This window comes from Bradyrhizobium sp. SPXBL-04 (assembly GCF_051853035.1).
GTDB classification, from domain to species: Bacteria; Pseudomonadota; Alphaproteobacteria; order Rhizobiales; family Xanthobacteraceae; genus Bradyrhizobium; species Bradyrhizobium zhanjiangense.
This window is the reverse complement of record NZ_CP182472.1, coordinates 7,386,479-7,500,002: the sequence shown is the minus strand read 5'-3', so window position 1 is coordinate 7,500,002 and position 113,524 is coordinate 7,386,479. Positions and strand designations below refer to the sequence as shown.

Below are 113,524 nucleotides of genomic sequence, written 5' to 3'. Positions count from 1 at the left end.
GTCGCCGAGGCGGTAGGTGACCGCCTCGATGAAACGGGGGCCTTTACCGTTGCGCGCCGCAGCGACGGCCTCTTCTGCGGCGGCGCGCATCGCCACCACGTCACTGCCATCGACCTGCTCGCCGGTGAATCCCGCGGCGATGGCCTTCTGCGCCAGCGTTTCGCAACTGGTCTGCAGCCGCAACGGTACCGAAATCGCCCATTGATTGTTGGCGACGACGAACACGATGGGCAATTTGTGCACACCGGCAAAATTCATCGCTTCGTAGACGTCGCCTTTCGAGGTGGCGCCATCGCCGAACAGGCACACGGCGACACGCGGCTCCTTGCGCAGCTTCAAAGCATAGGCGACGCCGGCGGCATGAGGCGCCTGAGATCCTACGGGAACGCAGAACGGAAAATCGTGGACCGGCCCGGAGAAACAATTGCCGCGTTCATCCCCGCCCCAAAACAGCAGGATCTCTTCAAGCTTGACCCCGCGCCAAATCAGCGCGCCATTGTCGCGATAGGAGGGTAACAACACGTCTTCTTCCCGCATCGCGCTGGCCATGCCAACCGACACCGCCTCCTGGCCGAGTGAAACGGCGTAAGTCCCAAGCCGGCCGGTGCGCTGCAATGCAACAGCCTTCTGGTCAAACAGGCGCAGCAGCACCATGGCCCGGTAGAGCGAGATGAGCAGGTCGGCGTCGGAGGCGAAGGCAGGGAGCGGCCGGTTTATCGAGCCGTTTGGCGCGAGGTAGTTGCGATGGCGCACCTCAAAACGCGCGATGACGGGCAGATCTTGATTTAACCTGCGGCTGGCCACGCGCTCACTCCCGGAGCGATTTTGCCCTCTGTAACTTGCTCAGTTGGTGATTGTGACGAGACGATGCAAGAGACTACGGCGGGTTCCGCTGATGCGCACCCGGTTATTGCTGCACTGCAGGTTGCCGGGATCGATCCACACGATCGTGGAAGCGACGCAGCGATGGCGGTATAGGAGATAGGAGATCATGGCAAATGGTCAGTCGTCCTGGTAACGACTGAGCCTCCGGGCGGCGGCCCACCGGTTCGCTCGGTCTTTCTTCGTGACCGAAGGAGATCCGGCCAAGGCGGCAGCCGTCATTGCGGCCATCATGGCCCCGAATGAAAGAGTTGAAGCGTGGGGACCACTTCGGGAAGTTGCCGTCAGGCACTCGGTTTGAAACCTGGTGACTTCACGTAGGGGTGACGGGCGTCCGGCGATACGAGAACAGTACTGGCGAAATAGTGGGTTTCGCGATGTAACGGACCCCCGCTACCAATCGTACGAGTTTCTCCGCCAAGCTACGATTTTCCGCGACACCATGTGCTCGATGGTAGCGCTTTGGGCCGGCGACATGGGTGGTCGCCAGCGCCGGATCAATGGCGGTTGAGGCGATACCGCTGACGCGTCGATTGATAACAAGGCCGCGCCGCTGCCTCTTCCGTCTCCGAATGCGTATCCAAGGCGGCCGGAAGAACATTGATCGGCAGATCGCCAAAGCCGAGGCGTAGAACGGCGAATAAATCTCCAAACCAAGCGCAAGCGCGTCACCGATTTGAAGCTCCGACTTCGGGAATGCGACCAGAAGCGCCCAACGCTCCTGCGACATCAAACGCGTCCGGGTTCAATCGAAGGCAGCACGATGCGCCGCCATCCGGCTTCACCCAATCGACAGGACTCTTCTGGTTGTTGATGCCGCAACCGTCGAGAGCCCGGTCGCAAGCGGCCTTTGATCTCCACGTCAAACGCGCCCTGGCGGGGCGAGGAGCCTACGCATGTCTAGCGGCAGTTCATGGCGAAGCGGGCACTTTTTTCATCGATCGCTTCCCCAATCCAAACGCACTCAGGATCTTTGTTTGGATCATCTCAGCGACGTCGATGGTGTGAGACGAGCGTGAAGAGCTTGAACTTGTCATGGAAATAGCTCGCGCATCGCCGGTGGCGATAGCCGGGACGCCTTTGGGGAAGTGCAGCGCGGAGAGAGGCGCTTGAACTTGCCATGGCTGCTCCGCAGCTACGCAAGGGCGCGCTGGAATCACGCCTTGAAATTTCCCGATCATGGATTCCGATGCGGATGTTCCCCGTTGCAAGAAATTCTGTGAGGACTCGTTACCGGAATGCCGCCCAAAAACAATAATGGCAAAGAGTCGCGCGCGGAACTCTTCGGATGGGGCACACAGTTTCTAGAGCATTTTTTCGTGGAGCGTACCTGAACAGTGGAGCTTTCCTGAACGTCGTGGTCTTTGTTCAATCAATAGAAGATTACGAAGACGATTTTTTCTGTGCCCTACATTGTCCATCATGATGTCTATCAATTTCGCGTGTGGTGCCTGTTGAATGCGGAGACAGGGGATCGCCGGGCCTGAGTTGCAGAGGCTCGAGTTGTCAACAGGCGAGTACGGAGCGGAACAATCAAGCAAATCGTGTTGCGACGATGCCTGCCGCTGCGGCGGGCAAGGCGAGGATATTTTGTCGCTGCGGCGCGACGCATCCTGCGTTCGGGATGTGTCGCCGTCGTCGGTTGGTCGCTGTGCGAGCAGGCTCACGCGCTCGATTTCTTTGGCCTTTTCGGTTCCGACGATCCGCCGCCGGTCAGCGCCACGACGCTGTCCTATCGGCTGGAGATTGAGGCCAAGACGCTGGATGGCAAGAATGATAGCGACGCCGAGCAGGTGTTGCGCGATGCCTCCGGCACCTATCGCCTCCGACAGGAACCACCGCCGGATGGCGAAGGTCTCGTGCGCCGGCTTCAGGCCGATATCAATCCGCTGCTCGATGCCCTTTGGGGGCTTGGCCGCTATAATGCCCAGATCGATGTAACGGTGGACGGAGTTCCCGTATCCCCCGACGAGACCGGGCTCGCCGCCGCGGCGCGTCGGGCCGACACCTTTCGCAATCGGTCGGTCGTTCCAATCAAGGTCACCGCACGGCTCGGTCCCTTGTTCAAGCTGCGCACCGTCGAAGTGGATTATGCGCGCGAGCAAGCGCCGCGTGGATTGCCGCGCCGCGCCTTTGCGCTGAAGTCCGGCGATCCCGCGATCTCGGCCGACCTGCGCGCCGCGCAGGTGAAGCTCGTGGACTGGTTCCGCAGCAACGGACATCCGCTTGCGAAGATCGCCGACGTCAAGGCCACCGTCGATCATGCGGCCGCCGCAATGGACTTTCGGCTGCGCGTCGAAGCGGGCCCCGAAGCCGGCATCGGCGCCGTCACGATCTCGGGCGGAGATGTCGACCCGAGGGTGGTCGCCACGCATGTCCACCTGAGGGAAGGCGAGCCTTATTCGCCCGAGCGGCTTGCCTTGACGAAGACCTCGATCGCTAGGATCCCAGCCATCGGAGGAATTCGCATCCGCGAGGCCGACAAGCTCGACGCCAATGGCAACCTGCCGGTCTTCATCGATTTGACAGAAAGGCCGAGGCACGCGGTGGGTCTCTCGGCGAAATATTCCACCGTCGATGGTCCCGGCATTGCGGGCTATTACGAGGATCGGAACATATTCGGCGGCGGCGAGCGCCTGAGGCTCGAAGCGTCCGCCTCGCTTCTACAACGGGTCGACGGCACGTCCTTCAACGGCTTCAATAATCTCCACGCCTCGGATTTCGGCGCGCGATTGACCGCTACCTTCATCAAGCCGGGCATGTTCGGTACGGCCAACGATCTTCTGGTCGAGGCCACTGCGTTCCGCGAGCGTGTCGGCAACAACGACCTCGGCGGTTACGCCGACGATACGGTGCGCGGCACATTCGGCGTGATCCACCGCTTTTCGGAAGCGGCTTCGCTGCAGGCCGGTCTTCAGGTCGAGCAATCGAAATCGCTGGACGTGCTGGGGCGGGTCGACGCGACGCTGATCGGCTTCACCGCGACCGGCCGCTACGACACCACCGACAATCCGCTCGACCCCACGCGCGGTGTGCGCCTGTCGGCGACCGTCAATGCCTATCCGAAGCTGATGGGCTCCACCATCGATCTGTTCGAAGGGCGGATCGCGGGCTCGGCTTACTATGCGCTCGACGAGCAGGCCAATTACGTTCTGGCGGGCCGGTTGGCTGCAGGCTCGCTTGCGGGAGCGCCGCTCGCCGAGATCCCGGATGCGCATCGCTTCTTCGCTGGCGGCGGCGGATCCGTGCGCGGTTACGGGTTCAATACCATTTCGCCGATGATGTTCGGCCAAATCACCGGTGGTCGCAGCCTGATCGAGGGCTCCGCCGAGGTGCGGGTGAGGATCACGCCCACCATCGGCCTCGTGCCATTCTTCGACTTTGGCACCGCCTCCCGATCATCCGTGCCAGGCTTCGACGACTATGTGGGCTATGGGGCGGGACTTGGCTTGCGTTATCTCACGCCGGTCGGCCCGATCCGCCTTGATGTTGCGACGCCGCTGAATCCACGCCCCGGCGACAGCCGCTACGCAATCTATGTCAGCATTGGGCAAGCATTCTGATGCGCATCCGACGACCGCTCATCGTTTGTTCCGCCGTCGCCGCCCTCGGACTCGTCTGCGTCGCGTTGCTCGGCATCGTAGTCTACGGAATGGTGGGCGGGAGCGGCGAGAACCAGCAGGATGTGCTGGCCAGTCTTGTCTCGCGGACGCTCTCGACACCGGCGACCCAGATCCATGTCGGCGCCGTCGATGGCGTGTTGTCCTCGGATGCCACGGTCCGCGACGTCAGCATCACCGACAAGGACGGAGTCTGGCTGACGCTCGACAAGGCGCGCCTCGTCTGGCGACGCAGCGCACTGCTGCTGGGGCGACTGGAGATCGACCGTCTCGAGATCGGCACGCTTGAGATCAGGCGAAAGCCTCTGCCATCCGACCAACCTGTCGCCGAGTCCGACCAGCCGATCCTGCCCGACCTTCCGGTGAAGGTGCAGGTGAAGGCTTTCGACCTGCGAGCCCTGACGCTTGGGCAGTCCATTCTGGGTGAAGCCCTCAGTGTCGCGGCGACCGGCAATACCGAGCTCGGCTCGCCCGCCGAAGGGCTCGTCCTCAATCTCGACGCCATCCGCAAGGATTTTCCGGGCCGCTTCAAGGCCGCTCTCGCCTACGTTCCGCAGGGAAATGCGCTGACCCTCAACGTCACGCTTGACGAGCCGGCCCATGGACTCATGTCGAAGCTCGGTCATTTGCCGGGCGAGCCGCCCGTCATATTCGCACTGGGCGGCCAGGGCAAGCTCGACAGCTTTCGTGGTGCCCTGAAGTTGCAGGCCGGCCCCACGATCGATGCGACCGGCACGATTACGCTTGACCGAAACGGTGCGGGCCGAGTGCTTGCAACGCGCCTTACTAGCCATCTCGGGCCGTTGTTGCCGGCAATTGCCGCGCCGGTCTTTGCCGGTGAAACCAAGCTCGACAGCACGACGCGTATTGGTGACGACGGCAGCGTCGTACTGGACGGGCTGACGCTCACGAGTCATCTCGCCCGGCTCGACGCGAAGGGCTTGCTCGGAGCCGACAAGATGATGGATTTCGCGGCCTCCATCCGCGCCCTGCCAAGCAACGGCGATGTGACCGAAACCGACCACGGCTCGATCCGCAGCCTCGTCTTCGATAGCCGCGTCACGGGCACGATCAAAGCTCCCACAGCATCGGTCAAGCTCGCGCTGTCGGGTGCTCATCTACCGGACGGAGACGTCGAGACGCTTGACGCTTCCGTCACGGCCCTCCCTCGCGCCGAAGCCAGCGATCCCGCAACGCGTATTATCCTTGACGCGAACCTGCGCGCCTCCGGCATTGCGGCACGCGACGCGAGTCTGGCGGCCGCGATCGGCAACACCGCATCGCTCGTGCTCCACGGCGATACGGACCTGGGCGGCCGCGCCAGGATCGAGCGTCTCGAAATCGGCACCTCCACGGTTCAGGCGACCTATACAGGTGATGTCAGCGCCGATCGCCTGCATGGCCGTGCTGCCGGCACCGTGCCCGACCTCGGGTACTTTGCCGACCTTGCCGGGCTGAAGCTCAAGGGCTCGGTGGCGTTCGGCCTCGATCTCGACGCGGACCTCCAGCGTGGCAGCTTTGACGCCCGAATGTCAGGCACCGGCGAGAAGCTTGCGACGGGACTTGCGGCGCTCGATGGGCTCGCGGGGGCGCGGCTCGCACTCGCAGCCGATCTCTCTGCCGATGGCCGCGACAACTACACGGTCCGCGGCGCGTCGCTCGATGGAGCCAACGTCGCGGTTCGCGTCAAGGGAACAGTGACGCGCGACTCGAGCGACCTGTCGGCCCATGTGGACCTGCCGGATCTCTCGGCGGCCGATGCGCGCCTCACCGGTGCGGGAGCTCTCGACGTCGGCATGACCGGCGGGCTCGCGCATCCCAGCGTTTCGTTCGGAGCCTCGGTGGATCGCGCCACCGCGATGCGGCGCCGCATTCCGCATCTGGAACTCGCCGCGACGGTCAACGACATCAACGGACTCTGTGCCGTCGACACCAAGCTCAGCGGCTCCGTCGACGGCAACCCGGTGCACGGGATTGTTCAGGTGAGCCGCCGATCGTCGGAGCGTGACGATCGCGGAGCTCCCGCTTTTGCCGGATGGCACGCAAAGACCCTCGACATCGCGATCGGCTCGGTGTCCCTGAAGGGGGCAGGAACGGTCGACGCGCAGAGATTCGCAAGCGGGCAGATTCGCTTCGCAGCTGGGGCGCTCGCCGACCTCTCACCGCTTGTTCTCACAGAACTCGCCGGTTCGGCCTCACTCGACCTTGCCGCTTCGGCTGATGGCGGCCAGCAGTCCGTCCGTCTCGTTGGCAAGGGCGCGGGAATCCGTGCCGCCGGTATGGCCATCCGCAGTTTCGATCTGCGCGCCGATGGCGCCGATCTCTACAGCCATCCGGTGCTCAATGTGGATACCCGCGTCAACGATGCCGAGTTCGGCGGTCAGACCGTCTCGAGCATCGCGCTGACGGCCAGGGGCAATGCCGATACGAGCGCGATCGGTCTCTCCGCCAAGGCTGCCGGCTTCGATCTCGATGCCGCGGGTGCGTTGACGTCCAGGCAGCGGACGCGGTTCGACCTCAATCGTTTCACCGCACGGCGTGGCGCCAATGCGATCGTGCTGCAGGGGCCCGCAGGCTTCACGCTCGACGACGGCACGGTGCTGATCGAGCATCTGGCGCTCGGAATTGGCAGTGGCCGCTTCACCGTCGATGGTAAGGCCGGCAAGGCGCTCGACCTCAAGGCCGTGGCAAGCGCAATCCCACTCGGCGCGGCCGATGTCGCGATGCCTGGTTTGAGGCTCGCCGGGACGCTTGACGCTTCAGCCGCGATCGCCGGCTCCGCGAGCGCGCCGATGGGTCAATACAACGTGGCCGTCAACCAGCTCGCGGCGCCGCAGACCAGGAGCGCGGGCTTGCCGCCGATCGACATTGCCGCGAATGGGCGGCTCGATGGAGGCCGCGCGAGCTTGAACACTACGGTTGCCGCGGGAAAAGCCGGCACGTTCACGGCGTCGGGCACGCTGCCGCTCGACGCCACGGGCCCGATTGCGCTGACCGCGAAGGGCCGCCTCGATGCCGCCGTCGCCAATGCGATGCTCTCCGCCTCCGGCCGCACCGTGTCCGGTAGCGTCGCGCTCGATGCCCGTGTCGGCGGCACGCGCTCGAAGCCTCAGATCGGTGGTGTCGCCACCATGAGCGGAGGCACCTTCCGCGACAGCATGCTCGGCACGCGCCTCGATGCCATCGAGGCGAAAATCACCGCCGAAGGAGAGCGGATCGTCGTGGAGCGCCTGGCTGCGGTGACGCCCAACGGCGGCACGTTGTCAGGCTCCGGCCAGGTGAGGGTCGCCCCGGATGCAGGCTTCCCAGGCACGGTCTCGATCCGTGCCCAGCAGGCGACCCTCGCCGCCAGCGCGCTGGCGACCGCTCAGGCCAATCTCGCCCTCGACGTCACGGGCGCCCTGGCGCGCGATCCACGGATTGCCGGTCGCATCGACCTGACCCGCGTCAGTGTCGATATTCCGGACCGCCTGCCTTCGACGCTCAAGCCGATCGACGGCATCAACCATGTGAACGCCTCGGGCCAGGCCGCCGCACGCCTTGCGGCTGCGCGCAAGGCGGAGACGCTAAAGGGCAACAAGGGGCGCCCGGCACTCTTCAACGCTTCGCTCGACGTGACGGTCTCGGCGCCGAACCACGTCTTCATCCATGGCCGCGGGGCGACTGCGGAGCTCGGCGGCTCCATTCACGTGGGTGGCACGACCAACGGTCCGGTGCCGAAGGGCGCCTTCTCGCTTTTCCAGGGCAAGCTGGTGGTGCTCGGAAAGACGTTGAACTTCACCAAGGGTAATCTCTCCTTCAACGGAGATCTCGCGCCCGAGCTCGATTTCGCGGCAGAGATACAGGCCTCCGACATCACCGCACAGGTCGGAATCTCGGGACCGGCGGCCGCGCCGGTCTTCGCCTTCCATTCGCAGCCCGAGTTGCCGCAGGATGAGATCCTGTCGCGCATTCTCTTTCAGAAGGCCTCGGGAAGCCTGACGACCTCGCAGGCCGTACAGCTCGCAGGGGCCGCGGCTCAGTTTGCAAGCGGTGGCGAGGGAACGGTGGACCGCATGCGCCGCTCGCTTGGGGTCGACAATCTGGACGTGGGTGCCGGGGCGGGCGGTCCGATGGTCGGCGCCTCGCGCGCGATCGGCGACAGGCTGAGCGTGGGTGTGCGGACGGGCGCGAGCCCCAGCCAGTCAGGTGTGTCGGCCAATGTCGACGTGACGCGCCACATCCGCGTCGAGTCGGATGTTGATGCGAAGGGCTCGACATCCGTCGGGGTCGGCACGCGATTCGAATGGTAACGCAAAAGCGATTCTTCGACCCATCCCGGCTCATCCGAGAGGGGCGATCATCTGTCGTGCCGCGAGAACGCGAAGGCGCGTCTGCTGTTGGAAAATCGAAGCTGCATGGCAAATCGATGTTCCCTGGCTGGAGTGCTCGCAGCGTGAGCGGCGACGAGGTCGGCGATTGTGTCGAGCGGAGGTGCGGTGTCCACGGGCTCATCCCCCGAAGCCGTAGTAGTCGCGCACCGCCGGCTCGCGCAGCTTGCCCGGCTCGAAGACCTCGATGACGACGCCATCGGGCGCGCCGAGCATGAAATAGCCGCCACCTCCGCCCAGGCGGCGGATCGGATTGGGAATATGCAGGTTCGCGGCCTTCATGCGTTCGTACAGCTCGTCGATACCGACGACCTGCATGCCGAGATGATGGACGGCGTTCTTGCCTTCGCCGCGCGGAAGCTGGTCGTAGAGGTGGATGGCGCCAATACCGACCTTGATGAAGACGTTCCGCGCACCCGCGACATCGCCATCCCACGTCACTTTTGCATCGAACCATGTCCTGTAGAAGTCGATGGTGGCATCGACGTTGGATGCAAACAGATGCACGTGCTGGAGGTGGTAGCGCTGCTTGGTGCCGTAGGGGTACTGCCATTCGTTTTCGGGCGTCATTGTTGTCCTCGGATGTTTGATATCGCGTCAGTGCTTCACGAGCGGGCAGGTGCTCTCAGTCGGCGGAATGGTCAGGTCTCGAGCCGGGATCGTGCGCAAAATCTTGTAGAGGTCCCACTCCCCCTTGGACTCCTTGGGAGCCTTGACCTCGGCGAGATACATGTCGCAACGACGCGGCCGTCCTCGCGGATCGTGGCGCCGTGGGTGAAGGCGCTCTCGATCGGCGTTGCGCGCATCTTCGCGATCACGTTGTTTGCGTCGTCCGATCCGGTTGCCTCGATCGCCTGCAGATAATGACGGACGGCCTCATAAACGCCGATCTGCATGAAGGTCGGCCGCTGGCCCTTGCGCCGGCCTGCGAACTTCTCCGACCAAGCGCGGGTCTGTTCGTTGAGATCCCAGTAGAACGGCGTCGTGAGAAAGGTGCCTTGCGTTGCCTGGAGGCCGAGCGAGTGGACGTCGGTGAGCAGCAGCAGCATCGCGGCCATCTTCTGCCCGCCGGCAGTCAGGCCGAACTCCTCGGCCTGCTTGATGGTTGCGACCGTATCGCCGGCGGCGTTTGCGAGCCCGACGATATTCGCCTTCGAAGCCTGCGCTTGCAGAAGGAAGGAGGCGAAATCGGTGGTGCCTTGCGGGTGCGCGGAAGCTCCCAATACCTTGCCGCCATTGGCTTGAACGACGGCGCTGGCATCCTTCTGAAGCTGATGACCGAAAGCGTAGTCCGCGGTCACGAAGTACCAGCTCTTGCCGCCGCCCTCGACCACGGTCTTGGCCGTGCCGCGGGCGAGGGCATAGGTATCGAAGGTCCAGGCCACGCTGGTCGGCGCGCAGAACTGGTTGATGAGCGCGGTCGTTCCGGGCGACGAGAACAGCATGACGCGCGACCGTGTCCGGGCGACCTCCTGAACCGCCAGCGCGACGGCCGAGTTCGGAACGTCGGCGATGGCGTCCACGCCCTCCTGCTCGAACCTTTTGCGGGCGATGCTGGCGCCAACGTCGGGCTTGAGCTGATGGTCTGCGAACACGATCTGCACAGGCTTGCCGGCGACGCGGTTGCCGAATTCCTCCGCAGCCAGTTGCGCCGCGACGACCGAGCCTTCGCCCGTGGCATCGGAGACGATGCCCGACATGTCGGTCAACACGCCGATCTTGACGACGTCGTCGGAGATCTGTGCGCAAGCAGGCGCGCTTGCGCCGATCGCCAGTCCTGCGACGAGCATCCCGAATACCAGCCTCATCCAGCGTTCCCCATCATGATTTGATGAAAGGGTCTGTGTCAGAGCCGGTTTCATCGGACACGCCGCTTCCTCTACACGGTGCATGGCGATCTCAGCGACATCACGGCAATGGCGATTGATCCTGCGAGCGGCAAGCTTGCCGTGATCAACCGTCAGAGCACGGAAGGCAAGAACCCGGTCCACCTCGCGATCGACCCGAGCAACCGGTTTGTGGTGGTCGCCAATCATATCACCTCCACGCTTGCTCTGCTGTCCCGGCACGAGGATGGCTCGCTCGGCGCCGTGATCGATCTGGTTAAGCTCGAGGGCAAGATCGGGCCACATCGTGTTGAGCAGCCTTTCGCCAAGCCGCACCAAGTCGAGTTCGATCCGTCGGGAAAGTTCATCGTGGTGCCGGACAAGGGGCTCGACCTCGTCTTCACCTATGGGATCGACGCCGAACAAGGAAAGCTCGTGCTCGTCGGCAAGCCGGCGCGGGCGCGTGAAGGGGCAGGCCCGCGTCACGTGGCGTTTCATCCAGGCGGCCGGCTCGCTTATGTCGTCAACGAGCTCGACTCGAGCGTTACGGCCTATCATTTCGATCCTGCAACCGGCGCGCTTGCGCCGTTTCAGATCGTGTCGGCGGTGCCTGATGCCTACACGGGAAATAGCCGGGCGGCAGAGATCGCGGTGTCGGCAGACGGACGTTTTGTCTATGCGTCAAATCGCGGCGACGACAGCATCGCAACGTTCGCGATCGAGCCGGCGAGCGGAAGGCTATCGCCGATTGGCTGGACGGCGACTGGCGGCAAGACGCCTCGGTTCTTTGCGCTGGCACTGTCGGACAAATTCCTGTTCGTGGCGAACGAGGACACCGACACGATCAAGCTGCTCAAGCGCGCCCACACCAGCGGCGGCCTCGTTGCTACAGAGCAGGCCATCCATGTTGGAAGTCCCGTTTGCATTCTCGTCAGGCCAGGTTGATCTGGAACTCATCTCAAATATTCAAGCCAGCCCGCGCAGCTTGGCTGCTCATGCAACCGAAGCTCAGTGCGTTGCTGGTCTCGGCTAGTCTAGACCGGCGTCAGAAAATCGCCGGCTGAGGTAAGAGGGACGCGGCACGACCCGTGTCGGTCTTGAAGGGGCGGCGAAGGTGTACAGCCGGGAGAGATGTATCACGCTCCGACCCGCACCCAAGATCCAGACAAGCTTCTGGAGTTACTAGGGGATTTCCTTTGAATGTGATGGCGGATCCCTCACCCGCTACCGACGACTTCAAAGCGCATCATCGATCGACGTCTGGCCAAGTCCGCGCCGCGTAGCCGAGCTCGCGGGAGGAAAGGAACTCTTGCGCATGATCGAGGCTTGAATCCGCGGGCCAGCGTCGCCGCCGATTGCTGGTCTGCACGGCCCCGCCTCCAAGCCCCCATACTCCCCAAGGATGGGGCCGTGCTTTAGAGCAGGAGGTGCCCATGCCTGAGCCGACCGAGCAGGAGATCAGAGAGCGCGCGCACCGACTGTGGGAGCAAGCTGGCAAGCCCGAAGGTCGTGAGGACGAGTTTTGGCGCGCGGCCGAGCAGCAGTTGCGCAACGAGGACAAGTCGAACACCACGCGGACGCCGGATACGCTGTGACCCGCAAGAAATGCCCCTTCTGCCACGGTCTGGGATGGGTCTGCGAAAACCATCCGCTCCGGCCTTGGAGTGAGAAGTTGGGCGGCTGCCGGTGCGGTGAGGGGATGCCCTGCACCTGCAACACGACCGAAGATCCCGAAACAAGGGCAGTGATCGTCGAGGCGGATACGACGTGGCATTAAAGCATGATCCGGAAAAGTGCGAAGCGGTTTTCCGGAAAGATCATGCATAAACAGAAACCTGAAGCGCGATGACGATTCATCCAAATCTCATCGCGCTTGAGAACCGTCACGGCCGGCTCAGTTCGAAATGGTGGTCTGCGTCTGCGCTGCACGCGGAACGGAACTCTCGAGAATGAATTGAGGCTCTAAGCAGCATGAGCTGTGGTGCGGGTCCGTTCGCAGGGCGCGGTGTTCACCGTGGACGAGCAGCAAAAGATAGAGCACCAGATCGAGCTCGCAACGCGAGCGGCGGTGCTCGCCAAGGACGAAACCACTGTCACGCGATTCAGGAGCTTTGCCGAGGAGCTGACGCAGAAGCTCCTCCGCATGATGCGGCGCGGCAAGGTGCGGGCTCGCGCTTACGAACTCTGGGAGCAGGCCGGCCGTCCGGCCAACCGCGACTTGGACTTTTGGCTGGAGGCTGAGCGGCAGGTGGAAGAAGAGCGCGAACAAAGGAAAGGCTTTTGACCGAAATAACGACGATCGCCGCCGGCGGCATTGGCCGCAAGGCGCTTGCGCCGGCCTCCCTGCCATAGAAAAAAGCCGCCGAGGTCTTCACCCTGGCGGCCTCGAAAGTCCGTAGCTGTTGATCGCCTCCCCAGCCTCGTGCGTACCGCCGTTACCTTGTTTGCGGCCATGCACGATTATTGTAGGCGAGGGCGGATGATTCTGCTGTGACGTGAATCACACAGTGGAGGGATAATGGGGTCCGGTGCAGGGGTGTTCATAAGGGCCTGCGATGGACCATTGAGCCGGCCGAGCTCGCCAGCGCCTATGTCATGCTCGCCGATCCGCTCTCGAGCTACATATCAGGGGCGGACCCTCGCCGTCACCGGCGGCAAGCCGTTTATCTGACCCGCAGCGTCAATGATCGCGTGAACGGTCGTGGAGAGCGCGCTCCCCGTGATCGTGCTGCGCGTCAGGTGCGATACCAGCTCGCTAAGTTCCACGTCGTGACGTCCCAGCCCGACATGTCGACCATGAGATTGTTGACGTTGGCGTTGACGACGTTGCGGGAGAGCAGCGGCAGGAAGACGTTGGCCTCGCAAAAGGTCTCGTCGACCTTGATCAGCAGTGCGGCGCGCTTGACCGGGTCGAGCTCGTTCTGCGCGGCCTTGTAGGCCTTGTCGGCTTCGGGATCGGAATAGCGGGAGATGTTGCGGCCGAGCCATTTGTTGTCCTTGCTGGCGATCTCCCAGGAGACGCACTGGTTCAGGAAACGCTCCGGATCGGGCTGCGGCTGCGTGGTGTTGTACATCTCCATGTCGGCGTAGAATTTCGAGTAGGTGTCGGGGTTGCCCACATCCGAGGAGAAGAACACCGATGCAGTGACCGCCTTGATCTCGATCTCGATGCCGGCCCTCTCGCAGGCCTGCTTGATGATGGCCTGCGTCTTCTGGCGCGGGGCGTTGGTCGAGGTCTGGAAGACGTATTTGAGCTTCTTGCCGTCCTTCTCGCGGATGCCGTCCGCGCCCTTCTTCCAGCCGGCCTCGTCGAGGATCTTGTTGGCCTTGTCGATGCTGAACTCGTATTTGAGCTTGGGCGACTTGAACTGCTTGGGCGCGTTGACGAAGCTCGCGGTGGCGACACCGCCGCGGCCGTAGATGAATTTCTGGATCGAATCGCGGTCGAGCAGGAGGTTGATCGCGCGGCGCACGGCCGGATCGGACAGCGTCGGATGCTTGGTCTTGGCGTTCGAACGCTCGCCGTCGACCTCGGTCCACGGGTCGGTTGTGTTGAGGATGATGAACTCGACATTGCCGGACGGCGTGATGTCGAGCTTGCCCTTGCCGCTCGCCTCCATGCGCTTGAGGACCTCCTCCTCCACCTGCATGTTCCAGGCGAAGTCATATTCGCCGGTCTGCAGCACCGCGCGCGCCGCCGACACCGCATCGCCGCCACCCTTGATCTCGAGCGTGTCGAAATGCGGCTGGTTCTTGACGTGATAGTCGAGGTTACGTTCGGCGCGGATCAGGTCGCCGGGCTTGAACTCGACGAATTTGTAAGGGCCGGTGCCGACCGGCTTCAGATTGGCCGGTGCCTCGCGCGACTTGGCGCCGCTATAGTCGCCGAAATGATGCTTCGGCAGGATCTGGCCGACCGAGCCGACGAAGGGATCGGCCCAGAACGGCGTCGGCGCCTTGAAGATCACCTTGATGGTGTGGTCGTCGATCTTCTCGACCTTAATGTCCTTGTAGGATCCCGTGGTGTAGGCCGCAGTTGCGAGATCCGCGGCGTACTGCCAGGTGAAGACGACATCGTCGGCGGTGAAGGGCTTGCCGTCGTGCCATTTGACGCCCTGCTTCAACTTCCAGATCACGCTCGCGCCGTCGGCCGCAAGGCTGCCGTTCGCCTTGGTCGGGACCTCGGCGGCGAGGCAGGGGATCAAGTTGCCCTCCTTGTCCCAGCCGGCGAGCGGCTCGAAGAAGACGCGCGAGGCCATCTGGTCCTTGGTGCCGATCGCGAAATGTGGGTTGAGCAGGGTCGGGGCCTGCCAGAACAGCAGCTTGAGCGGACCGCCGCCGCCGGCCTTGGCCGGCTTGTAGGGCAACGTGGCGTCCGCCATCGCCACATCGTTCCAGACCAGGATCTGGCTCGCGATCGGCGCTGCGATTCCGATCGCAGCCACCTTTTGGATGAACGAGCGTCGCGACAGCGTGCCTTGCTTCACTTCCGCGACCAGATTGCGGATTTCGTTCTCGTTCATCGGATGACCTCCACCTCGAAGACAAATCGTCGCCAGCAGCCATCATGTTGCATCATGCACAAGGCGGCAATGCCGGCAAGGCCGCAAGGCCCTGCGACGAAATGACGATGTGGAGCACCCCTGCGGGCGACGACCCGGATCACCGCCCGAGAGCACCCAGGCGGCGATCCAGTGCGAACTTACGTGAACTTGGGGAAGTTCTAAGGCCGCGCCGAAACGCTAACCCGGTCACTGCTGGCACATCAAGTTTCGTGATGTTGCCCCAGTCGGAGATTCATTGCAGCCGCCAGGAAATTGCCACACATGACCCCTGGAGCGCTGGCCTTAGCGGATGCTGACAACACCAATCGCCAGCACCGTGACGCGCCTCTGCGGAAGGCGCCGTCGCCGTGATTTCGTTTCCTGTTTGGTGCCGAATGGAGAAAGTGCGCCCGCCACCGCCTGCCAATATGGATTTCAATTTCATTGATTTCGCGCGGCAGAGAAGCGAATACGGTTCCATCATTGCCGAAGACCTACGGAGACCAAGATGTCGTTTCGCCTTCCCCTGATCCTCGCGACCGTGCTTGCCGCTTGGTCGGCCGCAGCCACCGCCGAGACCATCAAGATCGGCGTGACGCCGGGACCGCACGCGCAGATCCTGGAAGCGGTGAAGCCGATCGCCGCCAAGCAGGGCCTCGACATCCAGCTGATCGAGTTCTCCGACTATGTCGTGCCGAACGCGGCGCTCGATGCCGGCGAGATCCAGGCCAATTCATTCCAGAACCAGCCTTACCTGGACAACCAGAAGGCCGACCGCGGCTACAAGATCGAGGCCGTCGCGCTCACCGTGAACTTCCCGATCGGCGTGTATTCGAAGAAGCACAAGGCCTTCGCCGAGATTCCCGACGGCGGCAAGGTCTCGATCCCGAACGATCCGACCAACGGTGGTCGCGTGCTGCTGCTGCTGCGCGACAAGGGCGTGATCAAGCTGAAGGAGGGCACCGGCTTCAAGCCGACGGTGCTCGATATCACCGAGAATCCCAAGAAGCTGAAATTCATCGAGGTCGATGCGGCGCAGGCGCCGCGCGCGCTCGACGATGTCGACGCTGCCGCGATCAACACCAATTATGCAACTCAGGCGGGACTCGATCCCGTCAAGGATCCGATCCTGCGCGAGGACCCGAAGGGGCCCTATGTCAACCTGATCGCCGTTCGCAGCGCGGACAAGGACAAGCCCTGGGTCAAGACCCTCATCGACAGCTACCACACCCCCGAGGTCAAGGAGTTCGTCCTGACCAAGTTCAAGGGCGCGGTGCTGCCGAGCTGGTAGGCAGTCTGCCCAGGCTTCAGCGCAGGGGCGATGCCGACGGGCAGCCCTGCGCAATGCCCGCTTGTCTGGAGCTGCGGCAACCGACATCATCGGGGTCCATCCTCGCCCGGCAGGGGTCGTATGAAACGCTTTGCAAACCTGAAACGACTGGGATTTTTCACGCGGCTGCTCGACGAGGCTCCCCCGGCAGAGCGATATCGCTTCGCGGCCGAGCAGATCGTGCGCGCGGAAAAGGCGGGGCTCGATTCCGCCTGGATCGCGCAACACCATTTCCACGAGCGCGAAGGCGGCCTGCCGTCGCCCTTCGCCTTCCTCGGCTACGTCGCCGCGCAGACCTCGCGCATCCGCCTCGGCACCGGCATCGTCACCTTACCGCTCGAGAGCGCCGTGAGAGTGGCGGAGGATGCCGCGGTGCTCGATCTGCTTTGCAATGGCCGTTTCGAGCTCGGCGTCGGCACTGGCGGCAACCCGTCGGCCTTCGTCGCCTTCGGTCTCGATAGCGCGCAGCGCAACGAGATCTTTGCCCGCAATCTCGACGTCGTCCGCACCGCGCTGGCCGGCAAGCCGCTTGATGGTGGCGACACGCTCTATCCGCAGCGACCGGAATTGGACAAGCGCATCTGGCAGGCGACATTCTCGGTCGCGGGCGGTGCCCGTGCCGGCAAGGCCGGCGATGGCTTGCTGCTGTCGCGCACCCAGCCGCGGACCAAGGAGGCGCCGCGTGCAACACTGGCCGAGATCCAGAACCCGATCATCGATGCCTATCTCGACGCGCTGCCGCCGGGACGCGAGCCGCGCATCATGGCCTCGCGCAGCGTCTTTGTCGCCGACGACCGAAATGAGGCGATGCGCCTTGCCGACATCGGACTGCGGCGCGCGCTGCCGCAATTCCTCAAGGGCGGCCACGCCAAGCCCGGCGAGGCGCTGGAGGAGATGATCACCGCGTTCGACACCCATGTCGGCGCGGCCGACGACGTCATCGCCTCGCTCCGCACCGATGCCACGTTGGAACGGGTGACCGATCTGGTGTTCCAGGCGCATTCGGTCGATGCGCCACATCCCTATATCCTGCGTTCGATCGAGCTGGTCGCAGACAAGGTCGCGCCGGCGCTGGGCTGGACTCGGACGGCGCCTGGGGTGGCATTGGCGGGCTAACCCGAACGAACAGGATGGCGTTGCACGAGGCTGAATGATGGCAACAAAAGATATCATCGACACGCTCGCCGGAATCGAACCGGGATCGGCTCTGGATGCCATCCGCGCACGCCGCCTTCAGGCGCGCGAGAACGCCCAGAAGAGCTATCTTTCACTATTCGAGCCGATCGACGCGAGCGAGTTCTCGCTTGTAGAGCGTGCCGCGATCGCGGCTTTCGTGACCGGGCTCCATGGCGAGTCTCCCGTCGCGGCCTTCTATCGCGAGAAGCTTGCAGCGAACACGGATGGAGCGGCGCTTCTCGCGGCGATCCAGCTGGAGATCGAGCGCGGCCAGACCTCGGGCCCGTATGGCGCCTTTCCGGCTGGCCCGTTGTCGATCGAGAACAAGGCCGGCCTGATCTATCGCGTGAGCGCCGAACGTAAGCCCGATCTCGGCGCCCGGCTTGTTGCGGCGTTCGAGCATGCGCATCTCCTGGTATTCCGTCCCCGCGATGCCGCCTCCGCCGACATGAAGGCGCTGCTCGCCACCGGCTGGTCGAACGCTGGCATCGTCACCTTCTCCCAGCTCGTTGCGTTCCTGTCGTTCCAGGTGCGCGTCGTCACTGGCCTGCGCGTGCTCGGCGCTTCGCTCAGGCACACCGCGGCCGGCGCGTAAGGAGATCGCATCATGAGCGCTGCAAACAAAGTCAATCCGCCCGTCGTCTTCACCCAGGACGAGCTCGGCTGGGTGTCGTGGATCGATCCGCTGCCCGAGGCCGAATTGACCGAGCGGCATTTCGCCGGCCTCGTCGATCGCGCCCGCGCCAAGTCGGAATATTTCCGCCTGCTGGTGCGCGATCCCGAGGTGCTCGAAGCCCGCACCAAGACCGACAAGGACATCTTCTACAACGTCGCCGACGGCCTGCCGCGCGCCGAGCGCGAGCTGGCGGCGGCAGCGACCTCGCGCTACAACGGCTGCATCTATTGCGCCTCCGTGCACGCGCGCTTCGCCAGCACCTACTCCAAGCGCCGCGACGACGTGCAGCGTCTGCTCGACGAAGGCGTCAAGGCCGATCTCGGCGAGCGCTGGAATGCCGTCGTCAAGGCGTCGGTGGCGCTGGCCGCAACGCCGATCGCGTTCGGCCCCGATAATGTCGAGGAGCTGCGCCGCGCCGGTCTCGATGATGCCGAGATCGTCGACGTCATCAATGGCGCGTCGTTCTTCAACTGGGCCAACCGGCTGATGCTGTCGCTCGGCGAGCCCTCGAAATAGGCAGTCGCAGCGGCATAGAAATTGCTGCTTGTTTCAACACTGAATGGATGGAGCCGTGCATGAGCAACATCGATCGTCGGTCCCTGGTCAAGGGCTCGCTCGCAGCCATGATGGCAGGAGCCGCCTTCTCGCGCGCGGCCTTCGCGCAATCCTCCGAGGCGATCCTGCTCGGCGTCAGCGGTCCCTTGACCGGCCCGAACGCGCAATATGGCGCGCAGTGGAAGCAGGGCTTTGATCTCGCGCTCGACGAGATCATGGCTGCCGGCGGCATCAACGGCCGCAAGCTCGCCTACCAATTCGAGGACAGCCAGAGCGATCCGCGCCAGTCGGTGGCGATCGCCCAGAAATTCGTCTCCGATGCCCGCATCGTCATGGAGCTCGGCGACTTCTCGAGTCCCGCCTCGATGGCGGCCTCGCCGATCTATCAGCGCGGCGGCCTCGTGCAGTTCGGCTTCACCAATTCGCACCCCGATTTCACCAAGGGCGGCGACTTCATGTGGAGCACATCCGTGAGCCAGGCCGACGAGCAGCCGCTCCTGGCGTCCTACGCCGTCAGGCGCCTCGGCCTGAAGAAGCTCGCGGTGCTGCACCTCAACACCGATTGGGGCCGCACCAGCCGTGACCATTTCGTCAAGGCGGCCAAGGAATACGGCGCCGAGATCGCGGTGACCGAAGGCTACATCGCCGAGGAGCGCGATTTTCGCTCCACCCTGGTGCGCGTGCGCGATGCCAATCCGGACGGGCTGATCCTGATCTCCTATTATTCCGACGGCGCGCTGATCGCCCGTCAGGCGCGCCAGGTCGGCCTGAAGCAGACCATCTGCGCGGCGAGCTCGGTCTACTCGCCGAAATTCCTGGAGCTCGGCGGCGAGGCGGTCGAGGACGTTCATCTCGGCACGCGCTATTTCCCCCAAGACCCGCGGCCCGAGGTGAAGAAATTCATCACGGGCTTCAAGGCGAAATATGGTGGGCAGGAGCCTGACGCCTTCAACGCCTATTCCTATGACGCGATGAACATGGCCGCTGCCGTCCTCAAGATCGGCGGCACCGACCGCCGCGCCATCCGCGACGCTTTCGCCAAGGTCAAGGACGTCTCCAGCGTCATCTTCGGCTCGGCGACGTTCGACGTCGAGAGCCGCCGCGTCAAGGGCGCCATGAACGCCGAGCTCGTCGTGCGCAAGGGTCAGTTCGCGCTCTGGGACGGCAAGCCGACCTGACACGATGGCCGGAGCATCCGCTCCGGTCGCTTCTCTCAACTTGGGACCTTCGCGTGGCTTCCTGGCTCGACTACACGATCAACGGGCTGATCGTCGGCAATGTCTACGCCCTCGTTGCGGTCGGGCTCGCGCTGATCTTCGGCGTCAGCCGGCTGATCAACTTTGCCCAGGGCTCGATCTATCTCGTCGGCGCCTATATCGGCTGGGTCGCGGTGGTGCAGCTGCATACACCGCTGCCGCTCACCATCATCGTGGTCGCGGTCGCCGCCGCGATCGTCGGGTTGATCATCGAGCGCTTCGGCCTCCGTCCGCTGCAGAACTCGGTGCGTATCGCGCCGCTCTTGGCGACGATCGGCATCAGTTTCGTGCTCGATCAGCTGGTGATGCTGACCTTCTCGCCCAATCCGCGCGCGTTGCCGAGCCAATTGCCGGACGTCCGCTTCCAGGTCGGCAACGGCACGATCGGGCCGCTTGATCTGCTCATTGCCAGCGTTGGCATCGCCAGCGCGCTGCTGCTGTTCGTGTTCCTGCGCTATACCAAGCTCGGCTGGGCGGTGCGTGCCACCGCGCAGGACCGTGACGCCGCGATGCAGATGGGTGTCGACGTCAACCGGGTCAATCAGGCCGTGTTCGGCATTGCGGCAGCGCTCGGCGGCGTCTCCGGCATGCTGGTCGGCATGTACTACAACCAGATCGATACCGCGATGAGCCTTCAGGCCACGCTCAAGGGCGTCGTTGCCGAAGTCGTCGGCGGCGCCGGCAACGTGCCGGGCGCGGTGGTCGGCAGCTTGCTGCTTGGATTGGTGGAGAGCTACGGCGTCGCCGTGTTCGGCACCAGCTACCGCAACCTGTTCGCCTTTCTGCTGCTGGTCGTCGTGCTCGTGCTGCGGCCGAACGGCCTGTTTGCGAGTGCCCGGCAGGCGCCGCCGGAGCCGCTCACCGGCACTTTCATCGCGCCGAGCCGCCCGGTGCGCATTCCGCGCTGGGCCTTGCTGGTCGCCGTCGGTGGGTTCGCGATCCTGCCGCTGTTCCCGGTGTCCTTCTACGTGCTCCAGACCCTGATCAACGCCTGGCTGCTCGGCATGCTCGCGCTCAGCCTCACGCTGGTTGCGGGCACGGTGGGCCAGGTCTCGCTCGGCCATGCCGCGCTGCTGGCGATCGGCGCCTACACCGCCGCGCTGCTGTCGCTGGCGTTCTCCGTTCCGGTCGGCCTCGCCATCATCGGCGGCGGCCTGATGAGCGCAGCGCTCGGCACGCTCCTGATCTCGCCGTCGTTCCGTTTGCGCGGGCATTACGTGTCGATCGCAACGCTTGCCATCGGCGAGATCGTGTCGCTGGTGATCCTGAACTGGGAGAGCGTCACGCGCGGCCCGATCGGCATCTCCGGCATCCCGCCGCTGTCGCTGTTCGGCTACGACCTGATCAGCCCGGCGTCGGTCTACTGGTTCAGCCTTGCGGTGATGGTCGTGCTGGCGCTGCTTCAGGGCCGCCTGCTTGCCTCGCATCTCGGCCGCAGCTTTCGTGCCATCCGCGACGACGACATCGCCGCGCGCGCCTATGGCCTCAGCCTCAACCGTTACAAGTCGCTGGCCTTCATCTTCGGCGGCTTCGCCGCCGGCGTCAGCGGCGGCATCGCCGCGCATCTTTATTCCTACATCAACCACGAGACCTTCAACACGCAGCAATCCATCCTGGCGCTGACCGTCGTCATTCTCGGCGGCCTTGGTAACGTCGTCGGCGCAATTCTCGGATCGGTGGCGCTGGTCGGCCTGCCGGAAGTCTTCCGGATCGCGGCGGAGTATCGCATCCTGATCTACGGCATCGTGCTCTTGCTGCTCGTGCGGTTCAGGCCGCAGGGCCTGTTGGGGACGATCTGATGTCCGAGCAGCACATCCCCATGTTGTCCCTGCGCGGGCTGACGCGCCGCTTCGGCGGTCTCACCGCGGTCGACGCTATCGATCTCGACCTCGCCAGGGGCGAGCTGATCAGCATCATCGGCCCGAACGGCGCCGGCAAGACGACGCTGTTCAATCTCGTGACCGGTCTCGACCGGCCCGATGCCGGTACCGTCAGCTTCGCAAGGCAGGACATCACGGGTCTGTCGCCGGAACGGCTCGCAGGCCAGGGCATTGCGCGCACCTTCCAGCTCGGCCGCGTCTTCGGCAATCTCAGCGTCATGGACAACGTCCTGATCGGCGCGCACACGCGGTTGCGCGCAGTGAAGCCGGCCGTGCCGGTGATCGGCCCGCTGCTGGAATTGGGGCTGGCGCTGCTGCGTCCTGCGAGTGTCAGAGACGAGGAGGAGCGGCTGCGCGAAGAGGTGAAAGCCATTCTCGCCCGCTTCGGCGAACGGCTGCTGCCGCGGATCGACCAGCCCGCCTATAGCCTCTCCTACGCCAACCGCCGCCGCGTCGAGATTGCGCGTGCGCTGGCGTTGAAGCCGCGCCTGTTGCTGCTGGACGAGCCGACCGCCGGCATGAACCCGACCGAGACCGCGGAGATGCAGGCCCTCGTTGCCGAGCTGAAGGCGGAGGGGCTGACCATCCTTCTGATCGAGCACAAGCTGGAGATGGTGATGCGGCTGTCAGACCGTGTCATCGTCATGGATGAGGGCAAGAAGATCGCGGAAGGGCCGGGCGAGGTGGTGCGGAGCGATCCCAAGGTGATCGAGGCCTATCTCGGCCACGGCCTCTCCGCAACGGCGGAGCAGGAGAGCGCGGCATGACGAACGTTTCTCCCGCACCGCTGCTGGCGCTGTCTGATGTCAACACCTTCTATGGCCAGGCCCAGGTGCATTTCGACCTGTCGATATCGGTCGCGCGCGGCCACATCGTCTGCCTGCTCGGCGGCAATGCCAGCGGCAAGTCGACGACGATGAAGATCATCCTTGGCCTGGTGAAACCGCGCTCGGGCGAGGTGACGTTCGACGGTGCATCGCTGATCGGGCTGACCACGCCGCAGATCGTCCGCCGCGGCATCGCCTCGGTGCCGGAGGCGCGGCGGCTGTTCGCGGACATGAGCGTCCGCGAGAACATCTTGATGGGCGCCTTCGTGCGCAATGATCGCGATGTCGTGGCCCAGGATCTCGACAGGATGCTCACGCTGTTCCCAAAGCTCGGCCAGCGGCTGTCGCAGCGCGCCGGCTCGCTCTCCGGCGGCGAGCAGCAGATGGTGGCGATGGCTCGCGCGCTGATGAGCCGTCCGCGCATGATCGTGATGGACGAGCCGACCATGGGCCTGTCGCCGCTCTATGTCGACCGCGTGCTGGAGCTGATCCGCACCATCAACCAGGACGGCGTCTCGGTGTTCATGGTCGAGCAGAATGCCAGCCTCGCGCTCGAGATCGCGCATGAAGCCTATGTGCTTCAGACCGGCAGGATCGTGCTCTCCGGCCCGGCGCGGACATTGAAAGACGATCCCCGCATCCGCGACGCCTATCTCGGCGGCTCCGAGGCTGCGTAAGGCGGGCCTGATCTCATGGTTCGAGACGCCCGCTGTTGCGGGCTCCTCACCATGAGGGTCCAGGGCTTGGCCGCAAAATAAGACCTCATCCTGAGGGCCCGCGCGAGCGGGTGTCTCGAAGGATGGCCGCAAGCACCTGCAAATCCGTGCCGCCCCTCCGGGATTGCACTGGTCAGTATGACTATCTTATGAAAAAATCATACCGCTGGCGCGACGGGGCGTGCAACGGACGGAATGGTTGTCGTGACGAGATGGTCTTTGCGGGCGGTCGAGCCCGGAGCGGCGCTCCTGTTCGGGGGGCTCATCGCCGCCAACATCGCCGCGTGGGCGTGGGCCTTTACGCTGTTCGGCGACCGGCCGACGGTGATGGCGACCGCGCTGCTGGCCTGGGTCTTCGGCCTCCGCCACGCCGTCGATGCCGACCACATCGCCGCGATCGACAATGTCGTGCGCAAGCTGATGCAGGCGGGCGGCGCGCCGCGCAGCGTCGGCCTCTATTTCGCGCTCGGCCATTCCACCGTCGTCGTGGTTGCGACCATGCTGCTCGCGCTCGGCGTGGTGAGCCTTGGCGGCGACAGTCTGCTCAAGGAGATCGGCGGCCTGGTTGGCACCTCGGTGTCGGCGCTATTCCTGCTCGTGATCGCCGCGATCAATCTCGCCATCTTCGCCGGCCTGTGGCGGACGTTTCGCGCGGCGCGAGAGCACGGCGTTCACGACGCCGCAGGCCTCGATGCGCTGCTCGCCAATCGCGGCGTCCTGGCGCGCCTGCTCGGGCCGATGTTCCGCCTGGTGACAAAGCCGGGGCATATGTACCCGCTCGGCTTCCTGTTCGGGCTTGGTTTCGATACCGCGACCGAGATCGGCCTGCTCAGCATCTCCGCCAGTGAAGCCGCGCGCGGTACCTCGCTCGCCGATGTCCTGGTCTTTCCGGCGCTGTTTGCATCAGGCATGGCGCTCGTCGACACCGCAGACTCCGCATTGATGGTGAGCGCCTATCGCTGGGCCTTCGTCGATCCCCTGCGAAAACTCTGGTACAACCTCACGATCACCGGGGCCTCGGTCGCGGTGGCGCTTCTTATCGGCGGCATCGAGGCGCTCGGCCTGATCAGCGATCGGCTCGATCTCTCCGGCGGCCCGTGGGCGGTGGTCGAGGGCCTCAACGAGTCGCTGGCCAATGTCGGCTTCGTCGTGATCGCGCTGTTCGCGGTCGCCTGGCTCGTCTCGGTCGTACTCTATCGCCGCATGTTCGCGGTTGATGCGCCGGATGCGGCCCGCGGCTTCGATGCGACCGAGGCGGCGTAGGTGATGAGACGACGCTAAATCCCGGCTCAGAGCGCGGCCGCGCTCTGCGCGGGCTCCGCCGGCAAATCATCGCCATTGGGATCGCCCGGCGCCGTCGCCCAAGCCAGCTCCACCAGCGTCACGATCCGGCGGCCGCCGCCGTCGAGCTGGCAGACGATCAGGCCCTGCTCCTCCATATAGCTGAGCAGCCGCTGCGCGCGGCGCAGCGAGTGCGAGCCATAGGCGCGGGCGATCGCGGCATCGCCGGGACACGGCCAGCCCTCCTTCGCCGCGCGCGCGATCATCATGAACACGCCCTGCATGTCGTCGGGCAGGATTGAGGCGCGCAGCGAGACGTCCTGCCAGGCGTCATCGTCGGCGAGATCAGTGCCGAGCCCGGCCCGCGCATGCGTCAGCATGCGGCGGAATTCGTTGAGATCAGGCACCGCCGCGCCGAGCCCCTCGATGCGGCAGCGGACCACGAACTCCTGATAGAGCACGCCGATGGCGCGGAAGCCGGCGTCGGGCTCGGCGAGCACGGCACGAAGGGTACGATCCACGCGCTCGCGCCGCTCCGCGAGCTCTTCGGCGCTGACCGGAAGCTCGATCGGCTCCGCGCGCGCTTCGGGCGCGGCGGCCGCCTTTGCGGCGCGCAGCTGCTCGAGCAGATCCGGCGCGGGCCGGCGCTGCGGGCGGCTGGCATCGGGCGGCGGCGCCGCCAGGATCACGGCGCGCGCATCTTCCAGGGTCGCTTCCGGCAGCGGCATCAGCCGCGGCGTGGAATTGCGCGGGCTCGTGTCGGTCGGGCCGATGTTCAAACGCAGGGGACGCCGCGATAGCGCAGGTCCCAGCGCCATGAACTGTCCGCGCTCGAGATCGCGAAAAGCTTCGGCCTGCCGCCGCTCCATGCCGAGCAGGTCGGCGGCGCGCGCCATGTCGATGTCGAGAAAGGTCCGGCCCATCAGGAAGTTGGAGGCTTCCGCTGCGACGTTCTTGGCGAGCTTGGCCAAACGCTGGGTTGCGATGATGCCGGCGAGCCCGCGCTTGCGGCCGCGGCACATCAGATTGGTCATGGCGCCGAGCGACAGTTTTCGCGCCTCGTCCGAGACTTCGCCCGCAACCGCCGGCGCAAACAGCTGCGCCTCGTCGACGACCACCAGCATTGGGTACCAATGATCGCGGTCGACGTCGAACATCCCGCCGAGGAAAGCGGCGGCGCGCCGCATCTGGTTCTCGGCGTCGAGCCCTTCGAGATTGAGCACGGTGGAGACGCGATGCAGCCGCGCGCGCTCGCCCGCGACCTGAAGGCCGCGCTCGCTGTGATCCTCGGCCTCGATCACCAGATGGCCGAAGCGCTCGGCCAGCGTGACGAAGTCGCCTTCGGGGTCGATGATGGCCTGCTGCACCCAGGGCGCGCTCTGTTCCAGGAGCCGTCGCAAGAGATGCGATTTGCCGGAGCCCGAATTGCCCTGCACCAGGAGGCGGGTCGCCAGCAGTTCCTCGAGGTCCATGGCCGCCGCGGCGCCCGCCGTGGTCTGCCCCATCTCGATCGCAACCGTCATGTCCCCGACTCAAGTCCCGTCATTCGCGGACAGGGGCTTATCAACCCGGCCGGGGCGCGTCGAGCGCTACCGCGCGAATCAGGCCGTGTTGCCCACGGCGGAGTTCAGGCGTGATGCGACAACCGTAGAAGCGCGGGCCGATAGGGCGGTCGCGGATCGTCGTCCTCGGTCTCGGGGATGGCGCAGGATCCGAATTCCTGCCTGATCCGTTCGATCTCGGCTATGCGCTCATGCAGCCGTTGCAAATGCTCGGGCGACGTCGCCCGCCAGAACCGGAAGGTGTCGGCGGTGAGCGGCAGGAATGCGGTACCGAACAGCGTCGGATCGGGAACGACGGTGTGTCCCAGCAGCAGGAACCGCGCGGTGCCGGACACGACGAGGGTCGCATAGCCGCGGTTTCCGATCCGCCTGATCCCGTTCAGCGACCATTCGGCAAGCTTGCTGAAATAAGGCTCCTCGCGCCAGCGATCGGGACAATCGTCGTCGACCGTGACGTTGACGGCGTCCTGGCTGAAATGCACCACGATGCCCGATTTCGCCGGAAACCAGTCGTCATCGAGATGGCCCTGCAGCCAGGCACAGACGAACGACCGGCACATTTGCGGGCGGCGATCGTAGATGGTGCATCCCGTGCCCGCCTGCCAATGTTTGCAGAGTTGATTCACCGGCTTGTCGACGCCGGCCACTTCGAGGATATCGCAGCAGGCGTTGCATGAGCCGCATTGCCGAACCGGGCGCGCCGCCTTCGGCAGGCCGGTCGCGCGAAAGCCCTGGCCGTCGCGCACCAGCAGCTTCTGCTTCTCCAGTGCGGTCAACGCGCGCTCGATCTTGAGACGGGACAGTCCGGTGGCGTCGATCACGCTCTTCATCGTCGTCGCGCCTGCCTCGACCGCGCGGACGACGCTCAGCATCGCCTGATCCATTGTTGTTGTTCTTGTTCTCTTGGCCGTGCATTGCGATCATGCCGGAACAACGGACCGGCAAACAGGTCATAGACACCTGACCTAAAAAGATATGTTGCTCACCTCTCTGCCGGCTGGGCAAGCAGTCGGACCCGTTCTGCGCGCATGCAACGTTTGCGCGAATGAAGGGCCTGCACGTGAGGGAAGCCCATTCGCGTCGAATCGGCTCGCTTTGCTCGCGAAGCGCCGGGATATGACGGGCGGCATGCCGTCGTCTCACGCAGTCGTGATATCAGCGGACCGCGCGTAGGTGCGATGCGAGGGCGACGACCCGGCCGTGCGTCCGATGTGCGACGACCGTCGTTGAGTTTGCGCCACACTGGGAACAGTGCCGTACGCCGAATCTGCAGTGAGCGCTGGTTCAGATCGTCACGGCGGCGCGGCATGGGTGACGTTGGGCGCAACGCTCGGCGCCGGCGCCCGCCGTCTCGGGGCGTCCCGATCTGGTCACGCGCACCGGTGCGATCACGCTGGTCGCCATGACCGGCGCGATCCGGATTCAATCGCTCTGGAGTGCGTGAGGGCCGACGCCGCTGGAAACGGCGCGCGCTACTGCGCGCCCGATCCGCCCTGCACGATCTTCTCGTTCAGCTTATGGTCCACGGTGTCGACGGTGCGGTCGATCTCGGCGTTGGGCACGCCGAGCTGATGTGAGATCAGCTTCACCAGAAGGTCGACGCGCTCGATGAAGGGCGCGCCGCTCGCGACCGCGCGCGCGGCCGAGGACGGCTTGAGCAGGCTCTCCGCGGCCTTGGCATATTTCGCGAACGGCACCTGGTCCTGCGGATCGGCGCCGAGGCGGCGGGCGATCGCGTCGACATGGTCGTAGATCGTCTGCGAGCGCTTGAGATCGCCGTGCACCGCGTCGCGGATCGACTGCGGCTCATTGGGCGTGATGCAGCGGTAATTGCCGGTGAGCAGCATCGACCATTTCGCCAGCGGCACGAACAACGAGTCGAACACCTTCAGCTTCACCGGCACGTCATGGCCGTCGAGCGTCACTGCGTCGATATCGGATTCGAGCTCGCGCAGCAGCTTGTTGTGCTTCTCGTCTGCGAACACCGATGCCTTGAAATTCGTGGGCAGGCCGACATGAAGCACGTTCGCGGCTTCTTCCGGCGGCCGGAAGGCCTGCGGGTCGGGCGAGCACAGCGTCACCAGTCCCGGCTCGAACCGCTCCCACACCTGCGCGTTGGTGTAGGCTTCCTCGAGATCCATGTCCGCGAGCGCCGGAATCCGCTTCAGATAGGGCAGCGGCGGCATGTTCATGATCGACAGGCACGGCAGTTTTGCCGCGGCGATCTTGACCATGAGAACACGCACCGTGTGGTTGGTGTATTGCGGCTCCTGCATCGCAAGGCCCACCAGATCGTAACGGGAGAGGTCGACATTGGCCGGCGTCACCGCATCGAGCTTGCCCGGCAGGTCGCGCGAGAAGATGGCCCGAGGCACCGCTTGGTCGCGCAATTTGATGCGCACGTCGGTACCGTCGCGATTGATCAACTCCGCGGTCTTGGCGCGGCAGACCAGGGTCACGTTATGACCCGCCATCAGCAGCTTCGTGCCCAGCAGCGAGCCGTAGGAAGCCCCAAGAATCAAAATGTTACGCGCCATGTTTCGTCCCTCAGAGCGGGCATGTGATTTTGGGCCTCGGCCGTGGTCCGAAGGCGGGTTGGCCGCATGTAAAGCGAAGTGCGCGAGGATGGCAACTGGGATAATGCATACAAAGGCGGCTGATATTCCCGCTTCGTTCGCATTTTGACGAGGAGCTCAACAGGATCGTGCCGCGGCAAGGCTCGCAAACGTCAGGACGGCAAGGCACGGCCGCTTCGGTCACAACGCCGAGAATCTCGATTTAAAGAATTCGGCAAAATCGTATCGCTCTTCCGGCTCGCGGGAGAGGCAAACAGCTGGAGCGGCGCGTCGCGCGGCGGTTTGCGACGATCAGATGACAATCCGCCGGATCTGCCGCTGAAATCGCGATTGCCTCCTCTGTCATCAAGCCCCTCTATATTTTAGGCGCCCGTCACAACAAAAAACTACAAACCGGGGACCGCAAAAATGCCAGAATGGCGCGGGGCGCAGACCAAGTGTCAGCAAGGGAGCTGAGCTGTGACGACTGAGTTGAGCCGGCGGGGACGTCGTATCGGGACCGGCTCGTTTGAACGATGGAGCGCCGGCAACTTCGCTGCGCGAAGCGAAGGCGGAGCGATCGTCAGGATGAATCGTATCGCGCAAAAGGCGCAAGCGGGCGCACGCGGTGCGGAGACTGCATTGCGTTCTCGCCATCCATGTCCGGGCAGCCGCTGACGGCGCCGTTCGGGGGGGACATGGAAGGTGATCATTGGCCTCACGGCTCGCGCGACGGTGCCGGTCGCGATCTGACGGGCTTGCGCAATCGCGTGTCCGAATTCTTCGAAAGCCTCACCGGTGCAGAGCTTGCGCGTGAGACGCACAGACATCTGTGGGTCGCGGATTGGCTGCGGGTCGCAGACGACTACCGGCTGTTCGCCGAGTCCGCGCGCAGAGATGGTTCGGCCCGGGTTGCGTCGGAAGCGGGGCTGTGTTCGCTCACGGCCCTCGAAGTCGCGCGAAGCTTGTCCTGTCCGGAGGATCCGGCGCTGGCCGGCCTCGCAGGCAGGGTCGGAGCCAACCTGAAAGCTTTCATGGACGGGTTCGGTCCGGCGATCGAGCGCGTCGAGATCGATGGCCTCGATCAGGGCCCGCTGTCCGGCTTCTTCGTGCCGGCGTCGCGTGGCGGACCTTGCGCACCCGCAATTATCTGCATTGGTGACGAGGACATCACGCTGGACTCGATGATGAGCCGGCTGTTGCCGGCCACACGCGGCGGGACCACGTCACTCCTCTTCCTCGGTGCCGGCGCCTCACCCGGTAGCCGCGGCGTGGAGCCGCAAATGCTTCAGTGCTGGCTGGACTATCTGGAAGCGCGTCAGGATGTCGACGCGCAGCAGATCGCGGTCTATGGCGAAGGGACGGGTGCCAGTCGTGCCTCCCGCCTCGCCGTTTCGGACTGCCGGATAGCCGCCGCGGTGTGCGACGCCGGACTGTTGACCTCGGTCGCGCGTCGCGCATCAGTGCATTGGATGACCGGCGTCGATGAGAGAGCCTCGAATGGCGCGTTGCCGCCGTCGCGTCGGATCGCTTGCCCGCTTCTCATGGTGGTCGGCAGCCGCTCGATGCTGCGGGAGCGAGAGGCTCTCGAGTTGCAGGCCACCTATCGGCGGGCCGGAGCCGATTGCTCGGTCGTCGTGCCGAACCGCATCCCGCACCCGCTGGGTGAGGTCGAGAATTTCATCGCCGCCGACAATTTCATTGTCCAATGGCTCGACAGCAAGTTTGGAGTGGCTCGTCAATTCGATCCCGTGACTTACCTCTAGCGCATCACGTGGACCTGTGAAGCGCCCGGGGCCAGGCGGATCATGAAGCCTCGATCGCCAGCAATCGTGCCGCCAACCGGGCGTTCTTGCCGATCGTCGCGAGCGTGGCGTTCAACTCGGCCAAGGTCTTTTCGTCGAGTTCATTGAACATGGTCGAGTTAAAGGCGAGCTTTCGCTTGGCCAGCTTTTCGATTTCCGTGGTCGCCTTTGCGGTGAGCGACATCAGAACGAAGCGGGCATCGTCCGGGGCCGCTCGTCGCGACAGAAATCCGCGCCTTTCGAGCGTCTTGGTTTGGTTGGTGACGAACGCGGGGTGGACTCGCAACTTATTCGCGATGTCGATGCCGGCGACGCCTCGCCCCTTATCGAGTTCGGTGATGGCCATCAGGATGAGCCATTGCGGCTGGGTGATGCCCAGCAGTCCGGCCCAGCTGGTGTGGATGTCCTCCAGCTGGGAGTGGATTTCGACGACGTTCCAAATGAATTCCGTAATCGCCCTGTCGAGCTTCTTCTCGAGCACCCTGGCTTCCCTCGTTCGATTCCTTTGATCCCTTTTTGCGGATAGTAACGGGATATTGAGCAGGCGTCTCGCCTGTCGCGCACGAAGATGGCGCAGATGTTGCACCCTGAAAGCGACCGACAGTTTAGTGCTTGCAAAAATCAATTGATTAAATTACGTCTCGGCCACTCTCTCTGTGGCTCTTGACCTTGTCACGGCCGGCGACGTGAGACCTTCAAAAAAGCCCTCAGGATGCCCCCTGAGGGCTTTTCCGTTTATTTATGGCCTGCAAACGACGCTCTGTTGCCTTTGGGCCACATCCGCGCCGGAAACAGCGATTTACTAAATCAACAAATTGAGGTGATTGTTTTTATAAACTATACGAAAGGAACGACGGAGGGGGGGCACCTCGCTGTCGTTTCAGTCCGGACCTTCAGTGCGGACCTGAATTGAACGGAAATCAAAGTGGGTGAAGCGGCGTCCTCCGAGGAGCCGAGCCCCCTGAAGCGACCTGGAGGTTTACGAATGAAGTTAACGAAGACGCTGTTTCTCGGCTCGGCAGCCGGCCTGATGGCCGTCTCCGGGGCGTTCGCAGCCGATCTGCCGGTGAAGGCCAAGGCGGTCGAATACGTCAAGATCTGCTCGCTGTACGGCGCCGGTTTCTACTACATCCCGGGCACCGACACCTGCATCAAGCTGGGCGGCTATCTGCGCGCCGACGCGAACTTCAACACCAACTCGGACTTCAGCCCGAACCAGAGCGGTTTTGCCGGCGCCCGCAACCGCCTCGCGAACTACTACACCTTCCGTGCTCGTGAAGATCTGAACATCGACACGCGCACCGCGACCGAGTACGGCGTGGTCCGCACCTATTTCGACGCGGTCTTCACTTGGACCACCGGTGGCTACGCCGGCACGGGCTCCGCTACGGGCACGACTGGCTACACCGCCACGACGGCTGGCACCACCACCATCAACCCGTCGGACGGCGGCACCTCGGGCGGTGCGCTCGGCGTGTATTACGCCTTCATCCAGTTCGCCGGCTTCACCATGGGTAAGGCCGTGTCGCAGTTCGATGCGCCCTGGACCAACTATCCGGGCAACATCACCGACAATCTCGTCGGCGGCAGCGGCACGGTCACTGGTGTCAACCAGTTCACCTATACCGCTGACTTCGGTCAGGGCGTGACGGCAGCGTTCTCGGCGGAAGACGCGACGGCCTATTATCAGGCCGGCAACCTCAACATGTCCGGCGCGACTGCGGCTACCATGGTTGGCGGTTCGTACGGCTCCAACGCCATCGGCGGCTCGCGTTCGCCGAACCTCGTTGCTCAGGTGCGCGTCGACCAGGCCTGGGGCCTGTTCCAGGCGTCGGTTGCCGCGCATGACAACCACGTCGCCTACTACGGCGCGACCGAGCCGACCGGCCACCCCGACGACAAGTGGGGTTGGGCAGTTCAGCTCGCTCTGTCGATCAAGAACATCCCGACCGGCGCGGGTGACACGATCAACATCCAGGGCGTCTACACCGACGGTGCGACCCGCTACAACTTCCAGAACCTGTCGGGCAGCACGTATTCGCTGTTCGGCAGCTCGGGCATTGCCTATCAGAGCGTCGGCTTCGCCAATGCTCCTGACACGGTGTTCGTCACCGGCTCGCAGCAGGAGACGGTCAAGACCTGGGGCTTCCGTGGCGCTTACACCCACAACTGGAATCCCAACTGGAACTCCGCGCTCTACGGTGCCTACGCTCAGGCCCAGTTCGGCACGCTTGCCAAGACCACGCTCTGTGGCGCTGGCGGTACAGGTGGCGTGTTCGGCGGCCTCGCCGGTGTGACGAGCTGCAACCCCGACTTCGCTATCGGCCAGCTCGGTATCGTCACCCGCTGGACCCCGATCAAGAACCTGACGTTCTCGGCCGACCTCTCCTGGACGCACCTCGACCAGAAGTATTCGGGCACGGCCGTCCTCAGCCCGGCTGCCAACACTGCCAAGCCGACCGCTGTGTACGAGCTGAAGGACCAGGACTCGATCGCCATGATCCTGCGCGCCCAGCGCAACTGGTAAGATCTTTCCAACCAGTGGAACGAACACCCGGCGGGAAACCGCCGGGTGTTTTTTTGTGCGCATTCTGCATGATATCCGACCCCTCGTACGGACGGAGCGGAAGCGTAATCCCGGGCGCTGTAGAATGGGGGTGCGATCCCGGACAACGCTCCATCCGGGCTACGCGCCCGACGGGCAAAACACCTGGATGTTTCCACATGCGGCGTTGTCAATCCGTCCTCGCCAAAAGATTCGACTTTACAGAAATTCGGATTTGTCGTATGTGTCGGCCATCCCGGCTCACTCTTGAGGGGCGATCTTGTGTCGTCACGTGTCGCGAGCCGGGTTGCGGTGGACGCGGCAGCGTCGGCACGAAGGGTGCGGGCAGGGCGGGTAGTCCCTGTGAGCTCGCAGCCGCGCGCGGACGAGCGGCGCTGAAAGGCTCGTCTCGCTAGCTTTCCCGTGACGTCGACAGCGCGGGAAAACTCTGCGGCGAACATGCGAGCCGCGCGTACGGCAAAACCGTGTGGTCCTGGCCGTCGTTGCTACGGTCAAGCCCTTCGAAGATGCGCGCGAGCCCGACCGGGCGGACGGCATCGTCAATTCGCGGGGTGAGGGAGGCCAGAAGGAACTCGGCTCCCGGGAGAGCGCGGCATAAGCCGTCCGACCACTGCGCAGGGAAGGCCGCGTGTACGGCTTCACCTGTATGCCGCTGTGCAATTTCTTTTGCGCTATACGCGCACAGCGGACCGTGGGTGCCAGCCGGCACCTGGCCTTCCCTGCGCCCTCTTGGCTTCGAGGGTGGAGTGATCAAGCCAAGCTCGGGCGAAACGCGCCGCGAGAAGGCGAAGGCGTGTCTGCAACGCAGATGCGAATTGGAGAACGACGCCATTGCCCCTTTGCTCCGTCATTGCGAGGAGCCCTTGCGACGAAGCAATCCAGAAGCTTGCCGCGGAGGGATTCTGGATTGCTTCGCTTGCGCTCGCAATGACGAGCCTGTGGCACGCGCACGCCACAAACTCGCTGTCATCGCCCGGCTCGACCGGGCGATCCAGTATTCCAGAGACGGTTGAGGTTCAATCGAGAGGCCGCGGCGTATTGGATTCCCCGCCGGAGCCTGTCATCGGGCTCGCCGAAGGCGAGACCCGGTGACGGGGAATGACAGCGAATTGGAGGACGACGGCGGTGCTCCTTGCTCCGTCATTGCGAGGAGCCCTTGCGACGAAGCAATCCAGAATCCCGCCTCGGAAAGACTCTGGATTGCTTCGCTGCGCTCGCAATGACGATGTGGAGGCAGTTGCACACATGCCCCCCCCCAACGTCGTCCTGGCGAAAGCCAGGACCAATTATCACTGAACTCTGAGGTGAAAGCATCGTGTGGCAATCGACTTGCCGCAACAATGTGCATTTGGGGTAATGGGTCCTGGCTTTCGCCAGGACGACAGTGCGCGCCTCACCCCTGGCTTGCCACCCGCGCGCGGTCGAGATGTGCCTCGATCTTCGGGCGGTCGCGGGTGCGCTCGAAGCTGGTGCAGAGCAACTCGGTCTCCTCGAGCGAAACAGGGGCGCGATACAGCCGGCACATGAACTCGGCGGTCGCGCGCCCCCTGCCGGTGCCCGGGCCGCGTTCGGCGAGAAACATGCAGTCCCGGCAGATGCTGGCGTCGAGGCGCTGATGGGCTGCATCGAGATGATTGAGGATCTCCCGCAGCGAGTCACGCAATCTGATGCACTCGTCGGTGCCGAGCGAGGTGACTGCGTTCAGCACGTGATTGATCGGGTCGTGCTGGCTCAGGCATTTCTCGCCTTGCGCGGTGACGTGAAGCACGACCGAACGCTTGTCCTCGTGCGACGGCTTTCGCACCAGGAAGGACTTGCTCTCGAGCGTCTTCACGATCTGCGATGCCGTCGCCCTGGTGGCGCCGATGAAGCCGGCAAGCGCGGACGGCGTGCGCGAGAACCTGTTGGCGCGGCCGAGAAAGCGCAGCGCCATCCATTCGCGATCGCGCAATCCATGCTGATTGCCTTCGAAATACCAAGCCCTCGCCGCCTGAACCAGCAGCTCGACGGCTTCTCGCGCCAATGGCATGAATCTACCTCGTCCCCGGAACTTCGTGTGCGGCGTTCCGAAGCCGCCTCGCGCCCTGGCTTGCGAATCCGTCGTGAGGCGTCAGACCGCTGGAGGTGCCCGACGAGCACGTCGTGTCCAATTCTCGCTCGAAGGCACGGACTGCAACGCGACCGACCCGGACTGATGGGCGTCGCGTCGTTCGAAGCGCAAGCCTGCGTCGCTGAGGGCATACCAATAGCGTCGTCGTCGCACGGGAGCCCGAGTTGCCGTCGCCAGCAGACGATGGATCGGAGTAGTTCAACCGAGGCCCCTAAAAGTTCAAGTCGCAAGCAGACGTTTCTTGTATCCATCGAAACGATGAATGAGCTTCTCAACAAAATCAAGTACAGACGCTCTCTAAGACTGGATGTCGTTGCGGGCGAATGTAACGTTCAAGACAATCTCGCTCGTCGGCACACATGATAGTGAACGCAATACGCTGCCCGATGAGCAGCATGCACGCAACTATACGTCGGTTTGTGCACGCCACGTTGCTGTCTGTCGTTGATGCAAGTTGATCGAAGCTTGTGCATGACGACGATGTGCGTCGGCATGTCATCCACAACTTGTACGACCGTCGGGGAATCGCCTGAGGGAACTCACAGGAATTGCACGCGGCGGTTGTTGCGGTCCGCGGTCGCAGGAATGGCCCGTTCGTCGCTTCCGCTCGATTCCTCTCGTCCGATCGACTGACGTTCCCGCGACGCAAGCCGGTCATGGCTGCGCGTGCGCATGCACTGGAAGCGTGGCCGCATGCGCAATCGGCTGTCGAAAACAACGGGCAGGGCACGACGGCGTCGCGCGCCATCTCACCGCGCAACCTGCTACTCGCCCCTGAGCATGTCCCGGAGCTCGCGGAATGGATCGGCGCTCGGTGGGGCCGACGCGTCCTGCCGCATCGCGCTGTAGATTCTCGGAACCATGTCGACCGCCTGGTCAAGACCCGAATCACGTCCCGATTGATATCCGCCCATCAAGCGAAGGTCGCGCGTGTCCTCGTATTTGGCGATCATGGCGCGCAGCTTGCTCACCAATTCGCGCTCTTCGGGGTCCCAGACGTTATGGGCGAGGCGGGAGACCGAGGCGAGAACGTCCACGGCCGGATAGCGGGCCTGGTCGGCGATGTGTCTGGAGAGCACGATGTGTCCATCGAGTGTGCTGCGGATGGTGTCGGCGATCGGCTCGTTGTGATCGTCGCCGTCGACCAGCACGGAGAAAATCCCGGTGATCGTGCCGGATCCCTCCTCGCCTGGGCCGGCGCGCTCCAGAAGCCGCGGCAGATCGGTGAAGACCGTCGGCGCGTAGCCGCGCGCGACCGCGGGCTCGCCTGCGGCGAGTGCAACCTCGCGGGCGGCGTGGGCGAAGCGGGTGATCGAATCGACCATCAGCAGCACCGATTCGCCGCGGTCGCGGAAATATTCGGCGACCGCCATCGCCGTCTTCGGCGCCAGCCGCCGCATCATCGGGCTCTCGTCTCCCGTCGACACGATTGTGACGGCGCGGTGACGGTCGGTGCCCAGCACGTCCTCGATGAACTCGCGCACCTCGCGGCCGCGCTCGCCGACCAGCGCCAGCACGACCGTGTCAAAACCCTGGCTGCGGGCGAGCATCGCCAGCAGCGTCGATTTGCCGACGCCGGAGCCGGCAAAGATGCCGACGCGTTGGCCAGCGCAAATCGGCGAGAACAGGTCGATGACGCGCACGCCGGTGCGCAGCGGCTTGTGCACGCGTGCGCGCTTCATGGCCGAAGGTGCCTCGGCTTCCGCCGAGACCGCACGCGATCCCGGCGTGAGGGGCCCCTGGCCGTCCAGCGGCGCACCGAGCGCATTGATGACGCGGCCCTTCCAACTCGGATCGGGCGCAAAGGACAGCGGCGGCATCCGGTATGCGACCGAGCCCAGCCCGCCGGCGAATTGGCGATCGAACGGCTTGGCGATGATGCCCTCGCTGTCGATCCGCACCACCTCGCCGATCTGGGGCCTGGCGGCCGCATTGACGCCGATGAGCTCGCCGAGCCTGACGAAGCGCGACAGGCCGGAGACACGGAAATGCGTCGGCGCGATCTCGGAGATCGCGCCGCTGACGCTTGCCAGGGGCGTGCTCTGCTGAAGCTCCAGCAGCGCCCACTCGAGTTGCCGAAGAGCGTTCAAGGAAACCGTCCAACCTCATTGCGCGCGAGGCGCAGCTTATTTGCCGGGTTCGCCCAGCGTCCGGATTGCATTCTGGAGCGAGCTCTCGGCGCCCTCGATCATCGAATTGGTGCCGTCGAAGGCGCGCGAGGCCGCGATCAGCTTGGTCAATTCCATCATCGGATTGGCGCCGGAGCCTTCGACGTAGCCTTGCTTGAAGCCGTCGCGGGAGAAATCGGCGATCGCGGTCGCGGGACGATCGGGCGTGACGCCGGAATTACCGTAGCGCTCGAGATTGGCGTCAGCGGGAATGTTGAACAGGCCAATGGTGCCGATCTCGTTGTTGTCCTGGGTGATGGCCCCGCTGCGCGCGATCGAGATCGGTCCGCCGTTGGGATCGAGCGTGATCTGCGCGCCGCCGGAATCGATCACGGGAAAGCCGGACACGGTCTGAAGGTCGCCGTTGGGGGCGATCTGGAGGCGGCCGTCACGGGTATAGACCGTGCCGTTCGGACCGGCGAAGGCGATCCAGCCCTGTCCGACCACGGCGACGTCGAGCGGATTGCCGCTCTCGGTGATGTTGCCCATCTCGCGGGAGATGATGTTGTCGCCGGGCGAGGAGAAGGCGACCGGGTTCGCGCCCGCCTTGGACAGCACGGTCTCGAACTTCACCACGTCGGTGCGGAACGCTGCGGTGTTGACGTTGGCGACGTTGTTGGCGATCGTCTGAAGGCGCTTTTCGAGGGCGACCTGCGCCGACAATCCCACATAGAGAGCCGATTGCATGACTTACTTTCCGAAGCGGATGGACTGAAGTTTCGAGAGCATGTCGGTATCCATGCTGGCCATCGAAGACGCGCCGCCGATCAGGACCAGCGCGGGGTTGGTCGAATTGTCGCTCTGGGCCTGGGCCGCATCCCACATCGCGGCAAAGCGCTGCACGAATTTGGTGACCTTGGCCGGGTCCTGGAAATCGGTGAGCTTGATCTTGTCCGTGATCATCTTGGCCTGGGCGTCGATGTCGGCCGAGCTGATCGTCGACGGCAGGCCGAGCGCGGTCTGAACCACCTGCGTCAGCGCCTTGTCGGCGAGGATCTGGTAGGCGGTGGTGACGGTGGAGGCCTTGCGGGTGAAATACAGCGCCAGCCGCAGGCCCTCGTTCTGGTCGCCGGCCTTCTGCTCCATCGTCTGCCTGGCATATTGGGTCGCCGTCCCGGTCGTGGCCTGGGTGGTCTGGGTGGCGTTGCTGCCGAGGGCGGCGAAGTTGAACGCCGTGGCGAATTCACGATAGCGGACGTCGGTGAGCTTGTTGGCGAAGGTGTTCTTGTTGGCGACACCTTCGGTCAGCACCTTGCGCATGAACGCCTTGGCATAGGTCATGTCGCTGAGGCCATAGGCCTTCATCGCATAGGAGTAGAGCCGGTAGTCCTTCAGGAAATCGTCGATGGTCTTCACGTTGCCGATATGGCTGAGGAAATAATCGGTCTCGCGGCTGACGTCCGGCTGTTTCGCGACCTGTGTCAGCGACTTGCCCATGTCCTTGGTCAGTCTGGTGTAATCCGCGATGGTGGATAGCATGACACGCGTCCCTCTGGCCGCTCTTGCGACACGTCTCAAGCTGCCGCGAATTGCTTGCGCGGGGCTGGCGGTCCCGAAGCCAGCTTCGCGCAAGCGTCGCCGACTAGATATTCCCGCTGGGATCGGCGATGGAGCGGCGCGTTGGGCAGTTTCGTGGGGATTTTCATCACGGTGGCGGCACTGCTCGGCGGATTTGCCGCCATGGGCGGGCACCTGGCCGTGCTCATGCAGCCGTGGGAGTTCGTGATCATCATGGGCACCGCCGTCGGCACCTTCATCGTGGCCAATCCGTGGAAGACGGTCGTGGACACCGGCGTTGCCTGCATGCAGGCCATCACCGGCGCCGTGCCCAGTGAGCGCTACTATCTCGATCTGCTCGGCGCGCTCCATGCCCTGATGCGCGAGCTGCGGGGCAAGGGCCGCAACGAGGTCGAGGCGCATATCGACGATCCCTCCTCATCGGAGATCTTCAAGGCGTTTCCGAACGTGCTCTCCGACCCCGCGCTGCTCCAGTTCATCTGCGACTATGTCCGCCTTATCATCATGGGGAATGCGCGCACGCACGAGATCGAGGCGCTGATGGACGAGGAGATCCACACCATCGTGAAGAGCAAGCTGACGCCGTACCATGCGCTTGTGGTGGTGTCCGAGGCGCTGCCGGCGCTCGGCATCGTCGCCGCGGTGCTCGGCGTCATCAAGGCCATGGGGGCCCTCGACCAGTCGCCGAAGCTGCTGGGCGGCTTCATCGGCGCGGCCCTCGTCGGCACCTTCGCCGGCATCTTCCTGTCCTACGGCATCATTTCGCCCTTCGCGCTGAAGATCAAGATGACGCGCGAGAAGAAGTGCCGGCCGTATATCATCGTCAAGCAGACGTTGCTGGCGTTCATGAACGGCGCCATGCCGCAGATCGCCGTCGAGCACGGCCGCAAGATGATCGCCAGCACCGAGCGGCCGTCGATCGACGTCGTCGAGAACGAGACGATTGCAGGTCCCAAGGCCGTCGTCACCGAGGTTGAACCGAAGGCTGCCCGCGCATGATGATGGAAGACGTCGACGTCGATCAGCGCAAGCAGCTGCCAAACTACCTGCTGGACGCCGCCGGCATATCGATCGAACGCATGCCGATGCTCAATGTGATCTTCGATCGCATGGCGGCATCGTGCACGGACAGCCTGCAGCCGATGGCCGGAACGCCGTGCTATTTCTCGGTCAACGGCATCACCAATGACCGCGTCGGCGACATCATCAAGGACTATGAGGCCAACGCGGTCGCGGCGGTGCTCTATGCCGAGCAGTGGGACTCCCGCGTCATCATCATGCTCGACCGCGATTTCGTGTTCACGATGGTCGAGGCGATGTTCGGCTCCGACGGCGCCGAACCGCCGCTCGACGTCGAGCGCGCGTTCTCGAACATCGAGATCCGCCTGGTCCAGGCGCTGTTCGAGCGGTTCGCCAAGGCGCTGCAATCCGCCTTTGCCGGCACCTCGAACGTCACCTTCCGCGTGGAACGGGTCGAGACCGCTATGGCCTCGCTGGCGATCGGACGCAGCGGCAACATGTCCATCTGCGCGAACATCATGTTGCAGGCGCTCTATCGCGGCGGCCAGATGTTCCTCATCATTCCGCACTCCGCGCTCAACCCGCTCAGGCAGAAGCTCGCGCATGTCGTCGTCAGCGACGGCCGCGCGGCCGATCCGCGCTGGCGCGAGCAGATGGAGAGCGAGGTTCACCGCACCGAGGTGACGCTGAGCGCGGTGCTCGACGAGAAGATGATATCGCTCGGCGACGTCGTGAAGTTCCAGGTCGGGCAGGTGCTCGAGCTCGAAGCCACGCCGCGCACGCTCGCCCGGCTCGAAAGCAACAACCAGGTGCTGTTCTGGTGTCAGATCGGCCAGCTTGATGGCTATTACGCCATGCAGGTGGCAGATCCCGTCGATCAGAAACGGGAGTTCGTCGATGATATCCTATCTCGTTGATGCCGTGCTGCTGATTGCGCTCGCTTTTACCAGCATGCGGGTGACCCGGATGCACCGCGAACTGGCGCGACTGCGCAGCTACCAGGGTGAATTCTCGACCATCGTCCACGAGACGGCGGGCGCCTTCGACACGGTCATCAACGCGGCGCACGATTCCACCGCAAATCTCGGACGGCTCGCCAACGTGCTGAGCACGAAGATCGATCAGGCCCACGAAGCGATCGCGGCGCTCGATGCAAGGACCGGGCTCGCGCCCGTCGCGACTGCAGGCGGCGCCGACGTGAACAAGCATTGAAGCCGGAGCCGGCGAAAACGATACGGTCGGAGCGCGGCGGCGCTCCGGGAGCGGAAATACCAAGAGGCGATACCAAATGGCGCAATCCTTCGACTATGAGTCTGCCACTCGCGCATCGGCATCCGACGAGGGGCACACCGATGCATCTCCACTGGAGCGGCTGGCGGAGATTGCCGCGCGCACGGCGGAGGAGACCGGCAAGTTCGCCAACGTCGATGCCATCCTGCGCATTCCCGTCACCATGCAGGTGGTGCTGGGATCGGCGACCATTCCGGTGGCGAACCTGATGAAGCTCGGGCGCGGCGCCGTGGTGCCGCTCGATCATCGGGTCGGCGAACCTGTCGATGTCGTCGTCAACGGCCGCATTGTCGCCCGCGGCGAGGTGGTCGTGGTCGAAGAAGACAATTCCCGCTTCGGCGTCTCGCTGACGGAGATCGTCGGTCCGCTGGGGCAGGGTGATACCTGACCATGGCGGCACAGGTCGGCATCGCTCCCGTCAAGCAGCGAGGCGTCGCCACGCTGGGCGGAACGGAAAAGGTCGCGGCCCTCCTCCTGGCCATGGGCCGGCAGGCGGCGGCGAGCGTGCTTCAGCAGTTCGAGCCGCAGGAGATCCGCATCGTCACCAAGGCCGCGGCGGAGCTGCGGCCGATCACGGCGCAGGAGCTCGAGGGAATCGTCGAGGAGTTCGCCCAGCAATTCTCGATGGGCGCCAACATCCTCGGCACGCTCGGCGGTCTGGAGGCCGTGCTCGGTGACGTGCTGCCGGCCGACCAGGTCTCGCAGATCATGTCGGACCTGCTCGGCAATTCGAGCCGCTCGGTCTGGGATCGCGTCTCCTCGGTGTCGGAGAACTCGCTCGCGAGCTATCTCTCCAAGGAGCACCCGCAGACCGCGGCGCTGATCCTGTCCAAGGTGAAGCCGGCCTGCGCCGCCAAGGTGATGAGCCAGCTGCCATCCAGCCTGCGCAACGAGCTGATGCGGCGCGTGCTGAGCCTCAAGCCGATCGTCGACGACGCCATGCGCATCATCGAGAAGACGCTGCACGAGGACCTGACGCTCAACTTCGCCCGCAACCTCGGCGCCGACACCTACGCCCGCGTCGCCGACATCATCAACAAGATGGAGCGCGGCCATATCGAGGACATGCTGAAGAGCCTGTCGGAGAAGCGACCGAAGTCGGCCGAAGTGCTGAAGGAGCTGCTTTTCACGTTCGACGACGTCATCAACCTGACGCCGAAGGCGCGCACCATGATTTTCGACCAGGTGCCGACCGATCGCATCGTCGTCGCGCTGAAGGGGACCGACAAGAGCTTCCGCGAGCTGATCCTGTCCTCGGTCGCCTCGCGCGTCCGCCGCGTCGTCGAACACGAGCTCGCCATCGGCGAGCCGTCGAACCAGCGCGATGTGCTCGAGGCGCGGCGCGTGATCACCGACCTCGCGCTCGAACTCGCGGAGAAGGGTGAAATCGAGCTCAATCCCGAGCAGGAGGATGAGCTGGTCTTCCGCTGACCGCTGAACGGGCATGGCAGAAACATCCGATCAGGAGAGCAAGACAGAGGAGCCGACCGAGAAGAAAGTCCGTGATGCGCTCGAACAGGGCAAAATCCCGGTCTCTCGGGAGGCTTCCATCTTCGCCTCGATGGCCGCGCTGATGGTGATCCAGGCCTTCCTGATCGGCCAGGGCGTGCAGCAATTGACGCCGACGCTGAAGAGCTTTCTCGACGATCCCGAAGGCTTCCCGCTCAGCACCGCGGCCGACGCACAGAACCTGCTCACCGTGGTGGGACTTCATTCACTGCGATTCCTGGTGCCGCTGGTCATCATCATGATGGTATTCGGCCTCGCCGCCTCGCTGCTGCAAAATGCGCCGCGCCTGGTGCTGGAGCGCATCAAGCCGGACGTGTCGCGCATCTCCCCGGTCAGCGGCTGGAACCGCCTGTTCGGCACGCAGGGACTCGTCGAGTTCGCCAAGTCGCTGTTCAAGCTCGCCTCGGTGACCGCCGTCGTCGCCTTCGTGCTGCGCTCGTCCGAGGCCAAGGCATTCGAGGCGATGTACACCGATCCGGTGGCGCTGCCCGAAATGATCCTCAACATCGCGATGCGGATCGTCTCGGCGATCTGCATCGCGACCATCGTCCTGGTCGCGATCGATCTCGCCTGGTCGCGCTTCCACTGGCGGCGCGAGCTGCGCATGACCAAGCAGGAGATCAAGGACGAGCACAAGCAGGCCGAGGGCGATCCGCTGATCAAGGCGCGCCTGCGCTCGCTGGCGCGCGACCGCTCGCGCCAGCGCATGATCGCCTCCGCCGCGCGCGCGACGCTGGTGATCGCGAACCCGACGCATTTCGCCATCGCGCTGCGCTACAAGCGCGAGGAGAATGCGGCGCCGCTGGTGGTCGCCAAGGGCATGGACGTGATCGCGCTGAAGATCCGCGAAGTTGCCGAGCAGAATCGGATTCCCGTGATCGAGAACAAGGCGCTGGCGCGCGCGCTCTACGAGGCGGTGCAGGTCGACCAGGTGATTCCGGCGGAATTCTTCCGCCCCGTCGCCGAGATCATCTACTTCCTCCAGTCCAAGCAGACCGCACGGCCCGAGAAGGTCCAGTAGATTTCCGAGGATGGTGCTTCGCGCAACAGCTTGACGAAAGCTTAACGCCCTAGGGTTCTCCCGAATGGACCAGAACGGGGCTATCGTGGGACCGCTTTATCTCTTCGAACTCGCATCGTCGCAGGCGCGCTACCTCGAACTCCGCCAGTCGACCATCGCCACCAACGTCGCCAACGCCAACACGCCGGGCTTCAAGGCGCGCGACGTCGAGCCTTTCAACAAGGTGCTCGACGGCATGCCGGTCAGGCTCGCGACGACGTCGCCCTCGCACATGCAGTTGTCCGCCGCCGAGACCGACACGCGCAAGATCGCCAAGAAGGACAGCTGGGAAGTGGTTCACTCCGGCAATTCGGTCAGTCTGGAGCAGGAGATGATCAAGGGCAACGACGTCAATCGCGACTATTCGATGAACTCGGCGATCGTGCGGTCGTTTCACCGCATGGTCCTGTCGAGCGCAAAGGCTTGAGGTGAATTGACATGCTGGACTCTCTGCAGTCGTCATTGACCGTCGCAAGCTCCGGGCTCGAGGCGCAATCGACGCGCATGCGCATCGTCTCGGAGAACCTCGCCAACGCGACGTCGACCGGGCGCACCGCCGGGGCTGATCCGTATCAGCGCAAGACCATCACCTTCGATGCCGCCATGGACCGTGCCTCGGGTGCACAGCTTGCGAAAGTCAAGGAGATCGGGGTCGACACCACGCCGTACCGCGTCGAGTACGACCCGGGGCATCCCGCCGCCGACAAGGCCGGCTACGTCAAGCTGCCGAACGTCAACATGATGATCGAGATGGCCGACATGCGTGAGGTCAACCGGTCCTATGAGGCCAATCTCCAGGTCGTGAAACAAGTGCGGTCGATGCTGGGAATGACCATCGACCTCTTGAGGAGCTGACAATGCTTGAGGCGATTTCATCCACCGCGATCTCTGCTGGGCAAGCCGCGAGCCGCGCGACCGAGACGCAGGCCATCTCGCCGGCGGCGACGACCGCGATCCAGGCCAGTGACGATGTCGGCTTCGAATCGGTGATGAAGCAGGTGACGACGGACGCGATCGGAACGCTGAAGGCGGGCGAGGCGGCGTCGATCTCGGCGATGCAGGGCAAGGAATCGACGCGGCGCGTCGTGGAGGCGCTGATGTCGGCCGAGCAGGCCTTGCAGACGGCGGTCGCGGTTCGCGACAAGGTCGTGCAGGCCTACCAAGAAGTCGTTCGGATGTCGATTTGATCTGAAGGAGTGACGATCGTGAAATCGCTCGCCATTGCGGCCACTGGCATGAACGCCCAGCAGACCAACATCGAGGTCATCGCCAACAACATCGCCAACATCAACTCGACGTCGTACAAGCGGGCGCGCGCGGAATTCACCGATCTGTTCTATCAGATGGACCGGATGCAGGGTGTCGCCAATGTCAACGGCTCCTCGCCGATTCCGGAGGGTGCCAATCTCGGCCTCGGCGTCAAGTCGGCGGCGATCCGCAAGCTGCACATCCAGGGCGCGCTGACGCAGACCGGCAATCCCTACGACCTCGCCATCAATGGCCGCGGCTGGTTTCAGGTGCTGGGCGCCAACAACGAGGTGCAATACACCCGCGCCGGCTCGTTCAATACGAATGCCAACGGCCAGCTCGTCACGATCGACGGCTATCTGCTGGACCCCGCGATCACGGTGCCGCAGGGAACGGTCGAGGTCACGGTCAACCAGACCGGACAGGTGTTCGCCAAGCTGGACACGGAAATAAATCCGCGGCAGATCGGCCAGCTCAATCTCGCCAATTTCGCCAACGAGGCGGGGCTCGAGCCGCTCGGCAGCAATCTCTACCGCGAGACGACCGCGTCCGGTACGCCGGTCGTCGGGCTGCCGGGCGATTCCGGCTACGGCAAGATCAACCAGAAATATCTCGAAGCCTCGAACGTCGATCCCGTCAAGGAAATCACCGAGTTGATCTCGGCGCAGCGTGCCTACGAAATGAACGCCAAGGTCATCCAGGCCTCGGATGAAATGGCCTCGACTGTCTCGAAGGGCATGCGCTAGTTCGGGTGGCTCGATGTTGAACAGGGTGGGCCTGATCATGCGCGGGTTGGCCGCCGTGCTGCTGGTTCTCGCCTCGGCGCGCCTGGCGGCGGCCGAGGAGAAGCGGCTTCCCGTGCCGGCCGTCTCGATCCGCGCGGGCGAGCTGATCCGGGACGACATGATCACCGAGCGCGCCTTCGCGCCGAGCCTGCTCGGCGTTGCCATGTTCATCGAAGGACGCCAGGTCCTGATTGGTCGCATGGCGCGGCGCACGCTGCTGCCGGGCCAGCCGATCCCGATCAATTCGGTGGAGGATCCCTGGACGGTTGCCCGCGGTGCCATGGTCAAGGTCGTGGTGGAGGACAGCGGCCTGTCCATCGTCACCTACGGCTCGGCGATGCAATCGGGCGCGGCCGGCGCGCTCATCCCGGTGCGAAACACCGACACCGGCGTGATCGTCAGGGGCATCGTCCAGCCGGACGGCACGGTCAAGGTCGTGGATGGGTCATGACCAGAGTCCTGCTTGCGCTCGTCCTCCTCCTCGCTACCGCCAGCGCTCAGGCCGCGGTCCGCATCAAGGACATCGCGGACATCAAGGGACTGCGCGAGAACCAGATCGTCGGCTATGGCCTCGTCATCGGCCTGAACGGCACCGGCGACACGCTCCGCAATGCGCCGTTCACGGAACAGTCCCTGCAATCGATGCTCGAGAACATGGGCATCAATGTCAGGAACGAGACCACGAGCACCAACAATCCCACGCGTCCGACGACGCTGCGCACGCGCAACGTCGCGGCCGTGATGGTGACCGCGGACCTGCCGCCCTCGATCGGAGCCGGCGAGCGGATGGACGTGACCGTGTCGTCGCTCGGCGATGCGACCTCGCTGCTCGGCGGCACGCTGGTGATGACGTCGCTGCGGGCGGCGGATGGTGCGGTCTATGCGGTCGCGCAAGGCGCGATCACGGTCGCCGGCTACAGCGTCGGCGGCCAGGCGCAGAACGTCAGCCAGGGCACGCCGACCGCGGGGCGCATCCCGAACGGCGCGCTGGTCGAGCGCGAAGTGCAGGGAAGCCTCCATGAAATGGAATTCCTGGTGCTGGAGCTCAAGAACCCGGACTTCGTTACCGCAACGCGCATTCTCGACGCCATCAACCGCTACGCCGGCGGCCGCTATCGTGCGCAGATCGCCTTCGAGCGCGACTATCGCACGATCGTGCTGTCGAAGCCGCGCAACATCGGCCCGGTCCGATTCCTGGCCGAAATCGGCGAGCTAACGGTCGAGCCGGACACGCCCGCACGGGTGGTGATCAACGAGCGCACCGGCACGGTGGTGATCGGACGCGACGTACGGATATCGACCGTTGCCGTGACGCACGGCAATCTGACGGTGCGCGTCACCGAGCTTCCCGTGGTCTCGCAGCCGGCGCCCTTCTCGCGAGGTCAGACGGTGGTCGTTCCGCAGACCGTGGTCGAGGCCAACGAGGCCGGCGCGCAGGTGGCGATCCTGAGCGGCGTCGATCTCCAGCGCCTGGTACGCGGGCTGAATCAGATCGGACTGAAACCATCAGGCATCATCGCCATCCTCCAGGCGATCAAGACGGCCGGCGCGCTCCAGGCCGATGTCATCGTGCAATGATGCACAAGCGTCGTGCAAGCTTGGTCGCTCAATGCTCTGGTCTCGACCGAGAATCGCACGCGGCCCGATGCTGAAGCTGGATCACAAAGCCAAATTCCTCCTCGTCGCGGTGTGGACGCTTGCGGGCGCTTCGCCCGTGCTGGCGCTGGACGAGGCGAAGCCATCGAGGCCGCTCAACCTGCTCTCCTTCGCGCGTGCCCGCGCGTCCGGACCGCAGAAGCCGGGCACGCCGTCCACCCCGAATCCGGGCGGAAGCGCGTCCGTCCATGCGACGGCGTGGGCGGCGGAAGATTCAGGTCCGGCTATCACCAGCGCCGTGCCGGCTTCCGAGACGCCGGCACCTGTACGTGCAGCCAAACCCGGCAGCGTCGCGGCGCCGCCGAAGCCCACACCGCCACAGGCCGCCGTGTCCGCCGACAATGACGTCGCGCTGTTCTGCAGCAACGTGGCCGACCCCGCCGTCGATGCAAGGCTGGCCTGGCAGCTCAAGGAGCTGGAGAAGGCCGAGAACCTGCTCCGCGAACGGATCGCCGAGGTCGAGGCCAAGCGCGCCGAATACGAGAAGTGGATGGCGCTGCGCGACGACTTCCTGAAGAAGGCCGAAGCCAGCGTCGTCGAGATCTATTCGCGCATGAAGCCGGAGGCTGCGGCGACCCAGATTGCCGGCATGGCCGACGAGACCGCCGCCGCCGTGCTCGCCAAGCTCAGCCCGAGGAGCTCGAGCGCAATCTTCAACGAGATGGATACGGCCCGTGCGGCGCACCTCGCCGACCTGCTCGGCGGGATGCGCCGTGTGGATGACGGAAAGACCAAATAGATGAAGAAGCCGATCCTCATCCTCCAACTCGTACTGGCGTCCGTCTTCCTGGCCGGATGCTTCCATGATCCGGCCGAGGTTCTGACCGGCCCGCAAATGTCCCCGGTCGGCAGCGGCTTGAGGACCCAGGCCGATCCGATCCCGGTGACGCCGCGCATGCGTACGCCCGTCAGCTATCGATCGACCTGGGACGACGGCACCGATCTCTACCGCGATCCCCGCGCGCGGCGTACCGGCGACGTCGTGACGGTGATCATCTCGATGCAGGACAAGGCCAAGCTCGACAACAAGACCGGCCGCTCGCGCGATTCGCAGGTCAAGTTCGGACTCGACTGGCTGATGGACGTCGCAGGATGGAGCGACAAGGGCCAGACCAACGCCAATCTCAGCACCAACACCCAGATCAAGGGTAACGGCCAGATCGACCGCACCGAGGATATCAAGCTCTCGATCGCCGCCATCGTCACCGACGTGCTGCCGAACGGCAATATGATGATCAGCGGCTCGCAGGAATTCCGCGTCAACACCGAGATGCGCGTGCTCAATGTCGGCGGCATCGTGCGTCCGCGCGACATCTCGCGGGCCAACACGATCTCCTACGACAAGATCGCCGAGGCGCGCGTGTCCTATGGTGGCCGTGGCAATCTGTCTGACGTGCAGCAGCCTGGATGGGGACACCGGATCTATGACGCCGTGGCACCATTCTGATATCCGCACCGGCCGAGCCGCGTCGCGAGGGCAGGGGACGTGATGCGCCTGATTGCGGCCATTGTCGTGCTGACCCTTGTCGCGATCGGTGCGGGCGCGCTTGCCGGCCTGCATCTGTTTGCGGCCGCCGAGCGCGTCGCCGATGCGAAGAAGAGCGCCACGCCGCCGCCGATTGCGTCTAGCTACGCCGGCAGCGCGCGGCTTCGAAAACTGTCCCCGATCGTGACCAATCTCGCTGCCCCTGCCAACAACTGGGCCCGCGTCGAGGCCTCCATGGTGACGGAGAGCATGAGCGACGAGGATGCCGGCATCCTGGCCGCCCACATCAGCGAGGACATCATCACCTATCTGCGGTCGGCGTCGGTTGGCCAGTTCGAGGGATCGCGCGGGCTCCAGCACCTGCGCGACGACCTGACCGAGCGCGCCAATATCCGCTCGTCGGGCAAGGTCCGCGAATTGATCATTGAGACGTTGGTGATCCAGTGAGAGTGAGAGTCCTGCTGCTCGCGTTGATCCTGGTCGTCCTGCCCGAAGTGGCGCTGGCCCAGATTCCGGACCTCAACTCGCTGCTGCCGCCCGGCAACGGCTCGACCAGCGGCCGCATTATCCAACTGATGGCGCTGATCACGGTGCTGTCGGTGGCGCCGGGGTTGCTCATCATGGTGACGAGCTTCACGCGATTTGCGGTGGCGCTGTCGTTCCTGCGCGCCGGTCTCGGCCTCCAGACCACGCCGGCCAACCTGGTGCTGATCAGCCTCGCGCTGTTCATGACCTTCTACGTGATGGCGCCGACATTCGACCGCGCCTGGGAGACCGGCGTCCAGCCGCTGATGAAGAACGAGATCTCGGAGGAAGAGGCCTATCTGAAGATCACCGATCCGTTCCGCGAGTTCATGCTGGCCCACGTTCGCGACAAGGATCTCCAGACCTTCGAGGCGCTTGCTGCGGAAAGCTTTCGCAAGAAGTTCGACGACAAGCGCATCGACATGCGCGTCATCATTCCGGCCTTCATGATCTCCGAGCTCAGGCGTTCGTTCGAGATCGGATTCCTCATCATCCTGCCGTTCCTCGTGATCGACATGATCGTGGCGACGCTGACCATGTCGATGGGCATGATGATGATGCCGCCGACGATCCTCGCGCTGCCGTTCAAGATGCTGTTCTTCGTGCTGATCGACGGCTGGAACCTGCTTGCCTCCGGATTGGTGCGGTCGTTCTCCTGAAAGAGCGCGGCTCGGACCGCGTCATCATGGTTAGCGGATGGTAACTGCGATACCGCCGCTACAGCGATGATATTCAAGGCGATTTTAATCCGGCGGCAAGATTCGGCGTGCTAGCAAGGCGTCACGGCGGGTTGGACCCCACCCACATCAGTCCAAAGGCATGATGCCGCCCCTCCGTACCGGTGAAAGCCCGGTATGTCCCAAAGTGAAAATGTAACGCGTACATAAAGGGACATTCGCAATGTCAAGCCTGCTCACGAACTCGTCCGCCATGACCGCGCTCCAGACCCTGCGGTCTGTCAGCTCGCAACTCTCCACCACGCAGACCCGGATCTCCACCGGCCAGCGCGTGGCCACCGCCTCCGACAACGCCGCCTACTGGTCGATCGCGACCTCGATGCGCGCCGACAACGCCGCGCTCTCCGCCGTCTCCGACTCGCTCGGTCTGTCGGCCGCGACCGTCGACACCGAATATACCGCTCTGAACAAGGTTCTCGGTGACAGCAACTCGGGCCTGACCAAGCTCCAGTCGCTGCTGGTCGAAGCCAAGACTGCTGGTATCGATCGCAGCAAGATCCAGTCGGAAATCACCCAGATCCAGCAGGACATGAAGAACGTGGCCAGCGCGGCGACGTTCAACGGCGTCAACTGGCTGAGCACCACCGCCACTACGCCGGCGACGGTCAATCTCGTGTCGTCGTTCTCGCGCGTCGGCGCCACGCCGACCACCGGCTCGATCACCGTCACCGTCGCGAACTACTCGCTCTACACCTCGACCACGAGCGGCATCTTGGACACGGTGAGCGGCAGTGCGTCGGTGGACACCATCAACATCGGTGCACTGACCGACTCGGCGGCTGACCAGACCACGCTCGATGGCTACATCGCGCAGGTCACCGCTGCGATCGGCACGGTCTCCTCGGGTGCCGCCAACCTCGGCGCCATCAAGAACCGCATCTCGAACAACTCGGAGTTCGTGAAGTCGCTGATGGATTCGGTTGATCGCGGTATCGGCCAGCTCGTCGACGCCGACATGAACCAGGAGTCCACCCGCCTGGCGGCCCTCCAGGTCCAGCAGCAGCTCGGCGTTCAGGCGCTCTCGATCGCCAACAACAACAGCCAGAGCATCCTGTCGCTGTTCCGCTAAGCGTCAAGACGGTCAGGGGAGGGCCGCGCTTCTCGCGAAGCGCGGCCCTTTCGTTTGCGTGGCGCTGTGCACGCCATGATTTCGGCCGCCCTGTTGCGGTCCGATCACAGGGCCACAAGCCTCGCACAAGCTTCGCTGGCTAGTCTCGCCGCTACGACGGGTTGGGTTCACGCGCATTTCCGCATCCCAAAGGCATGATGCCGCCCTGTCGTACCGGTGCAAGCCCGGTATGTCCCCAAAATCCAATCTGCTTTCAAAGGGACATCAAAGATGGCTTCCAGCCTGCTTACCAACTCCGCTGCAATGACTGCGCTCCAGACCCTCCGGAATGTCAGCGCCAGCCTGCAGACGACCGAAAACCGGATCTCGACCGGCCAGCGGGTCGCGACCGCTTCGGACAACTCGGCCTATTGGTCGATCGCGACGTCGATGCGCGCCGACAACGCTGCGCTCTCTGCCGTCTCCGACTCGCTCGGTCTGTCGGCTGCGACCGTCGACACCGAATACACCGCTCTGAACAAGGTCATCGGCGACAGCAACTCCGGCCTCACCAAGCTCCAGGCGCTGCTGGTCGAAGCCAAGACCGCCGGCATCGACCGCACCAAGATCCAGGCCGAAATCACCCAGATCCAGCAGGACATGAAGAACGTGGCCAACGCGGCGACGTTCAACGGCGTGAACTGGCTGAGCACCAACGCCACCACCCCGGCGACGGTGAACCTGGTCTCGTCGTTCTCGCGCGTCGGCGGCACGCCCACGATTAACACCATCACGGTGACGGTTGCCAACTACTCGCTCTACACCTCGACCACGGCCGGCATCCTGGACACGGTGAGCGGCACCGCATCGGTCGACACGATCAGCATCGCTGCGCTGACCGACTCGGCGACCGACCAGACCACGCTCGATGGCTACATCGCGCAGGTCACCGCCGCGATCAACACCGTCAGCCAGTCCGCCGCGAACCTCGGCGCCATCAAGAACCGCATCTCGAACAACACGGAGTTCGTGAAGTCGCTGATGGACTCGGTGGATCGCGGTATCGGCCAGCTCGTCGACGCCGACATGAATGCGGAATCGACCCGCCTTCAGGCGCTTCAGACCCAGCAGCAGCTCGGCGTTCAAGCGCTCTCGATCGCCAACCAGAACAGCCAGAGCATTCTGTCACTGTTCCGCAGCTAAGCGGCGCTTTCGAAAACGACCGTGCTCCCCGCGGAGCACGGTCCCCGCCGAGATCGGCGGAGTTGACGGCACAAGACGTGCCCGAGATCGACCTTCCGACGTCAGATTTTATGCGACATGTCGCAGCCGCCCGGGCGGCAATGCGTCCGGCCGTCCGTTGCCGATGTCGATTGCGCTACCGAATTTGTAAGATTGCAACGCCTCGCCAGCGAACCGACACATTCGCGCCCGCGCGCAACCTTCAGACAAGGTTGGCAGCGGAGTGTCTCATACGTTCGCATTGCTACGAGGTCATATGCTGCTCAGTCGTGCGCAGGTACAGCAACTGCTCAACAATCTGCTGGAGCTTGGGCCACGACGCCTGATGGCCTTGGGGCTGATCGGCTTTGCCGTTCTCGTTACCGTCGTCGGCGGTGCCTACTATCTGAGCCGGCCTGAATTCGAGACGCTCTATACCGGCCTCACCCGCGAAGACGTGACGCGCATGGGCGCCGCGCTGCGCGAGCAGAACATCGCCTTCGACGTCAATACGGCCGGAGACGCCGTCTCGGTGCGCCCGAGCCAGACCATGCAGGTGCGGATGCTGCTCGCCGAAAAGGGCCTGCCGACCAGTGCCAATTCCGGGTACGAGCTGTTCGACAAGATCGGCTCGCTCGGTCTGACCTCGTTCATGCAGGAGGTCACCAAGCTGCGAGCGCTGGAAGGCGAGATTGCGCGCACGGTGCAGCTGATGAAGGGCGTGAAGGCCGCGCGGGTGCATATCGTCATGCCCGTACGCGGCTCGTTCCGTGCAACGCAGCAGCCGCCCTCGGCATCGGTCGTGCTGCGCACCGACGGCGCGATCGAGGCGCGCACGGCGCAGTCGATCCGTCATCTCGTCGCGGCCGCCATTCCCGGCATGAGCCGCGACAAGGTGACGGTGCTGGACGCCGACGGCTCGATGCTGCTCGCCGAAGAGGATGAGGCCAGCGCCGCGCCGACCAAGATGGCAAGCCTCCAGAAGACGGTCGGCGGCATGGTGCAGGAGAACATCCGCAAGGCGCTGACGCCTTATCTGGGTCTCGACAATTTCGAGGTGAGCGTCGCACCGCAGCTCTCCACCGATAAGCGGCAGATCAATGAAACCGTCTACGATCCCGAGAGCCGCGCCGAGCGTTCGGTGCGGAACGTGCGCGAGAAGGAGTCTTCGCAGAACGCGGACCGGTCGACGCCGACAACTGTGCAGCAGAACCTCCCCGATCAGCAGGTGAACGCCGGCGGAAGCAAGAACTCCAGCGAGGACAAGACCCGCCGCGAGGACGTCACCAATTTCGAGGTGTCGTCCAAGACCACGACGACGGTGAGCGACGGCTATTCGGTCAAGAAGCTCTTCATCGCGGTCCTGGTCAACCGCGCGCGCCTCGTCGCCGATCTCGGCGACAAGAGCAACCAGGCCATCATCGACAGCAAGCTCGCCGAGATCAGCCAGCTCGCGGCCACCGCCGGCGGACTGGACAAGCAGCGCGGCGACCAGATCCAGGTGACGGCCGTCGACTTCATTGAGGGCTCGCGCGAGCTAGCGCCGGTGCCGCCGATCAGTTTTGTCGAGATGATCAACAAACAGCTCGGCAGTGTCATCAACGCGGTGACCATCCTCGCCGTTGCCTCGATGCTGGTCTGGTTCGGTCTTCGGCCGGCGGTCAACGGTATTCTCACTCATCGCGCCGAACAGGAGCAGACCGAGGCAGCAGAGGCTGCCGCCCTCGAGGCCGCGGCCCTTGCATTGCCTGACAGCGAGGAGGCCGAGCTCAACCTCGTCGAAGATCTCGAAGGCAAGATGCAGCGAACGCCGCAAAAGCGGCTCGAGCAGATCGTCCGGCTCGATCAGATGCAGGCGGCCGCGATCCTTAAAGACTGGATGCGACGCGAGGAGGCGGCATGAACGCAGCAATCGGAAAGCTCCTGACGCAGTTCGATGCGAACGGCCGGGCCAAGTCGCCGCCGCCTCCGCCGCCCAAGATCCAGGACGTGCTGACAAGGCCGAGGGAGGTTCGGCGCGAGCCGCAACCTCAGCCTCAGCCGCAGCCACAGACCCATTCGCAGCAGCAGCTTCAGCCGCCGTCCCCGGCAGCGGAAGCTCCGCCGGTCAACCTTCTCGACGATGCCTATCGTCGCGGACATGCGGCCGGCGTCGCGGAAGGCGAGGCCAGGCTTGCGGAGGAACGCGTCCGCAGCGCGATCCGGCTCGGCGAGGAGCGGGCCAAGTGGTCCGACCAGCAGGCGGCCACCATCGTCAACGGCTTCGAGACGGCTTGCCGCGAGGTTGAGACCAATATCGCGAGCTCCGTTGCGCGGATATTGCTGCCGTTTCTCACGGAGGCGGTCCGCGACAAGGTGATCGAGTCGCTGGTCGAGCAGATCGCGGCGTTGACCGGCAATTCGCCGGTGCCGGTGTTCAAGGTCACCGGCCCGAGCGAGTTGCTGGACCTGGTGAAGGCGCAGCTCGAGAAGGCCCGGCGGACAGGCATCGCCTATGAGGCGGCCGACACCTTCGAGGTCCGCGTCGTCGCCGACCAGACCGTGATCGAGACTCAGATCTCGGCCTGGAGCGAACGCCTCAAGGAGGCGCGCCGGTAGTCCGCCATGAATGAGGTCAAGCCAGAGCTCGTGATCATCCGCCGGCGCAGCGCCTTCGACGACGAGAAGCCGCACGGTGGCGTCTGGAAGATCGCCTATGCGGACTTCATGACCGCGATGATGGCGTTCTTCCTGGTCATGTGGCTCCTCAATGCACTCAACCAGGATCAGAAGCAGGTGGTCGCGAGCTATTTCAATCCGATCAAGCTCGCGGAAAATGCACCTGCTCCGAAGGGTCTGAAGGACCTCTCCAGGAAGGAGCCGTCGTCATTCGAAGGCCAGGACGGCAGGCGTAAGCCGGCGGGGCCGAACGAAGAACGTCGCGGCGACTCGCCGACGGCGGAGAAGCCGCCCTTCTACGAAGAGAAGGTCCTGTTCCGCGATCCCTATGCGACGCTTGCCGAGATCGCCAACAGTGCGAACCAGGCTTCGGGCCAGCGGCGCGCCGGCGCCCTGACATCGGCCGAAGAGGACGGCCTCAAGGGCGGCGACGCTTACCGCGATCCCTTCGATCCCGGTTATTGGAAGCTGGCGCCGCAGGTGTCGAAGGACGCGGATCGCATCATCGAGAGCGAGCCGAAGCCGAATGTCTCCGCGGGCGATGCGTCCGGCACGGGTCAGGGCGAACCGCAGGCGCGCCGCGCCAAGGTGGATGATGCCGGCGGAAGCGTGGCGCCGAACGCGGATAGCTCGTCCGCAAGCCTGTCGCCCCTGTTGCCGCCTGGGCCTGCGCCGTCGCAATCCTCGCGCGAGGGCAGCGCCCAAGCGACCGCTCAGGCCAATGCTGCCGCGCAGGCGCGGCCCAACGATACGAAGGACTCCGAGCCGCGCGATGCGGCGCAAACGCAGCAGCCGACCGTCAAGCAGCTTCAGTCTGCGATCGCGGACGCGCTGTCGGACGTCAAGGCCGGCGCTGGACCGGCGGCCGAGGTTCGTCAGGTCGATGAAGGCCTACTGATCAGCCTGACTGACGATGCGAGTTTCGGCATGTTCGCGGTCGGCTCGGCGGAGCCGCGGCCCGAACTCGTTCGCGTGATCGACAAGATCGGCCCGCTGCTGACGAAGCGGCCCGGCATGATCATCGTCCGCGGTCACACCGACAATCGGCCGTACAAGTCGGAGACTTACGACAATTGGCGACTGTCGACGGCCCGTGCGCAGATGGCCTATTACATGCTGGTCCGCTCCGGCGTCGATGCGCAGCGGATCGAGCACGTCGAAGGTTACGCCGACCGGCGGCCGAAACTGCCGAACGATCCGGCGGCCGCGCAGAATCGCCGGATCGAGATCCTGATCCGGGAGAAGCGCGCTTGATCTGGCCGCTCCTCCGCACCGTCTTGCTGCTGCTGCCGTTCACGATGGCGGGCGCATTGGCTGAGCCGGCGCCGGCCCCGGTATCGGGGGAGCCGTATGAACTCGTGCGCGCATTGCAAGCTGTGCAGGACGGCATCGCCAATGGTGACACCGCGGCGCATGGCAACCACATCGCGCTGATCCGGCAGGTCGGCGAGAAATTTCTCGCCGCCGACGCGGACGTGTGGAGCAATCCGCGGAACGGCCAGGCTGTCGTCATCTATCTGCTCAGCGGCGGCGCGCCGCAGGTTGTGCGCAAGCTGCCGCGCGACAAGCTGAATGTCGACGAGCGACTGTTCAATGGTGCGCTGGCCTATGTCGAGGGCCGCCAGGACGAAGCGCGCGAGCTGCTCAAGGACGTCAAGCCGCGCACGCTTCCGTCGGGTCTGGGCGGGCAGGTCGCGCTGGTTCAGGGCGCGCTGTTCGCACGTGCTGAGGCCTCGCTCGCGATCGAGCGCCTTGACGACGCGCGCCTGCTCCTGCCCGGTACGCTCGTAGAGGAGGCGGCGCTGCGGCGCGAGATCCTGCTGGTTGGCCAGGCCGAGGAATTCGACAAGTTCGAGTTCCTGACGCTGGCCTATATCCGCCATTACCGCAACTCGATCTATGCCGGCGATTTCTGGCAGCGCTTCTCCACGGGCCTGACGCAATCGAGCCTCGCGCTCGACGACCGCCGCTTTGCGCGGATCACGGCCCTGCTGGAGCAGATCGATCGCGCGAGCCGCCTCAAGCTCTATCTCGTGATCGCGCGCGCGGCGATGCTGCGCGGACAGCTGGCCGTGACCCGGCTCGCCGGCGAGCGCGCGCTGACGCTCAGCGCCGATGCGTCAGCGGACCGCGAGCGTGCGCATTTCTTCCGTGGCGCCTCGCGGACGCTCACCGACGAGTATGACGGCGGTCTCGCCGAGCTGAAGGCACTCGACCGCTCGAAGCTGCCCGAGCGCGACGTTCCCGTTCTAAATGCGACGGTGCAGCTCGCGCTCGACGTCCGCAAGCCGTTCGCCGGCGGATCCGCGGCCGCAGCCGACAAGCCCCCGGCAACGCCGGCGCGCCTCGACCTTGCGTCATCGACTGCGACCATCGCGCGCGCGCAGAAGCAGCTCGGCGAACTTGAACTCCTCACCAGGGATCGCCGTCCATGACCAAGCTCAGCGGAACCTCCGGACAGCCATTCTCGGGCCTCGCCGAAAGCCTCAACATGCGCAGCACGTCGCGCTCCGGCAAGAGCGCAGGGGCGAAATCGTCGGCAGACTCGTCGTTCAACGATCTGCTCCACACCGTCTCCAATCTCGCCAAGCGCGCGCTCGACGATCAGGGCAGCGACACGAGCGCAAAAGCCGGAATACTGCGCACGCATCTGACGCACCCGATCGGGAAAGACACGGCGAAGGACGAGGCGACGCCCGACCGCATCTCAGCGGCTGACGAGCCCAAGTCCAGTCACAAGACCGGCGACCGGAAGACGGGCGAATCGTCGGAGACGGCAGATCCGGTCGACCCGACCGCAGCGGCGGACGTTACGAATCGGCCGGGCATCCCCGCGATCGTCGGACAGGAGCTCGCCGCCGTGCCGGCCGCGAAGCCGCAGCCGGCGGCGGTTGACAAGCAAGACGCGTCCGCACGCGACGAGCGCATGTCCACGAAGCGTGAGGTTCAGGCCGCCGGCACGGCGAAGATCGTTACAACCGAGTCCGCGCCGTCCGCTCTCGCTTCGGCCGGCACGCGTTCTCAGGATGCGGCGCTCCCGGCCGCACAGCAAGGCAGCGAGACATCGCCGAAGGCAATGCCGGCGCCTGGTTTCGAGGCGGTCACGGCCAATGTGGAGCGCGCCGTCAAAGCCTCGGCGCGGGATGCATTGCCGGAGACGACCAAGGTCACCGTGGTGCAGCAGGAGACCCATCTGCCACCGGCGCAGTTCAACGCGCCGCAACAGGTCGCCAACGCCGTCGTCGCCGAGCTGAAGGAATCCGCGACGACCTCTGCCACTGCCGATCCCGCAGCGTCCCAGACCAACGCGCTGGATCAGCCGCTCAAGATCCTGACCATCAATCTGGAGCCGCCGGCGCTCGGCAACGTCACCGTGCGCCTGCGTCTCGTCGGCGCCGAAGTGTCCGTCCACCTCGCGGCCGAACGCAAGGATACCAGCCAGATGCTGGACCAGCAGCGCGACTCGATCCGCGATCTCATGCAGTCGGCGGGCTATGTCGCGGACGTCGCGCCGGTCCAGCACGGCTCGCTGGACGGATTTCAGAGCAGCTACGGCCAGTCGCAGTCACAGCTTTCGAGCCAGCAGCAGCCGCCATCGCAGTCGCAAGGCTCGTTTGGTGGCGCCAGCACGTCGTCGGGGCAGTCCGACGGCGACGCGAAGCAGGCCCGGCAGGAGCGCCAGCCCAATCAGGAGACGCGTCATGACCAGGACGTGGCGCCGCAGATTCGTCGCGGCCCTGTTTATCTGTAACGCCGGCGCTGCCGAGGCGGCGGTCGACAACGCGCGCCCCTGCGAGCGCGAGATGGCGCGTGCGGCCCGGCAGCACGGGATTCCGCTCGGCATTCTCTATGCGGTCGGCCTTACCGAGACCGGGCGGCGCGGCGCGCTCCATCCCTACGCGCTCGGCGCCGACGGCCAGACCGTGTTCGCCAAGGACATGAACGATGCGATCGCGAATTTCGAAACCATGCGAAGCAAGGGCATCAAGCTGATCGACCTCGGCTGCATGCAGATCAATCACTATTATCACGGTGACAAGTTCGCCTCGGTGCGCGCGATGTTTGATCCGGCCAAGAACGTCGAATATGCCGCGCTCTTCCTGAAAGAGCTGAAGCAGCGCGAGGGCAGTTGGACCATGGCGGTCGCCCGCTACAATGCAGGGCCCAACAATCAGCCGGCGCAGAAGCGCTACGTCTGTCACATCGTCGCCCATCTCGTCTCCAGCGGCTTTGGCGCGTGGACCGACAAGGCGCGCTCGTTCTGTCAGCCGAAAACGACCTGACGACATCAAGTTGTGCACGGTTCCCCACCATCAGCCCCGCGCAAGCAAGAACCCTCATTGTAACTTCAACCTACCACAGGAGCCCAATCCATGAGCCTCTACGGCGTTATGCGCACCGGCGTTTCCGGGATGAGCGCGCAGTCCAACAAGCTGTCGACGGTCTCGGACAACATCGCGAACGTCAACACCACCGGTTACAAGCGGGCTTCGACCGAATTCTCCTCGCTGATCCTGAAGAGCGGCTCGGGCAATTACGACTCCGGCGCCGTCGAGACCACGGTCCGCTACGCCATCAGTGACGCGGGGCATACACAGTTCACCACGTCGACCACCGACCTCTCCATCCAAGGCAACGGCTTCTTCGTGGTGTCGAACGCCAACAACACGCAGCAGTTCATGACGCGCGCTGGATCGTTCGTGCCGGACTCCCAGGGCAATCTGGTGAATGCGGCCGGTTATTACCTCTTGGGCAAGCCGGGCAAGGTGGACATCTCGCAAAATACCCTCGGCGGGTTGCAGATCGTGAACATCGCGCAGGTGTCGCAGCAACCCGTAGCGTCAACGGCGGGGACGCTGACGACCGGCAATCTGGATCCAAAAGCGGCTGTCATTGCTGGTCCTCCCGGTCCGGCCTCATATTCATCGAAGAGCTCGATCGTCGCTTACGACAATATCGGCCGAGCCGTCACGATCGACCTCTATATGTCCCACACCGCAACGGCCGCCGGCTCGGACACCTGGCAGATGCAGGCCTATGATTCTGCGACCGGTACGGCGCTCGGCGCCGCCACCACCTATACCTTCGATACGACAACGGCCGGGAAAGGCGCGCTGGCCGCCGCAAGTCCGACAACTCTCGCGATACCGGTCCTCGGCGGCGCGACCGTGACCCTCGATGTGTCGAATTTGACGCAAGCCGGCACGGATTTCAGCTTCAAGACGACCGTCAACGGCAGCGTTCCGTCGGCCATCGACAAGGTCGACGTTGACGAGAATGGGTACGTGACAGCCATCCTCAAGAACGGCCAGCAGCTGTCACTGTTCACGATCGCAATTGCGGACGTGGCGAGCCCCGACAATCTCACGCCGGAACCGGGCAATGTTTACTCCACCAATATGAACTCCGGGAACGCGGAGGTCACGAATGCCGGCAGAGCTGGGCTCGGCACCGTCCAGTCCGGCTCGCTCGAAGACTCCAACGTCGATCTCGCGGACGAGCTCACCGGTATGATCGAGGCGCAGCGCGGCTTCACCGCGAACTCGAAATCGTTCCAGACCGGCGCCGACCTGCTCGACGTCGTCGTCAACCTGAAGCGCTGAATCCTCGAGCGCTCATCCCGGGCAAGAGCAAATCATGTCCCTTACCGCCGCTCTCGACTCCGCTCGTGCTTCGCTCATGGCGTCGGGCATCCAGTCGTCGACGATCTCGCGCAACATCGCCGGTGCCAGCACAGCCGGCTATTCGCGCAAGATCGCCGTGCTGGATAATCTTCCCAATGCCGGTGTTTATGTCGCGGCGATCCAGCGAGCCGCCAGCGGTGGCCTGTTCACCAACGTCCTGACCGCGACGTCGGCGTCCGCCAAGCAGAGCGCGATCTATGACGGTCTCCAGAAGATCGCGACCTCGACGGTGGACGATCCCGAGCTCGAGCAGTCGCCGACCGCCCAGCTCACCAAGCTGAAGCAGGCGCTCCAGCAATACGCGAACTCGACGGACAACGCGACGTTGGCGCAGGCCGCGGTGACCTCCGCCAAGGACATGGCGACCGCGCTCAACCAGGCCACCAAGACCGTGCAGTCGGTCCGCGAAGGCGCGGACGCCGACATGGCGACGTCGGTCGCCAATATCAATCAGCTCCTCACCCAGTTCGACAAGGTCAACACCGCGATCGTGAGGGGGACGATCTCCGGTGACGACGTCACCGACTATCTCGACCAGCGCGACAGCATCGTCTCGAAGCTGTCGCAGGAGGTCGGCGTCTCGATGTCGCTCCGCGCCAACGGTGATGCGGCGCTCTACACCGACAGCGGCGTCGTGCTGTTCGACAAGACGGCGCGAACGGTGAGCTTCACGGCGACCAACGTCTATACGCCGGGCACCACGGGCAATGCGGTCTATATCGATGGCGTCCCGGTCACCGGTGCCAATTCCGTGATGCCGCTCAAGACAGGCAAGCTCGCGGGGCTCGCCGAATTGCGCGACAACGCCACGGTCACCTATCAGAGCCAGCTCGACGAAATCGCGCGCGGTCTGATCGACGCCTTCAAGGAGGTCGACCAGTCCGGCGCCGCGCTGCCCGATGTGCCCGGCCTCTTCACCTATCCCGGTGCGCCCGCGATGCCCGCGAGCGCCACCATTTCGGTCGGCCTTGCCGGCACGATCAGTGTTGCCGCGTCGGTCGATCCGGCCTCGGGCGGCAACCCGAACCTGCTGCGCGACGGCGCGATCAGCGGCAACGCCGCCTATAATTACAACACGACCGGCAACGCCGGCTTCTCGGCGCGGCTCCAGCAGCTCATCAACGAGATGGACGCGCCGCAGCCGTTCGATACCACGGCGCAGGGCAAGCCGAGCGGCAGCGTGATCGAATTCGCGTCCTCCTCGGCGAGCTGGATCGAAAGCCAGCGCAAGGCCGCGAACGACAGCGTCAAGTACCAGAACACGTTGCTCGACCGCAGCACCGCGGCGCTGTCGAACGTCAACGGCGTCAACATGGACGACGAGATGTCGCTGATGCTGCAGGTCGAGCGCACCTATTCGGCATCGTCGAAGATCATTTCCACCGTCGATGAGATGTTGCAGAGCCTGCTGGCTGCCGTGGGGAATTAAGTCATGATGAGCGCGAACTACATCTCGACCTTGATGCTGTCTTCGTCCTTGAGGTCATCGATCACCAACAATCAGAGCGCGCTGAGCAAGGCTTCGAAGGAGGCGACCACGGGTCGCTTCGCGGACGTCGGCCTCGAGCTCGGCACGGGGACGGGTCGCGACGTGAGCTTGCGCGCCGAATTCAACTTCGCCGACCAGCTCGTCGATACCAACGAGCTCGTCGCGGGTCGGCTTGACGTGACGCAGAACCGGATCACCCAGCTCGGCTCGACCGCGTCGGACTTCCTCAAGAACCTGATCGCCGCCCGCGACGCCGACAGCGGCGCGCGGATCATCCTGCCGAGCGCGTCCGCCAATCTCCAGGATCTCATCGGCGCGCTCAACGTCTCCTATAATGGCTCGTACCTGTTCGGCGGCATCAATACGCAGACCCAGCCGGTCACGAATTACACCGCCGGCTCGGCCAGCAAGAACCAGGTCGACGCGGACTTCCTCGCGAGCTTCGGCTTTGCGCAGTCTTCGGCCAGCGTGAGCACCATCACTCCGGCGCAGATGCAGAACTTCCTCGACAACACCCTTGACACCGAGTTCGCGAGCCCGGCCTGGAACACCAACTGGTCGTCGGCGACAGACCAGACGCTGTCGAGCCGCATCTCCACGACCGAGGTCGTCGACAGTTCCGTCAGCGCCAACCAGCCCGGCTTCCGCAAGCTGGCCGAGGCCTACACCATGCTCACCGATCTCGGAAACACGAGCCTGAGCAAGGATACGTTCCAGGTTGTCGTCGACAAGGCCATCAGCCTCGTCAGCGGTGCCATCAACGATCTCGCCGTGCTCGGGGGCACGGTCGGCTCGATCCAGCAACGCGTCACCGGCGCGACCGAGAAGCTGAAGATCCAGAAGGACATCCTCAACGACCAGATCGTCAAGATGGAGGCGGTCGACCCGACCGAGGCCTCGGTCCGGGTCAACACCTTGCAGACCCAAATCCAGACGGCGCTCGCGCTCACCTCGCAGCTCCAGAAGATCAGCCTCATCAACTATCTCTGAGCCAAAGTTCGCTCGTAAGGCTCGCATCCTTGTCCTGTTATTCGGTCTCCCGTGCAGAGTGGTTCTTCTGATGACGTTTGAAGCCTATGAAGCGGTCGTCGACGAGAGTGGCCATGAGGCGCGGGGCCGCGAGCGGCAGGCACTCAGCCTCGGCATCGACCGGCTCGAACGGATTCAGCGAGGCGGATTCCGCCTCGAGGATCTGGTCGAGAGCCTGCTCTATGTCCGGCGGCTGTGGACGATCTTCATCGAGGATCTCTCGCATCCGGAGAATGGACTGCCAGACAAGCTGCGGGCCGACATCATCTCGATCGGCCTGTGGGTCGTCAAGGAAGCCGACCGCCTTCGCGAAGAGAAATCGAACGACGTGATGCAGCTCATCGAAATCAACCGCCTGATCCGAGACGCGCTTTGATGAAGATCTCCTTGCGGGCGGGCGAACGGATCTACATCAACGGCGCGGTGCTGCGCGTGGACCGCAAGGTCTGCGTCGAGCTCGTCAACGACGTGATGTTCCTGCTCGAAGGGCAGGTCATGCAGGCGTCCGACGCCACCACGGCGATGCGGCAGCTTTATTTCATCGTGCAGCTCATGCTGATGAACCCGACCGACGTCCGGGATGCGTCGGCGCTCTACGCGCAGCATCACGCGGCCCTGCTTGCGGTGTGCGAGAACGGCGAGATGCTCGACGGACTTGCCGCGGTCGACGAGCTGGTCGAGACGACCCGTTACTTCGAGGCGCTCAAGCGGATCCGGGCGCTGTTCCCGGTGGAGCAGGCGATCCTGGCCGGCGCCACCACCCATACCCCATTCGAGGCTGCCTGACAGCGGAGAACTAGATGAACGTCACGAGCGCGACCGACACGACCGGCAAGTCCTCCAGTTCGACCAGCTCCACCACGGCCACGTCGAGCAACAGCGTCGACTACAACACCTTCCTTCAGCTGCTCGTCGCCGAGATGAAGAATCAGGATCCGACCAATCCGATGGACACCTCGCAATACATGAGCCAGTTCGCGCAGCTCTCGACGGTCGAGCAGGCCATGCAGACCAATACGAAGCTGGATGCGCTGCTGTCCTCGCAGTCGTTGTCGCAGGCCAACGGGCTGATCGGAAAGACCGTCAGCTTCACCGACTCGACCGGCGCCAGCTTCAGCGGCAAGGTCGCTTCGGTCTCCATCAACAGCGACGGCTCCATCGCGACCCTCGAGAACGGCACGAAGGTCGCCGTCGGGCCCGGGCTCACCATCAGCCAATCATGAACGAGCGGGACGCCCTCGACATCGTCCAGGCCGCGATCTGGACTATCATCGTCGCCTCCGGGCCCGCGGTCGGTGCCGCAATGCTCGTCGGCACCGTCATTGCATTGATCCAGGCCCTGACCCAGATCCAGGAAGTGACGCTGACCTTCGTCCCGAAGATCATCGTCATTCTCCTGGTCGTCGCCGTCTCCGGCTCGTTCATCGGGGCGCATCTCTCCACCTTCACCGAGATGGTCTATTCGCGGATCGAGCACGGCTTCTGATCTCCGAGGCCACCACCCTCGCGTAAGCTTTGCACGGCAGATTACCGGGCGGATCCTCTGCCGGTGACCCATGGCCGATACGTTAGCTGCTAGCCTGCCAAGCCCGCGCCGCCTCGGGGCGGACGCCTTCTTCGCGGGCGGTATCGTGACCATGCTCACGATCCTGTTCCTGCCCATACCGCCGATCCTGATCGATCTCGGCCTCGCTTTCTCCATCGCGCTCTCGGCGCTGATCCTGATGGTCGCGCTGTGGATCCAGCGGCCGCTCGACTTCTCGGCCTTCCCGACCGTGCTGCTGATCGCGACGATCCTGCGCCTCGCACTGAACGTCGCGACGACGCGCCTGATCCTGTCGCGGGGCGGGGAGGGCGAACAGGCCGCGGGCTACGTCGTCGCCGGATTCTCGAAGTTCGTCATGGGTGGCGACTTCGTCATCGGCCTGATCATCTTCGCGATCCTGGTGACGGTGAACTTCGTCGTGATCACCAAGGGCGCGACGCGTATCGCCGAAGTCGGTGCCCGCTTCACCCTGGACGCCATCCCCGGCAAGCAGATGGCGATCGACGCGGATTTGTCGGCGGGCCTGATCGACGACAAGGAAGCCCAGCGCCGGCGCCGGGAGCTCGAAGAGGAGAGCGCGTTCTTCGGCGCCATGGACGGCGCCTCGAAATTCGTCCGTGGCGACGCCATCGCCGGCCTGATCATCACCGCGATCAACATCTTCGGCGGCATCATCATCGGCGTCACCCATCACGGGCTGACGCTGTCGCGTGCCGCCGACGTCTACACGAAACTGTCCGTCGGCGACGGCCTGGTGTCGCAGATGCCGGCACTGATCGTGTCGCTGTCGGCAGGCCTCCTGGTCTCCAAGGGCGGCACCAGGGGGTCGGCGGAGCAGGCCGTGCTGCGGCAGCTCGGCAGCTATCCGCGCGCGGTATCCGCCGCCGCGCTGATGATGTTTGTGCTCGCCTTGATGCCGGGGCTGCCGATGGCGCCGTTCGTGCTGCTCGGCGGCGTCATGGCCTTCGTCGGCTATTCGCTGCCGAAGCGGCAGGCGGCGCTGAAGCAGAAGGAAGATGCGCGCAAGGCCGACGAACGTGCCCAGGCCGATGCCAAGGAATCCGTCAAGGAGCAGCTCAAGACCGCGGAGATTGAGCTGGCGCTCGGCGGCCATCTTTCGGTCCATCTCCTGGGCTCGCGCACCGAGCTTGCGCACCGCGTCGCCAAGATCCGCAAGAAGTTCGCCAAGCAGTACGGCTTCGTCATTCCGGAGATCAAGCTCAGCGACAATCTGTCGATCGATCCCAAGGGGTATCAGATCCGGATCCACGACACGCGCGTCGCCCATGGCGAGCTCAGGCTCGGCGAGGTGCTGGTGCTGGTCGACAAGGACGGAAAGCCCGATGTCCCCGGCGAAGAGGTGATCGAGCCCGCCTTCGGCATGAAGGCGCTGTGGGTGACGGAGGCCTTCACCGACGAAGTCAAGCGGCAGGGCTGCAAGCCGGTCGACAATCTGTCGGTGCTGCTCACGCATCTCAGCGAGGTGATCCGGGCGAATCTCGCCCAGCTCTTATCCTACAAGGACATGCGCGCCCTGCTCGACCGGCTCGATCCGGAATACAAGCGCCTGGTCGAGGATCTCTGCCCGTCGCAGATCTCCTATTCGGGGCTGCTGGCCATCCTGAAGATTCTGCTGGCCGAGCGCGTGTCGATCCGCAACCTTCACCTCATCCTCGAGGCGATCGCCGAGATCGCGCCGCATGTTCGGCGCTCCGAGCAGGTCGCAGAGCATGTGCGGACACGTCTAGCCCAGCAGATCTGCGGCGACCTCTCCGACAACGGCGTGCTGAACGTGGTCCGCCTCGGCAATCGTTGGGACTTGGCGTTCCATCAGAGCCTGAAGCGCGACGGCAAGGGCGACGTCGTCGAGTTCGACGCCGATCCACGCCTGATCGAGCAGTTCGCGACCGAGGCCAGCGCGGCGATCCGCAAGTTCACCGAGAACGGCACCAGCGTGGTGCTGGCGGTGACCCCCGAAGCCCGTCCCTATGTCCGGATGATCCTGGAGCGGGTGTTCCCGACCTTGCCGATCCTGTCGCATGTCGAAGTCGCGCGCAGCGCCGAGATCAGGGCGCTCGGAGCCGTATCGTGATCAGCGGCCTCGCCGACAGCGTGCTGGTGACGTTCATCGTGTTCTGCCGCATCGGCGCCTGCCTGATGCTGGTGCCCGGCTATTCCAGCATCAACGTTCCGGCCCAGGTCCGCCTGTTCGTCGCGCTCGTAACGACGTTCGCGCTGGCGCCGATCCTGATCGCGGTCCTGAAGCCGCTCACGGACAACGCGGCGCCGCTGACGCTCGCGCTCCTGATCTGCTCCGAGCTCGTGGTCGGCAGCGTCATCGGTCTCGGCGGGCGTGTGTTCTTCCTCGCGCTCCAGACCATGGCGACCGTGATGGCGAGCGCGATCGGACTGAGCAACATCCCGGGCACGCCGGTCGGCGATACCGATCCGGCGCCGGCCCTGGTGCCGCTGATCATGGCGGCCGTCACCACGCTGTTCTTCATGACCGACCAGCATTGGCAGGTGCTGCGCGGGCTGATGAACTCCTACGACGTCTGGCATCCCGGGAACAGGCTCGGCGGCAGCATGGCGCTCGACCAGCTCGTCGGCCGCCTCTCGGAAGCGTTCGTGCTGACGCTGCGCATCACCAGCCCCTTCATCGTCTATTCGGTCATCGTCAACCTGGCGGTCGGCCTGATCAACAAGCTGACGCCGGCCATACCGGTCTACTTCATCTCGGTGCCCTTCGTGCTGTTCGGCGGCTTCCTGCTGCTCTACCTCACCAGCGACGAGCTGCTGACGCAGTTCATGCTCGGCGTCTCGTCATGGCTGGCGGAGTGATGGTCATGACGTCGCGCCCGGACAAGCTCGGTCGGATGGTCTCGCTGGTGAAGCTCCAGCTCCGGCTGTCCGAATGGCAGCTTGCGCAATTGCGCCAGCAGGAGCGCAGCCTGCAGGACGAGCAAGAATGGCTGGTCGGGGCCCTGAACGAGGGGAAGCCGCCGGCGGGATCATCAAGCGAATCGATCGCGCGGCGCCTCAACAGGACGAGCGTCGGCGCCCGCGCGGTTCAGGCGCAGGCATCGCAGCAGCTCGACCTGGTTCGCTCGGAGAGCCGCCGTGTGAAACAGCTCGAGCAGGTTGCGAAAGCGGCGCTCGCCGACAAACTTCGCGACGCGGAGAAGCGATCGCTCGAGGAAATGACGGGCACAAGCCCAGCCGTGCGCGAGTGGACGCCGTGGCCAGCCAGCCGGAACAAGACATGATCGTGACAGCGACACCCGACCTCGTTCTCGACGTCCTCGAAGCCGCCGACCCCGTGGCGCAGCGCGCGGCCACCGCGAAGCTCGATGCGCTGAAATCATCGGACGCCGATTTCGCCGCCACGATGGAGGCGGAGGTCGGCAAGGCCAAGGCTGCTGCTGCCGATCAATCCGCGACGAAGATTTCCGAAGCACAGTCGGGCGCAGTGAACGGCGCTCCGGTGCAGGTGATCAAGGCGCCGGCCTCCGGCGAGGTGTACCGGAAGTTCGAGGCCTTCATCCTCCAGACCTTCGTCGAGACGATGTTGCCGAAGGAGTCGGAGGAGGTCTTCGGCAAGGGCACGGCCGGCGGCGTTTGGAAGTCGATGCTGGCGGAGCAGCTCGGTAGCCAGCTGGCCAAGGGCAAGGGCATTGGCATCGCCAGGCAGCTCGCCGCCGCGCATCCGGCAGGACCGGACGTTACGGGGAAGGCCGGATGACGATCCGGGAATGGGTGACAAAAGTTGAAGGGTGATTTTCCTATGCAGGCACAACAAGGCGCGGCGGCCCTGGTGATGGAACAGCCGGTCGCGGACATCGAGGCGACGACGACGGACCCAGCAGATGCGCTGCTGCCCGTGCTCCTGCCGAATCCCGGCGGCGAAGCGGTGGTCGAGCGCACCGACGCGGCGAGTTCGGACGAGATGCGCGGCCTGCTGGCGGCGATCCGCCGGCTCGAAAGCATCGTCGAGGAGGAGACGGCTGCGCTCGCGGCCGGAAAGAAGATCGATTTCGACGATTTCAGCGCCCGCAAGAGCCGGAGCATGCTCGAATTCGTCCGCCTGATGCGGGCACGGATGCATCTCGGCGGCGAGATCGAGATCACCGAGGAGATCCAGCGGTTGCGCGAGAAGCTGGAGCGGAATCGCTCCGTCCTCGAAATGCATTACGACGCGGTGCGCGAGGTCGCGACCGTCATCATCAAGGCGATCAAGGATGCCGAGTCGGACGGCACCTATACCGGTCGCGCAACACAGGATGGAAAATGATCAGACTGGTGCTGGCCGGGCTCTGGGTATGCATCCTCACCGCAGGCACGAGCTATGCCGTGGCCTATTGGAAGGAAAACGGCAGCCTGCTGCCGGCGAAAGACGAATATCTCGATGGGCTGCAATATCAGAAGACGCGGGCGCTGAGCGTGCCCATGGTCGAGAACGGCAACGTGCAGGGCTACATCGTCGCGCGCTTCGTCTACACGGTTGAGGCGCGGACCATGCACCAGCTCAGCGTTCCGCCGGAGCCGTTCGTCGTCGACGAGGCCTTCCGCAGGATCTATGCCGACGATCGGCTCGATTTCAGGAAGCTCGCCCGCTACGACCTCTCCGTCCTCACGACGGCCATCAAGCAGCGCGTCAACGAGCGGATGCAGGCCGACGTGGTCCAGGACGTCCTGGTTGAGGACTTCAACTACGTGTCGAAGGAAGAATTCCAGCAGAAGCCGTAGCTCGCTCTTCGCTGCTGGGCTTCGGCGGCATTCCTGCCGCTTCCGTCAGCCTTCAGAACACTCCGGCCTCCGCGGGGATATCTCCGCGAAGGCCGCCTTCGTATCGCTGTCTTGCCGCGCTAGTTACCTGCCGAATACGCTGCCGGGGCGGCGTGCGCCCTGTTCAGGAGGATGCCGACCTCGTCGAGCTCCCGCATCGGTACGTCGATCGTCTCGCCGGCCGGGATGTTGAGGCGATACCCGACGTAGCGCCGGGCCACGATCGCGTCGAAGCCGAGGCGGTCGCGGAGCTTCTTGCGCAGCTTGCTGACGTGGCTCTCTATCACGCTCTCGTCGAAGGTCGACTCGAAGATGCCATAGACCGCGTTGAAGATCTGCGTCTTGGTGATCCACTTGCCGTGGTTGCTCACCATATATTCGAGAATGCGCAGTTCGCGGCGGGGCAGGGTGAGGGCGTGGCCTGCGATCTCGGGGTCACGCCCGTTGAAGAAGACCTGGATCCTGGTCTCGCAGGGCCTTGGCAGCTCGCCAACCCGGCGGCGCGCGATCGCCGCCGTTCGGGCGAGGATTTCGCGCAGGTGGATCGGCACGTGCACGACGTCGTCGACGCCGGACTCGAACAGCTCCAGCGTGTTCTTGAGCATCTTCTGGCCGCTCATGGCGATGATAGGAGCCGAGGAGCGCTTGCGCATCGCTCGCGGCAGGCTTCCGCGGGCATCGCAATCCCCGAGCAGGAAGGCGTCCACCGCCGCCAGATCCGATTCACTCGCAGATTGCAGCCAGTCCCAGAATTCTCCGGAGGAGAAGCCGATCGACGATACACCTTCGCGAACGAGCCCTCCGACGTAGCTGTTCGCGACGCTCTCGCGATCATCAACGATAATATACATCAGTCTTTCGCCCCTGTTTCGCACTTGTTGCGCGCCCGGTTGGTTATTGTGATGCCCCGGCTCGGCAACGATGCTGTTTGACGACATTCCATCCCGCGTATCGTTGTTATGGTTCCGATATTCGCGGGCAGCCCTACGCATTCAGTGCCTGCGTCTCGCAGGCCTGCTACTTCGACTCGATACTGAACGCTTACTGCGTGAGGCCCGGCGGGTGTCTTACGGATCACCTCGCGGAGCGGATTGAGAAACGACCTAGAACAGTTGCGCCAAGTTGCTCATCGCGTCCGAACACTACTGAACTGTGTCGATCTCCTCGCCAACTGACGAGAATCACTTGACTAGGACCGTAACGATTGCCCATTTCCGATCAAGCGTGCGCCACAAAGCGATTGCTACGTGTGCTTGATGCTGTTGGTTCGTTTCGAGTTGTTTCTTGATATATTCAAACGCATCAGTTGATTTGAATCTTGAACTAGTTTTGCACCGTGGCATTCCTAAAGTTCCGCATCCCCGTATAATTACAGCCGTTTTGGGTGATGCTGCTCGTCATGCAAATTGAGGGGTTTTCAACCCGGGATTGACCCCCATGACCCCGTTTCCACATGCGACAATTCGACTCATGTACAGCGGCGAGACTCCAGCTTGGCGAAATCTTGGCGAGGGTGTGTCTTTCGAGTCGCACTCTTGCCACGTGCATGACGTGTTCGACTCATCTGACGTCGCATCGCGCGCCATGAAAAGTTTTTCGGTGCGCACGGTTCAGGCAAGCTTCGACACATAACGTTGCCGTTCGACAGATCGAACCGAACGGAGCATTTCCAAAATGTTGTCCGATGGACAAGCTCGTCCCAACGCGACCACTGATGTTTCCGCGGCGGCGAAGCCGGCGCCAGAGGCGCGCGATACAAAGGACAATGCGGCACGAGCGACCAAGCCCGCAGCGAGCGCAAAGCGTGTTTCCGCTGCGGCGAGCGATGAAGCTCTGGCGAAAGAAGCGCTCGAGGGGCTGAAGCGCATTCGCGCCAAGGCGCGCCTCGACAAGATGGCGATACCGAAACCTGCGCCGGCCGTGATCAAGCCGGCTGTGATCGTGGCTAAGCCGCCGCCGCCGCGCCCGACATGGGTCGCGCCGCTCGCAACATTGGCCGTCGCCGCCATTCTGGTGGTCTGCGCCTGCACCGGCGTGATCGCCTATCTCACCACCACGCAGCCCGTCCAGAACAACGTTGCGGCCAATACGGAGATCAGGAATCTGCGCGAGACGGTCGCGCAACTGCGCAAGCAGGTGTCGGGCGTGTCCGAAAATCTCGACGGCCTGCGTACCGCTGTCGATCAATCGAGCAAGGCGACCAATGACCGCTTCGGCAGGTTTGCCGAGAACCTGGACCGCATCGAGCGGGTGAGCTCGTCCTCCACAGTGAAGCTCGACAAGCTCGCCCAAGGACAGGCTCAGGTACAGGCCCAGGCTCCGGCGCCGGCAACTGTGGCATCGCAGCCGCCGTCATCGCAGGCAATGCCGATGATGGCCTCGGTCGCTGCGCCCGAGGTCACAGGTTCGCTTGCTCCGTCGGCGCCGCGCAAGGTGATCAAGGGCTGGTCGGTCCGCCAGGCCTATGAGGGAATTGCGATCCTGCAAAGCCCGAACGGCGTCATCGAGGCCGTGCTGGGACAGCAGGTACCCGGGCTCGGCCGTATCGAGGACATCAGGAACGAGAACGGGCGTCTGGTGGTGGAGTCCAGCGGAGGCGTCGTCTATTCGTCGCGCAAGGCAACGCCCTGATCGATGGAGTCTTCTATTGGCGGTGATGCTCGAAGCTGGTGCATAGCAGATCGACTTCCGCCTCCGCGATCGGCGCGCGAAACAGGCGACAGCTGAACTCCACCGTCGTCTTGCTGTCCGTGGCGGTGCGATCTTCTCGGAGGAAGATGCATCGCCTGCAAATGTCGGTGTGGTGCCGCTGCTCGGCTGCGTCCGACTGATCCAGCACGTGCCGCAACGTGTCGCGAAAGCGGATCTTGACGTCGTCGTCGAGGACGGCAATCGCCTCGACGAGAACGGTGACGGGGTCGCGCACCAGGAACTTCTTGCCCTGCTGCGTCACGCTCAGCATCACCGAGCGCTTGTCCTTGGCCGAGCGCTTCCGCTCGAGATAGCCGAGCCGCTCAAGCTCGCCGATGATGAATGAGGCGGTGCCGCGCGTGGTGCCGACGTAACTCGCCAGCGCCGAAGGCGTCCGGGAGAACGGGTTGGCGCGAGAGAGGAAGCGCAGCGCCATCCACTCGCGGTCGCGCAATCCGTGCTTGGTGCCTTCGAACCACAGGATTCGCGCGACCTGCTCCAACAGTTCAATCGATTCGCGAGCCAAATTCATTTCAATTCCAGGTCGGATAAAGCTTTATTCAATTGAGCCCTGAGTGAGCGCAATCTGGGTGGACGAGATGATGCACTCGGGCGCTCCTTCGTCCTGGCCGGACGGCAGTTCGCGCCGGGGAAGACCTTCTCCGGTTTTCCGGAGATGGAACTTCCGGCCGTGGAACTAGGGCGTCACAAAGAAAGTTCGAGTAAATCGCTCGGTTCAACTCTTCTGAAAATTTCAATCAAATCACGGCGGCTCGCGCCCGGATTGACGGTGATGTGCGATGACTGAGCAATATGATGTGTCGCTCCGGCCCTGATGACGCCCATTTGTTGCAACGGCGCGCGTCGATTTGCGCGGGGGCGCGGATCGTTGGCGCTTCTCCCGGATGGACTGCGGCGGAAGAACCGCAGTTTTCGGTTAATGGATATCGCGCCGCAACGCGGCCAAGCAGTTAAATCCGGCACACGATCAGATCCGGAAAAGCCTGGCGAGCCGATACCGGGATTCCCGTCGCTCAGGAGCCCTATCGTCCTTCGCCTGCGCGCCACAGCGCATCGAGGCCGTGCCGATAGGTCGGGCAGGCGAGGGTGACGCCGAGCTCGCGCTTCAGTTTTGCGTTGGAGACCCGGGCGCTGCTGGCATAGAAGCTGCGGGCCATCGCCGACATCTCGGCGGTCGCGAACGCTTCTTCCGGCGGTGGTGCAACGCCCATCAGCTGCGCGGCGTAGGCGATCACGTCCTGTGGCGGCGCAGGCTCGTCGTCGCACACGTTCCAGGTGCCGCCGCCCTGGTGATGAATCGCGGCCGTGACCGCGCTCGCGATGTCGTCGACGTGGATGCGGTTGAAGACCTGTCCCGGCTTGATGATGCGCCGGGCCGTTCCTGCCCGTAGCGTCGCGAGCGCGTTGCGGCCGGGACCGTAGATGCCGGCAAGTCGCAGGATCGCGACATCGCCGCCTGACGCATCCGTCCAGGCTTGCTCCGCTGCGATCCGCATTTGCGTGCGCTCGAGCGCAGCCTGCGGCGGCGTGTTCTCGTCGACCCACCCGCCTGCGTGATCGCCATATACGCCAATTGTGGAGAGATAAACGACCTTGCGGCGGCCCGCTGCCAGCACATTGCCGAACGCCCCAAGCGCGGGATCGCCGGCGCTGCCGGGCGGGATCGAGATGAGAAGGACGTCGGCGTCGCTGATGCGTTCGACCGCCCTGCGATCCGGATCACTCCCGGAGAAGGGATGCGCCTCGATGCCGGCGAGATCACGTCGCTGGGCGGGATCGCGTACGGTGCCGGCGATGTGCGAGAAGGCGCCGCCGAACCTGCGGACGAAGTGCCTGGCGCTATAGCCGAAGCCAAGAATGAAGAGCCGCATGCGTCTGCCGTGCTGGTCGGAGTTCCCGTCGCGCCGCTGCGCGCGTCCCCGCTCATAAGAGATTTTTGGGGCCGGCAAAAGATATTGCGATTTGTCTCACCTGCGGCCTCGGGCGATGGTCACCCGGGCGTCAGGGGAGATCATCGATCATGCAGGCAGAAGCACCCGCCGCGTTAGCATGCGAGGCCGCCGACCTGATCCGGCAAGCCGCCGCGCTGATCTTCGATGTCGACGGCACGCTGGCCGAAACCGAGGAGCTGCATCGGCAGGCCTTCAATCATGCCTTCTCGTGCCACGGGCTTGGCTGGGAGTGGGACCGCGCCGTCTACAAAGACCTGCTGCGGGTGACTGGGGGCAAGGAACGCATGCGCGCCTACCATGCAAGGCGGCGGATCGCCCGGCCATTGGCGGACGCGGACATCGCGGAGCTTCACCGCATCAAGTCCGCCCACTATGCCGAGCTGGTCGAGACCGGCTGCTGCCCCTTACGGCCCGGCGTGGCGGAGCTGCTCGCCGTGGCGAGGGAGCGCGGCCAGCGGCTCGCGATCGCGACCACCACTTCTCACGGCAATATCGACGCCTTGCTCTCGCAGGCACTGGGGACGGGCTGGGCCGGCGATTTCGACGCGATCGTTGCCGGCGATGACGTGCGGCATAAGAAGCCGGGGCCGGACGTCTATTTAGAGGTCCTGGCGCGACTGAAGCTGAATGCGCACGACTGCGTCGCGATCGAAGATTCCGCCAACGGCCTGATCGCGGCCTCACGTGCCGGCATACCGGTTCTGATCACGCGCAGCATGTTCTTCCGGGACGATGATTTCAGCGATGCGCGGGTCGTGCTGGACGATTTGTCGGGGCTTGAATGAGGCGCCAAACAAAAAGTCGCAAAACAACCCCATGCACAGTAGATCACGCCGGCGTGATCGCCGTCTTCAGTGGACCCGGTGGCTCGGGCTATCCTCTTCTGCCTGCTCGACAATCTGCGCGATCGGGCTCGACTGGTGATGCACCAGGCGCCAGCCGTCGCCGACGCGGCGGAAATGGTTCGATGCGGCCAAGGCGGTGCCGTCGACGATCTCGATGCAGAGCACCCGCGCGCTGTCGCCGTCGATGATCGCCTGCGGCTCGGCGCAGACGATCTGCGGCCGCTCCGGGTTTTGCAGGATGTCGCGCCAGCTTCCGATCACGGTGGCCCGCCCGATAATGGCCGGCCAGCCGGGATGGATGCAGGAAATGGCGTCATCATCCGCCCACATCCGCTCCATTTCGTCGAAATTGCCGGTCGAAAAGGCGGCGTAGAAGGCCGCGTTCGCGGCGATGACCTTGCTGTCCTTTGCCATGCCTCTCGGGTGCGGCAATGACTGGCAAAAATCAAGCGCGACTTCCGTCAATTTTGACCGCAGTGCAGCATGGCCCGTTTCGCAGTCACGCCGAGACGTGCGTTGCCACTGCCCGCCGTGCGCCATCCTTGTAGAGACGGCCGAGCGCCGCGGTCACCGCCTCGCGCAGGCGCGGCTCGGCGCCAAGGGGTCCGAACACCTTTGCGACGGCGAGCAATGCGGGCGCGAGCCGCTCGGCGACAGGACCTGCCTCGCGCGCCAATGCGGCGAATTCGCCGGCGAGCGGATCGCGCACGTCGATGGCGCGGCCCTGCTCGTCGAGGCCGGTGACGTAGCGCATCCAGCCGGCCACCGCGAGCGCATGGGTTGCGATCGGCAAATCCTTGCGCAGGCGATCCTGCATCGCGCCGAGCAGGCGCTGCGGCAGCTTCTGCGAGCCGTCCATCGCGATCTGCCAGGTGCGGTGGTGTAGTGCAGGATTGGCGAAGCGCTCGAGCAGCGAGGCGCGATAGGCGGCAAGGTCGGTACCTGAAGGCATTGTCAGCGTCACCGCGGCTTCTTCCATCACCTGCGCGGCGAGGCGCGCGAAATGCGGGTCCTGCATGGTGCCGGCGATGGTCTCGTAGCCTGAGAGATAGCCGAGATAGGCCAGCGCCGAATGGCTGGCATTGAGCAGCCGCAGCTTCATCAGCTCGAACGGCTTCACGTCGCTGACGAGCTCGACGCCTGCGGCGGCGAGATCGGGCCGGCCCGCCGTGAAGCGGTCCTCGACCACCCATTGCGTGAACGGCTCGGTCATCACGGGCCATGCATCGCGCATGCCCAGCGCGGATGACACCGCTTCCCGGTCGGCATCCGTGGTTTCCGGCACGATGCGGTCGACCATGGTCGAGGGGAAGGCGACCGCATCCGTGATCCACTTGCCGAGCTCCTTCGAGCGCAGCGCGGCGAACTGCGTCACGATCCGCTGCACGGTGTGGCCGTTGGCGGCGAGGTTGTCGCAGCACAGCACGGTGAAGGGCGGAAGGCCCTGTGCGCGGCGGCGCGCCAGCGCAGCCACGATGAAGCCGGGCGCCGAGCGCGGCGCGTCGAAATTGTTGAGATCGTGCACGATATCGGGATGCCGCTCGTCGAGATCGCCGGTCTGCGGTGTGTGGCAATAGCCCTTCTCGGTGACGGTCAGGGAGACGATGCGAATGGCGGGATCGCCCATCCGCCCGACCAGCCGCGAAGGATTTTCGCGCGCGACGACACTGTCGAGCAGCGCGCCGATGACGCGGTGCCCGGTGCCTTCGGCCGACCGTATGGCAACGGTGTAGAGGTGGTCCTGTGGAGCGAGGGCATCGCGCGTATCCGGGCTGCGCAGGCTCGCGCCGACGATGCCCCAAGACGCGCTGCCTGCCGCAAGGCAATCGTCGATGACGACGGCCTGATGCGCGCGATGAAATGCGCCGAGACCAAGATGCACGATTCCGGGCGTGACGCGCGAGCGGTCATAGGCCGGGCGGCGGATGCGAGGTGGCAGCCGGTCGAGATTGGCGCGGCCAAGGCGCGTCGAATTAAGGCGCATGGACGTCTCCCCTTTGCTTTGCCGCTGCTTGACATGGCGCCCGTCCTCGGTCAATGCTCCGGTCAATTGGTAAGACCAATTTTCCAAAATTGGCCGGTCGCGGAGTGCTTGAGGTGCGTCGCGCGATCCTTTCGGGAGGACCAGCGTGCCGCTGGAAGCTGTGGAGGCGAGACGGCTCTATCGCCAGGTCGCCGATCAATTGCGAAGCCTGATCGACAGCGGCGAGTACGCGGTCGGCAGCCGCTTGCCGACCGAGCGCGAGCTCGCCGAGCAGCTCAAGGTGTCGCGGCCGACGGTGCGCGAAGCCCTGATCGCGCTCGAGGTCGAAGGCCGCCTCCGCATCCGCGTCGGTTCCGGCATCTACGTGATCGAGCCCGCCGCCATTGCGGCACCGGCACCCGCTTCCGTCATCGAAGGCCCGTTCGAGCTGCTGCGCGCCCGCGAATTCCTGGAAAGCGCCATCGCCGAACAGGCCGCGCGCGTGGCAACCAAGGACGATATCTCCCGCATCGATGCGTCCCTTGTCGCGATGGAGAATGTCGAGCATCCCGGCGAAGCTTCGATGGTCCACGACCGCGCGTTTCACGTCGCAATCGCCGGCAGCCTTGGCAACGCAGTCCTGGTGCGCGTGGTCGGCGAGCTGTTCGATCAGCGCCTCAATCCCTATTTCGCGCAGCTTGCGCATTATTTCGAGAGCCCGGGCACGTGGCGCACGGCGCTCGACGAGCATCGCGCGGTGCGCGACGCGATCGTGGCGCATGATCCGGACGCCGCGCGCGATGCCATGCGCGTTCATCTGGCGCGCTCCCAGGAACGCTTTGCGCAGAATTTTGGCGCCGAGAACGCGGCGGGATCGTCGTCCGGACGCGGCAGCACGGTGCGACCTGCGGCAAAACCGTCAAAACCAAAACATGCGCCGAAGAAGCGGGCTGCGAGCAGCCACGCGCGGCGGCGATGAGATTGGGCGGTCCGCATCCTTGTCGGGGCGGGCGAACAAGAAGCAGACTTGAACGATGGAGGAAAAGTCGATGTTGAAGAAGATGACGATTGCCGCGGCGATCTCCGCCGCTGCGCTGCTGGCTGCGACCAATGCGGGCATGGCGCAGACCAAGCTCAAATGGGCTCATGTCTACGAGACGTCGGAGCCGTTCCACACCGCCTCTGTCTGGGCCGCGCAGGAGATCGGCAAGCGCACCAACGGGCGCTATCAGATCGAGGTCTATCCGGCCTCCCAGCTCGGCAAGGAGGCCGACATCAACCAGGGCCTGTCGCTCGGCTCGGTCGACATCATCATCTCCGGCTCGAGCTTCGCGGCCAAGAGCTTCCCGCCGATCGGCGTGACCTATTATCCCTACACCTTCCGTGATGCCGACCATCTGCTCGCCTACACCAAGAGCGACATCTTCAAGGAGCTCGCCAAGGGCTATGAGGACAAGAGCGGCCACCACATCGTCGCGGTGACCTATTACGGCGTGCGCCAGACCTCGTCGAACAAGCCGATCAAGACCTGCGCCGACATGAAGGGCCTGAAGATTCGCGTGCCCGACGTGCCGGCCTATCTGGCAATGCCGCGCGCCTGCGGCGCCAACACCGCGCCGATCGCCTTCGCCGAAGTCTATCTCGCGCTCCAGAACGGCACCGTCGAGGCGCAGGAGAATCCGCTGACGACGATCGAGGCCAAGAAGTTCTACGAGGTGCAGAAGCACATCGTGCTGACTGGCCATATCGTCGATCACCTCAACACCGTGGTCGCCGGCGCGCTGTGGAAGAAGCTCTCCGACGAGGACAAGAAGATCTTCACCGACGTGGCGCAGGAAGCCGCCGCCAAGGCCACCGGAGAGATCAAGCAGAACGAGGCCAAGCTGGTCGCCTTCTTCAAGGAGAAGGGCTTGAGCGTGACCGAGGTCGACAAGAACGAGTTCCGCGACACCGTGCTGAAGAACGTTGCGTTCGAGACCTTTGGTTATCGCAAGGCCGACTGGGAGCGGATTCAGGCGGTCAAGTAACCGATGCCCGTCGTTCCGGAGCGACGCGTAAGCGTCGAATCCGGAAACCTCGAGATTCCGGGTTCGGCTCTTCGAGCCGCCCGGAATGACGATTGAGACGTTTGAGGAGCAACCCCATGTCGACCGCCGAAATACACCGGCAGATCACCGCGGACGAGATCGCCCACACCTTCGAGGAGGAGGCGACGCCGAAGGTCGACCTCGGCATCTACGCGTTCGAGGATTGGGTGGCGCTGGCGATCTTCTGGGTGATGGCGCTCGCCGTCTTCCTCCAGTTCTTCACCCGCTATGTGCTGAACGACAGCTACGCCTGGACCGAGGAGATCGCGACCTATTGCCTGATCGGCGTGGTCTTCATCGGCGCCGCGATGTGCGTGCGGCTGTCGCGGCACATCCAGGTCGATCTCGTCTATCGCTATCTGCCACGGCCCGTGGGCCGTGCGCTGTCGACGCTGATCGACCTGATCCGGATCGCCTTCTTCGGCTACGCCACCAAGCTGGTCTGGGTCTACATCCAGATCATCGGCGACGAGCAGATGACCACGATCAACTTCCCCAAGAACTACGTCTATTACGCCGTGCTGCTCGGTTTCGTGCTGATGTTCCTTCGCTCGGTGCAGGCGGCGCTGCAACACTGGCGGCAGGGTTATTCGGTCCTCGAACGTCCCGGTGCCTACGACGGATCGGAGATATAACATCATGCTGCTGTTGCTCGGAGGCTTTCTCATCCTGATGCTGCTCGGCGTTCCCGTGGCGATTGCCATGGCCGCGTCGTCGCTGCTCTACATCCTGGTCAGCGGCGTGACGCCCGACGTCACGCTGGCGCAGCGCATGATCGCCGGCGTCGAGAGCTTTCCGCTGCTTGCCGTGCCGTTCTTCATCCTGGCCGGCAACCTCATGAACATTGCCGGCGTCACCGGGCGCATTTACAAATTCGCCGTCGCGCTGGTCGGGTGGATGCGCGGCGGCCTCGGTCACGTCAACATCATCGGCTCGGTGATCTTCTCCGGCATGTCCGGCACCGCGATCGCGGACGCCGCCGGTCTCGGCACCATCGAGATCAAGGCGATGAAGGACCACGGCTACTCTACCGAGTTCTCGGTCGGCGTCACCGCAGCCTCGGCGACGCTCGGGCCGATCATCCCGCCGTCGCTGCCCTTCGTGATCTACGGCATGATGGCGAACGTCTCGATCGGCGCGCTGTTTCTCGGCGGCGTCATTCCCGGCATCGTCCTGACCCTGTTCATGATGGCCACCGTCACCTATTTCGCACACAAGAACAAATGGGGCAGCGATACGCCGTTCTCCTGGCCGCAGCTCGGCTCGGCCGGGCTCGAGATCGTCATCGTGCTCTCGTTTCCCCTCGCGATCTGGCTGATGGTGCTGGCCGGTCTTTCGGTCAACATGGCCGTGGTCATCGGTCTCGGCACGCTGCTCGTGGTCGACTGGTATTTCGACTTCTCGGCGGTGATGGCGCTGATGGCGCCGGTGATCCTGATCGGCGGCATGACGCTCGGCTGGTTCACGCCGACGGAAGCCGCGGTCGCCGCCGTGATCTGGTCGCTGTTCCTCGGCCTCGTCCGCTACCGCACCATGACGCTGCAAACGGTGGCGAAGGCGACCTTCGACACCATCGAGACCACGGCCTCGGTGCTGTTTATCGTCACGGCGGCCTCGATCTTCGCCTGGCTGCTGACGGTGTCACAGGCCGCGCAGACGTTGTCGGACTGGATGCTCAGCGTCACCCACAACAAATGGGTGTTCCTGGCACTCGCCAACGTCCTGATCCTGTTCGTCGGCTGCTTCATCGACACCACGGCGGCGATCACCATCCTAGTGCCGATCCTGCTGCCGATCGTGCTCAAGCTCGGCATCGATCCCATTCATTTCGGCCTGATCATGACGCTGAACCTGATGATCGGCCTGCTGCACCCGCCGCTCGGCATGGTGCTGTTCGTGCTTGCCCGCGTGGCAAAGCTCTCGGTCGAGCGCACGACGGTGGCGATCCTGCCCTGGCTGGTGCCGCTGATGCTCGCGCTGATCGCGATCACCTACATTCCCGACCTGACCCTCTGGCTGCCAAAATACATGGGACTCTCCAAATGACCTCCACTGCTCTCGCCGCAACTCTGTTCGGACCAGAAGACCTGCGCATGATCGAGCATCCGCTCGACAAGCTCGCAGACGGCATGGTGCGCATCCGCTTCGGCGCCGGCGGCATCTGCGGTTCGGACATGCATTATTTCCGCCACGCCCGCACCGGCGATTTCGTGGTGAAGTCACCGCTGGTGCTCGGCCACGAGATCTCCGGTGAGGTCGTGGAGATCTCTGGCGCCACGGCGAACCTGAAGGTCGGTGACCGCGTCGCGGTCAATCCGTCGCGCTGGTGCGGCCATTGCGTCGCCTGCCGCGAAGGCCGGCCGAACCTCTGCGAGAACATCTACTTCATGGGCTCGGCCTCGAAGACGCCGCACATGCAGGGCGGCTTCGCCAATTACTTCGATGCGATCCCGGCGCAGTGCGTGAAGATCCCGGATCACGTGTCCTATCAGGCTGCGGCGCTGGCCGAACCGCTCGCGGTCTGCCTGCACGCGGTCGCGCGCGCCGGCAACATCGAGGGCAAGCGCGGCATCATCTTCGGCGCCGGCCCGATCGGGCTTCTGACCATGCTCGCCGCACACCGCGCCGGCATGACTGATGTCACGGTGGCCGACATCGCGCCGGCGCCACTGGCTTTCGCAAGCCGGCTCGGCGCCTCGCATGTCGAAAACGTCTCGGGCGGGGAGGAGGGTCTGAAGGCGCAGGCCGCTTCGCGACCCTATGACGTCGCGTTCGAGGTCTCCGGCACGGCCGCGGGGCTTGCGAGCGCGATCGGCATCGTGCGGCGCGGCGGCGTCGTGGTGCAGATCGGCAATCTGCCGGGCGGGCAGATCCCGACGCCGTCGAACGCGGTGATGGCGAAGGAGATCGACCTGCGCGGCTCGTTCCGCTTTGGCTTCGAGTTCATGACGGCGGTGGAACTGATCGCCGCCGGTAGTGTCGATGTGCTGTCGCTGGTCACAGCCGAACGGCCGCTGTCGACCGCGCCCGATGCGCTCAGGCTGGCACTCGACCGCTCGCAGAGCGTCAAGGTCGTGCTGACCGCGAACTGATTGGAGAACTGGCATGATGCTGGAAGGATGGCGCTGGTACGGGCCGGACGATCCGGTCTCGCTCGACGATGTCAGGCAGGCCGGCGCGACGGACATTGTCTCCGCGCTGCATCAGGTGCCGATCGGGGAAGCCTGGACACGCAAGGCGGTCGAGGAGCGCAAGAATTTCATCGAGAACGGCCAGCCCGGCCGCTCGCAACTGACCTGGTCGGTGGTGGAATCGATTCCGATCCCCGACGACGTCAAGCGGCTCGGGGGCAAGGCGACCAAGTCGATCGAGGCGTGGATCGCAAGTCTGGAGGTTGTCGCTAGCGCCGGCATCAAGATCATCTGCTACAATTTCATGCCTGTCGTCGACTGGTGCCGCACCGATCTGGAATGGGAGCTGCCGAACGGCGCCCGCGCCATGCGCTTCGACCAGGACCGCTTTGCCGCCTTCGAGCTGCACATCCTCAAGCGACCTGCCGCCGTGCAGGAGTATTCGCCGGAGCAGCAGGCGCGCGCGAAACGGCTGTTCGACAAGATGAGCCAGGCCGATATCGACTATCTCGTGATGGTCATCGCCAGTGCGCTGCCGGGCTCGACCACCGAGCCGATGACCATCCCGCAATTCCGCGACCGGCTGGAAACCTATCGCGACATCACGCCAAAGATCCTGCGGCAGCATCTCGCCGAATTCCTGGGCCGTGTCGCGCCGGTCGCCGAGCAACTCGGCGTATCGCTGACGCTGCATCCGGATGATCCGCCGCGCCCGCTGTTCGGCTTGCCGCGCGTTGCCTCGACGGCCGAGGATTACCAGGCGCTGTTCGACGCCGTGCCGTCCAAGGCGAACGGCATCTGCCTGTGCACGGGCTCACTCGGCGTGCGGCCTGAGAACAATCTGCCGGAAATGGCAGAGCGCTTTGGCCCTCGCATCGCTTTTGCCCATCTGCGCGCGACCAAGCGCGAGGCGGACGGCCTGTCGTTCTACGAGTCCGATCATCTCGACGGCGACGTCGACATGGTCGCAGTGCTTAAGGCGCTGCTAAAGGAGAATGCGCGGCGTTCCCGAGACAAGAGAATCGTGTTCCGTCCCGATCACGGCCACCGCATGCTCGACGATCTCGCCGCCACCAAGCGCACCAATCCCGGCTACACCGCGATCGGCCGCCTGCGCGGCCTCGCCGAACTCCGCGGCGCGATCAGGGCGATCGAGCATCGGTGAACTCTTCGCCTCTCCCCGCTTGCGGGGAGAGGCCGGAATGCGCGCTGAAAGCACGGATTCCGGGTGAGGGGGACTCGCCGCGAGTCAGATAACCGCTATACGAAAGCCCCACCCACATCGTCATTGCGAGCGTAGCGAAGCAATCCAGAATCCCTCCGCGGAAAGACTCTGGATTGCTTCGCTGCGCTCGCAATGACGTGAGGGGAGAGGTGCCGCACCCCAACGCGTCCTCAATAACACGCCGCCATCGCGCCGAGTTTCGGATAGAGCCGGTCAATCGCCGCGATCTCGCTTTTCATCTGGGCGATGATCCAGTCGCGGATCTCGACGGCGATGGGGCGCATCGGTCGGTTGCGCGGCGGCAGGAATTCGCAGACGCGGCGCGTGGTGGTGAGGGTATCGGAGGCCGGCACCAGCGCGCCGGTGAGAAGCCAGTGCGAGGCCACCGTCAGCCAGCCGAGCGCGATACCCTGGCCGAGCAGCGCGGCCTGCACCACCACGGCATAGTCGGTGAAGCTCAGCGCCTTGGCCGCGCCGCGGCGCCCGGTGAGGAGCGATGCGTAATCGGCGGCCCAGTCGCCCGGCGTCTCGGCGAGGCGGATGATGGTGTTGCCTTCACTGGGATCGGCCTCGCCAAGATAGCCGGGGCTGCACATCGGCAGCATGACTTCCTTCATGATCAGCGTGCCGCCGGACGACGGCTCGTCGCGATCGCGAAAACGCATGCCGAGATCGACATTGTCCACCGGCCCGCGCAGCGCGCCGGAGATCAGCTGGAAGCGGAGATCGACTTGCGGAAACTGCTTCTGGAGCTTGTCGATGCGCGGCATCAGCCAATGCGTGGTGAAGGCGGAGGAGACCGACAGCGTCACCGTCTCGGTGCCCTTGCGCCGCCGTTCGATTTCCACGAGGCCGCTCTCGATGCTGCGAAAGCCTTCGAGCACGCGGCGATACAGCAGTTCGCCTTCTTCGGTGAGCACCGCGCGTCCGGCCGTGCGATCGAACAGGCGAACGCCGAGATGCTCCTCGAGCTGGCCGAGCATCCGGCTCACCGCCGGCTGCGTGACGTTCAATTCTGCGGCCGCCGCGGTGAAGCTGCCATTGCGCGCCGCCGCGTCGAAGACGAACAGGGCGTTGCTGGACGGCAGCATGCGGCGCAGCTCGGGCATAACCTCATGTTATGAGCCGCGTGAGAATTTGGCAATTGCCGAGTTTTGCCAAGTCTGATGTCATTGGCATGACAGCCCAAAAAGACAGGGCCTGCGGAGGAAGATTTGGTGCGGTGCACGCTTCGTCCGTGAGTGCTCGGAATCCTGTCTATAAAGCAGGCTTATGGCGCGCAGTGAGGCACGCCATCACACGGACTGGCGAGGGTCGATCGTTGGACAAGCGAGCGGAAAGCGTCGAGATCAAGTCCGCGAGCAAGACGTACGGCGCGGTTCGCGCCCTCGATGACGTGTCCCTCAATGTTGGCGCCGGCGAGTTCGTCTCGCTGCTCGGCCCGTCCGGTTCCGGCAAGACCACGCTGCTCGGCATTTTGGGCGGCTTCATCCTGCCATCGAGCGGAACAATTCTCTTCGGCGGCCGCGACGTCACCTGGATGCCGCCGCACAAGCGCGATCTCGGCGTCGTGTTCCAGAACTACGCGCTGTTCCCGCATATGAGCGTCGGCGAGAATGTCGCCTTTCCCTTGCGCGCGCGCCGGCTGCCGAAAGCGAGCTGGCCCGACAAGGTGCGCGCGGCGCTCGCGATGGTCGGCCTCGCCGGCTATGAGGCGCGCGGCATCGCGCAGCTCTCTGGTGGCCAGCGCCAGCGCGTGGCGCTGGCCCGCGCCATGATCTTCGAGCCGCGCCTGATCCTGATGGACGAGCCGCTCTCCGCGCTCGACAAGCAGCTGCGCGAATCCATGCAGATCGAGCTGCGCGCGCTGCACAAGCGCATCGGCGCCACCATCATCTACGTCACCCATGATCAGCGTGAGGCGCTGACCATGAGCGATCGGGTTGCCGTGATGAAGGACGGCAGGCTGATCCAGATCGACGTGCCCGAGCGGTTGCACGATCATCCCGCAAATTCCTTTGTCGCGAGTTTCATCGGGGAAGCGACGATGCTGCCCGTTCGCCGTGTCGATGCGGCCAGCGTCGCGCTCGGCAACGCGCTGCTGCGCAGCGCCCGTGCCATTCCGGATGGCGATGCGTTGATGCTCGCCGTGCATAGCGAAAAACTGTTGATCGACGACGGCGTGCAGGATGCCGCCTGTAACCGGCTGACGGGCACGGTCACCGACATCGTCTATCAGGGCGAGAGCCTGCGTGTCTTCCTGGCGCTGGAAGGCGGCATCGCGCTCAGCCTGCGCCAGCCGAGCTACCATCAGGCCTACAGCCGCATTCCGCCGCTCGGCGGCAGTCTCACCGTCACCCTTCACCCCGAGGACACCATCGTGGTGCCCAGGGTGGACTGAAGCCTTGTTGCAACCTGAGAGAAGAAACGAACATGTCGACCCAAGCCGCGTTCAGCAATTTCAAGGTTCTCACCTTCGACGTCGTCGGCACCTTGATCGACTTCGAGACCGGCGTGCTCGCCGCGGTGCGCAGGATCTCGGGCAAGACGCCAGCCGAGCTCAGCGACGACCAGATATTCGAATCCTACAAGCGCGGTCGTGACAAGCATTACGAGCGCTCGAGCGAGGTGATGTTCCACGTCTACCGCTATCTCGCCAAGGAGCTCGGGCTGCCGGCCGACGATGCGTCCTGCGACATGTTCCAGCTCGCCGTGCTGCGCTGGGGGCCGTTCCCGGACTCGGTCGAAGCGCTCAAGCGCCTGCGCACCAAATTCCGGCTGGTCGCGATGACCAATGCCGACCGCGTTGCGCTCTCCTGTTACGCGCATGCGCTCGGCAATCCCTTCGACGACACGGTCTGCGCCGACGAGACCGGCGTGGCTAAGCCGAACCCGGAATTCTTCGCCTACAACAAGGGTCGCCAGTCCGCCTTCGGCTACAAGCAGTCCGACATCCTGCACGTCGCGCAGAGCCAGTACCACGACATCGGGATCGCGCGGAAGCTCGGCTACAAGGTGTGCTGGATCGAGCGCCGCCAGGGCATCGCCGGCTTCGGCGGCACGCCGGCGGTGGAGACGCTGACCAAGCCGGACTTCCATTATCCGACGCTGAAGGCGCTCGCCGACGCCGCTATCGGCCCGGCGGCCTGAGTCCGTGAGCGCAGGCATGACACGGGACAGGAGCGCGCTGCCGTCAGCCAACTCGCTGTGGGCCGCCACGGCCGAGCCGGCGCGCGAGTTTCCGGTCCTGTCGGGCGAGCGACAGGCGGATGTGGTGATCATCGGCGCGGGCTACACCGGCCTCTCTGCTGCGCACCACATCGCCAGAAGCGGGCTTGCGCCGGTCGTGCTGGAGGCCAACCGCCCCGGCTGGGGCGCGAGCGGCCGCAATGGTGGGGTGATCACCGCGAAATTCCGCCTCTCGTTCCGCGAGATCGATGCCGTGCACGGCCGCGCCATGGCGCGGCGCATGTACGAGATCGCGCATGAATCGACCGACATGGTCGAAGAACTCGTCTCCGAGTTCGGCATCACCAGCGCAAACCTCACCCGCACCGGCCAGGTCAAGGCGGCGCATAACGAGACGACGCTGAAGGCCGCGATCGACGAAGCCAACTGGATGACGCGCGAGATGGGCGATGCGGAGGTCCGCATCCTCGACAAGCGCGGCGTGCGCGAGGAGACCGGCTCGGACGTCTTTGTCGGCGGTGTGCTCAATCCCGGCTCGGGCGGCATTCATCCGCTGAATTATCTGCGCGGCCTTGCCGACGGCGTCGCGCGCCGCGGCGTTGCCATCTTCCAGGAGTCGCCGGTGGTCAAACTCCGGCGGGAGAATGGCGGCATCGTCGCCGAGACGCCGAAAGGCGCGGTGCGGGCGAAGCAGGCGATCATCGCCACCAACAGCTATTCGGATCTGACCGATGCCACCGCGCAGATGCAGCGCACGCTGATCCCGTTCCGCAGCGCCATCATTGCCACCGACAGGCTGCCGCGCAATCTCGCCGGCAAGCTGATGCCGACGGGGCGCACCTATACCGAGACCAAGCGCATGATGCGCTGGTTCCGGATGGTCGACAATCGCGTGATCTTCGGCGGCCGTGGCGCCTTCGGCAAGCAGGATTCCGAACCGGCGTTTGATGCGTTGCGCAAGGCGATGGTCGGCATCTTCCCCGATCTCGCCGATATCCCGCTCGCCTATAAATGGTCGGGCCTTGTCGCGATGACGCTGGACTCGGTGCCGCATATCGGCCGGCTCGACGACCGCACGCTGGTCTCGATGGGCTACAATGGCGCCGGTGTCGCAATGTCGAGCCTGATGGGCCGCTATCTCGCCGCCTTCGTGCGCGGCGAGACGCCCGAGGTCGGCCTGCTCGATATCAGGCGCATGAAAGCGATTCCGTTCTATCCGCTGCGCGAGCCCGCCGTGCGCTTGGTCGCCGGCTGGTACCAGTTTCTCGATGCGATCGGTCAGTGAGATCTATTTGGAGGAGGTGAGGATGACGACGAAGCAGAAGTTTGGATTTGGCTGCGCATTGCTTGGTGCAATCGGATTGACCACCACGGCTGCCAGTGCAGCCGAGCAGATCACCTTCGTCTCGCAGGGCGGCGCCTATCAGCAGGCGCAGACGGTGGCGATCCTCGATCCCTCCGCCAAGAAGCTCGGCATCACCATCAACCAGGACTCCATTCCCGACGCCTGGCCCGCGATCAAGACCCAGGTCGGCAGCGGCAGGCCGATCTGGGATGTTGTCGACACCCCGACCGGCTATTGCCTGCGCGGCGGCGAGCAGGGGCTGATCGAGAAGCTCGACTTCTCCAAGATCCCGAACGCAGCGGCGATGCCTGAGGCCTATCGCAGTCCCTATTCGGTGTCCTACGAATTCTATTCCAGCGTGCTGGCCTACAGCCAGAAGGCGTTCCCGAGGGATGCGCCGAACAGCTGGGCCGATTTCTGGGACGTCAAGAAATTCCCCGGCCGCCGGGCGCTGCGCAACCATCCGATCGCCACGCTCGAGGCGGCGCTGATGGCGGACGGCGTTTCGCCCGACAAGCTCTATCCGCTCGACGTCGACCGCGCCTTCAAGAAGCTGGAAGAGATCAAGCCGCACATCACGGTGTGGTGGACCTCCGGCGCGCAGTCGGCGCAGCTGCTCAATGACGGTGAGGTCGACATGGAGATGGCCTGGAACGGCCGCGTCAGCGCGGTCGCCAAGGAAGGCGCCAAGGTGGCCTTCACCTACAACCAGGGCATCCTGCAGAGCACTTCGCTCTGCATCCTCAAGGGCGCGCCGAATCACGAGACGGCGGTGAAGTTCCTCAACGAGGCCGTCGATCCCGTGCACCAGGCCAACCTGCCGCTCCACATCGACTACGGCCCCGGTAATCCGAAGGCGTTCGAGACCAATGTGATCAAGCCCGAGCGCGCCGCGCAATTGCCGAGCGAGCCGGCCAACGCGGCCAAGCAGGCGCTGATGTCCTATGCCTGGTGGTCCTCGCCCGCGGGCGAAGCGGCCGAGAAGCGCTGGGCGTCGTTCATGCAGAAGTGAGCGAGGCAGCCTTGACGACATCCGTGTCCGATCCATCGCAGAAGCATCGGCGCCGCGAGCACGGCCTGATGCTGGCGCTGGTGTCGCCGGCACTGCTGGTGATCTTGGCTCTGATCGTGCTGCCGGTCGGCTGGCTCGCCTGGCAGTCGGTCTACCACGACGGCTTTACGCTGGAGAATTATCGCCGCGTGTTCACCGAAGATGTCTATTGGCGCAGCTTTGCGCTGACCTTCGAGATCAGTCTCGCGGTCACATTGATTGCGCTGCTGCTCGGCTATCCCGTGGCCTATCTCGCCAACTCGTTGCCGAAAGCGTGGAGCATCCTCGTCCTGTCGCTGGTCGTGCTGCCGTTCTGGACCAGCGTGCTGGTCCGGGCCTATGCGTGGCTGGCGCTGCTGCAGCGCACCGGCGTGATCAACCAGTTCCTGCGCTATCTGGACGTGATCTCCGAGCCGCTCGCGCTGGTCCACAACACGTTCGGCACGGTGGTTGCGACCGTGCACATCCTGCTGCCGTTCATGGTGCTGCCGCTCTATGCCACCATGCAGAAGATCCCCGGCGATCTCATGCAGGCCGGTGCCAGCCTGGGTGCGAGCCCGTCGTTGACGTTCTTCCGCGTGTTCCTGCCGCTGTCGCTGCCAGGCGTGCTCGCTGGCTGCACCATGGTGTTCGTGCTCTGCCTCGGCTTTTACATCACGCCAGAGCTGCTCGGCGGCGGCCGCACCGTGATGGTGTCGATGCTGGTGAGCCGCAATGTCGAGCTCTACAACCAGTTCGGGGCGGCCAGCGCGGTCGCGGTGGTGCTGCTCCTGAGCGTGCTCCTGATCTTCTTCGTCGTCAGCCGCTTCATATCGCTCGACCGCGTGTTGGGGCAGAAATGATGCGCGCCTCGCCCGCACGGATTGCGCTCTACCTGATCAGCGCGCTGGTGCTGGTCTATCTGATCCTTCCCGTGCTGATCATCGCGCCGATCTCGTTCTCGAGCGCGCGCTTCCTGACCTTCCCGCCGCCGTCGTTCTCGCTGCGCTGGTACCAGCAATATTTCGCCAACTCCGCCTGGATGCAGGCGACGCGGGTGACGCTGACGGTCGCGCTGTTGACCGTCGTGATCGCGACCCCGCTCGGCGTGGCCGCCGCCTATGCTATCAGCCAGTCGAAGCTGCGCATCATGCGCATCATCCACATGGCGCTGCTGCTGCCGCTGGTGGTGCCGATCATCATCACTGCGGTCGGCATCTTCTTCGTCTATGCCAAGGTCGGCCTGGTCGCGACCATGCCCGGCCTCGTGCTCGCGAACGTGATGCTGGGATTGCCCTATGTCGTCATCTCGGTGCTCGCGGGCCTGCAGAGCTTCGACCCCGCGCAGGAGATGGTGGCGCGCAGCCTCGGCATGAACCGCCTGCGCAGCTTCTTCGCGGTGACGCTGCCACAGATCAAGTCGAGCGTGATCGCCGGCGGCATCTTCGCTTTCATCTCGGCGATGGACGAGACCATCGTCGCACTGTTCATCTCCGGCGGCCAGTTCCAGCCGCTGACCAAGCGCATGTTCACAGCGCTCCGCGACGAGATCGACCCGACCATCGCTGCGATCTCGACGCTGATGACGGCGGCCTCCTTCATGCTGGTGCTACTGACGAGCACGCGGCAGAAGAGGAGCGGGTGAGGAGAGTTATTGTCGTCCTGGCGAAGGCCAGGACCCATTACCCCCAGGGAGCGTTTTGGCGAAGATTGGTCGTTCGGGATTAGTACCATCCGCAACCGACAGACCTCGCGGTATGGGTCCTGGCCTTCGCCAGGACGACAGCCGAGTTTGCGGCGCGCCGCACCCTCACCCCTTCGCCCCCAGCCAGGCCAAAATCATCTCCACGATCTGGGTGCGGCTCTTCGCCAGCACCCCGGGTTCGCTGAGGTCGCGGTCGAACAGCGCACCAAACGTGTCGCGGTTGGCGACGCGGAAGAAGCAGTAGGAGGAGATGGCGAGGTGCAGGTCGATGGCGTCGACGTCGTCGCGGAAGACGCCTTCGTCGCGGCCACGCTTCAGGATACCGTCGAGCGTCGCGATCACGCTGGCGTTGAGCTGGCGCAGCTGCGGGTTCTGCTTCAGATGCTTGCCATGGTGGATATTCTCGATGCTGACGAGGCGGATGAAGTCCGGATTGCGTTCGTCATGGTCGAAGGTGGCCTCGATCAGGCGGCGCAATCCCTCGCGAGCGTCGCAGCTTTCGATGTCGAGCTGGTCCTCCAGCGCGCGGATTCTGCGATAGGCCTCTTCGAGCACCGCGAGGTAGAGCTGCTCTTTGCCGCCGAAATAATAGTAGATCATCCGCTTCGACGTGCGCGTCCGTGCGGCGATGGCGTCGACCCGCGCGCCGGAATAGCCCTCGCGGGCGAATTCGGTCATCGCCACTTCGAGGATGTCGCGCTTGGTGCGCTCGGGGTCGTTGGTGCGCTTTAATGGGGGCGGCATGCGTTCGAGCATCATCCCATGGCGAAATCGGCCGCCGTCTCGGCATGAATTGCCGTCGTGTCGAACGTCTCGACTGAGGTGTCGTTCGGGCCGACCAGCATCGTGATCTCGGTACAGCCGAGGATGATGCACTCCGCGCCGGCGGTGACGAGCGCTGCCATCACCTCCTGATAGCGCCGGCGCGAGGGAGCGGTGACAGTTCCAAGGCACAGCTCATCGTAGATGATGCGGTTCACGTCGGCGCGGGCGTCGGCGGGAGGAACCAGGACGTCGAGATCATGCGCGCGCAGCCGGTCGATGTAAAAGTCCTGCTCCATCGTGAATTTCGTGCCGAGCAGCCCGAGCCGCCGGTACCCTTTGGCCCGGATCCGCTGGGCCGTTGCGTCCCCGATGTGAATGAATGGAACGGTCAAGCTCGACATGATGTCGGGTGCCAGTTTGTGCATCGTGTTCGTGCACAACACGATCGCACGGGCCCCGGCGCTTTCGAGCCGCCGTGCGACTTCCGCCAGGCTGGCCGCCGCCTCGCTCCAGCGATCGGCGTACTGCATTTCCTTGATCTGTTGAAAATCGTAGGAATACATCAGCAGCGGCGCCGAATGCAGCTTGCCCTTGCGGTCGCGGACCCGCTCATTGATGAGCTTATAGTAGAGTGCGGTGCTCTCCCAGCTCATGCCTCCAATCAGGCCGATGGTTTGCATTCCCATGCTCCAGACGATTTGGTCCGGCCGGATCGTAGACGAAGACGACGAAGCTCGCCATCGTGACAGGGGAAATAGACGGGTTGACGTGTGGCCCATGGCGGAGGCCGGGATTGCGCGGACGTGGCCTCAAAGCCCGATCAGTGCAAACGGCAAGGGCGGGCATGACGCCTGCGCAGGCGGCGAGAAGCCTTTCGATCTTGCGCGTCCTGTCGGCCTGTCCTACGCCAATTCCGCACATAATGGCGAGGCGCTCGGGCGCATCGCCAAAGCCTTGAGGGAGCCGTCATGACCATTCGCAACACCCGCACCGGGGGCCAGATCCTGATCGACCAGCTGGTCGCGCAAGGGGTCGAGCGCGTTACCTGCGTGCCGGGCGAGAGCTATCTGGCGGCGCTCGATGCGCTGCATGACAGCCCGATCGACGTCGTGATCTGCCGCGCCGAAGGCGGCGCCGCGATGATGGCGGAGGCCTATGGCAAGCTCACTGGCCGCCCCGGAATCTGCTTCGTCACCCGCGGACCCGGCGCGACCAATGCCAGCCACGGCGTCCACATCGCGATGCAGGATTCGACGCCGATGATCCTGTTCGTCGGCCAGGTCGACACTGGCATGCGCGAGCGCGAGGCGTTCCAGGAGCTCGACTACAAGGCGGTGTTCGGCACCATGGCGAAATGGGCGGTCGAGATCGATCGCCCCGATCGCATTCCGGAGCTGGTGGCGCGCGCGTTCCGCGTCGCCATGCAGGGCCGCCCGGGTCCCGTGGTGATCTCGCTGCCCGAGAACATGCTGACCGAGACCGCGGCGGTTGCGGACGCCATGCGCATCGAGCCTGCGGTGAGCTGGCCGGCGCCGGCCGACATCGAAAAGCTCGGCGCCATGCTCGCCACCGCCAAGGCGCCGCTCGTCATCCTCGGCGGCTCGCGCTGGACCGACGAGGCAACCAGGAGCATCGCGCGATTCGCCGAGCGGTTCGACCTGCCGGTTGCGACCTCGTTCCGCCGGGCCTCGCTGATCGACGCCGACCATTCGCATTACGCCGGCGATCTCGGCATCGGGCCGAGCCCGGGGCTGAAGGCGCGCATCGAGGGCGCCGACGTCATTCTGCTCATCGGCGGCCGCATGTCGGAGATGCCGTCCTCGTCCTACACGCTGCTCGACATTCCGACCCCGCAGCAGAAGCTGATCCACGTGCATCCGGGCTCGGAAGAGCTCGGCCGCGTCTATCAGCCGGCCCTTGCGATCCAGGCGACGCCCGCCGCATTCGCCGCCGCGGTCGAAACGCTGAAGCCTTCGGGTGCGGTGGCCTGGAAGGGCGAAGCGGCGAAAGCACATGCCGATTATCTTGCCTGGACCGAGAAGGCGCGCGAGCTGCCGGGCAGGTTCCAGTACGGCCAGGTCATGACCTGGCTGCGCGACCGCCTGCCGAAGGACGCGATCGTCTGCAACGGCGCAGGCAATTATGCCGGCTGGATCCATCGTCATCACCGCTTCCACAGCTTTGCCGCGCAGCTTGCGCCGACCTCGGGCTCGATGGGCTATGGCGTGCCGGCGGGCGTGCTGGCAAAACGGCAATACCCGGATCGCGTCGTCGTCGCCTTTGCCGGTGACGGCTGCTTCCTGATGAACGGCCAGGAGTTCGCGACCGCCGTGCAGTACGATGCGCCGCTGATCGTCATCGTCGTCGACAATTCGCAATACGGCACCATCCGTATGCACCAGGAGCGCGACTATCCCGGCCGCGTCGTCGGCACCCAGCTCAAGAACCCCGATTTCGCGATGTACGCGAAGGCGTTCGGCGGCCATGGCGAGCGCGTCGAGCGCACCGAGGAATTCGCACCCGCGTTCGAGCGCGCGCTCGCCTCGGGCAAGCCGTCCATCCTCCACTGCATCATCGATCCGCGCGCGATCTCGGTCGGCAAGGATTTTGTGCCAGCGGTGAAGGCTTAGCGATGGCGACCGGCCGCCACGTCGCCATCATCGGCGCCGGCGCGGTCGGCGTGATCAGCGCCATTGAAGCGCTGCGCGAGGGCCATCGCGTCACGTTGATCGATCCGGGCGAGCCCGGTGGCGAGCAGGCGGCCAGCTACGGTAATGCCGGCTGGCTGTCGTCGCATTCGGTGATCCCGCCGGCCGAGCCGGGCGTCTGGAAGAAGGTGCCGGGTTATCTGATAGACCCGCTCGGCCCACTCGCGATCCGCTGGTCGTATTTGCCGAAGGCGCTGCCCTGGCTGATCAAATATCTGCTCTCGGGTTGGACGGAGGCGCGGGTCGAGAAGACGGCGTTCGCGCTGCGCGATCTGTTGAAGGACGCACCGCTTCTGCACAAGAAGCTCGCGGAGGAGGCGGGCGTGCCTGAATTGATCGAGCGTAACGGCGTGATGCATGTGTTCCCGTCGCGCGGCAATTTCGACAACGATCTCGGCTGGCATCTACGCAAGAAGGTCGGTGTCGAATGGCTCGAGCTCAACGCCGATGAGATGCGCCAGCGCGAGCCGGACCTGCATCCGCGCTACACGTTTGGTGTGGTGGTGGAGGAGGCCGGCCGCTGCCGCAATCCCGGCGCCTATGTCGCGGCCCTCGCGCAACATGCGATGGCAAGCGGTGCGAAGCACGTGCGGGCCAAGGCAACGGGTCTCAAGCTCTCCGGCAACACGCTCGTCGCCGTCGTCACCGAGACCGGCGAGATCCCTTGCGATGCCGCCGTGGTGGCGGCGGGCGCCCGCTCGAAGCAATTGACTGCGTCGGTCGGCGATCCGCTGCCGCTCGAGACCGAGCGTGGCTATCACGTCATGATCGAGAATCCTGAAACGGGTCCGCGCAGCTCGATGATGGCGTCAGATGCGAAGATGGTGGTGAACTGGACCGACAAGGGCCTGCGCGCCGCCGGCACGGTCGAGATCGCCGGCTTAGAGGCCGCGCCGAACTGGAAGCGTGCCGAGATTCTGCGCAATCACCTCTTCAGCATGTTCCCAAAACTGCCGAAGGACATTCCGGCCTCGCGCATCAAAACCTGGTTCGGTCATCGGCCGAGCATGCCGGATGGACGTCCCTGCATCGGCTATGCGCGGGCCTCGCGCGACATCGTCTATGCCTTCGGCCATGGCCATGTCGGCCTGGTCGGCTCGGCGCGTACCGGCCGGCTCGTCGCGCAGCTCCTCAGCGGCAAGCAGCCTGAGATTCCGCTCGCGCCGTTCGCACCCGATCGTTTCCTCTGAGAACGCACCATGACCCATCCAGCCAATTCATTCTCCCGAATCGCCCGTGGCGGCAAGGCCATCTATGGCGCGCCGCTCGGCATCTTGATGCTGGAAGCGCGCTTTCCCCGCATTCCCGGCGACATGGGCAATGGCACGACCTGGCCGTTCCCCGTGCTGTATCGCGTGGTGAGCGGCGCCTCGCCGGAGAAGGTGGTGCTGAAGGGCGCGGCCGGCCTGCTGCCTGATTTCATCGACGCGGCGAAGGACCTGGTGCGGCTCGGCGCCGAAGCGATCACCACCAATTGCGGCTTCCTGTCGCTGTTCCAGAAGGAGATCGCGGCCGCCGTCGGCGTGCCGGTTGCGACCTCCTCGCTGATGCAGGTGCCGTGGGTGCAGGCGACCTTGCCGCCGGGCAAGCGCGTCGGCCTCGTCACCGTGTCGGGCTCGACGCTCTCGCCCGCCCATCTCGAAGGTGCCGGCGTGCCGCTCGATACGCCGCTGGTCGGCACCGAGAACGGCAAGGAATTCTTCCGCGTCCTGATCAAGGCCGAGAAGGACGACATGGACGTTGCGCAGGCCGAGCGAGACGTGGTTGAGGCCGGCAAGCAGCTCGTCGCTGGGAACCCGGATGTCGGCGCCATCGTGCTTGAGTGCACCAACATGCCGCCTTACGCGGCCGCGCTTCAGGCCGAGGTCGGATTGCCGGTTTACGACATCTATTCCATGATCACCTGGTTTCATGCTGGACTGCGCCCGCGCGTCTTTGCGTGAACGCGTTCGTAAGATCGTCACAAGTCCTGGAGCGAACCCATGAAACTATCCGGCAAGGTCGCCGTCATCACCGGCGCGGCGCGCGGCATCGGCAAGGCCTGCGCGAAGAGATTCTTGGACGACGGCGTCAAGGTGGTCATCTCCGACGTCGACACGGATGCGCTCGAGAAGACGGTCAACGAGCTGGGCAAGCCCAAGGAGCTGTATGCCCTGCCGTGCCACGTCGCGCGGCGCGCGGACGTCGATCGCGCGGTCGCCACAGCAGTCCGGGAGTTCGGCCGGCTCGACATCATGGTCAACAACGCGGGCGTGGCCCGCAACCAGGACATTCTCGACATCTCCGAGCAGGATTTCGACGAGGTCATCGGCATCAATCTGAAAGGTGCGTTCTTCGGCGTGCAGGCCGCCGCGAAGCAGATGATCGCGCAGGGCGGAGGGGGCGTCATCATCAACATGTCCTCGGTGAACGCGCTGCTGGCGATTCCGACGCTTGCAACCTACGCCATCTCCAAGGGTGGCATGAAGCAACTGACGTCGGTGGCCGCTGTCGCGCTCGCTCCGCACAACATCCGCGTCGTCGCGGTCGGTCCGGGTACGATCCTGACCGATATGGTGGCCTCGGCGATCTACACGTCCGAGGATGCGCGCAAGACCGTGCTGTCGCGCACGCCCGCCGGCCGCGGCGGCGAGCCCAGCGAGGTGGCGTCGGTCGTGGCGTTCCTTGCGAGCGACGATGCGTCCTACATCACCGGGCAGACGATCTATCCAGATGGCGGGCGGCTGATCCTGAACTACACGGTGCCGGTGAGGGAGAAGTAGGGCTGGGAAGGTCGTCCCACACTCGCTGTCGTCGCCCGGCTTGACCGGGCGATCCAGTACTCCGTGACGCCTGCGATAGAACCGATGGGCCGCGGCGTACTGGATGCCCCGCTTTCGCGGAGCATGACAGCTATTGCTACGCGGGCAGTTTGGCCTTCACTCCGCCGCGACCGTCATGCCGTGGCCGAGCCGCTTCGAGATGGCGCCGGCGCAGTCGCGCAGCGCATGGGCGATCGGGCTGTCCCAGCGCGCATCGAAGGTGCCTTCCGGTCCCATTGCGGTGATGACCAGCGCGACATGGCCGGAATGATCGAACACCGGTGCTGAGAACGCATTGACGCCGGGCAGGGGATCGCCGAGCGCGCGGGCGAGGCCATGCTTGCGGACTTCAGCGAGCATCTCGGCGACCTTCGCGCCTTTCACCGCGCGCTTGGGATTGTACCCGACGCCATGGCGGTCGAGGCCGCTTTCGAGCGCGGCATTGATGGTCTTCTCCGGCAGGAAGGCCGCGAAGGCACGGCCCGTTGCGGTCTCCAGCAGCGCCATCACCGAGCCGGCCCGCATCACGATGTGGACGGGCTGGGCCGGCTCTTCCAGTTGCACCACGGTCGGACCGTGTGTGCCCCAGACCGCGAGCGAGACCGCGTGGCCGATCTGGCTTGCGAGCGCCGCGATCTTGGGACGTGCGATGCGCACGCCGGAGAGGCGGCGCAGGCTGATCAGGCCGAGCTCCAGCGCCAGCGCGCCGATCTCGTAGCGGCCGGTGGTCTCGTCCTGCTCGATCAGCCCGATACGGGAGAAGCTGGCGAGATAGGGATGCGCCTTGGCCGGCGTCATGCCGGCCTCGCGGGCGAGATCGCGCAGCATCATCGGCTCGCCGCTCCTTGCGAGCGCACGGAGCAGTTCTCCGCCGACCTCGATCGACTGGATGCCGCGGCTTTCCCTCTTCATGCGCCTCCTGGCGTGCGTCCGCTTAGGCCGCCTTGCGCTTGGCGGCGCTGTCGGCCAGGTGTCGTCCGGCAATGTAGCCGAAGGTCAGCGCCGGCCCAAGCGTGATGCCGGCGCCGGGATAATTGCCGCCCATGATGCTCGCCATGTCGTTGCCGGCGGCATAGAGCCCGGGAATCACCCGGCCTTCGGCGTCCAGTGCGCGCGCGTTCTCGTCGGTGACGATGCCGGCATAGGTGCCGAGATCGCCGATCACCATCTTGATGGCGTAGAACGGCCCGTTCTCGATCGGTGCGACGCAGGGGTTCGGGCCATGCAGGGCATCGCCCTGGTAGCGATTATAGGCCTTCGAGCCCTTGCCAAAGGCGGCATCATGGCCTTGCGGCGCGGTCGCATTGAACTGCTTGACGGTCTCGGTGAACGCCTTGGCATCGATGCCGGCCTTCGCCGCCAGTGCCTCCAGCGTGTCGCCACGCATGAGGTAGCCGGTCCGCAAATGATGGCCAAGCGGCATCGGGAATGGCGGCACGCAGCCGAGGCCATATTTGCGCAGCGTCTTGTGATCGCAGACGAGGAAGGCGGCAATCTCCTCGCCGGGCTTGGCGGCCTTCATCATGGCCTGGACGAAGTCGTGATAGGAATTGCCTTCATTGGCAAAGCGCCTGCCGTCGCGCATCACCGCGATCACGCCGGGCTTGGCGCGGTCGATGAAATGCGGCATCACGCCCTTTGAGCCGTCCTTGCGCGTGGTCAGCGACACCGGGACCCAGGCGGCCGCGTTCGGCAGGCGATCCTCGACATGCCCGCCGGCGCTTTCCGCAAGGCGGAGGCCGTCACCGGTGTTGCCAGCCGGTCCCGGCGAATAGTGCTCAGTGCCGGTCGGCGCATGTGGAAACATCTTTCTGCGCCGCTCGACATCGTGCGGGAAGCCGCCGCAGGCGAGCACGACGCCCTGGCGCGCACGGACGCGCACATCGCGTCCCTCACGCGAAACGATCGCGCCGGTGACGGCGCCATTCTCGACCGTCAGCTCGCGCACCGGCGAGGACAGCCACATCGGAATCCTCAGATCGAGCGCGGATTTTGCCAGCCGTCCGGCCAGCGCATTGCCGTTGGTCAAGGTCATGCCGCGGCCGTAGCGCAGCACGTCCATGAAATGCCGCGACAGGCGCTTGGCGACATAGACCGCGGAGGCCAGCGACTTCGTCACGCGCATGAAGTGGATGATCTCCTTGCCGGAGCCTAACATCATGCCGAACACGGTCAGCTCGGGCAGCGGCATGCCCAGCGTCTTGATGTGATCGCCGAGCTCGCGGCCGTCGAACGGGCGCGTCACCATGGAGCGGCCGCCCTGCGCGCCGCCGGGTGCTTCGGCGTGGTAGTCGGGAAACACCAGCGGCATGTCGAAGCGTAGCGCGGTCTTGGTGGTGAAGAAATCGACCGCCTCGGGTCCCGCGCTCAGGAATGCATCGACCCGTGCGGCGTCGTAATTGTTGCCGGCCTCGTGCCGCAGATAGATGCGGGACTGCTCCGGTGTTTCCTCGATGCCATAGGCCTTGGCAAGAGAGGTGCCGGGGATCCAGAGCCAGCCGCCGGAGCGGGCGGTGGTGCCGCCGAAGCGCGATTCCTTCTCGACAATGAGCACGTCGAGGCCGCGAGAACGCGCCGTGATTGCCGCCGACATGCCGGAGGCGCCTGATCCGGCCACGAGCACATCGCACTCGTAAGTCTCAATTGCGCTGCGCTCGTTACCGGTCATGCGGGCCTCACTTCTTCAAGAGTGGACATTTGGACTCGGAGACCGGGCGGAAGGCGTCCTCGCCCTTCACGGTCTTGATGATGTCCAGATAGTCCCACGGCTCCTTGGACTGCTCGGGCTTTTTCACCTTGGCGAGATACATGTCGCGGATGACGCGTCCGTCCTCGCGCAACTTGCCGCCATGGACGAATGTATCCTCGATCGGCAGCTCGCGCATCTTGGCCATCACCTTGGCGGACTCGTCGGTTCCGGCGGCCTTGATGGCCTTAAGATAATGCAGCACCGAGCCGTAGACGCCGGTCTGGATCATGGTCGGCATCACCTTGGTGCGTTCGTAGAACTTCTTCGACCAAGCGCGGGTCGCCTCGTCCATGGCCCAGTAGGAGGCCGTGGTCATGTAGGTGCCCTGCGCGGCCTTGAGGCCGATCGCGTGCACGTCGGTGTCGAACATCAACAGGCCGACCAGCTTCTGGCCGCCCTGGACGAGGCCGAATTCGCCGGATTGCTTGATGGCGTTGTCGGTGTCCTGGCCGGCATTGGCGAAGGCGACCACATCGGATTTCGAGCTCTGGGCCTGGAGCGCGAAGGAGGAGAAATCGGCGGTGTTGGTCGGATGCTTGACGCCGCCGAGCACCTTGCCGCCCATCTCGTTGATGAAGCGGGTTGCGTCCCGCTCGAGCTGCTGGCCGAAGGCGTAGTCGGCGGTGATGAAGTACCAGGACTTGCCGCCCTCCTTGATCACGGCGGAGGCCGTCACCTTCGACAGGGCATAGGTGTCGTAAGTGAAGTGCACGGTGTTGGGGCTGCACAGCTCGTCGGTCAGCGAGCTCGCGCCGGGGCCCGAGAGCAGGGCGACCTTGCCCCGCTCGCGCACCATGTTGTGGACGGCGATCGCGATGCCGGAATTGGGAATGTCGACGACGGCATCGACCTTGCCGTTGTCGAACCAGCCGCGCACGATCTGCACGCCGACATCGGTCTTCATCTGGTGGTCGGCGCTGATGATCTCGATCGACTTGCCGAGCACGCTCGGGCCGAATTCCTCCACCGCCATCTTCGCCGCTTCGACCGAGCCCGGTCCGCTATTGTCGCGGCCCCAGCTCGACAGATCCGTCAGCACGCCGATCCGCACCACGTCGTCGGAGACTTGCGCAGTGGCCGCTGTGGTCATGGCAGCTGAAGTCATGGCCGCGAGCATGGCGCAGGCCAGAAGCCCTTTCATTGTGGTTCCCTCTCTTATCGGCCGCTTAGCGCGGCGGGTTGTTCTGACGGCAAATTAGATATTGACGAATGTATTTGTCAATGGCGAATAAAGCGCAGGGCTGGGTTCCATGACGGCCGCGACGACTCAGCGGAGATGTGCCCGCAACTGTCACCACCCGTCATTGCGAGCGCAGCGAAGCAATCCAGAATCCCTCCGTGGACGCAGTCTGGATTGCTTCGTCGCAAGGGCTCCTCGCAATGACGGTTGTCGAAGCAGCGGTACCCGACACTCTCGTGTCCCGGACGCGATGCAACGCCCCTTAGCGTTGCAGCGCAGAGCCGGGACCCATACGACACGGATTGCGCGAGGCCGCATGGGCCCCGGCTCTGCAGCGCATCACTTCGTGCTGCGCAGCGTCCGGGGCACAAGAGCAATCGAATGCGCGGGCAGGTTGCAAGCGTCGGCGCGATTATTCATGATGCCGTCCGGAATCTTTGGGGGCAGGGCATGCCGGCAGCAACGGGGCTCTCCGCTTCGGCGGAGAAATCGACGACGGCGCATGTGGTGTGGGCGAGCGCGCTCGGCACCGCGATCGAATGGTACGACTTCCTGATCTACGGCACCGCCGCGGCGCTCGTCTTCAACAAGCTGTTCTTCCCGAGCTTCGATCCCTTCGTCGGCACGCTCGTGGCGTTCTCGACCTATGCGGTCGGCTTTGTGGCGCGGCCGATCGGCGGCGCAATCATCGGGCATTACGGCGACCGGCTCGGCCGCAAGACCATGCTGGTCGCGACCATGATCGCGATGGGGCTCGGCACCTTCCTGATCGGCTGCCTGCCGACCTACAGCCAGATCGGCGTCTGGGCGCCGATCCTGCTGGTCTGCCTGCGCTTCGTCCAGGGCATCGGCCTCGGGGGCGAATGGAGCGGCGCGGTGGTGATGGTGATCGAGCACGCCGGCAATCGCCGCGGCTTTTACGGCAGCCTGGTGCAGGTCGGCTTTCCCGTCGGCGTCGCCGCCTCGACCGGCATCTTCGGCCTGATGACGAAACTGCCCGAGGCCGACTTCCTGAGCTGGGGCTGGCGCGTGCCGTTCCTGATCAGCATTCTGCTCGTCGGCATCGGATTCATCGTGCGGCTCAAGCTGGCGGAAACGCCGCATTTCAAGGAGGTGGTCGAGCGCAAGGAGGTGCTGGCGCAGCCGGTCCTCGAGGTGCTGCGCCGCGACTGGCGCAGCTTTCTGCTGGCGATCGGCATCACCGTATCGGAGGTCGGGCTCGCTTATCTCCTCACCGTCTTCACCGTGGTCTACGCCACGACGAAGCTCGGACTGCCGCGGCAGGTGATCCTCGATGCGGTCGTCTGTGCCGCCATCGTCGAGTTCGCGACGCTGCCGCTCGCCGGCTGGCTCTCCGACCTCTTCGGCCGCAAGGCGCTGTATCTCGCCGGCGGCGTGTTCTCGGTGGCGCTGGCGTTCCCGCTGTTCTGGTTCCTCGACACCAGGGAGCCGGCGCTGATCACCCTGGCGCTCGTCGTCACCATGACGCTGACCCATGCGCTGCTGTTCGGGCCAAAGGCCGCGTTCATGCCGGAGCTGTTCCGCACCCAGGTGCGCTACAGCGGCGCCTCGCTCGGCGCCAACGTCGCGGCGGCATTGAGCGGCGGCTTCTCGCCGTTGATTGCGGCCGCGCTGCTGGCATGGGCCGGCTCGTACTGGGCGGTGTCGGTCTACATCGTCGCGCTGTCGATCGTCACGATCATCGCAACGCTGATGGCACCGGAGACGGCGCGCGAGTCACTGAGGTCCTGAGCGTCGCGACAAGCAGGCGGGATTTGCCGCGTTCGGAATCACCAGGAAGGTGATGGTCGCTGGCGCAAGCCGGATTGCTCCCGCCGGTGTTGCCTGCGCCTCGAGCCTGGGCAGCATGCCATCGGCAGTCAGCGTGAGCGTCTTGCCGTTCAACTGCACGGTCGGGCCCTGGAGCCGCACCGCGTGCAGTGTGTACCGCTCGGCAGAATCCGAGAGCGTCAGCGGGTGCGCTGTGCTGCGCGAGGCGTTGATGGCGAGCAGCGACACCGCGCCCGCCATGGCCGGGTGGCAATGCGCGTAGAGATGAAGATCAGACGAAGCGGCCTTGCCTGCGTCGAGCACGATCGTTCCCATCAGCCCGCGCCAGAGCAGCGCAGCCCAGTAACTCGGCCGCGGCCGGAACGTTGCTTCGTCGAGCAGACCGTAATCGCTGGCGGCCAGCGTATTGTGCATCACCACCTGGACGCCGGCCTTCGCCAGGCGTCCGAGCTGGTCGAGATAGCGGAAGGTGTCGAGAAAGGTCTGGTCCCATCGGCCGCCGCCGCAGGCCGCATCAGCCGTCTCGGTCAGCCAGATCGGCTTGCCCGGTTCGAAGGCGTCGCGCAGGGCTTGGTAGATCTTGAGTGTCGCATCCGTGCGCGCCAGCCATTCCTCTGAGAGCGCCTGCGCCGGATCATCGTGCCCGCCGCAGCGTGGCGAGATCGTGTTGTAGTGATGATAGGAGAAGCGATCGACGCCGGGTCCGGATGCGGCGAGCAGGTCGCGCGTTGTGATGGCCGCGCCGGATGGTGATGGTGCGTCGCCGGCCGAGCCTGGGCCGAGGATCAGCGTCTCCGGCGCGGCGCGTCGCATCCAGTCGCGGAAGACCTTGAAGTCGCGGCCATAGGCGGTCGCGTCATAGCCGGCCGGTGCACCGTTGGTCGCTGCGAGCGTCGGCTCGTTCATGAATTCTGCGGCGGCGATACGGCCGCCCAGCGCGCGCGTGGTGTCGATCAGCTGCTGCGCCTGGTCCGGCTTCCATATGCCGTCGGCATCGCGGTTGCCGGGACTGATCGCAAAGGAGGTGACGATCTCTGCATCGACCGCACGTGCGAACTCGACGACGCCGCGCCACTGCGTGCGGCTGAGCACGGAGTTGAACCCCGGTGGCGGCTTTCCTGGCGCCTCGGCAAAGAACGTTGCATTGGCCCAGGTTCCGCTGACGCGCAGATAGGCCGGCGACAAGGCGGCCGCGAGCAGGCGCAGGCGTGCATTGGCCAGATCGATCGGCGGTCTTGCGCTGTAACGATCCAGCTGGTCGAAGCCTCGTGCCGTTCGCGGATAGGGCTTCCAGAACCTTCCGCCGGTCACCTCCACCATCTCGATGTTGTAGGACTGAAAGCGCGTATCGATCGTTGCGACCGCCTTCAACTGCGCTGCCGCGACGGTGCTGTCGTCGGCGCGCGCCGCGCACAACGTTGCGGCCGCGAGCAGCGCAATCGTCATCGCCCCTGCTGCTGCGCAAGTGGTCCTGCGCGTTCGGGAGCCTTGTCGATCATGCATGATATTCATGCCCGCTGCGGGTCCACATGCATAAGGCCCCCCGGCCCTTGCCTAAATCGACATTTCTATCTTCCTTTGCCGTCGCCGCCGAGAGCTTCCGGGGCATCCGCGCCGGGGCGCCTGGAGAACCCGTTGCGAGGGCCTGTTGGGACGAGCCCGACAGCCGACGATCAACGCGGGTAGGGCGAAAAAATTTCTGGCAGCCCCCTTGAAATCGATATCCGTTTTTCTAAGTCGTCTTTCGCCGCGAGAGCGGTGTGCCGGATGCCAGAATCGGGTCCGGCACGGGCGCCGGGCTGGTCTTTTCGGACCCGTCTGAAACCCCCGCCTTGCGCTCCTTCGTATCCATCTTGCTCTTTGGAGGACTTGGTTATGAGGACCAATTTTGATTTCGCGCCTTTGTGGCGCTCCACCATCGGCTTCGACCACCTGGCCGACCTCGTCGACAGCACGCTGCGCCAGGCGACCGAGGACAACTATCCCCCCTACAACATCGAGCGTTCCGGTGAAGACCACTACCGGATCAGCCTTGCCGTGGCGGGGTTCGGCGTTAACGACATCGCGGTGACGGCCGAACAGAACGCGCTCACCATCGAGGGCAAGAAGCCCGAGACTGCTGCGCGCGAATACCTGTACCAGGGCATTGCCGCCCGCCCCTTCAGGCGCGTGTTCAATCTCGCCGACTATGTTCAGGTGAAGCAGGCCTCGTTCCAGGACGGGCTCCTGATCATCGACCTCGTCCGCGAGGTTCCGGAAGCCATGAAGCCGCGCCGGATCGAGATCGCGAGCTGCACATCTCCTACGTCGCAGATCGAGCAGCAGAAAGCAGCTTAGGCTCGTCCAAAGCGTTGTCTTGGAGCGTGGACGGCATGTGGCCTCCGCGCTCCTGAGACCGTTGAATGAAGGAGAACACCATGGCTATTCGCGATCTTATTCCCTGGTCGAGAAACCAGGAACTTGTGCAGTTGCGCGGCAACTACGATCCGTTCATGACGCTGCATCGCGAGATGAACCGTCTGTTCGACGATATGTTCCGGGGCTTTGGCGGACCCGGCCTGTCGCCGCTCATGGAGGGGCGCTTCGGCTGGCCCAAGATCGAGCTCAGCGACACCGACAAGACGCTGACGATCTCAGCGGAACTGCCCGGGATGACGGAGAAAGACGTCCAGATCGAAATCGCCAGGGGCGTCCTGACGATCCGCGGCGAGAAGAAGGATGAGCGCAAGCACGAAGGCAAATACTTCACTGAGCGCTACTACGGCGCCTTCGAGCGGCAGATTCCGCTTGAGGACGTCGATGAAGACAAGGCAGAGGCATCGTTTAAGGACGGGGTCCTGACCGTATCGCTGCCGAAGTCGGAGAAGGCACGCGAAGGCGTCAAGCGCATCGCAATCAATACGCATTAGCAACCACGGGCGGCGGCGGTGGGCGCCGCCGTCCATCATCAACAAACCCGTCCCTTGGAAAGGAGCATGAGGGGAGGCACGACCGATGACCAACGTGAATACCAATGCCGGCACTCTCAACCCGCTGTTTCATCCCGCTGCCCATTACGACTCACCTGCCGACGTCCTGAATGCTGAGGAGCTCTCCACACCGGAGAAACGGATCATCCTCTCGTCCTGGGCGTCCGACATATACGCGGTCGAATCCTGTCCCGCTCTGCGCGAGATGCCGGGCACGAGCCAGACCGTCCGACTCGCCGATATTCTGACGGCGTTGCGCCAGCTCGACGGCGACAATGACAATGACGACCCGCCGCGCGGCGGCGGCGTCCCGATGCGGCTGCGGCGGCCCTGGGCCGCCGCGGAGCGGCGAGCAGCATGATGCTCACGCACACCGTTCTGGCGCTCGTGCTGCTTGGCCAAGCCTCGGCGACCTTGGCCGTTCCGTTTCTGGCCATGACCGGTCTCATCGCTGCGCCGCGTGACTGAAGCCACAAAGCTCTTCCATGCAATCCCGGGCGAAGCGGCAGGTGACGAAGATGAATGCTGTGCGTTTGCTTTCTCTGGCGTTGCTGGTGCTGGCGCTCACGGCGTCGCAGCCGGCCACTGGCCAAATCCCAGATCTGAAGACGAGTGGGTCGGTGCCGACCCTGGCGCCGCTGGTGCGCCAGGTAACGCCGGCCGTCGTCAACATCTCCGTGCATGGACGCGTGCGCGAGGATAATCCGCTCTATTGCGACCCGCTCTTCCGCGAATTCTTCGACGTCCCCATGCAGATCGAGAAGGAGGTCAACGCGACCGCTCCGGGGTCATCGTCGATGCCAGCGCGGCTACGTACTGACCAACAATCACGTGGTCGAAGGTACCTCCGCCGTTCAGACCAAGGACGGCCGGCAGTTTTCCGCCAAAGTCATCGGGCCGTGATCCGCCGACGGATGTCGCGGTGCTCCAGATCCAGAACCCGGCCGGGCTCAAGGCGCTTTCCTTCGGCGACAGCGACGCGCTCGAAGTCGGGGATTTCGTGCTTGCGATCGGCAACCAGTCGCCGCGCCGATCAGTGTTGCTGGCATACCAGATATCGATTATCAGCCAGATCGGCGCGCATGACGCCGCCCAAGAAGGCGAAGGGAGCACCTGAGATGAAGAGGACCTCACCCACGCGACGCGATCTGCTCGCAACCGCCGCGGTCGTGACCGCGGCCACCATGGCGGACGTCGCACCGGCCGCCGCGCAAGCCGGGCCCAAGCCGATCTTCCCGGTGTCGATGGTGATGATCCCGATCGTCGGCGAGACCCAAGTGTTCCAGGTGCGCCGCATCTACTGCATCGGGCGCAATTACGCGGCGCATGCGATCGAGCGCGGCTCGGATCCAAACCGCGAGCCGCCGTTCTTCTTCCAGAAGCCGACCGATGCGATCCAGAACGTCGCGGTCGGCGAGGTCGCCGATCATCCCTATCCGTCGCTGACCAAGAACTATCATCATGAGGTCGAACTGGTCGCGGCGCTGAAATCCGGCGGCACCAACATTCCCGTCGAGAAGGCGCTCGACCATGTCTACGGCTATGCGCTCGGTCTCGACATGACCCGGCGCGATCTCCAGAACGGCATGGCCGCGGAGAAGAAGCCCTGGGAGATCGGCAAGAGCTTTGATCATGCTGCCGTGCTCGGTCCGATTCATCCGGCAAGCAAGACCGGCCATTTCGAGAAGGGTGCGATCTCGCTGGCGGTGAACGGCACCGTCCGGCAGAACTCCGATCTCAGCAAGATGATCTGGAGCGTCGCCGAGCAGATCGCAAAGCTGTCGGAAGCGTTCGAGCTGAAGGCCGGCGACATCATCTATTCCGGCACGCCGGAGAATGTCGGCCCGGTGGTGAAGGGCGACGTGCTCGTGTGCAAGCTCGAGGGCCTGCCGGACATGTCGATCAAGATCGTGTAGCAGTTGCGCTGACTGGCCGGCTTGCAACCCCGGTTGAGGGTGCAAGCTGGGAACGGCGAGTTCCATGGTCGATTGCCCCTTGTTGGCCGGCAAGCGACTTCGTACGGCCATATTTGAGCAGGAGTGATCTCCCGCGAGGGAGGCACTCCGATGAACAAGGCTCTGATCACCGCCATTGCAATGCTGGCTTGCGTGCCCGCGAGCGCAGTTGCGCAGGAGCGCGCGGGCGATGCAGCGCTCGGCGCCTTATCCGGTGCGGTCGTGCTAGGCCCGGTCGGAGCCGTCGCGGGAGCTTTGGTCGGCTACACCGCCGGACCTTCGATCGCCCGATCCTGGGGCATGAGAGGTTCGCAGTCGGCAAGGCACCGCCAGCCGCCGCGTCGCGCGGCCGCGACCCGCGTCCCACCGCCCGCGCGCGAGGCGATGGCTGCCAACGGCCAGATGAGAGCTGCCGGCAATCCGACGCCGCCGGTTCAAGCCGCGCCCGCCGTGCCGCCGCAAACCTCGACGCCGCCCGTTCAGGGATTCGACTGAGGCCGATCGATAGTCCGCGCAATCAGCGCGGCTTGGCGCACGATCATGGCGAGGCTTGCGTCCTGATCTAGGCTTGGCCGAGGATCTTCTTCGCGGCGCGAAGATGCGGCTTGTCGATCATCTGGCCGTCGAGCCGCAGCGTGCCGGAATTGGGATTGCTCGCGAACGCGGCGATCACCCTCGTAGCCCATGTGCGCTCGGCGTCGGTCGGCTCGAAGGCCGCGTTGACGATATCGACATGCTTGGGATGGATCAGGGCCTTGGCCGAAAAACCGTCGCGCCGTGCCGCGCGCGTTTCGGCTTCGAGGCCGGCGAGATTGTCGATGTCGGTATAGACGGTATCGATCGGTGCGACCTCGGCCGCCGCCGCCGCCATCAGGCAGAGATCGCGCGCGAGCCGATAGGGGCTGTGGAACACGCCGCCCGAGGCTTTCTCGGTGGCGCCGAGCGAGGCCGAGAGGTCTTCCGCGCCCCACATCAGGCCGGCGAGGCGCGGGGAGCATCCCTTGTAGCTGCCGAGGCCGAAGATCGAGCCCGCGGTCTCGGTCGCGACGCAGACGATACGCGTCGTGCCGACCCTGATGCCAGACGCCGCCTCGAACGCTTCGAGCCAAGTTGCCACCTGCCGCACATCGTCGCCGCCTTGCGATTTCGGCAGCACGATGCCGTCGGGCTTGCCGGGCATCACCGCCGCGAGGTCGGCGAGCGTCATGCCGGTGTCGAGCGCGTTGACGCGGACATAGAGCTGGTGCGGGCCGCGAGAGCCCTTCAGCATCGCCAGCGTCAACCCGCGCGCTTCGTCCTTCTTCTCGATGACGACGGAGTCCTCGAGATCGATGATCAGCGCGTCGGCCTTGCCTTCGCTCGCCTTCTCGAATTTGCGCGGGGAATCACCCGGCACGAACAGCATCGAACGCATCAGACTGGCCTCTTGTGCATCATCGCCATGCGCCGGCATTTGCCGACGACCTCGTCGTTCTGGTTAAGAGCGTGGTGCTCGAACTCGACGATGCCCGCCCTGGGGCGCGATTTCGATTCCCGCAACGAAAGCACCTTCGTCGTTGCCCGTAACGTATCGCCATGGAAGACAGGCTTTGGAAAAGTGACGTCGGTCATGCCGAGATTGGCAACGGTAGTCCCCAGGGTCGTATCATAGACTGTCATGCCGATCATGATGCCGAGGGTGTAAAGGCTGTTGAAAATGCGCTGGCCGAATTCGGTCTTTTCGGAGAAATGCGCGTCGATGTGCAGCGGCTGGGGGTTGAGTGTCAGCAGGCTGAACATGGTGTTGTCCATCTCCGTGACGGTCCGGGTCAGCGGATGCCTGAACTCCTGGCCCACGGAAAAATCCTCGTAATAAAGTCCGGCCATCGCGGTTTCCCTCCCTGCGAAATAACAGCGCGCTCGCACAGTCGCGCCGCATGACCCTATGCATGGTACACACAGTTGGCAGACAAATTCACGTATCTGTATTCAGTTTTTCCAGCTAAAGAACGCAACCGAGGGAACGTCCGGCGCAGCAATCGGCCATGGCCTTTTGGGTGGGGCACGCGAAGAGAAGAGAGATTGCGCGCGGTCGCGGCTGCCACGGTCATTTTCCAACTCGCCTCAAGATCGGGCCCGTGAGTCGCCGCTGCTCCCAATAAGGAGATCAAGAACATGGATTTCGCGCTCACCGATCAGCAGGAAGCCATTCGCGACGCCATCGCCAAGATCTGCGAAGGCTTTCCCGACGCCTATTGGCTGAAGAAGGACCATGACGGCGGCTTCCCGCACGACTTCCACAAGGCGCTGGCCGATGCCGGCTGGCTCGGCATCTGCGTGCCGGAGGAGTATGGCGGCTCCGGGCTCGGCATCACGGAAGCCGCGATCATGATGCGCACCATCGCGGAGTCCGGCGCCGGCATGTCCGGTGCGTCGGCCGTGCATATCAACGTATTCGGGCTCAATCCGGTGGTCGTATTCGGCACCGAGGAGCAGCGCAGGCGCATGCTGCCGCCGATGGTCGAGGGCCGCGAGAAAGCCTGCTTCGCTGTCACCGAGCCCAACACCGGCCTCAACACCACGCAGCTCAAGACCCGCGCGGTCGCCAAGAACGACCGCTACATCGTCAACGGTCAGAAGGTGTGGATCTCGACCGCGCAGGTCGCGCACAAGATCCTGCTGCTGGCGCGCACCACGCCGCTGGAAGAGGTGCGCTCGCCGACCCACGGCCTCAGCCTGTTCTACACCGATTTCGACCGCAACAGGATCAAGGTGCACGAGATCGAGAAGATGGGCCGCAAGATCGTCGATTCCAACGAGCTGTTCTTCGAGGACTTTGAAATTCCGATGGAGGATCGGATCGGCGAGGAAGGCAAAGGCTTCCAGTACATCCTCGAAGGCATGAACCCGGAGCGTATCCTGATCGCGGCGGAGGCCGTGGGGCTCGGCAAGCTCGCGCTGTCGCGCGCGACCGAGTACGCCAAGACGCGCGTGGTGTTCAACCGCCCGATCGGCAAGAACCAGGGCATCCAGCATCCGCTGGCGGTGAACTGGGTCGAGCTCGAGGCGGCCTGGCTGATGGTGATGTCGGCGGCCTGGCAATACGACAAGGGCATGCCCTGCGGCGCCGCAGCCAATGCGGCAAAGTATCTCGCCGGCGAAGCCGGTTTCTCGGCCTGCGAGCAGGCCGTGATGACCCATGGCGGCTTTGGCTACGCCAAGGAATTCCACGTCGAGCGGTACCTGCGCGAGATCCTGATCCCGCGCATCGCGCCGGTCAGCCCGCAGCTCGCTCTCAGCTTCATCGCGGAAAAGGTGCTGGGGCTCGCGAAGTCCTACTGAACGAGTCTTGTGGCGCAACCAAACAGGCTGGCCTATTCGGCGGCGATCCGTTCCATGGCCATGCCACGAAGCCTGGCGCGCTGGATCTTGACGCCATTGGCACTGTCGGTGACGGGAAAGGCGTCCACGACATAGATCCGCGCCGGCACCTTGTAGCCGGCGAGCCGCTCGCGCAGATGGGCAGTCAGCGCGTCCTGTCGCGGTGGCTCTCCAGCCGGGATCACGAAGGCGACGCAGCGTGCCTGACCCCTAAGATCGACCGCAACGACCTGAGCGTCGGCCACCCCAGCGCACGATTTGAGCTCGTCTTCGATTTCGCCGGGCGCGACCAGGTAGCCGCCGAGCCGCATCGCATCGCCTGCGCGCGTCTCGTAGACGAAGGAGCCATCGCCGCGCAGGTGGCCGATGTCGCCGGTGCGGAAGAACCCGTCGGCGGTGATCGCTTCGCGCGTCGCCTCGAGATTGTTGAAGTAGCCGAGGAAGCGCGACGGCGCGCTGATCTCGATCTCGCCGGAAACGCCGCTGTCCGCAAGCTCGCCGGTCTCGACATCGCGGACGCGGACTTTCGCGTCCGGCGACATCGGCCAGCCGCCGCCTTCGATGCGGTTGGCGAAGGCATCGCTGCCGCGGCCGATCGAGAACAGCGCCTGCACCTCGCTCGACCCGTAGAGGCCGAACAGCGACATGCCGCGCGCCTCGGCCTCCGCGGCCAGCTCGCGCCAGCCGGGCTGGAACGCGGCGAAGCCGCAGATTTCGAGATGCGGAAACGGACGTGGTGCATCGGTGAGCGCGAGGATGCGGCGGAACATCTCGTCCGAGCCGAAGGAGTGCGTGATCCTGCACGCGCTGAGGATCTTCGCCGCCGGCGCCGCTTCGAAGGCGTCGAGCACATGAATGGTCGCGCCCGCTGCGATGAAACCGAGCAGGCTCGTCATGCCAAACGTGCCGCAGAACGGCAGCATCGCTAGCAGCGAATGGCGCTGTGGATCAAGCTTGAGTGCCTTGCCAACGGAAGCGGCGTGCGTTGCCAGCGTCCGCTGCGAATGGGCGACGAGCTTCGGGCCCTTGGTCGTGCCCGATGTCGTGTAGAGCAGTACCGGCAGGTCGATGTCGTCCTGAGCCGGCGGGGCGGGCGGATAGGGCCGCTCGAAGGCATCGAACCGCACACAAGGCCAGTGCGCCGGGATGGCATCCGCGCCGACCACCGCGAGCTGTCGCAGTGCGGGCACCTCGTCCTTGGCGATATCGGCGAGAATGGCGGCAAAGTCGATCGAGCGGAACGCGGCTTCGAGCACCATCAGCTTGGCACCGGACACCCGAAGCAGATGCGCGACTTCCGCGCCGCGATAGCGCGTATTGACGGCGGCAACGACCGCGCCCAGGCGGGCGGCGGCGAACAACAGTGCGAGCCATTCGATCCGGTTGACCAGCCAGACCGCGACGACGTCGCCCCTGCCGATTCCGTGCGCGGCGAGCCAGGCGGCGGTCTGCTCGATCCTTTCTGAGAACTCTGCGGGCGTGACCGGCGTGCCGTCGAACACGAAGACGGGACTGGCGGCCTCGGTCCGGATCAGCGATTGCAGCGAAAATCTGTCGGTCAGCATGGCAATCGGAGTAACCCGATCGCGCGAAGCTGTCTACTTGGTGCCGAACATCCGGTCGCCGGCATCGCCCAGGCCCGGCACGATGTAGCCGTGGTCGTTGAGCCGCTCGTCGATCGCGGCGGTCCAGACCGGCACGTCGGGATGCTCGCTCTGGAACTTCGCGATGCCCTCGGGCGCGGCCAAGAGGCAGACGAAGCGGATGTCGCGGGCGCCGCGCGCCTTGAGCAGGGACGCGCCGGCGCAGGCCGAATTGCCGGTGGCCAGCATCGGATCCATCAGGATCACGGTGCGATCGGACAGATCCTGCGGCGCCTTGAAGTAATATTCCACGGCCTGCAACGTCTCGGGGTCGCGGTAGAGCCCGATATGGGCGATGCGCGCCGAGGGCATCAGCGCCAGCATGCCGTCGAGGAAGCCGACGCCCGCGCGCAGAATCGGCGCCAGCGTGAGCTTCTTGCCGGCGATCTTCGGCGCCTGCATCGGCGCGATCGGCGTCTC

The 113,524-nt window shown here is 64.5% G+C and carries 106 protein-coding genes and 3 pseudogenes (2 of these 109 cut by a window edge); 80 read left to right on the top strand and 29 right to left on the bottom strand.

Going from position 1 to position 113,524, the window contains the following annotated elements; all coding sequences use genetic code 11:
• Positions 1-804 carry the 5' portion of a pyruvate dehydrogenase (acetyl-transferring) E1 component subunit alpha gene (gene pdhA, locus ACNJX8_RS35750; RefSeq protein WP_439358517.1) on the bottom strand. The gene continues 294 nt to the left of window position 1, outside the view, so only the first 804 of its 1,098 coding nucleotides appear in the window; its start codon is at positions 802-804; the stop codon falls past the left edge of the window.
• A gap of 391 nt (positions 805-1,195) precedes the next feature.
• Positions 1,196-1,612 carry a hypothetical protein gene (locus tag ACNJX8_RS35745; RefSeq protein ID WP_439358516.1) on the bottom strand — a complete coding sequence of 139 codons (417 nt, stop codon included), beginning with the start codon at positions 1,610-1,612 and terminating at the stop codon, positions 1,196-1,198.
• 814 nt (positions 1,613-2,426) lie between these two features.
• On the opposite strand from ACNJX8_RS35745, the gene ACNJX8_RS35740 reads away from it, so the two are divergent.
• A complete protein-coding gene (locus ACNJX8_RS35740) occupies positions 2,427-4,445 on the top strand; it encodes an autotransporter assembly complex protein TamA (protein WP_439358515.1) in 2,019 nt (672 codons plus the stop codon).
• Positions 4,445-8,794, top strand: coding sequence for a translocation/assembly module TamB domain-containing protein (locus ACNJX8_RS35735; protein ID WP_439358514.1), 4,350 nt, complete (start codon positions 4,445-4,447; stop codon positions 8,792-8,794). Before ACNJX8_RS35740 ends, ACNJX8_RS35735 begins: the two co-directional genes overlap by 1 nt.
• 198 nt (positions 8,795-8,992) lie before the next feature.
• Here the strand turns inward: ACNJX8_RS35735 and ACNJX8_RS35730 are convergent, their stop codons facing one another.
• Both ACNJX8_RS35730 and ACNJX8_RS35725 read right to left on the bottom strand, forming a co-directional pair.
• The gene (locus ACNJX8_RS35730) at positions 8,993-9,442 is read right to left on the bottom strand and encodes a VOC family protein (RefSeq protein ID WP_439358513.1); all 450 of its coding nucleotides are present in this window, start codon (positions 9,440-9,442) and stop codon (positions 8,993-8,995) included.
• A gap of 27 nt (positions 9,443-9,469) precedes the next feature.
• Positions 9,470-10,680 (bottom strand): annotated as a pseudogene (locus ACNJX8_RS35725) (ABC transporter substrate-binding protein).
• A gap of 33 nt (positions 10,681-10,713) precedes the next feature.
• Between ACNJX8_RS35725 and ACNJX8_RS35720 the strand changes: the two are divergent.
• The 4 genes and pseudogenes from ACNJX8_RS35720 to ACNJX8_RS35705 all read left to right on the top strand — a co-directional run.
• Positions 10,714-11,643 carry a lactonase family protein gene (locus ACNJX8_RS35720; RefSeq protein WP_439362024.1) on the top strand — a complete coding sequence of 310 codons (930 nt, stop codon included), beginning with the start codon at positions 10,714-10,716 and terminating at the stop codon, positions 11,641-11,643.
• 488 nt (positions 11,644-12,131) lie between these two features.
• Positions 12,132-12,293, top strand: coding sequence for a DUF2934 domain-containing protein (locus tag ACNJX8_RS35715; protein WP_128936266.1), 162 nt, complete (start codon positions 12,132-12,134; stop codon positions 12,291-12,293).
• A gap of 410 nt (positions 12,294-12,703) precedes the next feature.
• Positions 12,704-12,982: a DUF2934 domain-containing protein gene (locus ACNJX8_RS35710; RefSeq protein ID WP_245473415.1), complete on the top strand. Its 279-nt coding sequence runs from the start codon at positions 12,704-12,706 to the stop codon at positions 12,980-12,982.
• A 281-nt stretch (positions 12,983-13,263) separates the two neighbouring features.
• Positions 13,264-13,369 (top strand): annotated as a pseudogene (locus ACNJX8_RS35705) (NAD(P)-dependent oxidoreductase); the annotation flags it as partial.
• 64 nt (positions 13,370-13,433) lie between these two features.
• Here ACNJX8_RS35705 and ACNJX8_RS35700 read toward each other — a convergent pair.
• On the bottom strand, positions 13,434-15,221 hold the full coding sequence (locus ACNJX8_RS35700) for a peptide ABC transporter substrate-binding protein (RefSeq protein ID WP_439358512.1): 1,788 nt from the start codon (positions 15,219-15,221) through the stop codon (positions 13,434-13,436).
• Between the two features lie 529 nt (positions 15,222-15,750).
• Between ACNJX8_RS35700 and ACNJX8_RS35695 the strand changes: the two genes are divergently transcribed.
• From ACNJX8_RS35695 to ACNJX8_RS35655, 9 genes are all read left to right on the top strand, one after another.
• Positions 15,751-16,533, top strand: a complete 783-nt coding sequence (locus ACNJX8_RS35695) for a MetQ/NlpA family ABC transporter substrate-binding protein (protein WP_128936264.1) — start codon at positions 15,751-15,753, stop codon at positions 16,531-16,533.
• A 120-nt stretch (positions 16,534-16,653) separates the two neighbouring features.
• Positions 16,654-17,688 (top strand): putative FMN-dependent luciferase-like monooxygenase, encoded by a 1,035-nt coding sequence (locus ACNJX8_RS35690; RefSeq protein ID WP_439358511.1) that lies wholly within the window; start codon positions 16,654-16,656, stop codon positions 17,686-17,688.
• 37 nt (positions 17,689-17,725) lie between these two features.
• A complete protein-coding gene (locus ACNJX8_RS35685; RefSeq protein WP_439362023.1) occupies positions 17,726-18,343 on the top strand; it encodes a CMD domain protein in 618 nt (205 codons plus the stop codon).
• A gap of 12 nt (positions 18,344-18,355) precedes the next feature.
• The gene (locus tag ACNJX8_RS35680) at positions 18,356-18,940 is read left to right on the top strand and encodes an alkylhydroperoxidase domain protein (protein WP_128937960.1); all 585 of its coding nucleotides are present in this window, start codon (positions 18,356-18,358) and stop codon (positions 18,938-18,940) included.
• Between the two features lie 59 nt (positions 18,941-18,999).
• The gene (locus tag ACNJX8_RS35675; protein ID WP_439358510.1) at positions 19,000-20,157 is read left to right on the top strand and encodes an ABC transporter substrate-binding protein; all 1,158 of its coding nucleotides are present in this window, start codon (positions 19,000-19,002) and stop codon (positions 20,155-20,157) included.
• A 53-nt stretch (positions 20,158-20,210) separates the two neighbouring features.
• A complete protein-coding gene (locus ACNJX8_RS35670) occupies positions 20,211-22,034 on the top strand; it encodes an ABC transporter permease (RefSeq protein WP_439358509.1) in 1,824 nt (607 codons plus the stop codon).
• On the top strand, positions 22,034-22,882 hold the full coding sequence (locus ACNJX8_RS35665; protein ID WP_164934361.1) for an ABC transporter ATP-binding protein: 849 nt from the start codon (positions 22,034-22,036) through the stop codon (positions 22,880-22,882). The genes ACNJX8_RS35670 and ACNJX8_RS35665 overlap by 1 nt, the downstream gene beginning before the upstream one ends.
• Entirely contained in the window at positions 22,879-23,619 is a 741-nt protein-coding gene (locus ACNJX8_RS35660) for an ABC transporter ATP-binding protein (protein WP_439358508.1), read from the top strand. Before ACNJX8_RS35665 ends, ACNJX8_RS35660 begins: the two co-directional genes overlap by 4 nt.
• A 234-nt stretch (positions 23,620-23,853) precedes the next feature.
• A complete protein-coding gene (locus ACNJX8_RS35655; protein WP_439358507.1) occupies positions 23,854-24,921 on the top strand; it encodes a HoxN/HupN/NixA family nickel/cobalt transporter in 1,068 nt (355 codons plus the stop codon).
• Between the two features lie 26 nt (positions 24,922-24,947).
• Here the strand turns inward: ACNJX8_RS35655 and ACNJX8_RS35650 are convergent, their stop codons facing one another.
• From ACNJX8_RS35650 to ACNJX8_RS35640, 3 genes are all read right to left on the bottom strand, one after another.
• Positions 24,948-26,462, bottom strand: a complete 1,515-nt coding sequence (locus tag ACNJX8_RS35650) for a helicase HerA domain-containing protein (protein WP_439358506.1) — start codon at positions 26,460-26,462, stop codon at positions 24,948-24,950.
• Positions 26,463-26,566: 104 nt separating this feature from the next.
• Entirely contained in the window at positions 26,567-27,385 is an 819-nt protein-coding gene (locus ACNJX8_RS35645; RefSeq protein ID WP_439358505.1) for a YkgJ family cysteine cluster protein, read from the bottom strand.
• 588 nt (positions 27,386-27,973) lie between these two features.
• Positions 27,974-29,038, bottom strand: coding sequence for a ketopantoate reductase family protein (locus tag ACNJX8_RS35640; protein WP_439358504.1), 1,065 nt, complete (start codon positions 29,036-29,038; stop codon positions 27,974-27,976).
• 554 nt (positions 29,039-29,592) lie between these two features.
• Here ACNJX8_RS35640 and ACNJX8_RS35635 point away from each other — a divergent pair.
• Positions 29,593-30,822, top strand: coding sequence for an alpha/beta hydrolase (locus ACNJX8_RS35635; RefSeq protein ID WP_439410301.1), 1,230 nt, complete (start codon positions 29,593-29,595; stop codon positions 30,820-30,822).
• Positions 30,823-30,862: 40 nt separating this feature from the next.
• On the opposite strand, the gene ACNJX8_RS35630 is transcribed toward ACNJX8_RS35635, so the two are convergent.
• Positions 30,863-31,342, bottom strand: a complete 480-nt coding sequence (locus ACNJX8_RS35630; RefSeq protein ID WP_439358503.1) for a MarR family winged helix-turn-helix transcriptional regulator — start codon at positions 31,340-31,342, stop codon at positions 30,863-30,865.
• A gap of 504 nt (positions 31,343-31,846) precedes the next feature.
• Between ACNJX8_RS35630 and ACNJX8_RS35625 the strand changes: the two genes are divergently transcribed.
• A complete protein-coding gene (locus ACNJX8_RS35625) occupies positions 31,847-33,388 on the top strand; it encodes a porin (RefSeq protein WP_128936250.1) in 1,542 nt (513 codons plus the stop codon).
• A gap of 1,432 nt (positions 33,389-34,820) precedes the next feature.
• On the opposite strand, the gene ACNJX8_RS35620 is transcribed toward ACNJX8_RS35625, so the two are convergent.
• The 4 genes from ACNJX8_RS35620 to ACNJX8_RS35605 all read right to left on the bottom strand — a co-directional run bounded on the left by ACNJX8_RS35620 (position 34,821) and on the right by ACNJX8_RS35605 (position 39,184).
• Entirely contained in the window at positions 34,821-35,456 is a 636-nt protein-coding gene (locus ACNJX8_RS35620) for a MarR family winged helix-turn-helix transcriptional regulator (RefSeq protein ID WP_439358502.1), read from the bottom strand.
• An 845-nt stretch (positions 35,457-36,301) separates the two neighbouring features.
• A complete protein-coding gene (gene fliI / locus ACNJX8_RS35615) occupies positions 36,302-37,627 on the bottom strand; it encodes a flagellar protein export ATPase FliI (protein ID WP_128936249.1) in 1,326 nt (441 codons plus the stop codon).
• A 36-nt stretch (positions 37,628-37,663) separates the two neighbouring features.
• Positions 37,664-38,392, bottom strand: a complete 729-nt coding sequence (gene flgF / locus ACNJX8_RS35610; RefSeq protein WP_439358501.1) for a flagellar basal-body rod protein FlgF — start codon at positions 38,390-38,392, stop codon at positions 37,664-37,666.
• A gap of 3 nt (positions 38,393-38,395) precedes the next feature.
• Positions 38,396-39,184, bottom strand: coding sequence for a DUF1217 domain-containing protein (locus ACNJX8_RS35605; protein WP_439358500.1), 789 nt, complete (start codon positions 39,182-39,184; stop codon positions 38,396-38,398).
• Positions 39,185-39,325: 141 nt separating this feature from the next.
• On the opposite strand from ACNJX8_RS35605, the gene motA reads away from it, so the two are divergent.
• The 37 genes from motA (at position 39,326) to ACNJX8_RS35420 (ending at position 69,960) form a co-directional block, all read left to right on the top strand.
• The gene (gene motA, locus ACNJX8_RS35600) at positions 39,326-40,222 is read left to right on the top strand and encodes a flagellar motor stator protein MotA (protein ID WP_439358499.1); all 897 of its coding nucleotides are present in this window, start codon (positions 39,326-39,328) and stop codon (positions 40,220-40,222) included.
• Positions 40,219-41,160, top strand: a complete 942-nt coding sequence (locus ACNJX8_RS35595; RefSeq protein ID WP_091879920.1) for a flagellar motor switch protein FliM — start codon at positions 40,219-40,221, stop codon at positions 41,158-41,160. The genes motA and ACNJX8_RS35595 overlap by 4 nt, the downstream gene beginning before the upstream one ends.
• Complete coding sequence (locus ACNJX8_RS35590) at positions 41,141-41,455, top strand: hypothetical protein (protein WP_091879917.1); 315 nt, start codon at positions 41,141-41,143, stop codon at positions 41,453-41,455. The genes ACNJX8_RS35595 and ACNJX8_RS35590 overlap by 20 nt, the downstream gene beginning before the upstream one ends.
• A gap of 76 nt (positions 41,456-41,531) precedes the next feature.
• A complete protein-coding gene (gene fliN / locus ACNJX8_RS35585; protein ID WP_091879914.1) occupies positions 41,532-41,921 on the top strand; it encodes a flagellar motor switch protein FliN in 390 nt (129 codons plus the stop codon).
• A gap of 2 nt (positions 41,922-41,923) precedes the next feature.
• Positions 41,924-42,964, top strand: a complete 1,041-nt coding sequence (locus tag ACNJX8_RS35580) for a flagellar motor switch protein FliG (protein WP_091879912.1) — start codon at positions 41,924-41,926, stop codon at positions 42,962-42,964.
• Positions 42,965-42,977: 13 nt separating this feature from the next.
• Positions 42,978-44,063: a flagellar biosynthesis protein FlhB gene (flhB, locus tag ACNJX8_RS35575; RefSeq protein ID WP_439358498.1), complete on the top strand. Its 1,086-nt coding sequence runs from the start codon at positions 42,978-42,980 to the stop codon at positions 44,061-44,063.
• A 64-nt stretch (positions 44,064-44,127) separates the two neighbouring features.
• Positions 44,128-44,529 carry a flagellar basal body rod protein FlgB gene (flgB, locus tag ACNJX8_RS35570; RefSeq protein WP_439358497.1) on the top strand — a complete coding sequence of 134 codons (402 nt, stop codon included), beginning with the start codon at positions 44,128-44,130 and terminating at the stop codon, positions 44,527-44,529.
• An 11-nt stretch (positions 44,530-44,540) separates the two neighbouring features.
• Positions 44,541-44,957, top strand: coding sequence for a flagellar basal body rod protein FlgC (flgC, locus tag ACNJX8_RS35565; protein ID WP_060735083.1), 417 nt, complete (start codon positions 44,541-44,543; stop codon positions 44,955-44,957).
• Positions 44,958-44,959: 2 nt separating this feature from the next.
• Positions 44,960-45,289: a flagellar hook-basal body complex protein FliE gene (locus tag ACNJX8_RS35560; RefSeq protein WP_128937947.1), complete on the top strand. Its 330-nt coding sequence runs from the start codon at positions 44,960-44,962 to the stop codon at positions 45,287-45,289.
• Positions 45,290-45,307: 18 nt separating this feature from the next.
• Positions 45,308-46,096, top strand: a complete 789-nt coding sequence (gene flgG, locus ACNJX8_RS35555; protein ID WP_439358496.1) for a flagellar basal-body rod protein FlgG — start codon at positions 45,308-45,310, stop codon at positions 46,094-46,096.
• 13 nt (positions 46,097-46,109) lie between these two features.
• Positions 46,110-46,586 carry a flagellar basal body P-ring formation chaperone FlgA gene (flgA, locus tag ACNJX8_RS35550; RefSeq protein ID WP_439358495.1) on the top strand — a complete coding sequence of 159 codons (477 nt, stop codon included), beginning with the start codon at positions 46,110-46,112 and terminating at the stop codon, positions 46,584-46,586.
• Positions 46,583-47,713, top strand: a complete 1,131-nt coding sequence (gene flgI / locus ACNJX8_RS35545) for a flagellar basal body P-ring protein FlgI (RefSeq protein ID WP_091879897.1) — start codon at positions 46,583-46,585, stop codon at positions 47,711-47,713. Before flgA ends, flgI begins: the two co-directional genes overlap by 4 nt.
• 67 nt (positions 47,714-47,780) lie before the next feature.
• A complete protein-coding gene (locus ACNJX8_RS35540; RefSeq protein WP_439358494.1) occupies positions 47,781-48,530 on the top strand; it encodes a MotE family protein in 750 nt (249 codons plus the stop codon).
• Positions 48,531-49,238, top strand: a complete 708-nt coding sequence (flgH, locus tag ACNJX8_RS35535) for a flagellar basal body L-ring protein FlgH (protein ID WP_439358493.1) — start codon at positions 48,531-48,533, stop codon at positions 49,236-49,238.
• Between the two features lie 42 nt (positions 49,239-49,280).
• Positions 49,281-49,724 (top strand): flagellar basal body-associated FliL family protein, encoded by a 444-nt coding sequence (locus ACNJX8_RS35530; protein WP_164934357.1) that lies wholly within the window; start codon positions 49,281-49,283, stop codon positions 49,722-49,724.
• Positions 49,721-50,461: a flagellar type III secretion system pore protein FliP gene (gene fliP, locus ACNJX8_RS35525; protein ID WP_128937942.1), complete on the top strand. Its 741-nt coding sequence runs from the start codon at positions 49,721-49,723 to the stop codon at positions 50,459-50,461. Before ACNJX8_RS35530 ends, fliP begins: the two co-directional genes overlap by 4 nt.
• A gap of 241 nt (positions 50,462-50,702) precedes the next feature.
• Positions 50,703-51,608 carry a flagellin N-terminal helical domain-containing protein gene (locus ACNJX8_RS35520; protein WP_128936237.1) on the top strand — a complete coding sequence of 302 codons (906 nt, stop codon included), beginning with the start codon at positions 50,703-50,705 and terminating at the stop codon, positions 51,606-51,608.
• A gap of 270 nt (positions 51,609-51,878) precedes the next feature.
• Complete coding sequence (locus ACNJX8_RS35515) at positions 51,879-52,790, top strand: flagellin N-terminal helical domain-containing protein (protein ID WP_439358492.1); 912 nt, start codon at positions 51,879-51,881, stop codon at positions 52,788-52,790.
• 295 nt (positions 52,791-53,085) lie between these two features.
• The gene (gene fliF / locus ACNJX8_RS35510; protein ID WP_439358490.1) at positions 53,086-54,711 is read left to right on the top strand and encodes a flagellar basal-body MS-ring/collar protein FliF; all 1,626 of its coding nucleotides are present in this window, start codon (positions 53,086-53,088) and stop codon (positions 54,709-54,711) included.
• Positions 54,708-55,406: a hypothetical protein gene (locus ACNJX8_RS35505; RefSeq protein WP_439358489.1), complete on the top strand. Its 699-nt coding sequence runs from the start codon at positions 54,708-54,710 to the stop codon at positions 55,404-55,406. Before fliF ends, ACNJX8_RS35505 begins: the two co-directional genes overlap by 4 nt.
• A gap of 6 nt (positions 55,407-55,412) precedes the next feature.
• The gene (locus ACNJX8_RS35500; protein ID WP_439358488.1) at positions 55,413-56,720 is read left to right on the top strand and encodes a MotB family protein; all 1,308 of its coding nucleotides are present in this window, start codon (positions 55,413-55,415) and stop codon (positions 56,718-56,720) included.
• Positions 56,717-57,901 carry a chemotaxis protein gene (locus ACNJX8_RS35495; protein WP_439358487.1) on the top strand — a complete coding sequence of 395 codons (1,185 nt, stop codon included), beginning with the start codon at positions 56,717-56,719 and terminating at the stop codon, positions 57,899-57,901. Before ACNJX8_RS35500 ends, ACNJX8_RS35495 begins: the two co-directional genes overlap by 4 nt.
• Positions 57,898-59,217, top strand: a complete 1,320-nt coding sequence (gene fliK, locus ACNJX8_RS35490) for a flagellar hook-length control protein FliK (protein WP_439358486.1) — start codon at positions 57,898-57,900, stop codon at positions 59,215-59,217. Before ACNJX8_RS35495 ends, fliK begins: the two co-directional genes overlap by 4 nt.
• Complete coding sequence (locus ACNJX8_RS35485) at positions 59,168-59,749, top strand: transglycosylase SLT domain-containing protein (RefSeq protein WP_128943760.1); 582 nt, start codon at positions 59,168-59,170, stop codon at positions 59,747-59,749. The genes fliK and ACNJX8_RS35485 overlap by 50 nt, the downstream gene beginning before the upstream one ends.
• A 90-nt stretch (positions 59,750-59,839) precedes the next feature.
• Positions 59,840-61,069, top strand: coding sequence for a flagellar hook protein FlgE (locus tag ACNJX8_RS35480; RefSeq protein WP_439358485.1), 1,230 nt, complete (start codon positions 59,840-59,842; stop codon positions 61,067-61,069).
• Positions 61,070-61,103: 34 nt separating this feature from the next.
• Complete coding sequence (flgK, locus tag ACNJX8_RS35475) at positions 61,104-62,579, top strand: flagellar hook-associated protein FlgK (RefSeq protein ID WP_439358484.1); 1,476 nt, start codon at positions 61,104-61,106, stop codon at positions 62,577-62,579.
• A gap of 3 nt (positions 62,580-62,582) precedes the next feature.
• Positions 62,583-63,629, top strand: a complete 1,047-nt coding sequence (locus tag ACNJX8_RS35470; RefSeq protein ID WP_091879856.1) for a flagellar hook-associated family protein — start codon at positions 62,583-62,585, stop codon at positions 63,627-63,629.
• Positions 63,630-63,699: 70 nt separating this feature from the next.
• A complete protein-coding gene (gene flaF / locus ACNJX8_RS35465) occupies positions 63,700-64,044 on the top strand; it encodes a flagellar biosynthesis regulator FlaF (RefSeq protein ID WP_128956043.1) in 345 nt (114 codons plus the stop codon).
• Complete coding sequence (gene flbT, locus ACNJX8_RS35460; RefSeq protein WP_439358483.1) at positions 64,044-64,454, top strand: flagellar biosynthesis repressor FlbT; 411 nt, start codon at positions 64,044-64,046, stop codon at positions 64,452-64,454. The genes flaF and flbT overlap by 1 nt, the downstream gene beginning before the upstream one ends.
• Positions 64,455-64,468: 14 nt before the next feature.
• On the top strand, positions 64,469-64,891 hold the full coding sequence (gene flgD, locus ACNJX8_RS35455; RefSeq protein ID WP_091879847.1) for a flagellar hook assembly protein FlgD: 423 nt from the start codon (positions 64,469-64,471) through the stop codon (positions 64,889-64,891).
• Entirely contained in the window at positions 64,888-65,154 is a 267-nt protein-coding gene (gene fliQ, locus ACNJX8_RS35450; protein ID WP_027572776.1) for a flagellar biosynthesis protein FliQ, read from the top strand. Before flgD ends, fliQ begins: the two co-directional genes overlap by 4 nt.
• 70 nt (positions 65,155-65,224) lie before the next feature.
• A complete protein-coding gene (gene flhA / locus ACNJX8_RS35445) occupies positions 65,225-67,306 on the top strand; it encodes a flagellar biosynthesis protein FlhA (RefSeq protein ID WP_128937932.1) in 2,082 nt (693 codons plus the stop codon).
• Positions 67,303-68,055 (top strand): flagellar biosynthesis protein FliR, encoded by a 753-nt coding sequence (gene fliR, locus ACNJX8_RS35440; RefSeq protein ID WP_439358482.1) that lies wholly within the window; start codon positions 67,303-67,305, stop codon positions 68,053-68,055. The genes flhA and fliR overlap by 4 nt, the downstream gene beginning before the upstream one ends.
• A gap of 5 nt (positions 68,056-68,060) precedes the next feature.
• The gene (locus ACNJX8_RS35435; protein ID WP_439358481.1) at positions 68,061-68,480 is read left to right on the top strand and encodes a hypothetical protein; all 420 of its coding nucleotides are present in this window, start codon (positions 68,061-68,063) and stop codon (positions 68,478-68,480) included.
• Positions 68,477-68,956: a rod-binding protein gene (locus tag ACNJX8_RS35430; protein WP_164934355.1), complete on the top strand. Its 480-nt coding sequence runs from the start codon at positions 68,477-68,479 to the stop codon at positions 68,954-68,956. Before ACNJX8_RS35435 ends, ACNJX8_RS35430 begins: the two co-directional genes overlap by 4 nt.
• Before the next feature lie 42 nt (positions 68,957-68,998).
• The gene (locus tag ACNJX8_RS35425) at positions 68,999-69,505 is read left to right on the top strand and encodes a flagellar biosynthesis protein FlgN (RefSeq protein ID WP_439358480.1); all 507 of its coding nucleotides are present in this window, start codon (positions 68,999-69,001) and stop codon (positions 69,503-69,505) included.
• On the top strand, positions 69,502-69,960 hold the full coding sequence (locus ACNJX8_RS35420) for a hypothetical protein (RefSeq protein ID WP_091879832.1): 459 nt from the start codon (positions 69,502-69,504) through the stop codon (positions 69,958-69,960). The genes ACNJX8_RS35425 and ACNJX8_RS35420 overlap by 4 nt, the downstream gene beginning before the upstream one ends.
• Positions 69,961-70,079: 119 nt before the next feature.
• On the opposite strand, the gene ACNJX8_RS35415 is transcribed toward ACNJX8_RS35420, so the two are convergent.
• Entirely contained in the window at positions 70,080-70,850 is a 771-nt protein-coding gene (locus ACNJX8_RS35415; protein ID WP_439358479.1) for a response regulator transcription factor, read from the bottom strand.
• Between the two features lie 823 nt (positions 70,851-71,673).
• On the opposite strand from ACNJX8_RS35415, the gene ACNJX8_RS35410 reads away from it, so the two are divergent.
• A complete protein-coding gene (locus tag ACNJX8_RS35410; RefSeq protein WP_128936220.1) occupies positions 71,674-72,630 on the top strand; it encodes a hypothetical protein in 957 nt (318 codons plus the stop codon).
• Between the two features lie 13 nt (positions 72,631-72,643).
• Here the strand turns inward: ACNJX8_RS35410 and ACNJX8_RS35405 are convergent, their stop codons facing one another.
• Positions 72,644-73,222, bottom strand: coding sequence for a MarR family winged helix-turn-helix transcriptional regulator (locus ACNJX8_RS35405; RefSeq protein ID WP_128936219.1), 579 nt, complete (start codon positions 73,220-73,222; stop codon positions 72,644-72,646).
• A gap of 511 nt (positions 73,223-73,733) precedes the next feature.
• A complete protein-coding gene (locus tag ACNJX8_RS35400) occupies positions 73,734-74,582 on the bottom strand; it encodes an SDR family oxidoreductase (RefSeq protein WP_439358478.1) in 849 nt (282 codons plus the stop codon).
• A gap of 149 nt (positions 74,583-74,731) precedes the next feature.
• Here ACNJX8_RS35400 and ACNJX8_RS35395 point away from each other — a divergent pair, with 149 nt between their 5' ends.
• Positions 74,732-75,448, top strand: a complete 717-nt coding sequence (locus ACNJX8_RS35395) for an HAD family hydrolase (RefSeq protein ID WP_439358477.1) — start codon at positions 74,732-74,734, stop codon at positions 75,446-75,448.
• Positions 75,449-75,514: 66 nt separating this feature from the next.
• On the opposite strand, the gene ACNJX8_RS35390 is transcribed toward ACNJX8_RS35395, so the two are convergent.
• Positions 75,515-75,922: a nuclear transport factor 2 family protein gene (locus tag ACNJX8_RS35390; protein ID WP_091879810.1), complete on the bottom strand. Its 408-nt coding sequence runs from the start codon at positions 75,920-75,922 to the stop codon at positions 75,515-75,517.
• Between the two features lie 85 nt (positions 75,923-76,007).
• Entirely contained in the window at positions 76,008-77,492 is a 1,485-nt protein-coding gene (locus tag ACNJX8_RS35385; RefSeq protein WP_439358476.1) for a mannitol dehydrogenase family protein, read from the bottom strand.
• Positions 77,493-77,637: 145 nt separating this feature from the next.
• Between ACNJX8_RS35385 and ACNJX8_RS35380 the strand changes: the two genes are divergently transcribed.
• From ACNJX8_RS35380 to uxuA, 6 genes are all read left to right on the top strand, one after another.
• Positions 77,638-78,450 carry a FadR/GntR family transcriptional regulator gene (locus tag ACNJX8_RS35380; protein ID WP_439358475.1) on the top strand — a complete coding sequence of 271 codons (813 nt, stop codon included), beginning with the start codon at positions 77,638-77,640 and terminating at the stop codon, positions 78,448-78,450.
• 70 nt (positions 78,451-78,520) lie between these two features.
• Positions 78,521-79,498, top strand: coding sequence for a sialic acid TRAP transporter substrate-binding protein SiaP (locus ACNJX8_RS35375; protein WP_164940153.1), 978 nt, complete (start codon positions 78,521-78,523; stop codon positions 79,496-79,498).
• A gap of 116 nt (positions 79,499-79,614) precedes the next feature.
• Positions 79,615-80,193 (top strand): TRAP transporter small permease, encoded by a 579-nt coding sequence (locus ACNJX8_RS35370; RefSeq protein WP_128956050.1) that lies wholly within the window; start codon positions 79,615-79,617, stop codon positions 80,191-80,193.
• Positions 80,194-80,197: 4 nt separating this feature from the next.
• The gene (locus ACNJX8_RS35365) at positions 80,198-81,604 is read left to right on the top strand and encodes a TRAP transporter large permease (RefSeq protein ID WP_439358474.1); all 1,407 of its coding nucleotides are present in this window, start codon (positions 80,198-80,200) and stop codon (positions 81,602-81,604) included.
• The gene (locus ACNJX8_RS35360) at positions 81,601-82,650 is read left to right on the top strand and encodes an L-idonate 5-dehydrogenase (protein WP_439358473.1); all 1,050 of its coding nucleotides are present in this window, start codon (positions 81,601-81,603) and stop codon (positions 82,648-82,650) included. Before ACNJX8_RS35365 ends, ACNJX8_RS35360 begins: the two co-directional genes overlap by 4 nt.
• A 13-nt stretch (positions 82,651-82,663) precedes the next feature.
• Positions 82,664-83,854, top strand: coding sequence for a mannonate dehydratase (gene uxuA / locus ACNJX8_RS35355; protein WP_439358472.1), 1,191 nt, complete (start codon positions 82,664-82,666; stop codon positions 83,852-83,854).
• Positions 83,855-84,084: 230 nt separating this feature from the next.
• Here uxuA and ACNJX8_RS35350 read toward each other — a convergent pair whose 3' ends face one another.
• Positions 84,085-85,023, bottom strand: a complete 939-nt coding sequence (locus ACNJX8_RS35350; RefSeq protein ID WP_439358471.1) for a LysR family transcriptional regulator — start codon at positions 85,021-85,023, stop codon at positions 84,085-84,087.
• A gap of 212 nt (positions 85,024-85,235) precedes the next feature.
• Between ACNJX8_RS35350 and ACNJX8_RS35345 the strand changes: the two genes are divergently transcribed.
• The 6 genes from ACNJX8_RS35345 to ACNJX8_RS35320 all read left to right on the top strand — a co-directional run bounded on the left by ACNJX8_RS35345 (position 85,236) and on the right by ACNJX8_RS35320 (position 91,123).
• Complete coding sequence (locus tag ACNJX8_RS35345; RefSeq protein WP_439358470.1) at positions 85,236-86,315, top strand: ABC transporter ATP-binding protein; 1,080 nt, start codon at positions 85,236-85,238, stop codon at positions 86,313-86,315.
• 32 nt (positions 86,316-86,347) lie between these two features.
• Entirely contained in the window at positions 86,348-87,064 is a 717-nt protein-coding gene (locus ACNJX8_RS35340) for an HAD family hydrolase (RefSeq protein ID WP_091879782.1), read from the top strand.
• A 16-nt stretch (positions 87,065-87,080) separates the two neighbouring features.
• Entirely contained in the window at positions 87,081-88,388 is a 1,308-nt protein-coding gene (locus ACNJX8_RS35335) for an NAD(P)/FAD-dependent oxidoreductase (protein WP_439358469.1), read from the top strand.
• Positions 88,389-88,410: 22 nt separating this feature from the next.
• Positions 88,411-89,460: an ABC transporter substrate-binding protein gene (locus tag ACNJX8_RS35330; RefSeq protein WP_439358468.1), complete on the top strand. Its 1,050-nt coding sequence runs from the start codon at positions 88,411-88,413 to the stop codon at positions 89,458-89,460.
• Positions 89,461-89,528: 68 nt separating this feature from the next.
• Positions 89,529-90,341 (top strand): ABC transporter permease, encoded by an 813-nt coding sequence (locus ACNJX8_RS35325; protein WP_164934375.1) that lies wholly within the window; start codon positions 89,529-89,531, stop codon positions 90,339-90,341.
• Positions 90,338-91,123, top strand: coding sequence for an ABC transporter permease (locus tag ACNJX8_RS35320; protein ID WP_439358467.1), 786 nt, complete (start codon positions 90,338-90,340; stop codon positions 91,121-91,123). The genes ACNJX8_RS35325 and ACNJX8_RS35320 overlap by 4 nt, the downstream gene beginning before the upstream one ends.
• Positions 91,124-91,288: 165 nt before the next feature.
• On the opposite strand, the gene ACNJX8_RS35315 is transcribed toward ACNJX8_RS35320, so the two are convergent.
• Together ACNJX8_RS35315 and ACNJX8_RS35310 are read right to left on the bottom strand one after the other, a co-directional pair.
• Positions 91,289-91,939 (bottom strand): TetR/AcrR family transcriptional regulator, encoded by a 651-nt coding sequence (locus tag ACNJX8_RS35315; RefSeq protein WP_128937581.1) that lies wholly within the window; start codon positions 91,937-91,939, stop codon positions 91,289-91,291.
• Positions 91,939-92,628, bottom strand: coding sequence for an aspartate/glutamate racemase family protein (locus tag ACNJX8_RS35310; RefSeq protein WP_128936201.1), 690 nt, complete (start codon positions 92,626-92,628; stop codon positions 91,939-91,941). Before ACNJX8_RS35310 ends, ACNJX8_RS35315 begins: the two co-directional genes overlap by 1 nt.
• 288 nt (positions 92,629-92,916) lie before the next feature.
• Here ACNJX8_RS35310 and ACNJX8_RS35305 point away from each other — a divergent pair, with 288 nt between their 5' ends.
• Genes ACNJX8_RS35305 through ACNJX8_RS35290 form a run of 4 tightly spaced genes read left to right on the top strand, consistent with a single transcriptional unit; the run spans position 92,917 to position 97,418 of the window.
• Positions 92,917-94,578 (top strand): thiamine pyrophosphate-binding protein, encoded by a 1,662-nt coding sequence (locus ACNJX8_RS35305; RefSeq protein WP_439358466.1) that lies wholly within the window; start codon positions 92,917-92,919, stop codon positions 94,576-94,578.
• 2 nt (positions 94,579-94,580) lie between these two features.
• The gene (locus ACNJX8_RS35300; RefSeq protein ID WP_439358465.1) at positions 94,581-95,846 is read left to right on the top strand and encodes an NAD(P)/FAD-dependent oxidoreductase; all 1,266 of its coding nucleotides are present in this window, start codon (positions 94,581-94,583) and stop codon (positions 95,844-95,846) included.
• 9 nt (positions 95,847-95,855) lie between these two features.
• A complete protein-coding gene (locus ACNJX8_RS35295) occupies positions 95,856-96,599 on the top strand; it encodes an aspartate/glutamate racemase family protein (RefSeq protein WP_439358463.1) in 744 nt (247 codons plus the stop codon).
• Positions 96,600-96,638: 39 nt separating this feature from the next.
• Positions 96,639-97,418: an SDR family NAD(P)-dependent oxidoreductase gene (locus ACNJX8_RS35290; protein ID WP_091879761.1), complete on the top strand. Its 780-nt coding sequence runs from the start codon at positions 96,639-96,641 to the stop codon at positions 97,416-97,418.
• Positions 97,419-97,574: 156 nt separating this feature from the next.
• Here ACNJX8_RS35290 and ACNJX8_RS35285 read toward each other — a convergent pair whose 3' ends face one another.
• The 3 genes from ACNJX8_RS35285 to ACNJX8_RS35275 are packed head-to-tail and all read right to left on the bottom strand — an operon-like array spanning position 97,575 to position 101,347.
• Positions 97,575-98,369 (bottom strand): IclR family transcriptional regulator, encoded by a 795-nt coding sequence (locus tag ACNJX8_RS35285; protein WP_091879759.1) that lies wholly within the window; start codon positions 98,367-98,369, stop codon positions 97,575-97,577.
• Positions 98,370-98,391: 22 nt separating this feature from the next.
• Complete coding sequence (locus ACNJX8_RS35280) at positions 98,392-100,125, bottom strand: FAD-dependent oxidoreductase (RefSeq protein ID WP_439358462.1); 1,734 nt, start codon at positions 100,123-100,125, stop codon at positions 98,392-98,394.
• Between the two features lie 7 nt (positions 100,126-100,132).
• Complete coding sequence (locus tag ACNJX8_RS35275; RefSeq protein ID WP_439358461.1) at positions 100,133-101,347, bottom strand: ABC transporter substrate-binding protein; 1,215 nt, start codon at positions 101,345-101,347, stop codon at positions 100,133-100,135.
• A gap of 489 nt (positions 101,348-101,836) precedes the next feature.
• On the opposite strand from ACNJX8_RS35275, the gene ACNJX8_RS35270 reads away from it, so the two are divergent.
• Positions 101,837-103,138 (top strand): MFS transporter, encoded by a 1,302-nt coding sequence (locus tag ACNJX8_RS35270; RefSeq protein WP_439358460.1) that lies wholly within the window; start codon positions 101,837-101,839, stop codon positions 103,136-103,138.
• On the opposite strand, the gene ACNJX8_RS35265 is transcribed toward ACNJX8_RS35270, so the two are convergent.
• On the bottom strand, positions 103,124-104,623 hold the full coding sequence (locus ACNJX8_RS35265; RefSeq protein ID WP_439358459.1) for a hypothetical protein: 1,500 nt from the start codon (positions 104,621-104,623) through the stop codon (positions 103,124-103,126). The genes ACNJX8_RS35270 and ACNJX8_RS35265 overlap by 15 nt on opposite strands.
• Positions 104,624-105,052: 429 nt before the next feature.
• Here ACNJX8_RS35265 and ACNJX8_RS35260 point away from each other — a divergent pair, with 429 nt between their 5' ends.
• The 6 genes and pseudogenes from ACNJX8_RS35260 to ACNJX8_RS35235 all read left to right on the top strand — a co-directional run bounded on the left by ACNJX8_RS35260 (position 105,053) and on the right by ACNJX8_RS35235 (position 108,596).
• Entirely contained in the window at positions 105,053-105,514 is a 462-nt protein-coding gene (locus tag ACNJX8_RS35260; protein ID WP_091879751.1) for an Hsp20 family protein, read from the top strand.
• Positions 105,515-105,594: 80 nt separating this feature from the next.
• Positions 105,595-106,086, top strand: coding sequence for an Hsp20/alpha crystallin family protein (locus ACNJX8_RS35255; protein WP_128936190.1), 492 nt, complete (start codon positions 105,595-105,597; stop codon positions 106,084-106,086).
• Between the two features lie 85 nt (positions 106,087-106,171).
• Complete coding sequence (locus ACNJX8_RS35250) at positions 106,172-106,507, top strand: hypothetical protein (RefSeq protein WP_128937901.1); 336 nt, start codon at positions 106,172-106,174, stop codon at positions 106,505-106,507.
• Positions 106,508-106,664: 157 nt separating this feature from the next.
• Positions 106,665-107,224 (top strand): annotated as a pseudogene (locus ACNJX8_RS35245) (trypsin-like peptidase domain-containing protein); the annotation flags it as partial.
• A 40-nt stretch (positions 107,225-107,264) separates the two neighbouring features.
• Complete coding sequence (locus tag ACNJX8_RS35240) at positions 107,265-108,062, top strand: fumarylacetoacetate hydrolase family protein (RefSeq protein ID WP_439358458.1); 798 nt, start codon at positions 107,265-107,267, stop codon at positions 108,060-108,062.
• 150 nt (positions 108,063-108,212) lie between these two features.
• Complete coding sequence (locus ACNJX8_RS35235) at positions 108,213-108,596, top strand: hypothetical protein (protein WP_439358457.1); 384 nt, start codon at positions 108,213-108,215, stop codon at positions 108,594-108,596.
• Positions 108,597-108,663: 67 nt separating this feature from the next.
• On the opposite strand, the gene ACNJX8_RS35230 is transcribed toward ACNJX8_RS35235, so the two are convergent.
• Both ACNJX8_RS35230 and ACNJX8_RS35225 read right to left on the bottom strand, forming a co-directional pair.
• Positions 108,664-109,515, bottom strand: coding sequence for an HpcH/HpaI aldolase/citrate lyase family protein (locus ACNJX8_RS35230; protein ID WP_439358456.1), 852 nt, complete (start codon positions 109,513-109,515; stop codon positions 108,664-108,666).
• Positions 109,515-109,967, bottom strand: coding sequence for a MaoC family dehydratase (locus ACNJX8_RS35225; RefSeq protein WP_128937897.1), 453 nt, complete (start codon positions 109,965-109,967; stop codon positions 109,515-109,517). Before ACNJX8_RS35225 ends, ACNJX8_RS35230 begins: the two co-directional genes overlap by 1 nt.
• Before the next feature lie 288 nt (positions 109,968-110,255).
• On the opposite strand from ACNJX8_RS35225, the gene ACNJX8_RS35220 reads away from it, so the two are divergent.
• Positions 110,256-111,422, top strand: a complete 1,167-nt coding sequence (locus ACNJX8_RS35220) for an acyl-CoA dehydrogenase family protein (protein ID WP_439358455.1) — start codon at positions 110,256-110,258, stop codon at positions 111,420-111,422.
• Between the two features lie 32 nt (positions 111,423-111,454).
• Here ACNJX8_RS35220 and ACNJX8_RS35215 read toward each other — a convergent pair whose 3' ends face one another.
• A complete protein-coding gene (locus tag ACNJX8_RS35215; RefSeq protein ID WP_439358454.1) occupies positions 111,455-113,026 on the bottom strand; it encodes an AMP-binding protein in 1,572 nt (523 codons plus the stop codon).
• A 33-nt stretch (positions 113,027-113,059) separates the two neighbouring features.
• Positions 113,060-113,524, bottom strand: the 3' portion of a protein-coding gene (gene upp / locus ACNJX8_RS35210) for a uracil phosphoribosyltransferase (RefSeq protein WP_439358453.1). It continues 171 nt past the right edge of the window; only the last 465 of its 636 coding nucleotides appear in the window; its start codon lies beyond the right edge, outside the window; its stop codon occupies positions 113,060-113,062.

Coding starts and splice junctions, on each gene's coding strand:
- ACNJX8_RS35745 (WP_439358516.1), bottom strand. CDS start 1,612: ATGTCGCAGGAGCGTTGGGCGCTTCTGGTCGCATTCCCGAAGTCGGAG.
- ACNJX8_RS35735 (WP_439358514.1), top strand. CDS start 4,445: ATGCGCATCCGACGACCGCTCATCGTTTGTTCCGCCGTCGCCGCCCTC.
- ACNJX8_RS35730 (WP_439358513.1), bottom strand. CDS start 9,442: ATGACGCCCGAAAACGAATGGCAGTACCCCTACGGCACCAAGCAGCGC.
- ACNJX8_RS35715 (WP_128936266.1), top strand. CDS start 12,132: ATGCCTGAGCCGACCGAGCAGGAGATCAGAGAGCGCGCGCACCGACTG.
- ACNJX8_RS35700 (WP_439358512.1), bottom strand. CDS start 15,221: ATGAACGAGAACGAAATCCGCAATCTGGTCGCGGAAGTGAAGCAAGGC.
- ACNJX8_RS35695 (WP_128936264.1), top strand. CDS start 15,751: ATGTCGTTTCGCCTTCCCCTGATCCTCGCGACCGTGCTTGCCGCTTGG.
- ACNJX8_RS35690 (WP_439358511.1), top strand. CDS start 16,654: ATGAAACGCTTTGCAAACCTGAAACGACTGGGATTTTTCACGCGGCTG.
- ACNJX8_RS35685 (WP_439362023.1), top strand. CDS start 17,726: ATGGCAACAAAAGATATCATCGACACGCTCGCCGGAATCGAACCGGGA.
- ACNJX8_RS35680 (WP_128937960.1), top strand. CDS start 18,356: ATGAGCGCTGCAAACAAAGTCAATCCGCCCGTCGTCTTCACCCAGGAC.
- ACNJX8_RS35675 (WP_439358510.1), top strand. CDS start 19,000: ATGAGCAACATCGATCGTCGGTCCCTGGTCAAGGGCTCGCTCGCAGCC.
- ACNJX8_RS35665 (WP_164934361.1), top strand. CDS start 22,034: ATGTCCGAGCAGCACATCCCCATGTTGTCCCTGCGCGGGCTGACGCGC.
- ACNJX8_RS35660 (WP_439358508.1), top strand. CDS start 22,879: ATGACGAACGTTTCTCCCGCACCGCTGCTGGCGCTGTCTGATGTCAAC.
- ACNJX8_RS35655 (WP_439358507.1), top strand. CDS start 23,854: ATGGTTGTCGTGACGAGATGGTCTTTGCGGGCGGTCGAGCCCGGAGCG.
- ACNJX8_RS35650 (WP_439358506.1), bottom strand. CDS start 26,462: ATGACGGTTGCGATCGAGATGGGGCAGACCACGGCGGGCGCCGCGGCG.
- ACNJX8_RS35645 (WP_439358505.1), bottom strand. CDS start 27,385: ATGGATCAGGCGATGCTGAGCGTCGTCCGCGCGGTCGAGGCAGGCGCG.
- ACNJX8_RS35640 (WP_439358504.1), bottom strand. CDS start 29,038: ATGGCGCGTAACATTTTGATTCTTGGGGCTTCCTACGGCTCGCTGCTG.
- ACNJX8_RS35635 (WP_439410301.1), top strand. CDS start 29,593: ATGGAGCGCCGGCAACTTCGCTGCGCGAAGCGAAGGCGGAGCGATCGT.
- ACNJX8_RS35625 (WP_128936250.1), top strand. CDS start 31,847: ATGAAGTTAACGAAGACGCTGTTTCTCGGCTCGGCAGCCGGCCTGATG.
- ACNJX8_RS35620 (WP_439358502.1), bottom strand. CDS start 35,456: ATGCCATTGGCGCGAGAAGCCGTCGAGCTGCTGGTTCAGGCGGCGAGG.
- flgF (WP_439358501.1), bottom strand. CDS start 38,392: ATGCAATCGGCTCTCTATGTGGGATTGTCGGCGCAGGTCGCCCTCGAA.
- ACNJX8_RS35605 (WP_439358500.1), bottom strand. CDS start 39,184: ATGCTATCCACCATCGCGGATTACACCAGACTGACCAAGGACATGGGC.
- ACNJX8_RS35595 (WP_091879920.1), top strand. CDS start 40,219: ATGATGATGGAAGACGTCGACGTCGATCAGCGCAAGCAGCTGCCAAAC.
- ACNJX8_RS35590 (WP_091879917.1), top strand. CDS start 41,141: ATGATATCCTATCTCGTTGATGCCGTGCTGCTGATTGCGCTCGCTTTT.
- fliN (WP_091879914.1), top strand. CDS start 41,532: ATGGCGCAATCCTTCGACTATGAGTCTGCCACTCGCGCATCGGCATCC.
- ACNJX8_RS35580 (WP_091879912.1), top strand. CDS start 41,924: ATGGCGGCACAGGTCGGCATCGCTCCCGTCAAGCAGCGAGGCGTCGCC.
- flhB (WP_439358498.1), top strand. CDS start 42,978: ATGGCAGAAACATCCGATCAGGAGAGCAAGACAGAGGAGCCGACCGAG.
- flgB (WP_439358497.1), top strand. CDS start 44,128: ATGGACCAGAACGGGGCTATCGTGGGACCGCTTTATCTCTTCGAACTC.
- flgC (WP_060735083.1), top strand. CDS start 44,541: ATGCTGGACTCTCTGCAGTCGTCATTGACCGTCGCAAGCTCCGGGCTC.
- ACNJX8_RS35560 (WP_128937947.1), top strand. CDS start 44,960: ATGCTTGAGGCGATTTCATCCACCGCGATCTCTGCTGGGCAAGCCGCG.
- flgA (WP_439358495.1), top strand. CDS start 46,110: ATGTTGAACAGGGTGGGCCTGATCATGCGCGGGTTGGCCGCCGTGCTG.
- flgI (WP_091879897.1), top strand. CDS start 46,583: ATGACCAGAGTCCTGCTTGCGCTCGTCCTCCTCCTCGCTACCGCCAGC.
- ACNJX8_RS35540 (WP_439358494.1), top strand. CDS start 47,781: ATGCTGAAGCTGGATCACAAAGCCAAATTCCTCCTCGTCGCGGTGTGG.
- flgH (WP_439358493.1), top strand. CDS start 48,531: ATGAAGAAGCCGATCCTCATCCTCCAACTCGTACTGGCGTCCGTCTTC.
- ACNJX8_RS35530 (WP_164934357.1), top strand. CDS start 49,281: ATGCGCCTGATTGCGGCCATTGTCGTGCTGACCCTTGTCGCGATCGGT.
- ACNJX8_RS35520 (WP_128936237.1), top strand. CDS start 50,703: ATGTCAAGCCTGCTCACGAACTCGTCCGCCATGACCGCGCTCCAGACC.
- ACNJX8_RS35515 (WP_439358492.1), top strand. CDS start 51,879: ATGGCTTCCAGCCTGCTTACCAACTCCGCTGCAATGACTGCGCTCCAG.
- fliF (WP_439358490.1), top strand. CDS start 53,086: ATGCTGCTCAGTCGTGCGCAGGTACAGCAACTGCTCAACAATCTGCTG.
- ACNJX8_RS35505 (WP_439358489.1), top strand. CDS start 54,708: ATGAACGCAGCAATCGGAAAGCTCCTGACGCAGTTCGATGCGAACGGC.
- ACNJX8_RS35500 (WP_439358488.1), top strand. CDS start 55,413: ATGAATGAGGTCAAGCCAGAGCTCGTGATCATCCGCCGGCGCAGCGCC.
- fliK (WP_439358486.1), top strand. CDS start 57,898: ATGACCAAGCTCAGCGGAACCTCCGGACAGCCATTCTCGGGCCTCGCC.
- ACNJX8_RS35485 (WP_128943760.1), top strand. CDS start 59,168: ATGACCAGGACGTGGCGCCGCAGATTCGTCGCGGCCCTGTTTATCTGT.
- ACNJX8_RS35480 (WP_439358485.1), top strand. CDS start 59,840: ATGAGCCTCTACGGCGTTATGCGCACCGGCGTTTCCGGGATGAGCGCG.
- flgK (WP_439358484.1), top strand. CDS start 61,104: ATGTCCCTTACCGCCGCTCTCGACTCCGCTCGTGCTTCGCTCATGGCG.
- ACNJX8_RS35470 (WP_091879856.1), top strand. CDS start 62,583: ATGATGAGCGCGAACTACATCTCGACCTTGATGCTGTCTTCGTCCTTG.
- flaF (WP_128956043.1), top strand. CDS start 63,700: ATGACGTTTGAAGCCTATGAAGCGGTCGTCGACGAGAGTGGCCATGAG.
- flbT (WP_439358483.1), top strand. CDS start 64,044: ATGAAGATCTCCTTGCGGGCGGGCGAACGGATCTACATCAACGGCGCG.
- flgD (WP_091879847.1), top strand. CDS start 64,469: ATGAACGTCACGAGCGCGACCGACACGACCGGCAAGTCCTCCAGTTCG.
- fliQ (WP_027572776.1), top strand. CDS start 64,888: ATGAACGAGCGGGACGCCCTCGACATCGTCCAGGCCGCGATCTGGACT.
- flhA (WP_128937932.1), top strand. CDS start 65,225: ATGGCCGATACGTTAGCTGCTAGCCTGCCAAGCCCGCGCCGCCTCGGG.
- ACNJX8_RS35435 (WP_439358481.1), top strand. CDS start 68,061: ATGACGTCGCGCCCGGACAAGCTCGGTCGGATGGTCTCGCTGGTGAAG.
- ACNJX8_RS35430 (WP_164934355.1), top strand. CDS start 68,477: ATGATCGTGACAGCGACACCCGACCTCGTTCTCGACGTCCTCGAAGCC.
- ACNJX8_RS35425 (WP_439358480.1), top strand. CDS start 68,999: ATGCAGGCACAACAAGGCGCGGCGGCCCTGGTGATGGAACAGCCGGTC.
- ACNJX8_RS35420 (WP_091879832.1), top strand. CDS start 69,502: ATGATCAGACTGGTGCTGGCCGGGCTCTGGGTATGCATCCTCACCGCA.
- ACNJX8_RS35415 (WP_439358479.1), bottom strand. CDS start 70,850: ATGTATATTATCGTTGATGATCGCGAGAGCGTCGCGAACAGCTACGTC.
- ACNJX8_RS35410 (WP_128936220.1), top strand. CDS start 71,674: ATGTTGTCCGATGGACAAGCTCGTCCCAACGCGACCACTGATGTTTCC.
- ACNJX8_RS35405 (WP_128936219.1), bottom strand. CDS start 73,222: ATGAATTTGGCTCGCGAATCGATTGAACTGTTGGAGCAGGTCGCGCGA.
- ACNJX8_RS35400 (WP_439358478.1), bottom strand. CDS start 74,582: ATGCGGCTCTTCATTCTTGGCTTCGGCTATAGCGCCAGGCACTTCGTC.
- ACNJX8_RS35395 (WP_439358477.1), top strand. CDS start 74,732: ATGCAGGCAGAAGCACCCGCCGCGTTAGCATGCGAGGCCGCCGACCTG.
- ACNJX8_RS35390 (WP_091879810.1), bottom strand. CDS start 75,922: ATGGCAAAGGACAGCAAGGTCATCGCCGCGAACGCGGCCTTCTACGCC.
- ACNJX8_RS35385 (WP_439358476.1), bottom strand. CDS start 77,492: ATGCGCCTTAATTCGACGCGCCTTGGCCGCGCCAATCTCGACCGGCTG.
- ACNJX8_RS35375 (WP_164940153.1), top strand. CDS start 78,521: ATGTTGAAGAAGATGACGATTGCCGCGGCGATCTCCGCCGCTGCGCTG.
- ACNJX8_RS35370 (WP_128956050.1), top strand. CDS start 79,615: ATGTCGACCGCCGAAATACACCGGCAGATCACCGCGGACGAGATCGCC.
- ACNJX8_RS35365 (WP_439358474.1), top strand. CDS start 80,198: ATGCTGCTGTTGCTCGGAGGCTTTCTCATCCTGATGCTGCTCGGCGTT.
- ACNJX8_RS35360 (WP_439358473.1), top strand. CDS start 81,601: ATGACCTCCACTGCTCTCGCCGCAACTCTGTTCGGACCAGAAGACCTG.
- uxuA (WP_439358472.1), top strand. CDS start 82,664: ATGATGCTGGAAGGATGGCGCTGGTACGGGCCGGACGATCCGGTCTCG.
- ACNJX8_RS35350 (WP_439358471.1), bottom strand. CDS start 85,023: ATGCCCGAGCTGCGCCGCATGCTGCCGTCCAGCAACGCCCTGTTCGTC.
- ACNJX8_RS35340 (WP_091879782.1), top strand. CDS start 86,348: ATGTCGACCCAAGCCGCGTTCAGCAATTTCAAGGTTCTCACCTTCGAC.
- ACNJX8_RS35335 (WP_439358469.1), top strand. CDS start 87,081: ATGACACGGGACAGGAGCGCGCTGCCGTCAGCCAACTCGCTGTGGGCC.
- ACNJX8_RS35330 (WP_439358468.1), top strand. CDS start 88,411: ATGACGACGAAGCAGAAGTTTGGATTTGGCTGCGCATTGCTTGGTGCA.
- ACNJX8_RS35325 (WP_164934375.1), top strand. CDS start 89,529: ATGCTGGCGCTGGTGTCGCCGGCACTGCTGGTGATCTTGGCTCTGATC.
- ACNJX8_RS35320 (WP_439358467.1), top strand. CDS start 90,338: ATGATGCGCGCCTCGCCCGCACGGATTGCGCTCTACCTGATCAGCGCG.
- ACNJX8_RS35315 (WP_128937581.1), bottom strand. CDS start 91,939: ATGCTCGAACGCATGCCGCCCCCATTAAAGCGCACCAACGACCCCGAG.
- ACNJX8_RS35310 (WP_128936201.1), bottom strand. CDS start 92,628: ATGCAAACCATCGGCCTGATTGGAGGCATGAGCTGGGAGAGCACCGCA.
- ACNJX8_RS35305 (WP_439358466.1), top strand. CDS start 92,917: ATGACCATTCGCAACACCCGCACCGGGGGCCAGATCCTGATCGACCAG.
- ACNJX8_RS35300 (WP_439358465.1), top strand. CDS start 94,581: ATGGCGACCGGCCGCCACGTCGCCATCATCGGCGCCGGCGCGGTCGGC.
- ACNJX8_RS35295 (WP_439358463.1), top strand. CDS start 95,856: ATGACCCATCCAGCCAATTCATTCTCCCGAATCGCCCGTGGCGGCAAG.
- ACNJX8_RS35290 (WP_091879761.1), top strand. CDS start 96,639: ATGAAACTATCCGGCAAGGTCGCCGTCATCACCGGCGCGGCGCGCGGC.
- ACNJX8_RS35285 (WP_091879759.1), bottom strand. CDS start 98,369: ATGAAGAGGGAAAGCCGCGGCATCCAGTCGATCGAGGTCGGCGGAGAA.
- ACNJX8_RS35280 (WP_439358462.1), bottom strand. CDS start 100,125: ATGACCGGTAACGAGCGCAGCGCAATTGAGACTTACGAGTGCGATGTG.
- ACNJX8_RS35275 (WP_439358461.1), bottom strand. CDS start 101,347: ATGAAAGGGCTTCTGGCCTGCGCCATGCTCGCGGCCATGACTTCAGCT.
- ACNJX8_RS35270 (WP_439358460.1), top strand. CDS start 101,837: ATGCCGGCAGCAACGGGGCTCTCCGCTTCGGCGGAGAAATCGACGACG.
- ACNJX8_RS35265 (WP_439358459.1), bottom strand. CDS start 104,623: ATGACGATTGCGCTGCTCGCGGCCGCAACGTTGTGCGCGGCGCGCGCC.
- ACNJX8_RS35260 (WP_091879751.1), top strand. CDS start 105,053: ATGAGGACCAATTTTGATTTCGCGCCTTTGTGGCGCTCCACCATCGGC.
- ACNJX8_RS35255 (WP_128936190.1), top strand. CDS start 105,595: ATGGCTATTCGCGATCTTATTCCCTGGTCGAGAAACCAGGAACTTGTG.
- ACNJX8_RS35250 (WP_128937901.1), top strand. CDS start 106,172: ATGACCAACGTGAATACCAATGCCGGCACTCTCAACCCGCTGTTTCAT.
- ACNJX8_RS35240 (WP_439358458.1), top strand. CDS start 107,265: ATGAAGAGGACCTCACCCACGCGACGCGATCTGCTCGCAACCGCCGCG.
- ACNJX8_RS35235 (WP_439358457.1), top strand. CDS start 108,213: ATGAACAAGGCTCTGATCACCGCCATTGCAATGCTGGCTTGCGTGCCC.
- ACNJX8_RS35230 (WP_439358456.1), bottom strand. CDS start 109,515: ATGCGTTCGATGCTGTTCGTGCCGGGTGATTCCCCGCGCAAATTCGAG.
- ACNJX8_RS35225 (WP_128937897.1), bottom strand. CDS start 109,967: ATGGCCGGACTTTATTACGAGGATTTTTCCGTGGGCCAGGAGTTCAGG.
- ACNJX8_RS35220 (WP_439358455.1), top strand. CDS start 110,256: ATGGATTTCGCGCTCACCGATCAGCAGGAAGCCATTCGCGACGCCATC.
- ACNJX8_RS35215 (WP_439358454.1), bottom strand. CDS start 113,026: ATGCTGACCGACAGATTTTCGCTGCAATCGCTGATCCGGACCGAGGCC.